Origin of the sequence: Sphingomonas arantia (assembly GCF_042682045.1) — a bacterium.
Classification (GTDB): domain Bacteria; phylum Pseudomonadota; class Alphaproteobacteria; order Sphingomonadales; family Sphingomonadaceae; genus Sphingomonas_R; species Sphingomonas_R arantia.
Genome location: NZ_JBHUGS010000005.1, coordinates 229,052 through 341,826 on the forward strand (window position 1 = coordinate 229,052; position 112,775 = coordinate 341,826).

Sequence of the window (112,775 nt, forward strand, 5' to 3'; positions counted from 1 at the left end):
CGCCGTGTTCGAACGGCGCGAAAAGATGCAGCTGACCTACACCGTCCGCAACACGCACCGCGCGGTCGGCACCCGGTTGTCGGCGGAGATCACCGCGAAATACGGCATGTCCGCGCTCGCCGACGGCCACGTCACGATCCGCCTGCGCGGTTCGGCGGGCCAGTCGCTCGGCGCGTTCCTGTGCAAGGGGATCAAGCTCGAGGTTTTCGGCGACGCCAACGACTATGTCGGCAAGGGTCTGTCCGGCGGCATCATCTCGGTCCGCCCGATGGTCTCCTCCCCGCTCGACACGCGCAGCAACACGATCCTCGGCAACACCGTCCTGTACGGCGCGACCAGCGGCAAGCTGTTCGCCGCGGGCCAGGCGGGCGAGCGGTTCGCGGTGCGCAACTCGGGCGCAAACGTCGTGGTCGAAGGCTGCGGCGCCAATGGCTGCGAGTATATGACCGGCGGCACCGCGGTGATCTTGGGCGACACGGGCGCCAACTTCGGCGCGGGCATGACCGGCGGCATGGCCTTCATCCTCGACGAGGACGGCCACTTCCCCGCCCGCGCCAACCCCGAAAGCATCGTCTGGCAACGCCTGGCGTCGGCGCATTGGGAGGCCCGCCTGAAGGCCATGGTCGCCGAACACGCCGTCGCCACCGACAGCCGCTGGGCCAACACCATCCTCGACGACTGGGACCGCTACGCCGGCAGCTTCTGGCAGGTCTGCCCCAAGGAAATGCTGACGCGGCTCGACCACCCGCTGGACGACACGCCAGAAGTGCAGGCGGCCGAGTAACCAAAAGCCCTCTCCCCAACGGGGAGAGGGTTGGGAGAGGGGGAGTGGCAGCGGCTAACTCCCGCGCAATCCGAACCTCACGTTTCGCGAACCGCCAACTCACCCCCGCGGCCTAGAACACCCCAGGCCACACCCCCCACCCCGACCCTCCCCCCGAAGGGTGGAGGGAGCAGAACAACCAAAAGCCCTCCCCCCACCGGGGGGAGGGTTGGGTGGGGGGCGTGGCCTGACGAAACATCACCCCACACGCGTCCAACAGATTCGCGACCACGCAAAACACAAAAAAGAACCGACTAGCGCCCCCCGCCCCCCGCGCTATGAACGCCAGACCATGTGGCAACTCCATCAATTCCCGCTCTGCCCTTTCTCGCGCAAGGTCCGGCTCCTCCTCGGCGAGAAGGGGGTCGGCTACGAACTCATCCGCGAATCACCCTGGGCGCGGCGCGACGAGTTCCTCGATATGAACCCCGCCGGCCAGACGCCGGTCATGACCGACGCGATCGTCGGCCTGACGCTGATCGATTCGACCGCGATCTGCGAATATCTCGAAGAGACGATCGACAAGGCGCCGATGCTCAACGGCCCGGCCGCCAACCGCGCGGAGATCCGCCGGCTCGTCGCCTGGTTCGACGAGAAGGTCTACAACGAGGTCGTCGCCCCGCTGATGCATGAACGCATGCTCAAGCGCATCGTCCACCGCGCCGCGCCCGACGCCAAGGTGCTGCGCGAAGCGATGAAGGTCGCCAACAGCCATCTCGACTATGTCGACTGGCTGCTCGACCATCGCCGCTGGATCGGCGGCCCCGTCCTGAGCTTGGCGGACCTCGCCGCCGCCGCGCACCTGTCGGTCGCCGACTATCTCGGCGGCATCGACTGGCGCGGCCACGACCGCACCAAGGAATGGTACGCCGCCCTCAAAAGCCGCCCCAGCTTCCGCCCGCTACTCAGCGAACGCATGGAAATCGTCACTCCCCCGCCGCACTACGACAAGGTGGATTTCTAGGACGCTTCAGTAAAGCCCCCTCCCCTTCAGGGGAGGGGGTTGGGGGGTGGGGGCAACAGCTTCACACCGGCAACGTCGCAGGCGTGACGATGTCATCCGTACCCTTCCCCTAAAGGAGAGGGGCTTCAAGCAACGCTCAGCTTCGCCACCCCATGCTCCACAGTCGCCACCGCCCGCGTGCTCACCTGACCACCCGGCCGCGAAACCTGATCCACCACCCGGAACCGCGACTCCCACCGATCCGGCGTCACGGAACACAGCAGATACCCGCGCTGGTCGTTCGTGAACTTCAGCTGCGGGTTGTGCGCCCGCATCTGCGGATCGGTGCGGCGCTTGTCCTGCCCGTCGCCACCCGACGTGATCGAGGTCGACACGAACTCGACGGCCACGGCCTCGCCCTTCGCGGTCGCCAGTTCGCCCGCATAATTCTGATGCTCGTCACCGGTCAGCACGACGACATTGCCCAGCCCACGGCAGCGTTCGAGCATGCGTTCGCGCGGGGTCAGATACCCGGCCCAGCTGTCCATGTTGCGGGTCGGCTGCGGCTCGTCGCCCGTCCGCCGGTCGAGCCGCATCATCATCACCTGCTGCGCCAGCGTGTTCCACCGCGCACGCTTCTCGCGCAACGCCGCGTCCAACCACTTCTCCTGCACCGTGCCCAGCACCTGCGCCTTCGGATCGGACGTGCCGGCGCAGTCCGCCTCGAACCCGTCGCCGCATGGCTGGTCGGTCCGGAACTGGCGCGTATCGAGGAAATGCGCGTCGAGCAGTTTGCCGTATCGCGCGCGGCGGTACATCGAAATGCCCGCCCCCGTCGGCATCATGCTCGCCCGCACCGGGCTATGTTCGTACCATGCCTGGAACGCGGCCGCGCGCCGCAACAGGAAGACGCCCGACGGGGTGTCGTTCTCGTCGATGCTGCCGACCCAGTTGTTCTCGACCTCATGGTCGTCGAACGTCGTCCACCATGGCGCCGCCGCATGCGCCGCCTGCAGGTCCGGGTCCTGCTTGTACTGCGCATAACGCCGGCGATAATCGTCGATGCTGTAGATCTCGTCGCCGATATGCGACCGCACGAACGTCCGCGGCAGCCCGTCATACCCGATCGGCATCGGCGACGACCGCCGCTCGTAGATGTAATCGCCGTAATGGAAGACGAAATCGACGTCTTCCTGGCTCAGGTGACGGTAGGCGGTGAACAGCCCGTCCTCATAATGCTGGCACCCGGCCACGCCGAACGTCAGCTTGGCGATGTCCGCACCGGCCAGCGGCGTTGTCTTGGCCCGCCCCGCACTGCTCCGTTCGCGCCCCACGTTGAACCGGTACCAGTAAGGCCGGTCGGGCAGCAGCCCCGCCACCTCGACATGCACCGAATGGGCTAGCTCCGGCCGCGCGAGCGCCTTGCCCTTCTGCACGATCGTCTTGAACGCGGCGTCGCTCGCCACCACCCAGTCGACCTCGATCGGCGCCATCGGCACGCCGCCGCCGTCGACCAGTGGATCGGGCGCCAGCCGCGTCCAGATCACGAACCCGTCCGGCGCCGGATCGCCCGACGCCACGCCCAGCCGGAACGGATATTGCGTAAACAGCATCTGCGAACGCAGGATGGCCGGCGCGGCAAGACCGGTGGCAGCGATCCCGCCGATCAAAGTGCGGCGGGTGATTTCGAGAGTCATACTCAGCCTTCTTCCCCCTCCCTTTTAAGGGAGGGGCCGGGGGTGGGTGCTACGCCGTCACGTCGGCCGCGCGCGAAGGAGTAGCCACACCCAACCCCTCCCTAGGATGGACAGCAGACTAAACCCGCACCGCCGTCAGCAGATAGTTCATCCGCACGTCGTCGCTCAGGGTAAACCCCTTGGTCGCGGACAATGACAGACCCGTGACATCGGTCACCCGCATCCCCGCCGCCGCCAGCATCGCGGTCAGCTCGTCCGGCGTCAGGAACCGGTCCCAGTCATGCGTCCCCTTCGGGATCAGCCGGCCGATATCCTCGCCCACCGTGATCAGCGCCAGCTTCGACAGCGCGGTCCGGTTCGGCGTCGACATCACCAGCGCACCACCCTCCGCCAGCGCCGCCGCCAGCCCGCGCACGAACGCCGGCTGGTCGGTCACATGCTCGATCACTTCCATCGAACACACCAGGTCGAACCGCTCGTCCGCGGCCATCCCCTCGATCCCGCCGGCGCGGTAATCGATCGCCAGCCCTTGGCGTCCGGCATGCACCCGCGCCGCCGCGATCGTCTCGGTCGCGCTGTCGATCCCCGTCGCCTCCGCCCCCATCCGCGCCAGCGGTTCGGTCAGCAGCCCCGCGCCGCAGCCCACGTCCAGCGCCCGCCGGCCCGACAGCGGGCGCAACGCGGTCGGGTCGGTGCCCCAATGCCGGTCGATCGCCGCGCGGACATAGCCCAGCCGCACGGGGTTCAGCCGGTGCAGCATCTTCGACGATCCGTTCGGATCCCACCATTCCGCCGCCATCGCGCCGAAATGGGCGGCCCCCTTCGGATCGATCGTTGCGGGCAGCGTCGTGGTTGCGTTCATATCTTGCGTTCCCTATCAGGTCCCGGCCCCGCGTTCCTGGCGGGTTTAGCGAAGGATTTGCGCCGCAGCCATGGCACGTATCGTGATGAAGTTCGGCGGAACGTCGATGGCCGGGATCGAACGCATCCGCAACGTGGCCCGCCGCATCAAGCATGAGGTCGACGCCGGCCACCAGGTCGCCGTCGTGGTCTCCGCCATGTCCGGCGAAACCGACCGGCTCGTCAATTTCTGTCGGGAGGCCTCGCCGCTCTACGACCCGCGCGAATATGACGTCGTGGTCGCGTCCGGTGAACAGGTGACGTCCGGCCTGCTCGCCATCGCGCTCCAGGCGATCGGCGTCCCCGCCCGCTCCTGGCTCGGCTGGCAACTGCCGATCCACACGTCGGACGCGCATGCCTCCGCCCGGATCGGCGAGATCGAGACCGCCTGGCTCAAGGACGGCGAGGTGGCGGTGATCCCCGGTTTCCAGGGCCTGACCGAAGACAACCGCATCTCCACGCTCGGCCGCGGCGGGTCCGACACCTCGGCCGTCGCGGTCGCCGCGGCGATCAAGGCCGACCGCTGCGACATCTACACCGACGTCGACGGCGTCTACACCACCGACCCGCGCATCGTGCCGCGCGCGCGCAAGCTGAAGAAGGTGACGTACGAGGAGATGCTCGAACTCGCCTCGGTCGGCGCGAAGGTCCTGCAGACCCGCTCGGTCGGCCTGGCGATGAAGGAAGGGGTCCGCGTCCAGGTCCTGTCCTCCTTCGACGAACCCGGCCCCAACGAAACCCCCGGCACGATGATCGTCGGGGAACAGGAGATTGACGACGTGGAACGCCAGCACATCACCGGCATCGCGCACGACAAGAACGAGGCGAAGGTGACGCTGATCGCCGTCCCCGATCGCCCCGGCGCAGTCGCGACGATCTTCTCGCCGCTGGCCGACGCCAGCATCAACGTCGACATGATCGTCCAGAACGTCGCGCACGACACTGGCTCGACCGACGTCACCTTCACCGTGCCGATGGCCGAACTGACCCGCGCGATCGACGTGCTGGAACGGCAGCGTGAAACGATCGGCTTCACCAAGCTGGTCCACGACACCGCCGTCACCAAGATCTCGGTCGTCGGCGTCGGCATGCGCAGCCACGCCGGCGTCGCCGCGATGATGTTCAAATCGCTCGCCGACCGCGGCATCAACATCCTTGCGATCACCACGTCGGAGATCAAGGTCAGCGTCCTGATCCACGAGGACTACACCGAACTCGCCGTCCGCGTCCTCCACACCGCCTACGGCCTCGACGCCGAAGACGCGGCATAACGCCCCTTCCCCAGAGGGCGCTTGCCCTTCTTCCCCCCCTCCCTTTCAAGGGAGGGGTAGGGGGTGGGTCGGCGAGCGCAGACTCGCCGTCCGACGTGGGTTTCAGACGCTCCCGTCTACCCGGAAGCCTTGAAAGCCCAAGGGAAGAAGCCCAGAACCACCGCATGACATCATCCCACACCCGCCTCGACGCCCTCATGCACCGCGGCACCGATTTCCTCGGCACCCGCTACGCCATCATGGCCGGCGCCATGTCGTGGGTCAGCGAACGCAACCTTGTCTCCGCCATCTCGAACGCCGGCGGGTTCGGCGTCATCGCATGCGGCGCGATGACCCCCGAACTGCTCGACACTGAAATCGCCGCGACCAAGGCGATGACGAACAAGCCGTTCGGCGTGAACCTCATCACCATGCACCCGGCGCTGAACGACCTGATCGAGGTCTGCGCGCGGCACAAGGTCGGCCACGTCGTGCTCGCGGGCGGGCTGCCGCCCGCGGGCGCGATCGACCGGATCAAGGGCTCCGGCGCGAAACTCGTCTGCTTCGCCCCCGCGCTCTCGCTCGCGAAGAAGCTCGTCCGGTCCGGCATCGACGCACTGGTGATCGAGGGGAACGAGGCCGGCGGCCACATCGGCCCGGTCTCCACCAGCATCCTGGCGCAGGAGATCCTGCCCGACATCGCGCCGCTGATCCCGGTGTTCGTCGCCGGCGGCATCGGCCGGGGTGAGGCGATCGCCGGCTATCTCGAAATGGGCGCCGCCGGGGTCCAGCTCGGCACGCGCTTCGTCTGCGCCACCGAATCGGTCGCCCATCCGAACTTCAAGAAGGCGTTCATCCGCGCCTCCGCCCGCGACGCGGTCGCCAGCGTCCAGCTCGACGCCCGCCTCCCCGTCATCCCGGTCCGCGCCCTGCGCAACGCCTCGACCGAACTCTTCACCGCCAAACAGCGCGAAGTCGCCAGCCACCTGGACGAAAAGCGCCTGGAGATGCTCGAGGCCCAGCTCCAGATCGAACACTACTGGGCCGGTGCGCTCCGCCGCGCAGTCGTCGACGGCGACGTCGAAAACGGCTCCGTCATGGCCGGCCAGTCCGTCGGCATGGTCAAGAAAGAAGAACCCGCCGCCGACATCCTCGGCACGCTGGTCGCCGAAGCCGCCACCGCCCTAGAAAAACGCGCCGCCTAACCACCGCGCGGCACTAGCGCAGGTCGAAACACAATCGCCCCCTCTCCCCTCCGGGGAGAGGGTTGGGGAGAGGGGCCGCGGCCTGATACCGCCGAAGTCTCAAAAACTATAGAATTAGCACCCCTAACCGGCTCGCTACCCGCAAGCGATAGGGTCGCAGTAGCTCACCCCCCCAACTTCCCCCTCAGCGCCGCCAACCCGGCAAAAGCCCCCGGCTCCGCCTCGACCTCATCCTCCGCCTTCACCCCCGCCGCACGCAGCACCGCCTCCGCATCCACACTCCGCGGAAACGGATCGAGCGCCAGCGCGAAAGTCTCGGCCACCGCCTCGCCCAAATCGACCGCCGCCCCGTCATAAGCGACCACATCCAGGTCGCCCGCATCCAGCTCCATCTCGTCCCCCTCGACCGACAGCGCGGGGACGAAGGTCAGCGCGAACGCCTGGTCGATCGTCGCCGGGATCGGCACCGCGGTCGCGACGCAAGCCTGCACCGCCACGCCGGTCAGCCGCCCCGTCACCGTCACGTCGGTGCCCTTGCGACGGCAATCCACCGTCGCCGCCAGCCGTTCGATCCCGATCAGGTCGAACCGCCTGGCCAGCGCCGCACATTCCGCCTCCGTCGCGGTGACGGTCACGATCTTCCCCGTCTCGCCGATCGAATCGATCCGCACGGGCCGCGAGAATTCCGGTGCGCTCATGCGATATGTCCTTCCAGCAATGCGGGCACCGGCTGCACCGCCATCCCCGCCTCGACCCGCCGCAGGCCCGCCGCGACAAAGGCCACCGCGTCGGCGCCGGGATCCTCGCCACGGTACAGATTGCGCCGCAATGCATCCTCGAACGCGCCTTCGCCGTCCGTCGCCAGCGCCTCGCGATACGCGGTCAGCCGCCCACCCAGCGCCGACACCATCTTGCCGATATGCTTGCCGACCACGACGTCGCCGACGCCTGCTTCGCGCAGCTGCCCGTCCATGTCGTCGACGAACGCCTCGGTCAGCCGGGTCGCCGCCGCGTTGCCCGCCGCTCCGTCACGCTCCAGCCGGATCAGCGCGATCGCCGTCACCGCCGCGACCATGTCGAACCGCCCGTCCATCGTGTCCGGCACGCCCCCCTCGCGGTACCAGGCCGGGCGGCGCGCGGCGGCCACGATCGCGGCATACAGCGCGTCGGCATCCGCGCCGAAACGGTTGGACTTGAAAAGACTCGTCAGGAAGGACACTGTCGGCACCTTGTGGAACAGGGATCGGTCGCTTGCGGCCGGGGGCTCCCGGACATATTGAGGCACCGCGCGCAGGATGCAATCGCAACCGGCGTTTGCGGCGCATACGCTTGACCCCCCGGAGTATCGACTATGACGGCATCCACCTCCCGGTTCGGTCCGCGGTATAGCGGGTTCGCCGCCGTGGCACTGGCGGCGCTGGTGCTGACCACCGGCTGCGCGCGCATCCGCGACCACAAGGGCTATGTCCCCGACAACGCGCTGATCGCCACGGTCCAGCCCGGCGTCGACAACCGCATGTCGGTCGAACGCACGCTCGGCCGGCCCAGCTTCGTGGGGCAGTTCGATCCGAACGTCTGGTACTATCTGTCGCGCAACGTCAGCCAGCTCGCCTTCAGCAAGCCCAAGCCGACCGACCAGATGCTCCTGACCGTCCGGTTCGACGCGGCCGGCAACGTCGTCTCGGCGCGCCGCTCAGGCATGGAACAGATCGCCTCGATCTCGCCCAGCAGCGACAAGACCCCGACGCTCGGCCGCCACACCAGTTTCTTCAGCGAACTGTTCGGCAACATCGGCAGCGTCGGCGGCGCGACCGGCCAGGCCGGCACCACCGCCGACAACCCGACCGGCAACTGATCCAACCGCTCCCCCTCCCTTTCAAGGGAGGGGGCCGGGGGGTGGGTGCGTCGTGTGATGGTTACACGCTACGCCGTGCCTGTGTACCCGGGCGTCCCACCCCCAACCCCTCCCGTGAAGGAAGGGGATACGAAGCGCCCAACATAAGCCTTTCGTTCATCCAACGACACAAAACGAAGCTGCCCCCTCGTCACTATTCTGATAGCACACAGCAATGACGCCCACCGCCGCCACCTCCGCCGCCCGTGAGATCCTGACGCGGCTGCATGATGTGATGGCGGCGCGCACCAATGCGCAGGCGAAACTCAACCGGGTCGTCAACATCATCGGCGAGGCGCTGACGAGCGAGGTCTGCTCGATCTATCTGCTGCGCGACGGCGCGCTCGAACTGTTCGCCACCCGCGGGCTGAACCAGGATGCCGTCCATGTGACGAAGCTGGCGCTCGGCGAAGGGCTCGTCGGCACGATCGCCGACCAGGTCGAAACGCTCAACCTGGACGAGGCAACCAGCCATCCCGACTTCGCCTACAAGCCCGAAACCGGCGAGGAACTCTACCACAGCTTCGCCGGCGTCCCGATCGTACGCCGCGAACGCGCCGTCGGCGTGCTCTGCGTCCAGCATGAGGCGTCGCGGCGCTACGACGACGTCGAGATCGAGGCTCTCCAGACCGTCGCCATGGTGCTCGCCGAACTCATCGCCGGCGCGGGCCTGATCGACGAACATGCCGCCGCCGGCCGCGGCGCACGCGAGGTCGGGCCCGTCCGCCTCACCGGGTTGAAGCTCGTGTCCGGCATGGGCCGCGGCCACGCCGTCTTCCACCAGCCGCGCGTCGTGATCGAACACAGCATCGCGGAGGATACCGAGGCCGAGCGCCACCGCGTCTATTCCGCGTTCCGCCAGATGCGCGAACAGATCGACCGCATGATGAGCCAGGCCGAATTCGGCGTGGCGGGCGAGCATCAGGACGTCCTCGATACCTACCGGATGTTCGCCTATGACGAGGGCTGGAGCCGCCGGATCAACGAGGCGATCGACAGCGGTCTGACCGCGGAGGCCGCGATCGAGCGCGTCCAGCAACGCACCCGCACGCGGATGCGGTCGATCAGCGATCCGTTGCTGGCGGACCGGATGCACGATCTGGAGGATCTCTCCAACCGCCTGCTCCGCATCGTCTCGGGCCAGCTCGGCACCGCGGCACAGGTCGGCCTGCGGCGCGATTCGATCCTGATCGCGCGCAATCTCGGCCCTGCCGAACTGCTCGAATATGATCGCCGTCGGCTGAAGGGCGTCGTGCTGGACGAGGGCTCGCTCACCGCGCACGTCATCATCGTCGCGCGCGCGATGGGCGTCCCCGTGCTCGGCCGCGTCGCCGATATCCGCACGACGATCTCCGAAGGCGACGAATTGCTGCTCGATGCCGAGGAAGACGAGGTCATCGTCCGGCCCACCGCGGCGATGGAGGAAGCGTTCGAGGGCCGGTTGCTCATCACCCAGAAGCGCCGTGCCGAATTCGCCGCGATGCGCGATCTGCCCGCCATCACCACCGACGGCCGCCGCATCGCGCTGATGGTCAATGCCGGCCTCGCCGACGATGTCGCCGCGCTCGACGTCACGGGCGCGGACGGCATCGGCCTGTTCCGCACCGAATTCCAGTTCCTCGTCTCCGCCACCCTCCCGCAACGCGATCGTCAGCAGCGGCTCTACAAGGAGGTCCTCGACCGCGCCGGCGACCGCCCCGTCATCTTCCGCACGGTCGATATCGGCGGCGACAAGGCGCTCCCCTACCTCACCCACGCCTCGGAGAACGAGGAGAACCCCGCCATGGGCTGGCGCGCGATCCGGCTCGCGCTGGAACGCGACGCGCTGATGAAGGTGCAGGCCCGCGCGCTGATCGAGGCCGCCGCCGGCCGCACGCTCAACGTCATGTTCCCGATGATCTCGGAACCGTGGGAGTTCACCGCCGCCCACGCGCTGTTCGAACGGCAGCGCGCCTGGGTGCAGGGCCGCGGCCGCCCGCTCCCCACGCTGATCCGCTACGGCACGATGCTGGAGGTTCCCGCGTTGGCGGAGGTGCTCGACCTGCTTCTGCCGCAGCTCGATTTCCTGTCGGTCGGCACCAACGACCTGACGCAGTTCCTGTTCGCCGCCGACCGCGCCAATCCGAAGCTCGCCGAACGCTACGACTGGCTCAGCCCCGCGATCCTGCGGTTCCTCGCCCGCGTCGCGCGCGAATGCAACGCGGCCTCCGTACCGATCGCGGTCTGCGGCGAAATGGGCGGCCGCACGCTGGAGGCGATGGCGCTGATCGGGCTCGGCATCGAACGGCTGTCGATCACCCCCGCGGCGATCGGACCGGTCAAGGCGATGATCCGCACGCTCGACGCCGCGGCGTTGCGCGCGTGCATGTCGGGGTGGCTGGCGCAACCGCCGCCGGACCTGCGCGCCGCGATCCGTGACTGGGCGCTACGGAACGAAGTTGCCATCGGGTGAATCGAACGATGGCGATTTGACTTAATGCCGCCGCTGCGACGACAAGACGCGGGGGAATTTCAGTACAGAAACGGGCTTTCGGGAGTTGGCATGGAAGAGAGCGTCACCGGCAAGATCGACGCACCATCGGGGCGGATCGGCGAACGACTGGCCGCCGCGCGCGTGGCCAACGGGCTTTCGCTCGACGATATCGCCGCGTCCACCCGCATTCCCCGCCGCCATCTCGAAACGATCGAGGCGGACGGCACGCAAGGCCTGCCCGCGGTTCCCTACACGCTCGGTTTCGTGCGCAGCTATGCGCGCATGGTGTCGATCGATCCCGAAATGGCGGCCGTGGCCTACCGCGTTCACCTGAACGCCGCGCCGTCGACACGTCCGCAGATGCCGGAACCCTATGAACCGGCCGATCCCGCCCGCGTGCCGCCCAAATGGCTCGCGATCATCGCGCTGCTGATCGCCGTCGCGATCGCCGCGGGCTACGGCCTGTGGCGTTCGGGGCAGAGCAGCGACGCCGGCATCGCGGCCACCGCATCCGACGCCCCGCTCGGCACGCCAACCGAAACCGCGGCTGCCCCGGCGCAGACCGCCGCGCCGACCGGCCCGGTCACGCTGACCGCCACCGCCCCCGTCTGGATCAGCGTTTACGAAAAGAGCGGCCCCAAGCTGTTCGAACGCGAAATGGCCGCGGGCGAGACGTTCCAGGTCCCGCCCACCGCCGCCGACCCGCGCCTCCGCACCAGCCGGCCGCAGGCGCTTGCCATCCGCGTCGGCGATACGCAGGTCGCGGCCCTCGGCGAACCCGACCGCCTTCTGGTCGATCAGCCACTGACCGCCACCGCGCTGCTCAGTCGCCCCGCCGGCACGGCCCCCGCCGACCTGGTGCCGCAGACCATCACCCCGCTGGTCCCGCAGTCGGGCAACACGGCTTCCGCGGCCGGCTCTGGCGCTTAACCCTGCCGACAGCTATCACCGGTTAAGCATGCCGACATGACCGGTGCCCCCCTGCTCGGGAGAGCTTTTTCGATGCGTTTCCTGCTGATCCTCTCGCTGCTCGCCGGCGTCGCCACCCCTGCCCTGGCGCAGACGAACGCCCCCGTCACCGCGCGGGTCGATCGGCTAGAAAAGGAAATGCGCGCGGTGCAGCGCAAGGTGTTCCCCGGCGGTGCCGCGGGCCAGTCCGGCTATTTCGAGCCCGAGATCACCGCGCCCACTGCGCCGGTCCAGTCCGGCAACGCGTCTGCGCCGATCGCCGATCTCACCGCCCGGGTCTCCTCGATGGAACAGGAACTGGCGCGCATGACCGGCCAGGTCGAACAAAACGGCTTCCGCCTGAAACAGGTCGAGGACCAGCTTGCCCGGCTCAAGACCGAAACCGGTACGCGGCTCGACACGCTCGAACGCGGCGGCCCGGCGGCGGCCGCGCCGGTTGATACGACGCCCACCCGCCCGCCGTCGCGTCCGGCCGCCGACGACGGGATCGAGGACGACGCCCCCGCCGCTCCCGCCCCGAAACCGAGCGAGGCCCGCCCGGCCGCGGCCACCGGCACCGATGCGGAGGAGAAAGCCTATCTCGCCGGCTACCGCCTGTGGGAACAGAAGGACTTTGCCGGCGCCGAACCGGCACTCAAGGCATTCGTCGCCAAATACCCGCAGTCGCGCCGCGCCAGCTACGCGCAGAACCTGCTCGGCCGCACCTATCTCGACGACGGCAAACCCGCCGCCGCCGCGGTCGCGTTCCACGCCAACTACACCAAGAACCCCCGCGGCGAACGTGCCCCCGACAGCCTCTATTATCTCGGCCAGGCGCTGACCAAGCTCGACAAGCCCAACCTGCCCAAGGCCTGCGAAGCCTATGACGCGCTCACCCGCGAATATGGCGAAACCATCAATCAGGCCCTGAAAGACCGCGTCGCCAAAGCCCGCACCGACGCCAAATGCAAAGCGTCCGCAAGCTAAGCGCAACGCCGTCACACAAACGACCAAACCCCCTCTCCCCTCCGGGGAGAGGGCTGGGGAGAGGGGCGTTTCTAGGTGCGATAGAGGGGAAGGGTCCACGCTCATGCCAAACACCCTCGATCACTTCACCCAAACCCTCAACGCCCTCATCCCCAACGAAACCGCCATGCTCACCATCGCGGTCTCCGGCGGCCCCGACAGCCTGGCCCTCCTCCTCCTCGCCCAAACCGCCCGCCCCGGCCACATCCAGGCCGCCACAGTCGACCACGCCCTCCGCGCTGAGTCAGCCCATGAGGCGGCCGAGGTCGGAAGAATTTGTGCTGCCCAAGAAATCCCGCACGCCACCCTGACAGAAGCCTGGCACCCAGACCCTCACCAAGGCCTCCAGGCCGCCGCCCGCGCGCACCGCTACCGCCTGCTCGACGCCCACTGCCAGGCCAACGCCAGCCCGTACCTCCTCACCGCGCACCACCGCGACGACCAGGCCGAAACGCTCCTCCTCCGCCTCGCCCGCGGCGCCGGCCTCACCGGCCTCACCGGCGTCCGCGCCACCCGCCCGCTCCTCCCCGGCTCCCCCGTCACGCTGGTCCGCCCGCTCCTCGACACGCCCAAGTCCGACCTCATCGCCATTGTCGCCGCGGCCGGACTTGACCCCGTCGCAGACCCTTCCAACCACGACCTCCGCCACGACCGCACCCGCGCCCGCGCGCTCCTGGCGGCGACGCCATGGCTAAACCCCGCACGCCTCGCCGCGACCGCTGCCCACCTGACCGCAGCCGAAACCGCGCTCGCCTGGGCCGCCGACCGCGAGGCCGCCACCCGCATCCGCCTCCTCGCGCCCAACGAACGACTGCTCGACCCCACCGACCTGCCGCACGAACTCCGCCGCCGACTCGTCCTGCGCTGTCTCGAACCCGGCCCCCCGCCCCGCGGCGACGCGCTCGACCGCCTGATCGCCAGCCTCGACGCCGGCGAAACCGCCATGCTCGGCACCACAATCGCGCACGCGACGCCCGACGGTTGGACATTTCGCCCTGCCCCCCCCAGACGGCCGGTCCGCAACCCGCTTTGATCGATGCTGTTCCATTGCCATTAACGTGCATGTGCCTATCTTGATCGGACAGGATCGGAGTGGGCATGAACGACGACAAGGAACCGCGGCCACAGGGAAATCCCTGGGTGAAGAGCATCGGCATCTGGGCTGGCATCTTGCTGGCCCTGGTGTTGTTCGTATCGGTGTTCGACGGCGTGTCGCGCGGTCCGGCGGGCGAGAACATCGCCTACTCGGAATTCCTCGGCCGCGTCGACGAGGGTACCGTTCGTTCGGTCGAGATCGCCGGTGAGCAGATCACCGGCCAGACGACCAACGGTACCGCGTTCCGCACCTACGCCCCGACCGACCCCACTCTGGTCCAGCGCCTCCAGAACAAGAACGTCATCTTCCGCGCTAAGCCGGAGGAACAGGCCAGCATCTGGATGCTCCTGATTTATCAGTCGCTTCCCTTCCTCCTCATCCTCGGCATCGCCTTCTTCGTGATGCGCCAGATGCAGAAGAACGCCGGCTCCGGCGCGATGGGCTTCGGCAAGTCGAAGGCCAAGCTGCTCTCCGAAAAGCAGGGCAAGGTCACGTTCAGCGACGTCGCCGGCATCGACGAGGCACGCGAAGAACTGGAGGAGATCGTCGATTTCCTCAAAGACCCCACCAAGTTCGCCCGCCTCGGCGGTAAGATTCCGAAGGGCGCGCTGCTCGTCGGCTCGCCCGGTACCGGCAAGACGCTGCTCGCCCGCGCCATCGCGGGTGAGGCCGGCGTGCCGTTCTTCACCATCTCCGGTTCGGACTTCGTTGAGATGTTCGTCGGCGTCGGCGCCAGCCGCGTCCGCGACATGTTCGAACAGGCCAAGAAGAACGCCCCCTGCATCGTCTTCATCGACGAAATCGACGCCGTCGGTCGTCATCGCGGCGCCGGTCTCGGCAACGGCAATGACGAGCGCGAGCAGACGCTCAACCAGCTGCTCGTCGAAATGGACGGGTTCGAGGCCAACGAGGGCATCATCATCATCGCGGCGACCAATCGCCCCGACGTGCTTGATCCCGCGTTGCTGCGTCCCGGCCGCTTCGATCGCCAGGTCGTCGTGCCGCGCCCGGACATCGAAGGTCGCGAGAAGATCCTTGCCGTCCACATGAAGAAGGTTCCGCTCGCCCCCGACGTCGATCCGCGCACTATCGCGCGCGGCACGCCCGGCTTCTCGGGTGCCGATCTCGCGAACCTGGTGAACGAGGCGGCGCTATTCGCGGCGCGCATCGGCAAGCGCCTTGTCGCGATGAGCGAGTTCGAAGCGGCCAAGGACAAGGTCATGATGGGCGCGGAACGCCGCTCCATGGTCATGACCGAGGACGAGAAGCGCATGACCGCCTATCACGAGGCCGGCCACGCCGTCGTCGCGCTGCATGAGGTCGCGTCCGATCCAATCCACAAGGCGACGATCATACCGCGCGGCCGCGCACTCGGCATGGTCATGCGCCTGCCAGAACGCGACAGCTACAGCTATCACCGCGACAAGATGTACGCGAACCTGTCCGTCGCAATGGGCGGTCGTGTCGCGGAGGAAGTGATCTTCGGTTACAACAAGGTGTCGTCCGGCGCGTCGTCCGACATCGAATATGCCTCGGGTCTGGCCCGCGACATGGTCACGCGCTGGGGTATGTCCGACAAGCTCGGCCCGCTCCAGTACGCCGAACCGCAGGGCGAGACGTTCCTCGGCTACTCGTCCAGTCAGCCGATCCGCATGTCGAACGAGACCGCCAAGCTGATCGATACCGAGATCCGTGCGATCGTCGAAGGCGCTTACGAGCGCGCCAAGCAGTTGCTGTCCGACCATGTCGATCAACTGCACGGTCTGGCCAATGCGCTGCTCGAATATGAGACGCTCAGCGGCGACGAGATCAAGCGCGTCCTGGCCGGCGAAACGATCGAGCGCGACGACCCTGCCAAGCGCCGCTCGCTCCCGATCGGCATGGGCGGCTCGTCCATCCCGAAGAGCAAGCGCCCCGGCGGCTTCGGCGGCGCGGCACCGCAGGGGGCTTGAGCCCCCCGCGTTTCGTTGCCAAGGAGTTCGGTGACGTCCATCGCCGAAACGTCCAGAGATCGGAGCACTATGTCTGAACCCGCCGCACTTTCCCGCGAAGATCAGTATGCCCAGCGCGTCGCGCTGTTTTACAGGGAGACGGTACGGCCGCAGATGGACGGCACGGTCGGGGATGTCAGGCCGGAGTGGGCGATCGACGCCGAAACCGGCAAATATCTCTATGATCTGACCCGCGAGCTGAAACCGCGCGTCTCGATCGAGGTTGGCTTGTGCCAAGCTGCCTCGGCAATGCACTTCCTGTCGGCGATCGCGGCGAACGGTTCGGGGTTCCACATGGCCATCGACCCGTTCCAGGATCAGTTCTTCCAGGATCAGGGCCTGACGACGATCAACCGGCTCGGCCTGGCCCCCTGGTTCACGCTGCTTCGAAGCCGCAGCGCGACTGCCCTCTCGATGCTGCACTCCGCCGGAATGACCGCGGACCTGATGTTCATCGACGGCGATCACCGGTTCGACGCGGTCTTCACCGACTATTACTTCGCCGACAAGCTCTTGCGCGTCGGCGGCTACCTGATCTTCGACGAGGGCGGCTACGAATGCCCGACCGAGCGGATCGTTGCGTTCGTGACCACCAACATGCCGAACTACGAACGACTGGCGTCGCCGACCAGGTTGTACGTCTTCCGCAAGACTGGCCCCGACGAACGCGAGTTCGGGGACTCGTTCAACTTCTGAACGTCGGAGGCGGAATGCGACTGCAGACCGCCCCTCGTACCTCGAAGTTTGCGCAGCAGACCTGACCGAACCGGACGACAAAAACCGAACTGCGGCCGGGATAACGACGAAGCCCACCCGGCCGGGACGGTCCGTGGCATCCCGGTCTTGACGGGTCTGCCGTCCCCGATCCCGCACGGTCCGTCGACACGGGTTCGCATGAGCCCGCTCCCCTGCTAGCGCACCGCGATGGATACCGCCGAAGCCACCGCCCTGATCGCCGACATGGGCGGGCGCGCCCGCACCGCCGCCCGCATTATGGCCGCCGCACCTACCGCGCAGAAGGCGGCAGCCCTCCGCGGTGCCGCCGATCAGCTCCGCGACCGCGCCGTTGCGATCCTTGCCGCCAACGCCACCGACATGGCCCGCGCCACCGCCGCCGACCTGTCGCCCGCTTTGCTCGACCGCCTCCGCCTCGACGACGCCCGGCTCGACGCCATCGCCGACGCGCTCCATGCCGTCGCGCTGCTGCCCGATCCGGTCGGCCAGGTCATCGACACGCGCATCCCCGACAACGGGATCGTCCTGTCGCGCGTCCGCGTGCCGCTCGGCGTCATCGGCATCGTCTATGAAAGCCGTCCCAACGTCACGATCGATGCCGGCGCGCTCTGCATCATGTCCGGCAACGCCGTCATCCTGCGCGGTGGGTCGGAGGCGACCGCCAGCAATGCCGCACTCCAGGGCGCGCTCACCGCGGGGCTGCTCGGCGCGGACCTCCCTGCCGACGCGGTCCAGCTCGTCGCCACGCCTGATCGCGCCGCGGTCGGCGCATTGCTTGCCGCAGCCGGGCTGATCGACGTCCTCATCCCGCGCGGCGGCAAGGCGCTCGTCGCCCGCGTCCAGGCCGACGCCCGCGTCCCCGTGCTCGCGCATCTCGATGGCAACAACCACATCTACGTCCACGCCGCCGCGGATCCAGCAATGGCGCGGGCGATCGTCGTCAACGCGAAGCTCCGCCGCACCGGCGTCTGCGGTGCGATGGAAACGCTGCTGATCGACGCCGCCTACCCCGAACCCGCCGCGCTGGTGACAGCCCTACTCGACGCTGGCTGCACCCTCCGCGGCGACGACCGCGCGCAAGCCCTCGACCCACGCATCGCCCCGGCAACGGCGGACGACTGGACCACCGAATATCTCGACGCGATCGCCGCCGTCGCGATCGTTGACGGCCCCGACGCCGCGATCGCCCATATCGCCGCGCACGGCTCGGGCCACACCGACGCGATCGTCACCGCCGACGAAGCGGTCGCGGAACGCTTCCTTGCCACGGTCGACTCCGCGATCGTCCTGCACAACGCCTCCACCCAGTTCGCCGACGGCGGCCAATTCGGGCTGGGCGCCGAAATCGGCATCGCCACCGGCCGCCTCCACGCCCGCGGCCCCGTCGCGCTGGAAGGCCTCACCACCTACAAATGGGTGGGCCACGGCACCGGCCAGGTCCGCGCTTGAAGCAGGGCCAGTCGGGGTATATCGTTCGCATATGGGCGAGATGAGGCAGATCGGCATCGAGGTAGACGAGGCGACGCTTGCCGAGATCGATCGGTACGCCACCGCGCACGATATGGATCGCGGCACGGTTCTTCGTCTCGCGGTGTCCGACCTGATCGCGGAATATGCCGCGATCGACCGCTACGTACAGGTCGGCCTCGACTCGCTGGAAAACGAACCCACGCTCAGCCAAGCAGAAGTCCGCGACCGGCTTGCGGATCGTCGTCGTCATCGTATCGCCGCTGAATGAGGGAAGTCCGCTGGTCGCAGCAGGCCCTGCGCGACCTCGACAAAGTCGCTGACCACTACAACGACATCGCCCCCGACTATGCGGACCGGGTCCAGGACGCGTTGTTGCTCGCTGCCGATTTCCTGCTGGACTCGCCCGGGGCAGGCTCGCCCTTCGGATCGCGCGGTGCCCGGAAATGGACGCCGGCGGGCGTACCGTATGTCCTCGTCTATCGATCGACCCGGAACGGCGTTGGTATCGTGCGCGTCCATCACGCACGCAAAGACTGGCGACCTCGTTGAAACGCATCGGTCTCCTCGGCGGATCGTTCAACCCGGCGCATGGCGGGCACCGCGCGATCAGCCTGTTCGCGATGGCGGCGCTCGGGCTCGACGAGGTCTGGTGGCTCGTCTCCCCCGGCAACCCGCTAAAGCCCGCCACCGGCATGGCGCCGCTCGTCGCCCGTGTGCAGTCCGCTCGCGCCCAGGCCCGCCGCGCCCCCATCCGCCCGACCGCGATCGAACAGGATCTCGGCACGCGCTACACCGTCGACACCGTCCGCGCGCTCGTCGGGCGTTACCCGAAACACCGCTTCGTCTGGCTGATGGGCGCGGACAATCTGGCGCAGTTCGAACGCTGGCGCGACTGGCGTGGCATCGCCCGCACCCTGCCCATTGCCGTGATCGCGCGTCCGGGGTATGACGCGGGCGCCCTAGCCGGTCCGGCGATGGGTTGGCTGCGGCGTTTCGTCCGACGCGCACGCCATGCGGATCGTTGGACGGAATGGAGTTTCCCGGCGCTCGTGCTGCTGCGCTTTCGCCCAGATCCCCGTTCCGCAACCGCCGTCCGCACGGCCGCACCGCTTTGGCATGATGTCCATGCCGGACGCCAGGTTCGCGATGCCGTGACGCATCGCATGATCGTGTCCCGTCACCACGTCTAGGAGGTTTCTTGCCTGCATCCCCCGCCCCGAAGAGTGTCCCGCCCGTCCGTACGCCGGACGAGTCGATCGACGCGCTTCACCGGATCATCCTTGCCTCGCTGGAGGATGACCAGGCAATCGAGACCGTCTCGATCCCCCTCAGCGGCAAGTCGACGATCGCCGACTATATGGTCGTGACGTCGGGCCGCTCGACGCGTCAGGTCGCGTCGATGGCCGCCAAGCTGGCCGAGCGCGTCAAGGCCGAAACCGGCCGCCCGGCGCGGATCGAGGGCCTGCCGACCGCCGACTGGGTGCTGCTCGATGCGGGCGACATCATCGTCCACCTGTTCCGGCCGGAGGTGCGCTCCTTCTACAATCTCGAACGGATGTGGGCGTTCGGCGATGCGCCGGCCGTCGCGGGTCCCGTCCACGAACCGTTCGAGGACTGACGCCTGCTCCTCCACATTGTCGCGCGCGGCCGGATCGGTCGCGGGCCGGAGGCCGATCTGGTCGATCGCTATCTCGGCCGCATCGCGGGGCCCACGCGCGTCACCGAACTGCCCGACACCGGCGGCCGCATGCCGCCCCGCGCGCCCGCGACCAAGCTGGTGATGCTGGATGAGAAGGGCGACCAGACCGGCTCGCTCGCCTTCGCCAACCTGCTCGGCCGCTGGCGCGACGACGGCACGCGCGAATGCCGCTTCCTGATCGGCGCGGCGGACGGTTTCGACGATGCGCAGCGTGCCGAGGCAGACCTGCTCATCGCGTTCGGCCGCGCCACCTGGCCCCATTTGCTCGCCCGCGCGATGCTGGCGGAACAGCTGTTCCGCGCCATGTCGATCCTCGCCAACCACCCCTACCACCGCGAAGGCTGATGCCCGCCGCCCGAACCACCGACCGTTCCCCGGCGCAGGCCGGGGCGTAGGTGACCCGCCACCCCAAGGGCCCCGCCCTCCTCCTCATCACCGCGCTCCTGGCCGCAACCCCCCTCCTCGCCCAGACCGTGGCTGAGGAACGCAAAGCCCTCGCCCAGGCCCGTGCCGACGCCCGCGCCGCCACCGCCCGCGCCCAGCGTTACGAAAGGGAGGCGACCCAGGCCGAAGGAGCCGCCGCCCGCACCCGTCGCGCCGCCGCCGCCATCGCCGCACGCATCCAGGCGGCGGAGGCCGACATCGCCGCCGCCCGCGCCCGGATCCAGCTCGTCGACACGCTCCGCGCCCGTCAGCGCACAAGACTGGCGACGGTCCAGGCCCCGATTGTCCGGATGGCCGCCGCGCTCCAGACGCTCGCCCGCCGCCCCGCCGCCCTCGCCCTCGTCCAGCCCGGTTCGATCGACGATGTCGTCCACGTCCGCGCGCTGCTCGCCGCCGGCGTCCCCGCGATCCGCGCCCGCGCCGCCCTCGTCCGCACCGAACTCGCCCGCACCGAACAGCTTCGCATCCAGGGCAACCGCGCCGCCGCGGCGCTGGTCGCTGGTCGCGACCGCCTCGCCCGCGAACGCATCGCGCTCGCCCGGGTGGAGGCCGGCCACCTCGCCCGCTCCGCCAGCCTGGTCGACACCGCCATGGCCGAACAGGACCGCGCGCTGGCACTGGGCGAGGAAGCGCGCGACATCATGACGCTGATGGAGGAGATCGACGTCCGCGCCGCCCGCCGCGACCGGCTTGCCGCCCTCCCCGGCCCGATCCCACGCCCGCTTGTCCCCGGCCTCGTCGCCGTGCCGGTGCCCGAACCCCTGGCGGCCGACCGACCGCCGCCCTACCGGCTGCCCGTCGTCGGGCGCGTGCTCACCGGCTTGGGCGAGGTCTCCGACGCCGGCATCCGCGCGCGCGGCGTCACGCTGTCCCCCGCCGCGAGGGCGCAGGTCGTCTCGCCCGGGGCAGGCCGGATCGCCTATGCCGGCGGGTTCCGCGGCTATGGCCGGATCGTCATAGTCGATCATGGCGGCGGCTGGACGACGCTGCTCACCGGCCTCGGCCGCACCGCGGTCATCGCCGGCCAGACGGTCGACGCCGGCAGTCCGCTCGGCACCGCGGCCACGACCCGCCCGTCGATCACCGTCGAACTGCGCCACGACGGCCGCCCGGTCGACATCGCCCCGCTGCTGACCGGCTGAGCGGGACCATTCGCCCCACCCCGTCAACCCATGGTTCAGCTACGAACGGCGACTATCTCTGTTAACGGCAACCATGTATCCTGCCCGGCAACGTCCGTTCGAAAGCTCCGTCACTCCATGACCAAGGCCCTGCTGCGTCCTCTTCTCCTCGTCGGTGCCGTGGCATTGGTGCCCGCGGTCACCGCCGGCATGGCCGCGACCGATGTCCAGACCTACCGCGAACTCGATCAGTTCATGAACGTGTTCGAACGGGTCCGCGCCGAATATGTCGACAAGGTCGATGACAAGACGCTGATCAAGGGCGCGATCGACGGCATGCTCGCCAGCCTCGATCCGCACAGCTCCTATCTCGACGCGCGCGATTTCCAGAACATGAAGACGCAGACCGACGGCGAATATGGCGGCCTTGGCCTCACCGTCGGGATGGAGGACGGCGCCGTGAAGGTGCAGTCCCCGACCGAGGATTCACCCGCCTTCCGCGCCGGGATCAAGTCCGGCGACTATATCACGCACCTCGACGGCAACCTGATCTACGGCGGCACGCTCGACGAATCGGTCGACAAGATGCGTGGCGCCCCCGGCAGCAAGGTCCGCCTCACCATCGTCCGCCCCGGCCGCGACAAGCCGTTCGACGTCACGCTGGTGCGCGAGATCGTAACCGTGAAGCCCGTGAAGTGGGAAGTCCGCAACCGCGTCGGCATCATCAACATCAATGCGTTCAGCCGGCTGACCGGCGACGCGGTGCGTTCGGCGCTTGTGTCGATCGACAAGTCCGTCGGCGGCCGTCCGCTCGGCTATGTCATCGATCTGCGCTCCAACCCCGGCGGCCTGCTCGACCAGTCGATCGAGGTCGCCGACGCCTTCCTCGAACGCGGCGAGATCGTGTCGCAGCGCGGCCGTGAGAAGGCGGACATCGAACGCTATTACGCCAAGCCCGGCGACCTGTCGCACGGCCTGCCGATCGTTGTGCTGGTCGACAGCGGCTCCGCATCCGCGGCCGAGATCGTCGCCGGCGCGCTGCAGGATCAGCACCGCGCCCTCGTCATGGGCGAACGCAGCTTCGGCAAGGGGTCGGTCCAGACACTGCTTCCGCTGTCGGAGGACACCGCGCTGCGCCTCACCACCGCGCGCTACTTCACCCCGTCCGGCCGCTCGGTGCAGGAGGGCGGGATCGAACCCGACCTCCTCGTGCCGCAGATCAGCGACGCCGATTTCAAGGAACGCCCGCGCCTGCGCGAGGCCGATCTGCGCCGCCATCTGATCAACGAGGTCAAGGTCGACGACAAGATCCTGGAAGACGACGGCAAGACCGATCCGCGCTTCGCCCAGACCGCGGACCAGTTGAAGAAAGCCGGCATCACCGACTTCCAGCTCGACTACGCCATCCGCACCGTCTCCCGCCTCGCCACGCCCGCCGCGACGGCGGCGCTGGCCGCCCGTCCGACGAGGACCGCAGCGAAGTGACGCAGGGGCGCTCCTCTGGGCGAACACCGGATCGCTCCCCGGCGAAGGCCGGGGCCTTGACGCCACCGCTTCACCTAGGCCCCGGCCTCCGCCGGGGAACGCGACGCCCGTCCCACAAAACTCCGTATCCCGGCGGATGCCGGGATCCAGCTAAGTCGCACACGACAACGCCCGAACTTCACACGCAACGCATCACGCCCATCTGGATCCCCGCATCCGCGGGGATACGTGGTGCAAGCGCATGACCCCCACCCGCCCCCTAAGCCAAGCCCGCACCCTGGCCCTCCTCGTCCCAGCCATCGCCCTCACCGGCGCGCTCGGCTCGCAGTACATCGGCCACCTCTACCCCTGCGAAATGTGCCACTGGCAACGCTGGCCGCACTACGCCGCACTCGCCCTCGCGTTGACAGCCTTCGCGACCCGAGACAGCAAAGCCACCCGCCCGCTCGTCCTCCTCGCCGCGCTCGCGATCTTCATCTCCGGCGCGATCGGCGTCTTCCATGCCGGCGTCGAATATCGCTGGTGGGAAGGCTTCACGACCTGCACCGGCCTGCCCAACGGTGCGGCCGGCGGCGACATCATGGCGCAGATCCTCGCCGCGCCGATCGTGCGCTGCGATCAGGCCCAGTGGACGCTCGGCGGTATTTCGCTCGCCGGGTTCAACGCACTCCTTTCCATTCCCGCCGCCATCGCCATCTGGGTGTTATGCCTGAAGCAACGCTGATCCCCGCCGCCCCGCCCGCCACCGCGACGCCGCTTCCCGCGGCGCCCAAACGGCCGCCCGCCGCGCATGATTCGATGGTCCGCGTCGATCAGGCCGGCGAATATGGCGCCACGCGCATCTATGCCGGCCAGCTTGCCGTCATGGGCGATCGCGGCCGCGCCTCGCGCCTGATCGCCCGCATGGCCGCGCAGGAGGAACGCCACCGCGCGATCTTCGACCGGATGATCGTCGATCGCGGCGTCCGGCCCACCTTGCTCCACCCGATCTGGAACGTCGCCGGGTTCGCGCTCGGTGCCGCGACCGCGCTTATCGGTCCAAAGGCCGCCATGGCCTGCACCGCCGCGGTCGAAACCGAAATCGACATCCATTACGAGGACCAGCGCCAGGCGATCGGCGACACCGACCCCGAACTCGGCGCCATCGTCGCGGAGTTCCAGGCCGAGGAAGTCGAGCACCGCGAAATCGCGCTGGCGGAGGGGGCGGAGGACGCATTCGGCTACCCCGTCATGTCGGCGCTCATCCGCTTCGGCTGCCGCGTTGCGATCGCCACGTCGAAGCGGATCTGACCGGACGCATCCCCCCGTGCGCCCGTGCGTTCGGACCAAGATAGAACAGAGGTACACGACATGCGCGCATCCTTCCTCCTCGCCGCCGGGCTGCTCTCGGGCCTCGCCGGCATCGCCGCCCCCGCGGCGGCGCAGACGCGCGGCACCGTCATCACCATCTTCGGCAACGACAAATGCCCGGTCAGCAACGGCGAACAGACCAACATCTGCGTCCGCGCACCCGAGTCCGAGCGGTTCCGTATCCCCGAGACGCTGCGATCGAGCAACGACGCCGCCCCGACCGCGCAGAAGCGCGTCGACGCCGCCCGCGCGGTCGACAACAGCACGATCGGCACCTGCTCCGCATCCGGCCCCGGCGGCATGATCGGCTGCCAGCGCGAGGAATTCGCCAAGGCACGCGCCGAGCGCAAGGCCGCCAAAGCCGCCGTTCCCGTCATCGAATGACGCCTAGTCGCTTCTCATTCGCAATAGCGATTGACTCGATTGCGAGTCAGTCGCATTAGCTTCCCCGGGAGCCGGAACCAACCGGCTGGGGAGAAGCAACTTTGTCCGACGTCGCCACCACCGCCGCGCCTATCCGCCCGGCCATGTTCCTCGCGCTTGGCTGCGTCGGCTTCATCGCCTCCGCCCCCGCCTGGGCCGCCGATACGGACGGCGCGAAGGACGACGGTGCGTCTGACATCCTGGTGAACGGCGTCCGTGAAAAGCCCAAGCTCATCTCCCCCAAGGCGGTCGCCGACCTGATCGACACGCCGCGCTCGATCGTCGTGATCGACAAGGAAACGATCCGCGAAACCGGCTCCGCCTCGCTGGTCGAGGCACTCCGCACCGTCCCCGGCATCACCTTCGGCGCGGCGGAGGGCGGCAACCCGATCGGCGATCGCCCCTTCATCCGCGGGTTCGACAGCCAGGGCTCGACCTATCTCGACGGCGTCCGCGATATCGGCGCGCAGAACCGCGAGGTGTTCGCGGTCGAACAGATCCAGGTTGTGCGCGGGTCGGACAGCACGCTCGGCGGCCGCGGTTCCGCCGGCGGCTCGCTCAACATCGTGTCCAAACTGCCCGAAGCGCGCACCTTCGCCACCGCGGACCTGAGCTTCGGCACCGCCGACTACAAGCGCACCGTCGCCGACCTCAACTACCAGTTGTCCGACACCGTCGCGGTCCGGCTGAACGGCCTCTGGCACGATCAGGACGTCGCCGGCCGCGACGCGATCTACAGCAAGCGCTGGGGGGTCGCGCCGTCGATCACCATCGGCCTCGGCACGCCGACCCGACTGACCGCCAGCTACTACCATCTCGAAAGCGACGAGCTGCCCGACAGCGGCATCCCGTTCCTTTACACGATCGGCAACACGCCCAAACTCGGCACCCATTATTCCGAGCCCGCGGTTGGCGCGATCACCACCATCGCCGGCACCACCGGTACGGTCGACCGCGACACCTATTACGGGCTGAAAGACCGCGATTTCCGCGACGCCACCACCGACCAGGCCACGCTCCGCGTCGAACATGATTTCGGTGGCATCACGCTGCGCAACTCGTCGCGGTTCAGCCACAGCGCGCAAAGCTACATCTTCACCATGCCCGACGACAGCCAGGGCAATGTCTACGGCACCAACGCCGCCAGCCCCGCCACCGCGGGCGGCCAGGTCTGGCGCCGCGCCAACACGCGCTTCGGCTCGACCGACTCGATCATCAACCAGACCGACCTGTACGGCACGCTCTCTACCGGCACGATCAAGCACAGCTTCGCGGTCGGCACCGAGGTGTCGTGGGAAAAGGCCGTCCGCGGCGCCTACATCCTGTCCGACGGCCGCAACGGCAGCCCGCGGTGCAGCGCGCTCGGCGTCGCACGCTACACCTGCACCAGCGCCTTCACGCCCAACCCGAACGACCCGTTCGTCAACTACAGCACCGACACCGCCGTCGGCGTGCCGACCGCGATCACCAAGGGCCTGCCGATTACCCGGACGCAGAACGACGCCCGCACCATCGCGGCCTACGGCTTCGACTCGATCACGCTCACCGACGCGCTGATCCTAAACCTCGGGCTGCGCTACGACGACTTCCACATCGAATCGCAACCCGGCCTCGGCGCCACGTCGACCGGCCCGCGCTACCGCCTGACCCGCGACGACGAACTGCTCAACGGCCAGGTCGGCCTCGTCTTCAAACCGACCGCGCACAGCAGCCTCTACGCCTCGTTCGCCACCGCCGCGACGCCGCCGAACAGCCTGCTTGGCGAGGGCGCCGAACAGAACGGCATCGCCGCCGCCGCGGGCACCGCGGCGGACCAGATCGCCGCCGCCACGCTCCTGCTCGACGCGCTGAAGGTCGAAAAGACCAAGTCCTACGAGGTCGGCGCAAAGGTCGATCTGTTCGGCGACCGGCTCTCGCTCACCGCCGCCGCGTTCCGCACCGAGACCAAGAACGCCCGCGCCACCAGCGACGCCGGCACCGTCACCTTCATCGGCGAACGGCGGATCGAGGGCGTCGAACTGGGCGCGAACGGCACGATCCTGCCCGGCTGGACGGTCACCGGCGGCTACACTTATCTCGATGCGCAGATCGTCGACGGCGGCTTCTCCACGCTCACCGCCGCCGCGGTCGGGGCACAGGCCGCCAAGACCGTCAGCGTCGTGTCGGTCAACACCGGCCGCCGCTTCCCGCAGACCGCCAAGCACAGCGCCACGCTCTGGACCAACTGGCAGGCGACCCCCGCGTTCAGCATCGGCGGCGGCGGCTTCTACACCAGCCGCGTGATCGGCGGCTATTCCGACAACCGCAGCGCGGTCCAGGACGCGGCCGGCGTCGTCACCGTGATCCCCGCGACCAAGACGCTGATCCGCTCGGTCCCCGGCTACTGGCGGTTCGACGCGCGCGCTGCCTACCGGTTCAGCAACGCGATCGAACTGGCGGTCAACGTCCAGAACCTAACCGACAAAACCTATTTCAACCAGGTCTATACCGCCCACTATGCCGGCATCGCCCCCGGCCGCTCCGCCTTCGCCACGCTCAGCCTGAAATACTGAGCGCCGCCCGATGACCGCCGCCGCCCTCGACACGCTCTCCCCCGCGGACCTTACCGCCGCACTCGCCGGCCCGGACCGCGTCGCACTCGTCCGCCGCGCCGCGCTGGCCGGCGTGGCGGAGGCGCAGATGGTGCTCGGCCAGATGCTGCTCGACGGCCGCGATCTGCCATCGGACCCGGCCGCCGCGTTCGGTTGGTTCACCGTCGCCGCCCGCGCGGATCATCTGCCCGCGATCAACATGGTCGGGCGCTGCTACGATCTCGGCTGGGGCGTCGCGGTGGACAAGCCGCTTGCCGCGCGCTGGTACCGCACCGCCGCGCAACGCGGGCTCGACTGGGGCATGTACAATTACGGCACGCTACTGGCACTCGGCGACGGCGTACCACAGGACCGCGCCGCCGCGCTCGCCTGGTTCGGCCGCGCCGCCGACATGGGCAATGCCAAGGCCGCGAACTTCGTCGGCAGCTTCCACGAGGACGGCTGGGTCGTCCCCGTCGACCTCACCGAGGCCGCGCGCTGCTACGCAGTCGCCGCGGCCGGCGGCGATTTCCGCGGCCAGTTCAACCACGCCCGCATGCTGATCGACGCCGGCGACCTCGCGACCGCCCGAACGTGGCTCGAACGCAGCGCCGCCGGCGGCAACCCCCGCTTCCGCGCACAGGCCGCCGCCTGGCTCCGCGCCCACCCGCTGCCCGCCTGCGCCGCGCTCGCGCCGCTGTTCGATCCGGCCGCATGATGCACGCCATCCCCGATATCCTGTCGCCGACGGCAGTCGCCGACCTCCGCGCCCGCCTGCTTGCCGCCGACTGGATCGACGGCAACGCCACCTCCGGCGCACAGTCCGCGCTTGCGAAACGCAACCGCCAGCTGCCCGAGGACTCGCCCGTCGCGGCCGAACTCGGCAGCCAGGTCCTCGACGCGCTCGGCCGATCGCCCTTGTTCGTCGCGGCCGCCCTCCCGCTCAAGGTCTACCCGCCGCTTTTCAACGCCTACAGCGGCGGTGAGGCGTTCGGCACGCATGTCGACGCCGCAATCCGCATCCGCCGCGGCAGCGATTTCCGCATCCGCTCCGATCTGTCCGCCACGCTCTTCCTGTCCGACCCCGACGACTATGACGGCGGCGAACTGGTGATTGAAGGCGGCCTCGCGCCCCAGCGTATCAAACTGCCCGCCGGCCACATGCTGCTCTATCCGGCCAACACGCTCCACCGCGTGGAACCGGTCACGCGCGGCACGCGGCTCGCCGCCTTCTTCTGGATCCAGTCGATGGTCCGCGACACGCCCGCCCGCACCATGTTGTTCGATCTCGACCGGAGCATCCAGGCGCTCGGCACCGCGCTCGATCCCGGCCACGCCGAACTCGTCCGGCTGACCGGCCTCTACCACAATCTCCTGCGCCGCTGGGCAGACGCCTGATGCCTTGACGGCTCGACTAACCCGTTCCGACAAGCCAAGAACGGCGCCATGCCCGCGCTCCGCATCCTGATCGTCGATGATGAAACGCTCGCCCTTGACCGGCTCGAAACGATGCTGTCGCGGATCGACGACGTCGTGGTCGTCGCCCGCGCGACGGACGGAATCGACGCGGTCGACCGCATCGCGGCACTCCGCCCCGACCTCGTCCTGCTCGACATCCAGATGCCCGGCCTCGACGGGCTCGGCGTCGCCGCGGCGCTCGGCGACGGCCCGCGCCCCGACCTCGTCTTCGTCACCGCGCACGATCATCACGCCCCCGCCGCGTTCGACGTCGACGCGGTCGACTATCTCCTCAAACCGGTCGATCCGGACCGCCTCGCCCGCGCCATCGCCCGCGTCCGCCAGCGCCGCAGCGGCCGCCCCCCGGTCACGCCCCCCATCGCCCCGGATGCACCAGTCGGCACCATGCAGGATCTCTGGGTCCCCGACCGCACCGGCCTGCGCCGCGTGCCGATCGCCGACATCGGCTGGATCGAGGCGGCGCGCGACTATGTCCTGCTCCACGCCGCGGACCGCAGCCACATGCTGCGCATCACCATGACCGATCTCGAACGCCGCCTCGCGGGCTCCGCGCTCGTCCGCGTCCACCGCTCCGCCTTCGTCCGCCCCGACCGCGTCGCCCGCATCGGCCGCTCCGGCCGCACCGCCGTCCTCATCCTCACCGACGGCACCCAGGTCCAGGTCGGCCCCAGCTACCTCGACAAACTGGACGCTATCCTCGCCGGCTGAAGCACTCCCCGGCGGGGGGCTTAGGCCAGAAACAACCAAGAACCGAGGAATAACCAAACCCCCTCTCCCCTCCGGGGAGAGGGCCGGGGAGAGGGGCAGTGGCTTGGGCTAACCAAACCCCACCCGCGAACCACCCAGAAAATCCCCCCACCCCAACCCTCCCCCCGATGGGTGGAGGGAGCACATCCCACAAAGCTTCTCCCCCGCCCCCCTTTCCTCTATCATGCCCCAATGGCATCCCTCCGTCCCGGCGCCCGGCCCTTCTTCGATGACAAGAACCGCGCGTTCTGGATCCTGCAGTCTGCCGGCTGGACCGGCTATTTCCTGCTCCGCTCGCTCAATGGCATCGCCAACGCGATGGGCTTGCTGTTCATCGTGCCCACGGCACTCGCCACCGCGTCTGGTTTCTCGCTCACGCTGCTGATGGCCGCGATCTTCCGCCGCCTCATCACGATGAAACCGATCATCACCTGGGGCGTCTCGATCCCGATCCTGCTGATCGCGTCGGCGGTGTTCTCGACAATCGAGGTGTGGGCGCACGCCACATTTTACCGCCCCGGCGTGATGCCCTCGGGGCTGGAATTCTTCGGCGCGATCATTCTCGATTTCTCGCTGCTCGTCGCCTGGTCCGCGCTCTATTACGGCATCAATTTCTACCTGCTGCTCGAACAGCAGCTCGATCGCGCGGCCAAGCTCGAAAGCCAGGCCGCCACCTCGCAACTCGCGATGCTGCGCTACCAGCTCAACCCGCATTTCCTGTTCAACACATTGAATTCCATCTCGACTCTTGTCCTGCTGAAACAGACCGATCGCGCCAACGCGATGCTGTCGCGGCTCTCCTCCTTCATGCGCTACACGCTGGTCAACGACCCCGCGGGCGAGGTCACCGTGGCGCAGGAGATCGAGACGCTGAAACTCTATCTCGAGATCGAGAAGATGCGGTTCGAGGACCGGCTGCGCACCAGCTTCCGCGTCGATCCGCCCGCCGACCGCGCCTACCTCCCCTCGCTGCTGCTCCAGCCGCTCGTCGAGAATGCGATCAAGTACGCGGTGACGCCGAAGGAGGACGGTGCGGACATCTCGGTCGAAGCGCGGCTCGCCAACGGCCGGGTCCAGATCCGGGTGTCCGATACCGGGCCGGGGTTGAACGAGGGCGTTCCGCGGACCACCTCATCCACTGGCGTCGGCCTGGCGAACATACGCGACCGGCTGGCGCAAGCCTATGGCGCGGACCAGCGCTTCGATATTCAAACGAATCCGGAAGGAGGGTTCGCCGTCTTGATCGAAATCCCCTTCCGGCCTGAGTTATCCAAGGAACACGCATGACGATCCGCACCATCCTCGTCGACGACGAATCGCTGGCGATCCAGGGCCTGCAACTGCGGCTCGAACCGCATGAGGACGTCGAAATCATCGAAACGTGCAGCAACGGTCGCGAAGCGATCCGCGCCATCAAGACGCACAAGCCCGACCTCGTCTTCCTCGACATCCAGATGCCCGGCTTCGACGGCTTCTCCGTCATCCAGGGCCTGATGGAAGTCGAACCGCCGCTCTTCGTCTTCGTCACGGCCTACATGGACCACGCCCTCCGCGCGTTCGAGGCGGACGCCGTCGACTATCTCATGAAACCGGTCGAAACGGACCGCCTCGCCGACACGCTCGACCGCGTCCGCCAGCGCCTCGCCGCCCGCCGCGGGCAGGAGGAAGCTGGCCGCCTGAAGGAAGTGCTTGCCGAAGTCGCACCCGACACGATGGACGCCATCACCGACGGCAATAGCAGCGAAGCCCCCGCCGCCAACCGCTTCGAAAAGCTCATCAACATCAAGGACCGCGGCCAGATCTTCCGCGTCGATGTCGACACGATCGAGCGGATCGACGCCGCCGGCGACTATATGTGCATCTACACCGGCGACAACACGCTGATCCTGCGCGAAACGATGAAGGACCTCGAAAAGCGCCTCGACCCGCGCCGCTTCCAGCGCGTCCACCGCTCCACCATCGTCAACCTGGACCTGGTGAAGGAGGTCAAACCCCACACCAACGGCGAATGCTTCCTCGTATTGGGGTCCGGCGCCCAGGTGAAGGTCAGCCGCAGCTACCGCGACGTGGTCGCCCGCTTCGTCCACTAAAAGAACCACTGTTCCCCCGCGGACGCGGGGGTCCAGCTAAGCCCCAGAAGCTGCATCCAAACACGAAGCTGGATCCCCGCATCCGCGGGGATACTCAAACTTGGTTGCTCCCCGGCGAAGGCCGGGGCCTAGGTAAAACACTTGCACCAAGGCCCCGGCCTTCGCCGGGGCACAACCTACGCGGTGACGAGGCTCACTTCCCCACCAAGAACCGCATAGCCACCCCATTCATACAGTAGCGCAACCCGGTCGGCTTCGGCCCATCGTCGAACACATGCCCCTGATGCCCGCCACACCGCGCGCAATGCACCTCGGTCCGGCTCATCCCCAGCGTCCGGTCGGTCGTCGTCCCCACCGCACCCTTCAGCGGTGCCCAGAAACTCGGCCACCCCGTCCCGCTGTCGAACTTCGTCGTCGATGAAAACAGCGGCAACGCACACCCCGCACACACGAACGTCCCGCGCCGATGCTCATTGTTCAGCGGACTGCTGAACGGCACCTCCGTCCCCTCCTGCCGCAACACGCGGTAGGCCGCGGGGCTCAGCTTCGCCCGCCACTGCGCATCGCTCAGCTTGAACGGGAAATTGCCCTTCGGCGCGGCGGATCCGAACCCGCTCCACCCGAACAGCCCGATCGCGCCGCCGACGCCCAGCGCCGCCACACCCAGAAACCCACGCCGCGTCCCGTCCATGCCGAACATCCTACATACTGCAAGGACTGTACGTAGGGTTCAAACCGCCGGTTTCATCCCCCGCCGCCGGAACCGGCCGAGCCAGCCACCGCCACCCGACTTCAGCACGCTCCGCCGGAACAGCCCCGCCGCGATCCGCACGATCACCGCAACCCAGATGAGCTGCCAAACGATCGCCAGCAGATGCGGCCACAACGCCGGCCCCTGCGCCGCGCGCGCCAGCATCGCGAACGGGCTGCTCCACGGGAACAGCGCCGCCGCGATCCCCATCGCCGACTGCGGCGCGCCCAGCGAGGACGACGCGAACGCCAGCACGCCCATCTGCCCCATCGTCACGGGCAACGACATCATCTGCACCTCGCGCGGCGAGGCCGCCTGCCCGCCGATCCCGATGAACAGCGCCCCCAGCAACAGGAACAACGTCGTGAAATACGCCAGCCCCAGCACCAGGAACAAAGGCCACCCCACCGCCGGCGCGGGCACCGCCGGCAACTGCCCGGCCGCCAGCGCCAGCCCGGTCAGCACCGCCCCGCCCCACACCGCGATCCCCGTGAACGACATCGCCAGCATCGCGAACAGCTTACCCAGAAAGATCGCATCGACCGGCACCGCGGCGGCCAGCACCTCGATCACCTTGCTCGATTTCTCCTCGATCATGTTGGACAGCAGCATGCCAGCCAGGATCATCGTCAGGAACATCAGCAGGAACTGCCCGGCGCGCGCGATCAGCGTCCGCCCGGACCGGTCCGTCCCCGCCGCGCGGTCCACCGGACGCTCGACCACGTCGACCACCGGCGGCACCTGCCCGTCCAGCGCCCGCATCTGCCGCGCGCTGTCCAGCACCAGCCCGATATCGCCACCGACCGACCCGATCCCGCCACGGCTGCCGGTCAGCGTCGGCCGGTCCAGCCCGCCGGTCAGCACCGCGACCACGCCCCGCCCGCCGCCATCGGCGAGCAGGCGCTTCACCTGCACCGACTCCGTCCCATCCGGCATCACCATCCGCAACCGCGGCAGCGCGTTCGGCCCCAGCCGCGCGGACAGCCGCGCACCGGCATGACCGATCGCCGCCGCCGTCTCCGGCGCCGCGATCACCGCGACGGTCGGGTGCAGCGTCTCGCGGTCCTGGCTCGCCCCCATCGCGCCGAACCCGACGCCCGCGATCACCGGCAGCAGCGGGAACAGCAGGAACAGGACGAACGTCTTCGAAAACACCGTCGCGGCATAATCGCGCCGCGCGATGACCAGCGCGGCCCGGATGATCTCCCTCATGCCACCGGCTCCTTCTGCGCATCCAGTTCGGCCGCGACCGCCGCCCCCGCGATCGCCACGAACGCATCGTGCAACCCCGGCCGCTCGATCGACAGCGTCTCGATCCCCGCCCCGCCGTCGATCAACGCCTTCAGCAACGGCTCGACACCGCTCTCCGGCAAGGCGAAGCTCCACTCGTTCCCCTCGGCCACCGCGTCCGCCGGCAACGCCGCGCGCCACGCCCCGTCCGCCGCGCGCGTCCGCACCCGCACCTGCGGCCGCAACCGTCCGCGCGCCTCGTCCACGCTCCCGTCGAACCGCACGCGCCCGCCCGCGATGATCGCGATCCGCTCGCACAGCCGCTCCGCATGCGCGATGACATGCGTCGAAAACAGCACCGTCACCCCCTCGCGCGCCTGCCCGCGGATAAGCCCTTCCAGCCGCCCCTGGTTCAGCGCGTCCAACCCCGAAAACGGCTCGTCCAGTACGATCAGCCGCGGCCGATGCACGATCGTGCCGAGCAGTTGCACCGTCTGCGCCATGCCCTTCGACAACGTTCGGATCGGTTTCAACCGGCTCTCGCCCAGCCCCGCCTCCTCCAGCAACGCATCCGCCCGCACGCGCCCTTCGCGCAGCGGCAATCCGCGCAGCGCTCCCATGAACGCCACCGCCTCGCGCGCCGTCATCGCCGGATACAGCCCGCGCTCCTCCGGCAGATACCCGACATGATGCGCCGCGCGGATCGGCCGCGCCTCGCCCAGCAGCGTCCGGTGCCCCGCGTCCGGATCGATGATCCCCAGCAGCATCCGCAACGTCGTCGTCTTGCCCGCCCCGTTCGGCCCCAGCACGCCGAAGATCGCCCCCTCCGGCACACGCAGCGAAATCCCGTCCACCGCCCGCTTGCCGTCGAAAGTCTTGACCAGCCCCTCGGCCACGATCGCATCCATACCGCCCCCCTGACCCGTTTCGCATGGGTTACGCTGCGCCAATTACTTTCTCTAGCCCCTCTCCTTCAGGAGTTCCGAGCGCCGTCAGGTCGGGATTGCCCCCGGCAATCCCTGAAACATGCCGGGGGCATGTTTCACCTGACGGAGATCGGAACTGGGTTGGGGTGGGGGCAACACCACCCCGGCATCCAACGTCGCAGCCTTGACGATCTCAGCCCCACCCCAACCCCTCCCCTGAAGGAGAGGGGCTTTACGTCGTCCTTCACCAAGGCCACATCCTCCCCGTGCAAGCCACCCTCGAAACCCGCCTGAAACAGGAAGCGCTGGCGCTCGGCTTCGTCACCTGCGGCATCGCCCGCGCCGACGCAGCACCGCAGACCGCCGCCCGCCTCGCGGCCTGGCTGGCGGACGGCGCGCACGGCGACATGCTCTGGATGGCCGACCGCGCCGAACAGCGCGGCAGCCCCGCCGCCCTCTGGCCGCAGGTCCGCAGCGTCGTGATGCTCGGCATGAGCTACGCGCCCCCCGGCGACCCGCTCGCCCTCGAACATGAACCGCACATCGGCCGGATCAGCGCCTATGCCCGCGGCCAGGACTATCACGACATCGTCAAGAAGGCGCTCAAGGCCCTCGCCCGCTGGCTCGTCGCGGCTGGCGGCGGCGACCTGAAGGTCTTCGTCGATACCGCCCCCGTCATGGAAAAACCGATGGCGGAGGCCGCCGGTCTCGGTTGGCAGGGCAAACATACCAACGTCGTCAGCCGCTCGGACGGCAGCTGGCTGCTGCTCGGCGCGATCATGACCACGCTCGATCTCGCGCCCGATCCGCCCGCGATCGATCGCTGCGGCCGCTGCGACGCTTGCCAGCGCGCCTGCCCGACCGACGCCTTCCCCGCCCCCTACCGGCTCGACGCGCGGCGCTGCATCTCCTATCTTACGATCGAGCACAAGGGCCCGATCCCGCACGAGTTTCGCGCCGCGATCGGCAACCGGCTCTACGGCTGCGACGACTGCCTCGCCGTCTGCCCCTGGAACAAGTTCGCCGCATCCGCCGCCGCCAACCGCGCCTTCCACACCCGCGCCGAACTCGCCGCCCCCGCGATCGCCGACATCCTCCAGCTCGACGACGCCGCCTTCCGCGAAGTCTTCTCCGGCTCCCCCATCAAACGCATCGGCCGCAACCGCATGATCCGCAACGCCCTTATCGTGGCGGGCAACGGCGACGGGAGAGCGTTGCGTGAAGTGCTGGCGCTACTCGACGACCCGGACGAAGTGGTCCGCGGTGCTGCCGTGTGGGCGCTTGGCAGGCTGGACGCAGGACGCTTCGCCGCAGAGCGGGCCGTTCGCACAGCAACCGAACCCGACGAAACAGTCCGCTCGGAATGGGGATCAACCTACCAAAACCCGCTTCTCCCGAGCGCAGTCGAGGGACCCCTTCGAGCGTAGCCGAGAAGCGCAAAGTCGAAGACCTCGGCTTCGCTCGGTCGGCCCCTCGACTACGCTCGGGATGGACGGGGTAGGGAGGGAGCCCACTCCCCAAACCCGTTTGGTTCGAGCCTGTCGAGAACTCCGCGCAACGTTCTCGACGAGCTCGAACCGAACGCGCTGGGTTAAGCAGACACCCTCACCCCCGCGCGATCAAAGCATCCAAAATCTCGGTCAAACTCTCCAACGTCGCCACCGTCAGCGCCCGCGTCGCCTCCGTCGCGGGCAGCAGATCCGGCACCATCACCGTCGCCATCCCCGCCGCCGCCGCAGCGCGGATCCCGTTGGGCGAATCCTCCACCGCCAGGCAATGCTCAGGCCGCACGCCCAGCCGCTCCGCCGCCAACAGATAGGGGTCCGGCGCCGGCTTCGGGTTCAGCACATCGCTGCGCGTCACCACCACGTCGAAATGGTGGATCAGCCCCGCCCGCGTGAGCGCCGCCTCCGCATCCGGGCTCGCCGTCGACGTCGCGATCGCGCACGGCACGCCCCGCTCACGCAGGTGATCGAGCAACGCCACCACCCCGGGCCGAAGCGGCACCCCGTCGCGCGACGCCACCAGGAACCGCGCATCCGCATCCGCATAGAAATCGTCGAGCGGAAACGCCTCGCCCATATGCTCGGCCAGCACCACGCGGTTCACGTCGCGGTGTACCCCCACCAGCCGCGTGAACAGCGCCTCGTCGATCTCGGTCCCCAGCACCCGCGCCGCATCCGCCATCGCGACGTGATGCATCCGCTCGGTATCGAGCAGCGTCCCGTCCATGTCGAAGATCACCGCGTCGAGCGGTTCGGGGAGGAACGAGAGCTTCATGCCACCACCACTTTCGCCGTCGCCTCGCACAGCCAGCGTTGCAGGTCGCCGCGCGAAAACGGCTTAGTGATCACCGTCACGTCCGCCGCATCTGCGCCCACCTCGGCAAATCCCGTCACCAGCAGCACCGCAATGTCCGGCCACGACGCGCGCACCTTCCGCGCCAGTTCCATCCCCGACATCCCCGGCATCGCATAATCCGTCACCAGCGCATCGAACCGCGCGTCCTCCGCCAGCACCGCCAGCGCCCGCGCACCGCTCTCGACCGACACCACCGCGTGGCCCAGATCCGCCAGATACGCCGCGACCACCGACCGCACCTCGGCATCGTCCTCCGACAACAGCACGCGCAACCGCTCGCCCTCAGCGTCGCCGACGTCCGGCGCGGCGGCATGCGAACCATCCGCCCCCGCACGCGGCAGCCACAGGGTTACGGTCGTCCCCTGGCCCAGCACGCGGTCGATCGCGCTCGTGCCCCCGGCCGCCTCCGCCATCGCATGCACCATCGGCAGGCCTAGCCCGGTGCCCTCGCCCGGCGCCTTCGTCGTGAAGAACGGCTCGTACACCCGCCGCCGCACCGCTTCGGACATGCCGACGCCCTGGTCCGTCACCGCGATCCGCACATAATCGCCCGGCACCAGCCCGTCCGGCATCTGCCCCGCGCCCGCATTGGCGGCGGTCAGCACCACCTCGCCACCGTCCGGCATCGCGTCGCGCGCGTTAATGCACAGGTTGACCAGCGCCAGCTCGAACTGCCCGCGGTCCGCATGGATCGGCCACAGATCGTCCGCTATCGCGTACCGCACCGCCACCCGCCCGGCCATCGACCGCACGACCAGATCCTCAATCGCGCGCAACGCATCGCCCGGCGCGAACGTCTCCGCGGCCAGATCGCGCTGCCGGCTGAAACTCAGCAACCGCTGGGTCAGCGCGGTGCCGCGCCGCGCCGCCTCCGTGGCATTGTGCAGGAACCGCGCGAGCCGTTCCGGGTCCGCCGCCCCGCCCACCCCGGCGCGCGTCGCCAGCTCCAGATTGCCCAGCACCGCGGCGAGCAGGTTGTTGAAATCATGCGCGATCCCGCCGGCCAGCGTCCCCAGCGCGCGTAGTTTCTCCGACTGGTGCAGCGCCTGCTCGGTCCGCTTGCGTTCGGTCTCATCGCTCTCGATCCGCAACAGGTGCGCGCCCGATCCGTCCGCCGTGAACGGAATGCGCCGCGTCCGCACCCAGCGTTCCGCCCCGTCGCGACCGACCCGCGGCATTTCGCTCTCGTGATACTCGCCCTGCGCCAGCAGCGCGCCATCCTCTGCCTCGACCGGGCTTTCGAACGGCCGCCCGTTCGACCGAACGATCCGCCCGGTCGCATCGACGACCGAAATCGCCGCCGTGCTCCGTTCCGACAGCCCGGCGAACACTGCCTGCTCGAACGACAATGCGGTCCGCAGCCGGAACCGGTCCGCCGCCGCGCCGACCATCGCGCGCAACGCGTCCGGCTCCCACGGCTTGTGGACATAGCCGCCGATCGCCCCATCATTCACCGCGGAAATCACCGCCGACAGGTCGGCATAGCCGGTCAGCAGCATCGTCTCCGCCCGGCAACCCGCGCGCGCCTGCGCCAGGAACTGGTTCCCCGGCATCTCCGGCATCCGCTGGTCCGACAGGATCACCGCGAAGTCATGCCCGTCCGCGATCAGCGCCAACCCGGCCTTGCCCGACGACGCCGTGAAGACGCGATACTCGTCCTCGAACAGGTCCTCCAGCGCGACCAGGATCTCCGCCTCGTCGTCGACGATCAGCAGCAGCGGGCGCGTGTCCGCCGCTACGGCATCATCGGGTCCGTCCGCGATCGTCATGGTGTCGGTTGCGTCATCGGTCATGGCGCGGCCACCGGTATCGCAAGCGTAAAGCACGCGCCACCCTCCGGTCCGTCATCGACCAAGATCGTCCCGCCATGCGCCTTCACGATCCCATAGGCGATCGCCAAACCCAACCCGGTCCCGGCCCCGACATCCTTGGTCGTATAAAATGGTTCGAACAGCCGCGCCCGCAATGCCACCGGCACGCCCGGCCCGTTGTCGGCGATCGTGATGCGATATTCACCCGCCACTTCGGCCGTCCCGATCGTGATCCGCCCGCCCTCCGCCGGTGCCGCGTCCGCTGCATTGGCGACGATGTTCATCACCACCTGATTCACCAGCGCGGGGGTACAGACCAATGTCGCCGGCGCGGCATAATCGCGCATCACCGTCACCCCGTCGCCCAGCTTCGGCCCGAGCAAGGTCAGCACCGCCTCGATCGCCTCCGGGATGTCGGTCTGCACCGGCCCGCCATCGTCCAGCCGCGAAAAGCGCCGCAGCTTCACGACCAGGTCCTGGATCCGCGTCAGACCCGTCCGCATCGATCCCAGCCGGTCCGCTGCCTTCGCCAGTTTCGCCGCATCGCCCCCGCCCGCCGCATCGCGCACCAGCCGCTCGACAGTCGACTGATGCGCCAGGATGAACGCCAGCGGATTGTTGATCTCATGCGCGATGCCGGCGACCAGCTCGCCCAGCGACGCCATCTTGGCGGATTGCACCAGCTGCGCCTGCGTCTCGCGCAGCCGGGCGTTGGCATCTTCCAGCCCGCGGTTCGCGACCGCCAGCGCATCGGCCGACTCTGCCTCCGCCCGCGCGCGTTCCAGCGTGCGCTCCTGCTCCAGCGCGCTGGCCGCCGCGCGCATCTCCTCGTCACGTGCCAGCTTCCGCCGCAACGTTGCGCGGATCCGCACCAGCACCATGTCGCGGTCCTGCGTGCGCGGCACCACGTCGTCCGCCCCGGCATTCAGCGCGGCGAGCACGGCCGGCCCGTCCTGCACGCCGCCCAGCCCGACGATCTCGTACGCATCGCCCGTCCGCCGCCGCCGCGCGTTCAGCCGCCCGCACAGCTCGGTCGCGTCGTAGCGCAGACTCTCCAGCCCGATCAGCACACAATCCGCCGGCTCGCTCGCCAGCAACGCGATCACATCCGCCCCGTCGTCCGCCTCCACCACCTTGTGCCCATCGGCGGTCAGCACGGTGCGCAGCAGCAGCCGGTACGTCGCACTGTCGTCGATCAGGATCAGCCGCGCCTGGCGGAACCCGCTGTCGACCGGCGCCGCCGTCCCGGTCGCGCGCCGCTGCCGCACCAGCGCGCGCATCCGCGACACCAGCAGCGCCGTTTCGCTCGATTTCGGCAGATACGCATTGGCCCCGCTGTCCAGCCCCTGCCGCTCGACGTCATGCGCCGCAGCGCCGGTCAGCATCAGAACGGGCAACGTTCGGGTCCGCGTTGCATGCCGCATCCGCCGCACCAGCTCGTCGCCGTTCATGCCGGGCAGGTTGTAGTCGACCACCACCAGATCAGGCAGGTCGCCGTTCAGCCGCTCCAGCGCCTCCTCCGCGGTCCGCGTCCGCTCGACCGCAAACCCCTCGCCCTCCAGCAGCAGCCGGAACTGCAGCGCCTGCGTCTCCGAATCCTCAACCAGCAACAGCCGCGGCGTCTCGCCGTCCGTCATGCCGCCAACCCCGCGATCGTCCGTTCCAGATGCGCCCCGATCCGGTCGATCGGCAGCGCGAGCGCCCCCATCCGCACCGCCGCCGCCGGCATCCCGTACACCACCGCGCTGCTCTCATGCTCCGCGATCGCCGCACCCCCCGCCGCGATCAGCGCGCGCACGCCATCTGCCCCGTCCTCGCCCATGCCCGTCAACACCACCGCGATCGCCGCCCCGGACAAAGCCTCCGCCGCGGACTCGAACAAGGCGGTCGCCGCCGGCCGCTGCCCGCCGACCGGCGCATCGCTCCCGATCCGCATCCGCCCGTCGCGCCCGATCCGCAAGTGGCGTCCGCCCGGCGCGACATGGATCGTCCCCGCCATCGGCACGCCCCCATCCTCGGCAATCACCACGCGCTGCGGCACCACGCTCCGCAGCCACGTCGCATAGCCCTCCATGAACGCCTCCCCCATATGCTGCACCAGCAGTGTGGGCAGCATCAGGTCGGCCGGCAACCCGCCGAAAAGTCGCGCCACCGCCTGCGGCCCGCCCGTCGATGCCGCACACAGCAACATCCGCGGGCTCACCGGCACGCCCGCCCCCGGCGGTTCCATCTCGCGCAGCCGGATCCGCCGCCGCACCACCGCGACATCGCTCATGATCGCCAACTGCGTGCAGATCTCGCGCGCCACCGCATCGAACGCGCGGTTCCCGAACCCGACCGGCTTTTCCACGACGGACAGTGCGCCCGCCCGCAACGCATCCATCGAACTCGCCAGCGACGCGCCGTCGATGCTCGCCGAGATCACCACGATCGGCGTCGGCCGGTCCGCCATGATCCGCCGCGTCGCCTCCAGCCCGTCCATCCCCGGCAACTCGATATCCATCGATATCACGTCCGGCTGCACGCGCGGCAGCGCCACGATCGCCTCCTCCGCACTCGCCACCGCCGCGACGACCGTCAGCCGCGGATCATGCGAGATAATATGCACCAGCAGCGTCCGGACCGCCGTCGAATCCTCGACGATCATCACGCGCTTCGGGGCCACCGCCGCCATCGCAGTCAGATCAGCTGGCCGATGATCGACAGCAGCTTGCCCTGTTCGAAATCCTGCTTCGTGACATAGGCGTTCGCGCCCAGGTCGAGGCCGCGTTCGATATCGTCGGGGCTGTTGCGCGATGTCATCATCACCACCGGAATGCCGCGCAGGGCCGGATCGTTCCGCACCGCGGTCAGAAGCCCGAACCCGTCCATCCGCGGCATCTCAACATCGGCCACCACCAGGTCGATCTCGCCCGCTTCGGCCCGCAACCGTTCCAGTCCGGCCAGCCCGTCCACCGCCAGCCGCACGGCATAGCCCGCTGCCTCTAATATTCCGCGCTCCAGCGTCCGGGTCGTGATCGAATCGTCGACCACCAGCACGGTCAGCCGCCGTGCCGCCGCCGGCTGCTCGGCCACCACCGCCACCCCGCGCGCACTGCCCAGCGCCCGCGCCGCGATCACGTCGGCCCCCAGCACCAGCGCGACCGCCCCGTCGTCCAGCAACACCGTCCCCGCCACCCATGGCAGATCCACCGCGATCGCCCCCGGATCACCCACCACAAGCGACCGCACCGCGACCAGCGCATCGACCGTCAACGCGATTCCACTCCGCAGCCACAACACCGACAACGCGCCTTGGCCGGCAGGACTGCCGACCCCCAGCACCGCGGAGAGGGCAACCAGCGGCACCGCCACCCCGTCGATCACCGCAACCTGCCCGTCCTCGCCGCGCGTCACCGCACCGGGGTCCAGCGCCATCACCCGCCGCACCGCCGCCACCGGCACCGCGTAAGTGGCGCCCGCACACTCCACCAACAGCATCGTCTGACGCGACATCGACAGCGGCACCGCCAGCATCACCACCGTCCCGCCGCCATCCGCCGGCGCGATCGTCACGCTGCCCTGCAAGCGCCGCGCGGCATCCGCCACCACCGACAGGCCCACACCACGCCCCGATACCTCGTCCACTGCCGTCGCGGTCGAGAACCCCTGCTCGAACACCATCGCGCGCAGCACCGGCAGCGGCGGCGTTGTGCTTCCCGCCGCGATCAGCCCCGCCGCCCGCGCCCGCCGCTCGATCGCTGCGTCGTCCAGCCCCGCCCCGTCGTCCGTGACGGACAGGATCAACTGCCCCCGCGCCGCCTGCACGGTCGCGGTCACAGAGCCCTGTTCCGTCTTCCCCGCCGCCCGCCGACGTTCGGCGGTCTCGATCCCATGCCCGACCGCATTGCGCAGCATATGCAGCATGGGATCGCGCAGCATCTGCAGCACGCGGCGGTCGGCGGCCGTCTCGCTCCCCTCGATATGCAGCGACGCACTCTTGCCCTGGCTCTGCGCCACCTCGCGCAGCATCCGGTCATATCCGTCGAACAGCATCTGCGCCGGCACCATCAGGACGCGCTCGGCACTCTCTTCCAGCGCCGCCACCGCGCGGTCCATCGCCCAGTCCGCCCGCCCCTGCGCCCGCCGCATCTTGCCCGCTGCCGCCAGCGTCCGGGTCACCTGCCGCGCCGCACCATCCGCATCGCCGCGCAGCAGCATCGCCGCCACCGCCTCCAGGTCCGCCGCGATCCCGACCAGCCCATCGGCCACCGCCGCGCGCCCCTGCACCTCTGCCGAAACGCCGTGCAACGACCGGGTCAGCGCCTCCACCGCGCGCGCCGACACGCGCAGCATATCGTCGCCTGTACTCTCCCGCATTACCGGCTCCGGCACAGCCGTATCGCCAGGATCACCACCCGACACCGCCGCCCCGGCCGCATCCTCGATCGCATCAATCTGCACCCGCAACTGCGGCACCGTCTCGGCATCCAGTGCCCGATCGCCCCGAGCGATCGCCTCCAGCAACGTCTCCAGCGCATGCGCCAGCCGCTCGGTCTCGGGCTGCTCCACCGCGCGAGCGGCCCCCTTCAGGCTATGCGCCCGGCGGAAGAACTCGCGCAGGTCGACCGGCTGCCCCGCCTCCTGCGCCGCTAGCGCCGCCCGCATGCCCGCCAGATGTTCCGACAGTTCGTCCGCAAACGCCGCCTGCAACAGGGCCTGGATATCCTCCACCGGCAATTACAGCCGATAGCGTTCGGTCAGCCCCACCAGCGTGCGCGACAGCATCGTCAGGTCGCCCGCCGCCTGGTCCAGCTGGCGCGTGCTCGATGCGGTCTGCTGGCTCGCCTGGCGGATGTTCTGGAGCGCGATCGTCACCTGCTCCATGCCGATCTGCTGCTGGTTGGTGCTCGCCACGATTTGCTGGAACGTCTGCACGCTGTCTTGGATACGCGCGCCCAGCTCCTCGATCGCCGCCTGCCCCGCGTCGGTCCGCGCCTTGCCCGATGCCGCGCGCTTCACCGCCTCCTCGGTCAGCATCACCGATGCGTTGATGCCGCGCTGGATCTCGCCCAGGATGCTCCGCACGTTGCGCGTCGCGTCCTTCGCCTGATCGGCCAGCGTCTTCATCTCGGACGCCACGACGGCGAAGCTCCGCCCGGCCTCGCCCGCCGCCGCCGCCTCGATCGACGCGTTCAGCGCCAGCAGGTGCGACCGCTCCGACACGTCGTTCACCGTCGCGATGATGTCGCCGATCGCCGCGGTTTTCTCCGACAGCAGCACGATGTTGCTCGCCACCGCCTCGGCCTGCTCGCGGATCTCGTCCATCGCGCGCACCGTGTCCTCGACCGCCGCGGTCCCCGTATCGCTCGTCTGCACGGTCGCCTGCGCCACCGCGATCACCTCCTGCGCACGCCGGCTGATCTGCGTGCCAGAATGGACGATCTCGTCCACCGTCGCCGCCGTCTCCTGCACCGCGGCCAGCTGTTCCTCCACCGACGCCGCCTGCTGCTGCGTCGATGCGCGGATCTCGGTCGCCGCCGCGTTCAGGTTCTCGGTCGCCTCGCGGCTCTGCCGGGCGATCGCCTGCAACCCCGTCACCATGGTGTTCAGCGTCGCACCCAGCCGGCCGAATTCGTGCGGCCCGGTCGCCGCGGTCTGCCCGGACAGGTCGCCCTCGCCCACCCGCGCGACGAAGCCCATGAATTCGTCCAGCGGCTGGACGATCGACCGGCGGATCCCCCACGCGATCACGACGCTCGCCAGGATCGCGACCATCAACCCGGCCAGGATCGACAGCCGGCTCCGCTCATAGGTGTCGCGCGCCACGCCGCGCCCCACCACGATCGTATCGGCCAGCACGCCGCGCATCGCACTCAGCGATCGGATCATCGCGGTCTGTTCGCGTGCGATCGTCGGTTGCAATGCCACCACCGCCGCCCGGTCGCCGCGCCGCACCGCCGCCAGCTGCGCCGTGCTGGCATCGCGCACCGCCGCGAACCGCACCTCCACCTCGTCGGACAACCGCACCATCTGCGCCCACTGCGCCTGGCGCGACACGTTGGCCGCGCTCTGCTGATACGTCCCTACCAGTTGACGCAGGCGGTTGATCGCCGCCTGCATCGCCACGGTCTGCGCCGCGAAACCGCCGTCGCCATCCGCCGCGGCCGTTCCCATCGCGAAGCGCAGCACCGCCTGCCCGCGCAGTTCGGATGTCGCCGCCTCCGCCGCGCTGACCGAATCGAGCTGCGTCAGCGCCGCCAGGTCGCGCTCGACGATCCGGTCGACGGTCGATCGCACCTCCGCCACCTGTCCCAGCGCATACAGGCCGAGCACGACGAGCAACGTCGTGATCGCGGCAAAGCCGAAGATGATCCGGTTGGAAACGGACAAATGCGTCATCCTTCTTGCGGCGGCGGGACGGCCGGCACCGCGCCGCCCCGCCCGGTCAGGTGCCCGATCAGGCGGGCCATGTCGACGATCGTGATCGGCGGCACATCGGGCAGCACGATCAGCTGCGCGATCCCGTCGCGCCGCCCGGCCTCCGCCACGGCGGCACCGGGAACCTGGATTACGTCCTGCACCGTATCCACCCGGATCGCGACATAAGGCCGGTCCTGCCGCACCAGCAGCACCGCGCCGGCCCCGCCCCCCGCCGGCTCCAGCCCCAGCGCCGCCGCGGGATCGAACAGCGTATGGATCACGCCGCGCCGCGCGAACACGCCGATCACCGCCGCCGGCGCACCCGGCAACGCGGTCACGCTCACCCCGGCCAGCACGTGCCGCACCACCGCCAGCGGTGTCGCGAACCGCGTGCCGCGCGTCTCCCAGCACAGCATGGCCACGGTCTCGACCGCCGCGACATCCTGCGCCGCCAGCCGCACCCGCCGCCGCTCCAGCTCGAGCGCGATCGCCGCATCCGACAACGCCGCCGCCGTCACCCTGACATCACCGCTCACGCCGCCACCTGCAACGCATGGCGCACCGCGGCGATCAGGTCCGCCGCGGTCATGCCGTCACCCTCGCGCAGCACCGCATCGTCACCGACCAGCGCCGCCGCGTTCGCCGCATTGGCCAGCGACCGCCGCCCCTCCGCCACGCGCCCCTCACCCATCAACTGCCGCCCGAGCAGGTAATGCGCCATCGCGAAGTCGCCATCCAGATACAACGCCCGGCGATACCCGCGCTCCGCCACCGACGCCTGCCCCAGCGCCGCCGCCGCCAGCGCCCCCAGATAATGCGCCACCGGATCGCGCGGTATCGCCGCCACCGCCGCCTCGGCCTGTGCCAGCGCGGCCGCCGCATCGTCCGTCGACAGGTACCGCCGCACCGCATCCAGCCGGTCGTCTCCAACGACTACCGCCGGCGCGATGAACTGCGCCACCTTGGGCAGCACCTTGGCTACCACCCGCTTCACCGGCTGCACGACGCGTTGCACCACCGGCACCGGCTGCACCGGGACGGCAACCACCGGCACCACCTCCGCCACGCTGCCCAGCCGCCGATACGCCAGCACTCCGCCGGCATCGACCGGCGTCGCGACCGCGTTCAGCGCCGGATTGGGCTCGGCATGCCCCAACATCAGATACCCGTCCGGCCGGGTCCGCAGCGCCAGCGCCCCGACCATCGCGGCCACCACATCCTGCCGGAAATAGATCAGCACGTTGCGGCACAGGATCAGGTCGAACGTGTCCCGCTCCGCCGTCGGCCCGTCCTCCAGCAACGTCATCATGTTGTGCCGCGCGAACCGCACCATCGCGCGATATTCTGGCTTCAGCCGGAACCGCGTCCCCTCACCCACGAACAGCGCGCTGCGCTCGCCCGCCGCCATCGTCCGCAACGCCCAGTCACCGAACAGCCCCGCTCGCGCCACGTCCAGCGCGTCCCCGTCGATATCGGTCCCCAATATCTCGATCTGCCAGTCCGCCAACCGCGGCCCCAGCAGCCGGTGCAACAGAATCGCGATCGAATATGGCTCCGCCCCGGTCGAACAGCCGACCGACCAGATCCGCAACCGCCGGTCGCCCCCGCGCCGCGCGATCAGCGCCGGCAGGACCGTCTGACGCATCGCCTCGAACTGCTCGCTGAACCGGAAGAAGAACGTCTCGTTGATCGTGACCGCGCTTTCGATCCGCGCCCACTCGTCCGCCGCCGCATCGTCCAGCCGCCGAGCATAGTCCCCAACCGTCGCGATCCCCAGCACCGCCATCCGGTCCGCCACCCGCTCCCACAGCTGGTCGTCCTTATCGGCATAATAATGATGCCCGGTCCGCGCGATCACGCGCGTCTTCAACGTCGCGAACGCCGCCGCGTCGCCCGGTGTAAGCGCCTTCATGCCCACTCCCGCGCCCGCCGCGCCGCATCCGCGGTCAACGCATCGATCCGCGCTGCCGCCCCGTCCGCCAGCAGCCGCGGCACAGACAGGACATGCGCTTGGCCCTCGCCCGCATCGACCATCCCGGTCACGCACCCGCGATACGACGCATCGTCCGCCACCGGCCGCACCACCGCATCGCGCACGATCTCCGCCGCCCGGTCCACCAGCAGGCACGGCGCACCCGCCCCCCGCACACGCACCAGATGCGCATACAGGTCGACCGCCGCGCCCTCCGCGGCGTCCCCATCGAACAGCAAGGCGGGCGACAACACCGCCACCGTCTCGCCGCGCACCATCACGAACCCAACCAGCGGCCGCGGAATCGTCGGCGGCCGCCACAACGGCACGATCGGCAGGATCTCCGCCACGTCCGACAGCGCCAGCGCGAACCGCACCGGCCCCACCTCGCAGATCAGCATCGATGGTCCCGCCCCGTCCATGCCTCCCGGCTATCGAAGCGGCCCCGACCCGTCAAACGGATGTCTCACGTCCAGTACAGGATCCGCGCCTGTGGCAGGACGCGCGCGATCGTCGTCTCGAAAAACCCGCGCAGCGCCCGCATCGTGCCGGCGTCGTACACGAACTTCACCGACCCGAATTTCGTCCGCTTCTCCGCCCGCCCGTCAGGCCCCATGTCGAGCGCCGACCCCGGATACCACGTCTCCAGCACCGCCTTCGATCCCGGCGTATAACGATGCGTGATCAGCTCGATCGTCAGGTCCGGGTCCGGCAACCCGGCCAGCGCATCGGCGACGTCTTCGATCAGTTGACCATAAGCCCGCTCCCACCCGTCCGCCGCAATGATCGGCGCGATCGTCAGCCCGATCTTGTATCCCGCCTCCGCCATGCGGCGCAGCGCCACCAACCGCGCCGCGACCGCACTCGTGCCCCCCTCGAACCGCGCATAGCCCGCCGGATTGACCGACGCCCGCATCCGCGTCCGCCCGCGATGCTCCAGGTCCAGCAACGGCCCGACCGCATCGTACTTCGTCGTGAAGCGCAGCTGCGCATCCGCCTCCCAAGCCCCGAACGCGGAGATCAGAGCGGACAGCGACCCCGTCGCCGGCTCGATCCCCAGCGGATCGGTGTAGCATGACGCCTCGAACGTCGTCCCCTCGTCCATCCGCCGCACGGACCGCGACGTCACCTGCCCGCGCCCCAGATACTCCGGCAGCCCGCCCATGATTTCGTCCAAATTGGCATAGGCCCGCACGATCGGCGGCCCCTTCAGCGACCCGGCCAGATAACAATATCCGCAATGCGCCGGGCACCCCTCGGCCAAATCGACGCGCCAGTCCGCACTCGGCGCGATCGGCTGCAGTTTGCGCTTCGACGGCGGCGCCACGACCACCGCCAGCGTCGCCTTCGCCTCGGCATAGGCGCGCCGCGCATCGTCGGGCAGGTCCAGCGCCAGCCGATCGCCCGGCAACTCGACCACCACCGACCCCAGCGCCAGCGCCCGCGCCGCGATCGCCCGGCCATGTGCAAACTCGCGCGCACTCCGCGTGATCAGCACCCGCTTCGGCCGCCAGACCTTCCCCGCCGGCTCCGCGTCCCCAACTGTCTCGATCCGCGTCGCCATCCCCCCTGAACGCTCGCCGCCCGCAACGGTGCCGCGCCATCTCCGCCCGCGGGATGGCAATCGCGCGCCCATCCCGCTACCCGTGCCAAAACCGCCGCAACACCCGGACCCAGCTGACCATGCCCGAACCGCTCAAGCTCTTCTTCGACGGCGGCTGCCGCCCCAATCCCGGCCGCATGTCCGTCGCCGTGTTCGCGCGCGGCATCCCCTATGTCGATCTCGACAAGGGCACCGGCGACAACAGCGACGCCGAATGGCTCGCCCTCATCCACGCGATGGAGGTCGCCCGCACGCTCGGCGCGACCGACCTCGTCCTGCTCGGCGATTCGATGCTGGTGGTGACGCAGGCGACCGGCAAGGCCAAGTGCCGCAGCCCCGAACTGCGCGCCCACCTCGCCCGCTTCGAGGAACTCAAGACCCACTTCACCCGCCTTCGCATCCGCCACACCGGCCGCACCAGCAACCTCGCCGGCATTGCCCTCGAACGCGCGCTCGATGCGGAGGCCGCGCTCGCCCACCGGGCGGAGATCACCGGATGATCCGCCGCACGCTCCTCACCGGCGCAGTCGCCGCACTCCTCACCGCGACGCTCGCCCCCGCCAAGGCACCCCCCGGGCCGGCCAAGGTGCGCGTGCGGATCGACACCACCGTCGGCTCGATGATCGTCGCGCTCGATCGCGCCCACGCCCCGATCACGACCGAGAATTTCCTGAAGTACGTCGACGAGAAACGCTTCATCGGCACCGCCTTCTACCGCGCCAGCCGCGCCGGCAAGGATCGCGGCCTGATCCAGGGCGGCACGCGCAACGCCGCCAACCGAACCTTGCCGCCGATCGCCCACGAACCGACCAGCCGCACCGGCCTGCGCCACGTCACCGGCACCATCTCGATGTCGCGCGAGAAACCCGGCAGCGCGACCGGCGACTTCTTCATCACCGTCGGCACGATGCCCGGCTACGACGCCAAGGGCAAAAACCTCGGCTTCGCCGCCTTCGGCCAGGTCGTCGCCGGCATGACCACCGTCCGCCGCATCCTGAACGCCCCCACCACCAAGTTCAGCGGCTACGAAGGCATGCGCAACCAGATGATCACCGCCCCGATCATTATTACGGGCACCACGCGAGTGAAGTGACACTTAAACCCGCCATGGTTTACCAGGACACGTAACCGTCGCGCGTCGATCAACTAATTTCGCTCCGGATCGTCCACGAGTTCAAACTCGCTCTTCGTCTCCACGTCCGCCCGCGTGGTGCGACTTGGAGGTTGCCCAGGGCGGCGGCCCGAACCGGAGTGGGTCGACATCCGCACCCGGCGATCCTTCCGTGACCGCACGATACACCGCCAGTCCCACCGGGCTGAATGCGATCGCGTTGATCGCGATCTGCGTCGACACCAAACTTCCCAGTCCCCAGAACCACGCCGGATGGATGCGGCCACGCGCGCGGACATCGTGGATCATGCCCGCCAACGGAAACAACAGGATGACCGCGAAAACCGCTTCGCCTGCGAAAGGCATAAGCAAGGGGCTGGGGATGATGCGACCGATCGCCGGCCCGAGCAGGATCGCCATGCCGCAAAACATCAGACGCCGGTGCCAGAGCGTCCGCCGCCGCAGCACGATCGCAGCCGTGGCCAACCCGGCAAAGACATAGAGCGACAAGGGATTCATCACGACAAAGTAAGCGGGTTGAAAGAAGAACGGCACCCGCACCGTCCGTGCCGCCTCGATCGTCACAAACGTCCCCATCACGAGCATTGCCGGGATCCAGACGATCGCGATCCATCCAAGTCGGCGATGCAAACCAATCCATTCCGGACCGGCGAGGAAATTCTGCGCCGCGTAGATCACCGTCCAGCCGAAAAAGACGAGAGCGTGGACGTGGAGAAATATCGGAACGGCAAACGTCGACCGACCCATCGCTAATTGAAGCGAAAACCCGCTAAATACCAACAACGTCATAACGATAGCGGATCGAATGAAGAATCGATGTTCGCGATCGATGCTTGCTATTCGTGGTGATGCGACGGTTGCCATCGGCTTGCCCCCCAACGTACCGATGAGGGGCATAGCACGAATTACGGGGCGCTTGAACTCGTTCGGTACACCAGCCTGTTGTGCATCGCTAAAATGCTCGGACTGTTGGCGAAAATCTTCGGCTCAACCCTCACCGACGTCGTCTAGCGGTAATCGGCACCAAGTCATCCAGCTTACTTCAAAACCCGTCCGGCATCTCCACCGGACCCACCACATCGCGATACCGCGCAATCGCATAACGATCGGTCATCCCCGCGATAAAGTCCGCCACGTGCCGCCCCCGGCCCGGTTCGTCCGCGGGCAACCGCTCGCGCCAGCCGTCGGGCAGCAGCGCGGGGTCGGCCCGGTACACCGCGGCCAGCCCGGCCACCACCGCGCGCGCCTGTTCCGCCACCGCCAGCTGGTGCGGATGATGGTACAGCTCAGCATACATGTAGCGCTTGAACGCGCGCTCCTCGGCCGCCATCGCGTCGGAGAAGCCGATCAGCGCGCGCCCCGCCTGCCGCACCGCGTCGGCATCGCGCGGGTCCGCCTCCGCGATCCGCGCGCGGCTCGTCGCGATCAGGTCGTTCACCATCCGCCCGATCTGTTCCCGCACCAGCTCCGCGATGCGGCGCTCCGGCGGCAGATCCGCCAGCCGCTCGCAGACCGCCGCCCAGCCCGGCCTCACCAGCGGTTGCGCCACCAGTGCGTCCAGATCGATCAGCCCGGCGCGCAACCCGTCGTCGATGTCGTGATTGTCGTACGCGATGTCGTCCGCGATCGCCGCCACCTGCGCCTCCAGGCTCGGCCAGCTTTCCAGCTCCAGCGGCATCTCCGCATCCGCCGCCGCCAGCGCCCAGTTCGGGTGCCGCACCGGGCCGTTATGCTTGGCCAGCCCCTCCAGCGTCTCCCAGCTCAGGTTCAAGCCCGCCCAGCGCGGATAGGGGCTCTCGATCGCGGTCAGGATGCGCAGCGTGTGGGCGTTGTGCTCGAACCCGCCGACGTCCATCGTCGCGGCCTTCAACGCATCCTCGCCGGCATGGCCGAACGGCGGATGGCCGATATCGTGCGCCAGGCACAGCGCCTCCGTCAGGTCCTCGTTCAGCCCCAGCACGCGCGCGATCGTCCGGCCGATCTGCGCCACCTCCAGGCTATGCGTCAGTCGGACGCGGAAATGGTCGCCGTCGGGCGCCACGAACACCTGCGTCTTGTGGCGCAACCGCCGGAACGCGATCGAATGGACGATGCGGTCGCGATCACGCTGGAACGGGTCGCGCTCGCCCCGCGTCCCGCGCTCCTGTTCAACATGGGCACGCCCGCGGCTGGCGTGCGGATCGGCGGCGTAACGGGCTGTCATGCCGCGGCTTTGCCGTGTCCCCCCGCCCCCGTCGACCCCTAAACCCGCCGGCTCAAAGGTTTGACGACATTCCCCAAACCGCCCATCGCCAGCGAAGTCGAGGGCAGCCAAGACGTCGACGCCCCCCCCCACCGCGACGCTCGGGGAACAACGCCCCGTGAGCCCGCGGTCTAGCGCACGGGCAGCTTCTCCACCGCCTGCCCCGCCGGACTGGTGTAGGTGAACGCGTTGATCCCGGCACCGCTCGCCTTGTTCACGAACGCCTGCGCCTCGCTGTTCGACCCGAACGGACCGACCAGCAGGCGATTGGTCGCGCGCAGCGGCGCCGTCCACGCACTCCGCCCGCTCAGCAGCGCGCCATGCTTGGCCTTCAGGGTCCCGTACAGGCTTGGCAACGTCCCCTTGTTCGCCCCACCCGCGACCTGCACCCAGTAACGCTCGGACGCGCCCTTCGCGGATTTCGCCGCCCCCTTCGCGCTATCGCCCTTGTCCGCCGCGGCCAGCTTCGCCTTCTGCGCCTTCGTCAGGCTCGCAACCGTCACGGCGCCCTTCGTCCGGATGCCCAGCGTGGTCTTCTCCGCCGCGGTCAGCACCGGCGCATCGTCATCGCCCTTGTCCGCCGCCGTCAGCTTGGCCTTCTGCGCCTTCGTCAGGCTCGCAACCGTCACCGCACCCTTCGTGCGGATGCCGAGCGTTGCCTTCTGCGCCGCCGTCAGCACCGCCGCGTCGCTGTCCGACGTGTCCGCGGCGGCCAGCTTCGCCTTCTGCGCCTTGGTCAGACTGGCGACCGTCACCACGCTCTTCGACCGAAGACCAAGCGTCGCCTTCTCCGCAGCCGTCAGCACCGGGGCGTCGTCAGGCTTGTCCGCCGCCGCCAACTTCGCCTTTTGCGCGCGGGTCAGGCTCGCGACTGTAACATCGCCCTTCGTCCGGATCCCCAGCGTCGTCTTCTCGGCCGCCGTCAGCACCGGCGCATCCGACTCCGCGCTATCCGCCGCCGCCAGCTTGGCCTTCTGCGCCCGCGTCAGGCTCGAAACCTTCACTGCCGCCTTCGTCCGGATGCCCAGCGTCGTCTTCTCAGTGGCGGTCAACACGGGCGCTTCGGCCTCGGCCTTCTCCGCCGCGGCCAGCTTCGCCTTCTGAACCCGCGTTAGGCTGGCGACCGTGACGGCCCCCTTCGTCCTGATTCCCAGCGTCGCCTTCTCCGCCGCCGTCAGCACGGGCCCCGTCACCCGCGCCGGCACGACCGGATCAGCCACGACCGGCCGCGTGACCGGAACCGCCGGCGTCGGTGCAACCCGCGCCGGCGCAGCTGCAGGAGGCGCCACGACCGCCTGACCAGTCGCGGCGGGCGCCGCCCGCGTCGCCCCCGGGCCAGCCGTTACCATCGGCACGACATCCGGCGAAGCCCCAGCCTGCGCCGAAACCGACGTAGCCGGCCCCGCCGCCTGCGACGGCACCGCAGCCACCATCGCAGTCTGGACCACGCCCGCATCACGCACCGGCCCCACCAAAGTCGCCGTCGCCGTCGCCGACGCGCGGTTCAAGGCCGCCGCACTGGTCGGAGCCTCCGATGTCGCGGCACCACTATTTGCGCTAACTGCGGGGGTGGGAGCCGCTGCCGTCCCCATAACCGGCGCGGTCGCAACCGTCGCAGCTGCTGCGCTCGGCCCTGCCGCGACCCTCACGGCAGGCTTCGTCGAAGCGGCGCCGCCCGCCGCCGCGAGACTTCCCCCGCCCGCCCCCGCCTGCGATGCAGCTTGCCCACTGCTCGGCACGGCGGCCGTCGATGCAACCGGTGCCCCCGACGCCATCGCGACCGTCTCACCTGAGGGACGTTCAACGCCAGCACCCGAAACCACTGCACCAGCCGTCACCGGCGTCGCGCGCTGCGCGCTGACGGTCGATGCGGACCCAGGCGTGGCAACGCTCGAAGCGCCAGTTCGGGGCATAACGCTCCCCGCAACGCCGCCGGAAGCCGCCGCAGCTTCGCCGTTCTGCGCGACCGCGGCCGTTGTAGCCGAACCAACCGCCCCCGGCGCCGCCACCGCGCTTGGCTGTATCCGCGCTCCGACGTTGCCGGCAGCCGCAGTCCCGGCCGTCAGGTTTTGCGAAGCAGTCGGCGTCGAGGTCGCCACCCGCACCGCACCGGCCGTCGCCGACGCAACCTGCCCCGAACCCGCAACGGGCGCGGCGCCCATCGACGCGGCGGATGCACGGTTCAACGCCGCGCTGCTCGTCGACCCGCCGCGCACCGCACCCGGCGTCACCGAACCAGAAGCCGGCCGCGCCACCGCAGCGCCCTGACCGAACGCCTGCCCGGTCGGGGTCAGCGCCTGTCCGACCGCCCGCGCCGCCGGTGTCGCATCCGCCATCTGCGTGCCCGCCGGCCGCCGCACCGCCGGGAAGCGCCCGAAATGCACCGCCGCCGCTTTCTCGCTCGCATCCAGCGCGCCCAGCCGTTGCAGGTACGGCGTCATCGCTGCCGCCTGCGTCGGGATCATCAGCTGGTTCGCGCGCTTCACCGCCCCCGCCGGATCGCCCGTCATCGCCAGCACGAACGTCGCCGCGCGCCACGCCGCCTTGTCCTGCTTGCGCAGCAACGGGTCGAGGATCTTCATCGCCCCTGCCCGATCGCCACCGATCGCGGTCGACAGCGCCAGCCGCCGCGTGATCTCGTCATCCTTGCGCAACGCCAGCGCCGCGCGATAATCCGCCTGTGCCAACCGGTTCTGCCCGCGCAGATCATAGGCCAGCCCGCGATCGCCGCCGATCTCGCCCACCGGCACACCCGCCGCGATCGCCTGATCGAACAGCCGCAGCGCCTGGCGCGGCTGCTCCTGCTGCACCGCGGACGCCGCCAGCCCGGCCTTCACCCTCCCGTTGGTCGGCGACACGCCCTCCGCCCGCCCAAAGAATCCGATCGCCGCATTGGCATCGCCCATCGCCAGCGCCGCCTTCCCCGCACCCAGCAACGCCTCCAGGTTGCGCGGATCGACCGACAGCATGCGCAGATACTTGTTGAGCAACGTCGATGGATCGTTCGGATCACGCTCCAGCGTCAGCGTCCCCGGCGGAAAGCTCGGCTCACCCTGCGCCAACACCGCCACCGGGGTCGTCGCCAGCAACAGTGCCAGTGACAAGGCGAACCGCCGCGCGGCCATCGTCGATCGTGAAGTCATGCCACCCGAATGCCGCAAATCCCCTGAACGCGACAGTAATAGCGCACCCCCGCGCGACCAGCCGTTCCCACCCATCGACGAACCTGCGGTCCGGGCCGGGGCCCGTTCAGACGAGCAGCGCAAGCCGAATCCTGGGACAAACGCATCCGCACCCCGAAGACGCCGCGGTGCTTGCTCCAAGGTGCCAAACCCACCCGTCCATCCCGAGCGAAGTCGAGGGACCCTTCGAGCGAAGCCGAGAAGCCAACAACACCCCAAGCATGATGCGCCCAGGCTTGCCACCCCACCCCGTTTGGTTCGAGCCTGTCGAGAACTCAGCGCAGGGTTCTCGACAGGCTCGAACCAAACGGGGTGGTACGCTGGTCAGTCAAATGTGATCGCGCAGTCGTTCACACTCTCCATAAATCGAGACGGGGCTCAGCCCGAACGGGGCGGGGTGCAAACCGTTCAGAGCAATTCCGAACAAGCGACCTCAAAGACTTTTCCGGCAAACCAACCGGCCCAGCCATCCACCCAACCAACCACCGGCCCCAAACACACAAAGGGCGCGCGGTCCAAAGACCGCACGCCCCTCGCGTCACACCAAACCCGAGCTCAGCCTACTGATTATTCTGCCGGTTCAGAAACCGCGGAATATCGAGCGGGTCACGGCCACGCGCCGGATCCGGCTCTTCCTCGCCTGGAGCCTTCGCGGCACCGCGTGCGATGTTGGACATCCGTTCGAACAGCGTCCCGCCATCACGCCCCGCCCGCGGCGCGGGGGTGGCAGGCGCCGCCTGACCGGCTTCGTTCAACCAGCGCCGGCTGGCGGCGATATCGGCATCGGTCGGCTCCGACGACTGCGGCGGCAACGGATTGCCCGCGACCGGCGGCGTCAGGATCGTCTCGCTACCCAGCAGCAGCTCTTCCTCGCTCCGCCCGCTCTGATCGGCGGTGTCACCCGCCGGAGCAGGGGCATCCACCGGCGCGCTCGCAACCGGCGCAGCCTCAACAGGCGTCGTCGCCGCAGCCGGTGCCGGAGTTGCGGTCACCGAAGCCGGGGCCTGCCCCTCGCCACGGGCCGGCGCACCGCGCGCGGTGTTGAACGAGAAGGACTTGGCCGGTTCCGCCATCGTCGCGGGCTCCGCCTCGATGCCCGTCGCAACCACCGAAACGCGGATCTTGCCTTCCAGATCGTTGTTGAACGCCGACCCCCAGATGATGTTCGCGTCCGGATCGACTAGCTCGCGGATATGGTTCGCGGCCTCGTCGACCTCCATCAGGCGCATGTCCTCGCCGCCGGTGATCGACACGATGACGCCCTTGGCGCCCTTCATGCTCACCCCGTCGAGCAACGGGTTGGCAATCGCCTTCTCCGCCGCTTCGATCGCGCGGTTGTCGCCGCTTGCCTCGCCCGTACCCATCATCGCCTTGCCCATTTCGGACATGACAGAGCGGACGTCGGCGAAATCGAGGTTGATCAGACCCGGCATCACCATCAGGTCGGTGATCCCGCGGACGCCCTGCTGCAGGACCTCGTCCGCCATCTGGAACGCTTCCTTGAACGTCGTGTTCGGGTTGGCGATCAGGAACAGATTCTGGTTTGGAATGACGATCAGCGTATCGACATGCTTCTGCAGCTCCTCGATGCCCGCATCCGCCGCCTTCATCCGGCGATTGCCTTCGAAGCTGAACGGCTTGGTCACGACACCGACGGTCAGGATGCCACGGTCACGCGCCGCCTTGGCGATCACCGGCGCCGCACCCGTGCCCGTGCCGCCGCCCATGCCGGCCGCGATGAAGCACATATGCGCACCCTCGAGGCTCTTCTCGAGCTGCTCGATCGTCTCCTCCGCGGCTGCGCGCCCGATCTCGGGCCGCGATCCGGCGCCCAGGCCCTGCGTGATCTTCAAGCCCAGCTGGATGCGGCGTTCCGCGGTCGAATGGTTCAGCGCCTGCGCGTCGGTGTTGGCGACGATGAAGTCCACGCCCTGCACGTCCGAACGGATCATGTTGGCAATCGCGTTGCCGCCGGCCCCGCCCACGCCGATCACGCTGATCCGCGGCTTCAGTTCGTCGACCTCGGGCCGCATGAATTCGATCGTCATCCGCTTCGACTCCTTTGCCCGCGCCCGCTGCGGGTACCTGACCTGTCACCAGCCCTAACCGATTTCCGGGCCGGCACGCAAAATTAACGAGAGCTTTTTCAGTAGCCCGAGCGGAATGCCGCGATGAGCCGCTGGACCATGTTGTTCGTCGCCGTCCGGTGAACCATCTGGTGCGCGCCGGTCACCTGCCGCAGGTCCATCGGGTCGGACGCCGCGAACTGGATCAGCCCCGCCAGCGTGGCGAACGCCGGTCCCGAATGCGCATCCGGCAACCCCGCCAGCCCGCGCGGCCGCCCCACCCGCACCGATCGACCAAGCACACCCTGTGCATAATCTGCGATCCCTTTCAGCTCGGCACCGCCACCGGTCAGCACCACCTGCCGTCCAACCGGCCCGTGGAAACCCAGTTCCTTCAACGCGCCTGCAATCGCACCCATCCAATGCTCCATCCGCTGGCGAATGACGGTGATCAGCTGCGCCCGCGTGATGCGCTGCACTTCGCCGGCGCCCTCCTCCTCGGACATTGGCGCCACGTCGATCATCTCGTGATTGTCGCGCGGGCTGGTGGTGGCCGACCCGTGGAAGCACTTCATCCGCTCCGCCTGCGTCCGGCGCGTGCCGAATGCGCTGGCGATATCGTCGGTGATGTCCGCCGCCCCGATCGGTATCGACGACAGACCGACGAGCAGCCCGCCGGCGAACAGCGACACGTTGGTCACCCCCGCCCCCATCTCGACCAGCGCCACGCCCAGCTCGCGCTCCTCCTCCGACAGGCACGCCATGCCCGTGGCGATCGGCGCCGCCACGATCGACTTCACCGCCAGATGCGCAGACCGCACGCACAGGTCCAGGTTCCGCACCGGCGACGGCTCGGCCGCCACCACATGGATGTCGACGCCCAGCCGGTCGGCGTGCAGCCCCAGCGGCGTCTTCACCCCCTGCAACCCGTCGAGCGTATAGAGCGTCGGCTGTGCATGCAGCACCATCCGCCCGTCCGGGTCGATCGATCCGCGTCCGGCCGCCAGCAGGTCGTCGATGTCGCTCTGCTCGATCCGCTGCCCGCCCAGGTCCACCTCGACCGACGCGATATCACTCACCAGCCCGCCGGCGGAGAAACTCACCCACACCGTGTCGATATTGGTCCCGGCGATCCGCTCCGCCTGCTCCACCGCCTCGCGGATCGCCGCCTCGGTACGCTCCGCATCGGCGATGTAGCCACGCCGCACGCCGCGGCTTTCGCGCTGCCCGGTGCCCAGCACCTGCACCTCGCCATCCTCGCGCACCTGCGCGATCAGCGCGCACACTTTCGACGACCCGATATCGAGCGCCGTGATCAACTGGTCCCCGCGAAGCTGTGCCATCGACTATCCCCGCCCGACGTTCGAACGCACACCATGCGCCTGATTTGCGACTCGGCGCAACTGGCCGTTTTCGGTGCGTTCGGCCGGTCCGCCCGCGCCGTCCGGAACGTGGGTCAAATGCTCTTGTCCACCAGCGCGGTCTCGGTCACCTTGTGGCCGGGCTCGCGGCTGACCCGCACGACGAACTTGTCCGGCATCCGCATGTCGAACCGCACGAACCCCTGGCCCAGCAGGCGCGCGCGCCCGTCCATCGCGGTGAACTTCCGCAGCGCCGCCATCGCTGCCTCCTGCCCCTCCGGCAACGCCAGCGTCTCGCCCGACTGGAACCGCAGGTCCCAGCGCCGGTCGCCGATCCAGCTCGCCCCGGCTAGCATCGGTTTCAGCGCCGGCGCGGTCTCCATCAGCACGTTCAGGCTCGCCGCCTGGCGGTTCGCGCCCGGCCCGATCACGATCGGCAGGTTCTCCGGCATCGCCGCCAGGTCCACCGGCGCGATCACCACGCCCGTCCGGTCGATCAGCGCAAGCTTCTGCTTGTGCTGCCAGATCGCCGCCGCACGCCGTTCGACGATGTCGATCACCAGCGTATCGGGCAACCGGCGCGACACGCGCGCATCCGCGATCCACCCGAACCGCATCAGCCGCGCACGGATCGCCTCCAGGTCGACCAGCGGCATCGCGCGCGACGTCTGGTCCACCGCCACGTCGTACACCGCCGCGCGGTCCGCCTGGTCGATCCCGACGATCTCGATATTGCGCACGCGGAACCCGGCCGCCCCGATCCCTTCGCCGATCTCCGTCCCGATCGTCTGCGGCAACCGCATCGCCAGCACGCCGGCCACGACACCGACCGCCAGCGCGCCGCCCGCCACCCAGTTGCCGATCCGGCGCAGCATCCCCGCCGGCAGCGGGATCGTCGCGAACGCCTGCGCGATCGTCGACGGGCGCTTCGCCGCGGGTCGCCGGCCGGTCGACCGCGTCACCGTCGGCCGTTTGCGCTGCGCGGACGTGCCGCGGCGGATTTTGGCGGGTCCGGTCATGTCGGCAGGTCCTCCGCAAACGCCTCGTCCACGATCCGCTGGACCAGCTGGGCATAGCTCAGCCCGACATGGCGGCCCTGTTCCGGCACCAGGCTCAGCTTGGTCATGCCCGGCTGGGTGTTGACCTCCAGCAGGTACAACCCGGCCTCGCCCTGCTCGTCGTCCCACCGGAAATCGGACCGCGACGTGCCGCGGCAACCCAGCACATGATGCGCCTTCAACGCCATCGCCATCGCGCTCTCCGCGATCTCTGCCGGGATCTGCGCGGGGCAGATATGGACGGTCAGCCCGTCGGTATATTTCGCGTCGTAATCGTAAAATTCCGACGTCGGCACAAGCTCGGTCACCGCCAGCGCGCGATCACCCAGCACCGCCACGGTCAGCTCGCGCCCGCGAATGAACGGCTCGGCCAGCAGCATCGGAAACTCCTGCCACGGCCCCGCCACGTCGCGCCCGATCGGCGACCCGTAATTCCCATGCGCGGTCACGATCGCGACGCCGACCGACGAACCCTCGTTCACGGGCTTCAGCACATAAGGCCGTGGCATCGGATCGGCGGCATACAGGCTCTCCGACCCCACCATCATGCCGCCCGGCATGCGGATCCCGTGCGGCACGAGCGCATTCTTGGTCAGCTGCTTGTCGATCGCGATGACGGAAGCGGCGAGCCCGCTATGCGTATAACGCAGCCCCATCAGGTGGAGCAGCCCCTGCACCGTCCCGTCCTCGCCCGGCACGCCGTGCAGCGCATTGAACACCACATCCGGCGCCGCTGCCGCCAGATCCGCCGCCAACGCGGTCCGCCGCTCCTTCGTCATATCGACCCGCGTCACCCGATGCCCAAGCGACTCCAGCGCCTCGGCCACCCCGCTCCCCGACGACAGCGAAACCTCGCGCTCCGACGACCACCCGCCCATCAACACGGCAACATGCAACGGACGAGCCGGACGGCTGGCAACTTCGATCACGACAAACCCCCAACAGTATCAAGACGGCGAGACTTCTTAGCCCTCTCCCCAACGGGGAGAGGGTTGGGAGAGGGGGAGCGGCCAGAAGCAACCAAGGTCACAACGAACCCTCGCGACCATCCACAACACTCGACGAGCCAGAGGCCAGGGCAACCCCAACCCGCTGTATCTCCCACTCCAGCGTCACCCCAGAATGCGCCAGCACCCGAGCGCGAACCTCCTCACCCAGCGCCTCGATCTCCGCCGAAGACGCCCCACCAAGGTTCAGCAAAAAATTACAATGCTTCTCCGAAACCTGCGCATCCCCGCGCCGCAAGCCACGGCACCCCGCCGCATCGACTAAAGCCCATGCCTTGTGACCATCCGGGTTCTTGAACGTCGACCCGCCCGTCCGCGACCGCAGCGGCTGCGACGCCTCGCGCTCCGCCGCGATCCGGTCCATCTCCGCCCCGATCATCGCCGGATCGCCCGGCCTGCCGGCGAACACCGCCTCCACCACGATCGCCCCGACCGGCAACTCCGAATGGCGATAGCGATAGTCCAGCCGCGCCGCGTCCCAGGTCTCCACCCGCCCATCGCGCAACACGACCGTCACCGACACCAGGATATCGCTCGCATCGCGCCCATAAGCGCCCGCATTCATCCGCACCGCCCCACCGACCGTGCCGGGTATCCCGCGCAAGAACTCCAGCCCCGCCACGCCGGCATCGCGCGCCGCGCTCGCAACGGTGATCCCCATCGCCGCCCCGCCCGCGCGCACCCGGCCGTCCTCGACCGACACCTTCGCGAAACTCTTCGGCAACCGCACCACCACGCCCGCCACGCCGCCGTCGCGCACGATCAGGTTCGATCCCACCCCGATCGGCATCACCGGCACCGCTGGATCGAGCGCCTTCAGATACTCGGCCAGATCATCGACATCCGCCGGCCGTACCAGCAGCTCGGCCGGCCCCCCGGTCCGAAACCAGATGAAGTCCGCGAGCGACGCACCGGCCTCCGCCCGTCCACGCAACCCGCCCTGGACCGCAAGCTCCGCCGAGCCCGTCACGTCTTCGGCGTCCACGCTTCGATCCACGCCGTCCAGGCCTTCGCACCGGCCATCCCGGCCTCATGCGCCTTCGCCTGGAACGCCACCATGTCCTCACCCGCCGCCAGCGCCCGTGCGACCACGTCCAGGTTGCGGCGCTGGAAACTCAGCACCTCCTGCTGGAACGCGACGAACGCCATGAACGGGTCCTGGCTCATGCCGGGACGCGCTGCGCCACGATGCCGTCCGCCAGCCCCGCCGCCCATTTCGTGATGTCGCCCGCACCCAGGCACACGACCATGTCGCCCGCCTGCACCGTCTCGGCCAGCACGCGCGCCAGCGTGTCCGCATCCTCGACCACCTGCGCCGACCGATGCCCGCGCAGCTTCAGCCCCGCGACCAGCGCACCGCTGTCGACACCCTCGACCGGCGCCTCGCCCGCGGCATAGACCGGCGTCGCATAGACGATGTCCGCGTCGTTGAACGCCGACTGGAAATCCTCCATCAGATTGCCCAACCGCGAATAACGATGTGGCTGCACCACCGCGATCACGCGCCCCTCGACACCCTCGCGCGCCGCGGCCAGCACGGCGCGGATCTCGACCGGGTGATGCCCGTAATCGTCGATGATCGTGACGCTGCCACCCTCGACCGGCACTTCGCCGACCTTGGTGAAACGCCGCTTCACCCCACCGAACTTGGAGAAGCCCGTCTGGATCACATCGTCCGGCACGCCCAGTTCCAGCGCGACACCCACCGCCGCCAGCGCGTTCTGCACATTGTGCCGCCCCGGCATCGGCAGCTCAATCCCCTCGATCGATCGGCTCGAACCGTCGCGATGCCGCACGATCACCTCGAACCGGTTGCCGCCCGGGATCGGCGTCACGTTCACGCCGCGCACGTCGGACTGCGCAGAGAACCCGTAGGTCACCACCCGCCGGTCACGGATCCGCGGCAGGATCGCCTGCACCTCCGGATGATCGAGGCACATCAGCGCCGCGCCGTAAAACGGCACATTCTCGACGAAATCGACGAACGCGCGCTTCACCGCATCGAAATCGCCATAATGGTCGAGATGCTCGGGATCGATGTTGGTCACCACCGCGATCGTCCCGTCCAGCCGCAGGAAGCTGCCGTCGCTTTCGTCGGCCTCCACCACCATCCAGTCGCTCGCCCCCAGCCGGGCGTTCGATCCGTAGCTGTTGATGATCCCGCCATTGATCACGGTCGGATCGACCCCGCCCGCATCGAGCAACGCCGCCACCATCGACGTCGTCGTCGTCTTGCCGTGCGTGCCCGCCACCGCGACCGTCGACTTCAGCCGCATCAGCTCCGCCAGCATCTCCGCACGGCGAACAACCGGCACGCGCGTCTCGTACGCCAGCTCGACCTCCGGATTGCCGCGCTTGATCGCGGTCGACGTCACCACCACCGCGGCATCGCCCAGATTTTCCGCGCGGTGCCCGATATGCACCACGATCCCGCGGTCACGCAGCCCCTGGATGACATAGCCCTCGGCCACGTCGGACCCCTGCACCTTGTACCCGAGATTGTGCATCACCTCGGCAATGCCGGACATGCCGATGCCGCCGATCCCGATGAAATGGATCGTCCCGATGTCGGTGGCGACACCCTTCATACGTCTGCTCCGCTGGTCTGCGTCATATCCGTCGTCTCGTCCTTGTCCGTCCGTACCGTCCCGCCGGCCAGCTGCTCGACCAGATCCGCTAGGTCGCGCACCGCGTCCGGCCGGCCGCACCCGCGCGCGCGCCGCGCCGCATTCTCCAGCGCACCGGGTTCCAGCGCCAGCTTCTGCATCTGCTTGGCCAGCTCCACCGGCGTGAACCGCGCCTGCGCGATCGACCGCGCCGCGCCCGCCGCCACCATCTCGCGCACGTTCACGCTCTGATGATCGTCGGTTGCCCCCGGCAACGGCACCAGGATCGCCGGCCGCCCCGCCTCGGTCAGCTCCGCGATCGTCGATGCCCCCGCCCGCGCGATCACCAGATGCGACCAGGCCAGCCGCTCCGGCAGGTCGGGCAAATAGGTCGCCAGGTCCGCCGGAATGCCCAGCTCGGCATATTTCGCACGCACCGCGTCGATATCCTCCGGCCGGCACTGCTGCGTCACCTGCAACCGCCGCCGCAACGCCACGGGCAACATCCCCAGCCCGTCGGGCACGACCTCGCTCAGCACGCTCGCGCCCTGGCTGCCGCCAGTCACCAGCACGCGGAACACGCCATCCGCATCCAGCACCGGGAACGGCTCGTCACGCAACGCCGCGACCTCCGCCCGCACCGGATTGCCGACCAACGTCACCTTGTCGGCATAGCGCGCCGGCAAGCGTTGCACATCGGGATAGCTCGTCGCGATCGCCGCGACCTTGCGCGCCAGCAGGCGGTTCACCCGCCCCAGCACCGCATTCTGCTCATGCACCGCCGCCGGTATGCCCGCCTTGAACGCCGCCAGCACCGCGGGCAGCGCGGGATATCCGCCGAACCCGATCACCGCGTCCGGCCGCGCCTTGCCATAGATCGTCCGCGCCATCGCTCGCCCGGCGCGGATGTTGCGCCACGCCTTCAACCAGCCGATCGGCCCGCCGCTCAACCGGCCGGCGGGCAGCAGATGCGTCTCGACACCCTGGAACAGCCCCGGGATCCGTGCGCCACGCGCATCGGTGATCAGCGCCACGCCATGTCCGCGCGCCATCAGTTCGGCCGCCAGCGCATGCGCCGGGACCATGTGGCCGCCGGTCCCGCCGGCCGCCAGCACGAAATGCCGTCTCGCGGTCATGCTGTTTCGCCCGTCATCGCCCGCCGCTCCATTTCACCACATAGGGGGAGCGGTGCAGATACGGGTTCCGCCGGGTGAACGCCAGCAGCAGCCCGAACCCCATCGACAACGCCAGCATCGACGACCCGCCATAACTGATGAACGGCAGCGTCATGCCTTTGGACGGGACGATCTGCACGTTGACCGCCATGTTGATCAACGCCTGCATCCCGAACTGCACCGCCAGCCCGGCCGACGCGAGCAGCAGGAACTCGTCCTCCTCGTCCAGCAGCTTGATGAACACCCGCACCACGATGGTCAGATACACCATAGCGATCGCCAGGCACGCGATCAGCCCGAACTCCTCGCCGATGACGGAGAAGATATAGTCGGTATGCGGCTCGGGCAGCCGGAACTTCATCGTGCCCCCGCCCGGCCCTGTGCCGATCAGCCCGCCGTTCACCAGCGTGTTGTGCGCGCTCACCGTCTGGTAATTGTCGCCGTTGCCCGTGATGAACTTGTTGATGCGGTCATGCGCCACCGAATAGAAAAGGTATGCGGACACGACCCCCGCCAACCCCAGCGCGCCGAGCGCATAGAGATAGCGCATCGCGATCCCGCTCAGCATCAGCAGCGCGACCCAGATCGACAGGAAGATCACCGTCTGCCCGAAATCGGGCTGCTTCATCAGCAGCAGCGCGATCCCGCCGGTCAGCACCGCCGACAGCGGCACGACCGGCAACGTCCGGTCCTTCGCCTTCAAAGACAGCAGCCAGGCCAGCGCGACGACGTACAGGGGTTTCAGGAACTCGGACGGCTGGAGCTGCATGAACCCCACGCCGATCCAGCGCACGGCACCATTCACCTCCACCCCGGCGACCGGGACAAGCGCGAGCAGCAGCAGGAAGAATGCCGCCCCGCCGATCGACAGCCGCCGCGCGACATCCTTGGGCAACATCGACACCACCAGCATCACCGGCAGGCCCACCGCCAGCCAGACCAGCTGCCGGTACAGATAATAGAGCGGCGGAAACGTCGTCGTCCCGCCCGAATAACGCACCGCCGCCGCGGGCGAAGCCGCCGCCACCGCGACGATCCCGACGCCCACAAGCACCGCGACCAGCATCAGCAGAACGCGGTCGATCTCCCAGAACCAGGTGCCCAGCGGGCTGCGATCGCCGCGCCCGAACCGCTGCACCTTGGTGATGCGTTTACGCTTCTGCGCCTCTGCCGCAAACACGTTCATGACTGCATGGCCCCCACCAGATCGCGGAACGCGTCGCCCCGTGCCTCGTAATCGCGATACTGGTCGAACGACGCGCACGCCGGCGACAGCAACACGACCTCGCCCGCCCGCGCCGCCTCGCGCGCCGCACCCAGCGCCCGCTCCAGCGTGCCGACGTTGACGACCGGAATACCGCGCTCGGTCAGCAACCCCGCATACAGCGCCGCACTGTCGCCGATCGTGTACGCCGCCACGACATGCCCCAGCTCGTCCGCCACCGCATCCAGATCGCGCGTCTTGGCCATCCCGCCGAGGATCCAATGCACCTTCGAATACGCCGCCAACGCCGGCGCGGTCGACGTCGGATTGGTCGCCTTGCTGTCGTTCACATACAGCACGCCGTCCACGGTCGCGATCCGCTCCATCCGATGCGGCAACCCGGGATAGCTCTCGAGCCCCCGGGCAATCGCATCCTCGTCAACGCCCAACGCCCGCACAACGGCAACCGCCACCGCAACATTCTGCGCATTATGGGGCCCCTGCAAAGCCGGCCAAGCCGACTGATCACCGACATCCGACGACCGCACTTCGACCAGTTCCGCCGCGTCGGCAGAAGCCAACCCGGCCGTCACAGCCCGCGTCTCGTCATCCTCAACGGCAATCACCGCGACCCCGCCCGTCTGCATCGCGAACAACCGCGCCTTCGACGCCGCATAGGCCGCAAACCCGTCATACCGGTCGAGATGATCCGGCGTGATATTCAACAACACCGCCACGTCGCAATCCAGCGTCCGCGTCAGGTCAATCTGATAACTCGACAGCTCCAGCACATAGACGCCCCCTGACGGCAGCGCGTCACGCCCCATGATCGGCAGCCCGATATTCCCCCCCATCAAGGCCGGCACACCCGCCGTCTCCAGAAGGTGAAACACCAAAGCCGTCGTCGTCGACTTCCCGTTCGTGCCCGTAATCCCCACCACCCGATGCGCCGGCAGGCTTGCGCGCGCCTGCGAAAACAACTCGATATCGCCGATCACCGGCACACCCGCCGCCGCCGCCCGCCCCGCAATCGGATGCCGGTTCAGCGGCACCCCCGGCGAAACGACAACCGCATCGAACCCCTCAAGCGCGATCTCCAACGGATCCCCAAGCGAAACCGCCTGACTCCCTCCCCCCACCGGGGGGAGGGTCGGGGTGGGGGGCGTAGGCTGGACAGACCCAACCCCACCAGACGCAACCAGCCCCCCTCTCCCCTCCGGGGAGAGGGCGGGGGAGAGGGGCTTAGACTGGACGGAACCATCACCCCCAATTAACCTCAAAACCTCGGCCCGCCGCTCCGCATCGCTATCCCAGGCCACAACCTCGGCCCCACTCGCCACCAGCGCAGCCACAGTCGCCATCCCCGATCGCGCCAGCCCCAGCACCGCATAGCGCTTGCCCGCAAAGGCCTCCGAAACGATCACCGCAGCTTCAACGTCGCAAGACCGGCCAGTGCCAGCACGAACGAGATGATCCAGAACCGGATCACCACCGTCGGCTCGCTCCAGCCCAGCTGTTCGAAATGATGGTGGATCGGCGCCATCCGGAACACCCGCCGCCCCGTCCGCTTGTAGAAGAAGACCTGTACCACCACCGACACGGCCTCCAGCACGAACAGCCCGCCGACGATCGCCAGCACGATCTCGTGATGCGTCGACACCGCGATCGCGCCCAGTGCGCCGCCGAGTGCCAGGCTCCCCGTATCGCCCATGAACACCGCGGCCGGCGGCGCATTGAACCACAGGAACGCCAGCCCCCCGCCGATAATCCCCGCGCACAGGATCGTCAGGTCCCCCGCCCCCAGCACATGCGGAATGCCGAGATACCCCGCGAACACCGCGTTCCCCACGACATAGCTGATCGCGAAGAACGCGAGCGAGGCGATCACCACCGGCATCGTCGCCAGCCCGTCCAGCCCATCGGTCAGGTTCACCGCATTGCCGAACGCCACCATCACGAACGCCGCGAACGGGATGTAGAACCACCCCAGATCCAGCACCGGTCCGTTGTAGAACGGCACGTACAGCAGCGTCCCGTTGCCGTCGTTGATGATCCAGGAGGCCACGCCGGCGATCAGGAATTCGAAGAACAGCCGCGTCTTGCCCGATATCCCGGCATGGCTGCGCTTCCGCACCTTGTCGAAATCGTCGAGGAACCCGATCGTCCCGAATCCGATCGTCACCATCAGGCATGCCCAGACATAGCGGTTGGACAGGTCCATCCATAGCAGCATCGTGATCGTGACCGCGGTCAGGATCATCAGCCCGCCCATCGTCGGCGTGCCGACCTTGGCCAGGTGCGTCTGCGGCCCGTCCGCGCGGATCGGCTGGCCCTTGCCCTGCCGCACGCGCAGCCAGCCGATGAACCGCGGCCCGATCAGCAACCCGATGAACAGCGCGGTCGCCAGCGCCCCGCCGGACCGCACCGTGGTATAGCGGATAAGGTTCAGGACCCCGGGAAACCCGAGATGCTCGGCGATCAAATACAGCATTATAGATTCCCGCTCGCGACGGCATCGACGATGCGCCCGAGCCCGATGGCGTTGGATCCCTTGACGAGCACCGCGTCGCCGGCCCGCAGCCGGTCGCGCAGCACGTCACGTGCCGCCGCGGCGTCGGCCACATGCGCGAAATCGATCCGGCCCTCAAGCATGCGGGCCAGCGCCGTCATCTCGTCTCCGACCAACAGCGCGAATTTCACGTCCGCCGCAACCAGCGGTCCGGCGAGCGCCGCATGATAATCGTCCGATCCCGCGCCCAGCTCACGCATCGCGCCCAGGACCACGATCCGCCGCGCCGCCGCTTCCTGCCCCAGCAGCGCGATCGTCGCCGCCATCGACGCGGGGTTGGCATTGTAACTCTCGTCGATCAGCAGCACGTCGCCGCCGCCGAACGCCGCTTGCGTCCTCGCGCCGCGGCCCTTCAACCCGTCCAGCTCCGCCAGCGCCAGCCCGGCCGCGTTCAGGTCGCCGCCGACTGCGTCCACCGCGGCGATCACCGCCAGCGCGTTCGACACCCAGTGCGCGCCGGGCGGCGCCAGCGTGAACGTCAGCTCGGCTGCCGGCATCGTGACGCTCACCAGCGTCCCCCTCGCCCCCGCCATCGCATCGCGCGCCCGCACGTCAGCACCCGCGCCAGACCCGAACGTCACGGTCCGCGCCGCATATCGCTCCGACGCGGCATACAGCCGGTCGCGGTGCGGGCTGTCGTGCGGCACGATGCCCACCCCGCCCGGCTCCAGCCCGCGGAACACCTCGCCCTTCGCATCGGCGATCGCCGCCTCATCCGGGAAGAACTCCGCATGGGCGGGCGCGATCGTCGTCACCAGCGCGACATGCGGCCGCACCATCCGGGTCAGCACGTCCAGTTCGCCCGGCGCCGACATCCCCATCTCGAACACGCCGTACAACGCGTCCGCCGGCATCCGCGCCAGGCTCAGCGGCACGCCTGTATGATTGTTGTAGGACTTCACCGACCGGTGCACCCGCCCCGGTGCGGCGCGTTCCAGCGCCGCCGCCAGCGCCTCCTTCGTCCCCGTCTTGCCCGCCGACCCGGTCACCCCGATGATCCGCGCCGAAGTCCGCGCCCGCGCCGCCACGCCCAGCGCATTCAGCGCCGCAGTCGTATTGGCCACCAACACATGCGGCCCCTCGACCGCCTCCGAAACAACAGCCCCCGCCGCCCCCTGCGCAAAGGCCTGGGCGACAAACCGATGCCCATCCGCCTGCTCGCCCTTCAGCGCGAGAAACAGATCGCCCGGCCCCACCTCACGCGAGTCAAACGCCACACCCAAAACCACAAAAGCCCCGGACGCAACGCCACCCGTCGCCCTGGCAATCTCATCGGAGGTCCAAAGACTCGTCACGACCAAAGCCCCCTCCCCTTGAAGGGAGGGGGTTGGGGGTGGGGGCAACAGCTCCCCAAATCGAGCATATCAGGCGTCCGAAAACTCACGCCGCCCCCTCCCGAGCAACCTGCACATCATCGAACGGCAGCACCCGCACCGTATCGCCCGCGCCGACGATCTGCCCCTGCTCGTGCCCCTTGCCAGCCAGCAACACGACGTCATCCGCCCCCGCCGCCGCGATCGCCGCAAAGATCGCATCCCGCCGATCGCCGACCTCGATCGCGCCCGGCGCACCCGCTATGATCGCCGCCCGGATCGCCGCCGGGTCCTCCGACCGCGGATTGTCGTCGGTCACGATCACATAATCGCCACCCGCCACCGCGACGCGCCCCATCTCCGGCCGCTTGCCGGTATCGCGGTCGCCGCCCGCCCCGAACAGCACAATCAGACGGCCCTTCGTATGCGGGCGCAATGCCGCGATCGCCGCCTCCAGCCCGTCCGGAGTATGCGCATAATCGACATAGACCGGCGCTCCCGTCCGCGAAATCACCGCACGTTCCAGCCGCCCGCGTACCGGCGCCAGCCGCGCCAAGCCGGCCAGCACCGACCGCAGCTCCGATCCCGTCGCCAGCGCGAGCCCGGCCGCGGTCAGCGCGTTCGCCGCCTGGTACGCGCCGATCAGCGGCAGTTTGACGACATGCGTCGCCCCCTCCGCCGCGATCGTCAGCGTTTGCCCGAGCGCCGTCGGCACCCGCTCCACCAGCTTCAGCGTCTCACCATGCGCGCCCACCGTCACCACGCGCAGCCCGCGTTCGCGCGCAATCTCCGCCACCCGCGCCGACGCCGCATCGTCCGCCCACACCACCGCTGCGCCGTCCGCCGCCACCACTTCGGTGAACAGCCGCAGCTTGGCCTCGAGATAGGCCTCCATCGTCCCGTGATAGTCGAGGTGATCGCGCGTTAGGTTGGTGAACGCCGCCGCCCGCACCGGCAGCCCCTCGATCCGGTATTGCGAGAGCCCGTGGCTCGATGCTTCGAACGCCGCGTGGCTCACGCCCTCGCGCGCCAGACCCGCCATGTTCGACAGGAACGTCACGATGTCCGGCGTCGTCAGCCCGGTCGTCACGCGCTCGTCGCCGGTCGTCACGCCCAGCGTCCCGATCGACGCGGCGTGCCGCCCCTCCATGTTCCACAACTGGCGCAGCAGTTCGACGGTCGACGTCTTGCCGTTCGTCCCCGTCACCGCCACCGTAACGTCGGGAAACGGCGCGAAGAACCGCGCCGCGATCCGCGCGAACGCCCGCCGCGGCTCACCGTCCGCGATATGCACCGCGCCGGTCACGCTCGCCTCGGGCCGCGTCACCACCGCAATGGCGCCGGCCGCGATCGCCGCGTCGATATAGGCCTCGCCATCGAACCGCGCGCCGCGGAACGCACCGAACACGGTCCCCGGCGCCACCTTGCGGTGGTCGATCGCGAACCCCGTCACCACGACGTCGGCGGCGTCTCCCGCGCCTTCGATCAGATCATTCAACCGCATTCGGATTGGCACCCTTCGGTTCCCACAGCAACGGCAGCAGTTCGCTCTCGTCCACCTCGGCGCGGTCGTCCGGACGGATGCCCAGCATCGGGCCGATCCGCTGGACGACGCGGCTGATCACAGGCCCCACGGTCCACGCCGCGGTAGTGAAACCGAACGTATCGGCGGTGCCCTTCGGACTGTCCAGCATCGCGATCACGACGTAGCGCGGGCGGTCCATTGGGAACACTGCGGCAAACGTCGACACGTTGGTGTTGCGATCATAGCCGCCGACCTTCGGCTTCTCGGCCGTGCCCGTCTTGCCGCCGATCCGCAGACCAGGCGCGTCGGCCTTCCGCCCGGTCCCCTTCATCACCACCAGTCGCATCAGCTGCCGGATCCGGTCGCTCGTCGCCGGGCTGATCACCCGCCGGCCGGCCGGCACCGCCGAGCCTTCGCGCTTCAGCAGCGTCGCCGGCCGCCACACGCCGCCATTGACGATCGCGGCATAGGCGGATGCCAGGTGCAGCGGCGTCACCGCGATGCCGTGGCCGTACGCCACCGTCATCGTCGTGGTCCGTGCCCAGTATTTCGGCCACAGCGGCTTGGCGCGCCCGCCGACCTCGATATCGGCCGGATCGCCGAACCCAATCTTGCGGAAGAACGCCTGCGTCCGCGCGGGCCCCAGCTCGTCCGCGATCCGCGCCGTCGCGATGTTGGACGAATGGACCAGCAGCTCCGGCACGTTCAGCCAGCGGTTCTGCGGGTGATCGTCGCGGATATAGAACCCGCCGACCGCCAGCGCATGCGTCGCGTCGTACCGCTTGGACATCGACGTCACCACGCCGCTCTCGATCGCGTTCGCCATCGTCAGCATCTTGAACGTCGAACCCAGCTCGTACACGTTCGACACCGACTTGTTCAGCAGCAGCTCGTACGGCACGTTGCCCGTGCGGTTCGGGTTGAAGCTCGGCAGCGACGACATCGCCACGATCTCGCCCGTGTTGACGTCGAGCACCAGCCCGGTCGCGCCGATCGCGCTGTGCTTGGCCATGGCCGCGCCCAGCTCGGTCTCCATCGCCGCCTGCACCCGGCTGTCGATCGACAGCGCGACGGGCCGCCCGCGCAACGCCGGATCGCTCAACCGCGCATCCAGCACCTTTTCCATGCCCGACGCGGCATTGCCGTTCTGGTCGATCCAGCCGAGCACATGCGCGGCCAGCGACGCCTGCGGATACAGCCGCTCGGGCTCGCGCCGGAACTCGATCGCCGGCTCGCCCAGCGCGTTCACCGCCTTGACCAACTCAGGCACCGCACGGCGCGACAAATAGGCGAACTTCTTCGGCGACGTCAGGATCGCGAGATACTGTGCCTCGCTCTTCTGCGGCATCAATTCGGCCAGCCGGTACGCCAGCAGCGCCGGATCGCCGATCACCTTGTTCGGATGCACCGCGATCGACCAGGCGTCGATCGTCGTCGCCAGCGGCATGCCGTTCCGGTCAACGATATCGCCGCGGTCGGGCACCAATCCGCGCGGCGCCTTCAGCGCCTGCGGGCCATCGCTCGCCACGGCCAGCCACAGCAGCCGCGCGCCCACGATGCCGGTGACGAAGATGAACAGCAGCATCATCACCATCAGGCGGAAATGCGCCGTGGCGGTCGTCTGCTGCCGCTGGCCGGCGACGCGGACCCGATCCGTCCTGGCCGCCAGCGCGGTCATCGGGCGCGTTTCGCGGACGCTTCGTTCTTCGCCAGCGCGGCGAGATCATCGGCGAAGTCGGAACTGTTCAGCGCCACCTTCTGCGGCATCGCCGTCATCCCGCCCTTCGGCCGAACATAATTGGCGTGGCGCAGCGTCGGCACGCCCTCGGCCGCCTGCGGCTCGTTCCGCTGCGGCGTCGCGGCCGGGTACGAAACCTGCCGCGCCACAGACTCCGGAATGCCCAGATCCGGGGCGATTGCCGGCGCCGAAGGATGGTTGAAACTGGCCAGCTGAACCTCGCCGTCGATATACTGGCCGGACCGCGGCGCGGACAGCGCCAGCACGTCGGTGTTCCACCGTTCAAGCTGGCTCAACCGCCCGCGCGTCTCGATCTCGGTGCCCAGCCGGCGAATCTCGCGCTGCGACAGCAGGATGCGGTGCTCCACCTTCTCCAGCGCCTGACGCTCGCCCGCCACGCGCTGCGTGACGAGGTAGCAACCGAGCGCCGCCGTCGCGACCGCAGCCACCCAGCCCACCGACCGGAATCGCAAGACGTTCATGCGGAGATACCTTCGACTGGGGACCAGGGCGGCGATGCGGTGCGCTGTGCCACGCGCAACGTGGCGGAGCGCGATCGCGGATTGCGCGCGACCTCGGCCTCGTCGGCGCGCACCGGTTTGGCGACGCGTTCGAAACTCGGCGGCGTCGCGGCGGCGGCCTGCGGCATGTGGCGCGATCCGGCCGGCGTCGCCCCGCTCCGCTCGATCAGGAACCGTTTCACGATCCGGTCCTCGGTCGAATGGAACGACACCACCGCCAGCCGCCCGCCGGGCTTCAGCGCGCGCTCCGCCGCGACCAGCCCGTCGCGCAACTCATCGAGTTCGCGGTTCAGGTGGATCCGGATCGCCTGGAACGCCCGCGTCGCGGGGTCCTTCTTCTCGTGCGGCCGATGCCCCAGCGCGCGCCGCACGACGGTCGCCAACTCGGCCGTCGTGGTCAGCGGCCGCGCCGCCACGATCGCGCGTGCCACGCGCCGCGACTTGGGCTCGTCGCCATAATGATACAGTACGTCGGCGATCTCCGCCTCGTCGCTGTCGTTCAGGAATTCCGCGGCGGTCTGGCCCTCCTGGCTCATCCGCATGTCGAGCGGCCCGTCCGACTGGAACGAGAAGCCGCGCTCCGCCCGGTCGATCTGCATCGACGACACGCCGATATCGAACGTCACGCCGTCGACGCCGTCCACGTCGCGCGCCGCCAGCGCCGCGGTCATCGCGCCGAACCGGTCATGCACCAGCACCAGCCGCCCGTCGGCCTCTGCCACCAGCGCCGCGCCTTCCGATATGGCATCCGGATCGCGATCGAACGCGATCACCGACGCGCCGACGTCCAGCAGCGCACGGGTGTAGCCGCCCGCGCCGAACGTGCCGTCGACATGCCGCTCGCCCGCCACCGGACTCAGCCCCGCGATCACCGCGTCGAGCAGCACCGGCACGTGCGGCGCGATCACGACGTCGCTCATTTCCCGGTCCGTTCGGCAATCAGCGAATCGAGCATCCGGATCAGCCGCGGCTTGTCGGCGCGCGCCGTCCGGAACGTGTCCGGGTTCCAGATCTGGAACGTCTCGCCACCGCCAACGAACAGCGCGGTGTCGGTGATGCCCGCCGCACGCCGCATCGGCGCGGACAGCACCATGCGGCCGGCGCCGTCATAGGCGATCTGGGTCTTGGATCCGAACGCTTCGGCCATTTCGTCGTCCATGGCCTCCATCACGTCCACGTCCCCCATCGCCGCGACCTTGCGGCGGATATTCTCGTGCAGTTGTCGTGAGTAGGTCGGGTCGAATCCCTCCAGGCAGGGCAGCTTGGCGTGTTCGCCCAGCAGGATCAGCCGGTCGTCGGAACTGGCATCGCTCGAATCGCGCCGCACGCGGCGATCGATCACGCCGCGAAAGCTGGATGGCAGAGACACCCGCCCCTTCGCGTCGACCGCGTTCAGTATCCCGCCGTGGAAGAAATCGATGATTTCCACGCACTGACCCCGTTGGAAGCCACTCCGCGCCGCCGATCCCGAACGGATCGATTGGGCTCCGGTCACGTGAAGGCTTCCGTCCCTCACACCCACAGGGCGTATCAGGGGCATCCATGGGTTTCAATACCACTTCATGGTTTTGGGGTGTTGATGAATACCCCACAAACCCTGTGCACAACGCACAGCAAGCCACGCTATTCCGCCACGGTTCTATCTATGTTCCGGTATAAAGCCTGTGGATAACTTCAGGCACAACTATTTTGGCGAAATCTAACATATGGTTTTTCATGGTTCCGGTTGGCGCGTTGGCGCTACCGTATGGCTTCTGCCGCTACGGCCCCGCGCCATCGAACCGGTCGTGCCGGTGGTATGATTCTCCCGTGCCCGGCGATCAGCGCCGCGACGAACGCGGCATTGTCCGATCGCCGCCATGCCGGCCGCCATCCGCCCGCGCCATCGGTCCACAGCGTTGGGTCGAGCATGTCCGCGTCCGCCACCAGCACCGCCCGCCCGCGCCCCAGCCGACAGTCCGCAACCAGCCCCCCCGCCGAGATCCGGCAAGGCCCCGCCCCGGCTGCAACGAACCGCCCCGCCCCGTCCAGCACCAGCCGCCACCGCCGGCCGTCCCGAACGACGTCGCGCACGACGATCCCACGATCACCCGGCGTCAGCCGCAGCCCCCAGTGCAGCAGCAACGGCCCCAGCGTCCCGGTCCGCGGCGGTGCGGCCGGATCGCCAAGGGCATAGCGGCTCGGCCAGCGCAAATCGGGGTCAGTCAGGATCACCGCCCGCGCCCCGGCCCGGATCCGCGCATCGATCGCCACCAGACCTGCAGGCCCCGGCGACCGCGGCTGCACCAGCAGCAGGTCGTCGCCCGTCAACCGCGCCGCATCGTCGACCGCGATCAACCGGAACGCCCCGCCCAGCATCCGCCATGCCTCGCCCGGCCCGGACGACAGGTCGACACCCCCCTCCCCCCAACGCAGTGGCACCCCGGCCAACACGGCAACCCGCCGCCCCGTCCGCGTCTCGCCATCGCCCGCTGCGAACTGGGCATACCATCCGCCGGCCCCCGGGATCGCCAGCAGGACAACCAACCCGACCGCCGCCACCGACCGGCCCCGGATCGCCATGCCGGCACGCGCGACCAGATCGACCACCGCCGCAACAACCGCGGAGACAACCGCCGCGCGCAGGATCGCAGCACCGCCCCCGCCCAGCAAAACCGATTGCCCGAGCGCAGATCCCGCCAGCATCGCCGCATAACCTGCCGAGCGTGCCCATCGCGGAGACCGCGCGAGCACGACAGCGAGCACCGCCAGCAGCGCCGGCCCCCAGGTCAGCAGAATTCCGATCTCGACCCGGTCCGCCCGGTCCATCGCACGCAGACCGAGGAGACTGTCGACCGATGCCGCCGCAAGCCCGGCGACGATCGCGGATCGAACGCGAATCAGGGTACCGTTCGGCTCGCCGGCGGGCTCAGCACGGGCGCCGGCGGGCCCGGAATGATGACCGGCCGCATCTCGGGCGCAGCGATGTTGTTGACCTCGGTCGCCCCGCCCGGCGCGACGCCCAACTCGGCCAGCGGCTCCTTCGGGTTCGCCTCGGCATCGGCCGCCGCGGCGGCGACATTTCCGGCTTCGACGCCCGGCGCTCCCGGTCGCGTCACTTCATCCCCGCCGCTCGCCATCCCGAAAAACGCCGCAGCCAGCAATACCAGCAGGAAGACCACTGCCAGCCCCATCAATCCGATGCGTACCCTCTGCATCCGATCGTGCTCTCCACTTTGCCCGCAAAATGGGCGTCCGAAGTCCTCGATTTAGGGCACGGCCGCGTCATTGTCTAACCCACGAAGCCAGCCGGCCCGATCAAGCGCGGTCCGCCAGATAGTCCGGCACCGGCAGCCCCTTCGCCGCAAGCCAGACCGGATTGTACGTCGTGCTGAGGTACCGCATTCCCGAATCGCACAAAATGGTAACGATCCGGTGCCCCGGCCCCATCATCCGCGCCAGCCGCACTGCGCCGGCCACGTTGATCCCCGACGACAGCCCTATGCACAGGCCCTCACGCAGCAGGCCGAACACCTGCTCCAGCCCCTCCGTATCCGAAACGCGGAACTGCGTATCGATCGGCGCCCCGTCCAGGTTGGCGGTGATCCGGCTCTGCCCGATTCCCTCCGCGACCGAACTGCCCTCCGCACGCAGTTCCCCGCACGCATAATATTCGTACAGCGATGCGCCATAAGGGTCGGTCAACGCGATCGTCACGTTCTGCGACCGCTCCTTCAGACCCAGCCCGACGCCCGCAAGCGTCCCACCGGTCCCCACCGCGCAGGTGAAGCCATCGACCCGCCCCTCGGTCTGGTCCCAGATCTCGGCGGCCGTCCCGCGGATATGCGCCATGCGGTTGGCGAGGTTGTCGAACTGGTTCGCCCACAACGCGTTCGGCGTCTCCTCCGCGATCCGCCGGCTGGTGTGCACATAATGCGCCGGGTTCGAATAAGCGGTCGGCGGCACCAGCACGAGTTCGGCACCCAGCGCGCGCAACGTGTCCATCTTCTCGCGGCTCTGCGTCTCGGTCATCACGATGATCGTACGATACCCCTTGGCCTGCGCCACCAGGGCCAGGCCGATCCCGGTATTGCCGGCGGTCCCCTCCACGATCGTCCCGCCTGGCTGCAACGCACCGGAGGCCTCCGCATCCTCCACGATCGCACGGGCGGCACGGTCCTTCACCGACCCGCCGGGGCTCATGAATTCGCACTTGCCCAGGATCTCGCACCCCGTCGCGTCGCTCGGTCCGTTCAACCGGACGAGCGGGGTGTTGCCGATGAGCGAAAGTGTGTCGGGTCTGATAGCCATGGACGGCAGATAGGCCCTGCCCCGCGCCCGGCCAAGCCACCATGGCTTCCCCGCGCGATAGCCTCGCTCCGTGCTGCACCTGCGTCCGTTTCAGACCCAGATCGGGGCGGACGCGGCGTTTGTCGAGACGAAGACGCCTTGACGGGTCCTACCGCAACCGCGAAGACCATCGTCATGGCACGCATCATCCCCCTCGCCGCCGTTCTGGCATCCGCCCTCCTCGTCGGTTGCAATTCGCAGCCGGAGACCGTCTCGTCGGGCCCGACCGATCCGGACGCGGTCGCCGTCGCGAACGCGCCGAAGGTCTCGCTTCCGCCGTCGGTGAAGTCGAGCAAGGTCTATCGCTGCGCCGACAGCAGCCTGCTCTACGTCGACTTCTTCTCCGACGATCTCGGCGCGAACATCCGCACCGAAAGCGCCGGCACGAACACCAAGCTGACCGCACCGGCGGCCGGCGAACCGTTCGCAGGCGGCGGCTACACCGTGGCCGGCAATGGCGACACGGTGAAGATCACCACGCCGAAGAAGCCCGCGCAGACCTGCAACGCCTGATCGCGTCCGCCCCCTTCCTACGCGAAGGGGGCGTTATCGCCTGCGGTGCTAACTCCGCGGCTGACATTCCCTCCCGCCTCCGCTATCGGCGCGGCATGACCCAGACCAGCTCCGCCATCACCGACGCGACCGTGGCCGAACATGGCTTCTCGCCAGAAGAATATGAGCGCGTCCTGCACGCGCTCGGTCGCGAACCGAACCTGACCGAACTCGGCATCTTCTCGGTCATGTGGTCGGAGCATTGCAGCTACAAATCGAGCCGCCTCCACCTCCGCAAGCTGCCGACCACCGGTCCGCAGGTCATCTGTGGCCCCGGCGAAAATGCCGGCGTGGTCGATATCGGCGATGGCCAGGCCGCCATCTTCAAGATGGAAAGCCACAACCACCCGAGCTACATCGAACCCTATCAGGGTGCGGCGACCGGTGTCGGCGGCATCCTGCGCGACGTGTTCACCATGGGCGCGCGTCCGATCGCGAACCTCAACGCGTTGCGCTTCGGCCGTCCCGATCATCCGAAGATGCGCCACCTGATCGCCGGCGTCGTTGCGGGCATCGGCGGCTACGGCAACTGCGTTGGCGTGCCGACCGTGGGCGGCGAGGTGAACTTCCACCGCGCCTATGACGGCAACATCCTGGTCAACGCGATGACCGTCGGCGTCGCCGAAACCGCAAAGATCTTCTACTCCGCCGCCTCCGGGCTCGGCAATTCAATCGTCTATGTCGGGTCGAAGACCGGTCGCGACGGCATCCACGGCGCAACCATGGCCTCGGCCGACTTCTCTGAGGATTCGGAGGAGAAGCGCCCCACCGTCCAGGTCGGCGACCCCTTCACCGAGAAACTGCTGATCGAGGCCTGCCTCGAACTCATGGAGTCCGACGCGATCGTCGCGATCCAGGACATGGGTGCCGCCGGCCTCACCTCCTCCTCGGTCGAAATGGCGTCGAAGGGCGGCGTCGGGATCGAACTCGACATGAACGCCGTCCCCTGCCGCGAAACCGGCATGACGCCCTACGAGATGATGCTGTCCGAATCGCAGGAACGCATGCTCATGGTGCTGAAGCCGGGCCGCGAGGCCGAGGCCGAAGCGATCTTCACCAAGTGGGAACTCGATTTCGCCGTCATCGGCCGCGTCACCGACACCGGCCGCATGGTCCTGACCCACAACGGCGACACCGTCTGCGACATCCCGCTCGGCCCGCTCGCCGACGAAGCCCCGCTTTACGATCGCCCGCACGTCCCCACCCCCGCCCGCGCACCGCTGACCGACATGCCGGAGACGAGCGACCTTGCGGCCGACCTGCTCCGCATCATGGGATCGCCTGACATCGCCAGCCGCCGCTGGATCTGGGAACAATATGACCACATGGTCGGTGCCGACACCGTCCAGCGCCCCGGTGGCGACGCCGCCGTCGTCCGCGTCCACGGCACGCAGAAGGGGTTGGCGATCAGCACCGACTGCACGCCGCGTTACTGCTTCGCCGATCCGGTCGAGGGCGGGAAGCAGGCGATCGCCGAATGCTGGCGCAACCTGACCGCGGTCGGCGCGCTCCCGCTCGCCACCACCGACTGCATGAACTTCGGCAACCCGCAGCGGCCCGAGATCATGGGCCAGTTCGTCGGCTGTATCGAAGGGATGGCCGCCGCCTGCACCGCACTCGACTTCCCGATCGTGTCCGGCAACGTCTCGCTCTACAACGAAACCAAGCTCGACGACGGCAGCGGCTCGGCCATCTTGCCGACCCCCGCGATCGGCGGCATCGGCCTGCTCGCCGACTGGACCAAGTCCGCGACAATCGCGCTCAAGACCGCCGGCGACGAAATCTGGTCGATCGGTGAAGGCCCGGGGCACCTCGGCCAGTCGATCTGGCTGCGCGAAATCCATGGTCGCGAGGACGGCCCCCCACCGCCGGTCGATCTCACTGCCGAACGTGCGCATGGCGACGCGGTCCGCTGGCTGATCCTCGACGGTATCGCGACCGCGGTCCACGATCTGTCGGACGGCGGCCTGCTGGTCGCGCTGACCGAAATGGCGCTCGCCGGCCGCACCGGTGCAACGCTCGACGCCGCCCTCACCCCGGCCGCGGCCTTCGGCGAGGATCAGGCCCGCTACCTCGTCACGGTCGCCCCCGGCACGATGCCCAACCTCTCGGTCCCGGCCGCGCGCATCGGCACCGTCGGCGGCGACACGATCGCGCTGCCCGACGCCGCCGTCCCGCTCACCGCGCTCCGCCAAGCACATGAAGGGTTCTTCCCGCACCTGATGGGCGCGACCGTCCTCGCCTGATCCGGTGACGGCCGCGCAGTCCTTGCGGCCCGACGCCGAACGAATCGTCACGCTCGATGTCCTGCGCGGGCTGGCCGTCATGGGCATCCTGCTCATGAACATCGGCGGGTTCGCGCTACCCGAGGGGGCCTATTTCAACCCCGACGCGGTCGCGGTGCATGGCCCGGCCGACCGCCCGATCTGGCTGGCTCAGTTCGTGCTGATCGACGGCAAACTGCGCAACATCTTCTCGCTCCTGTTCGGCGCCGGCATCCTGCTGGTCATCGACCGCGCCATCGCCGCCGGCCGGGACGAGGGCGTCGTCCACATCCGCCGCATGGCCGTCCTCGCGCTATTCGGGCTCGCCCACGCCTACCTGCTGTGGTGGGGCGACATCCTGTTCCAATATGCCGTACTCGGCACGCTGGCCGTGTTCGTCGCGGACCGGCGCCCGGCCGCCTTGGTCCGCCTCGCGCTGCTCTGCCTGCTGCTCCACGCCATCCTGTCGGCCACATCGCTGTTCGGCCTTGCCTCACTCCGCGCCAACCCCGCCGACTGGTCGACCATCGCGCCACAGATCGGCGCGGTCGACCGCCCGGCCATCGCCGCCGAAATCCATCGCATGCACGGCAACTACCCCGCGCTGCTTCGCCACCGCATCACCGTCGATCTCGGACTACCGTTCGCGATGCTGATCGGCAACGGGCTCGAAACGCTCGGCATGATGCTGCTCGGCATGGCCGGCCTGCGCTCCGGCTTCCTGACCGGCGCCTGGTCGCGACTGCGATACCGCCAAATCGCGCTCGTCGGCTACGCCATCGCGCTCCCCGCGATGCTGCTGCTGGCCGGCTGGGCCATCCGGTCCGGCTTCGATCCGGTCGTGAACCTGGGCGTCACGACGGTCTGGTCGCTCCCGTTCCGGCCGCTGCTCGCCTTGGCGCATGTCGCGCTCGCGATGCTGATCGTCGGTGACGGGGCCGTGCGGACCCGGATCGCCGCGGTCGGCCGTGGCGCCTTCACCAACTATCTCGGCACCAGCCTGCTGATGACGACGCTCTTCTACGGCTACGGTTTTGGACTGTTTGGCCGGCTGGACCGGCTGCAACTGCTCGCCGTGGTTGTCGCCACCTGGGCGATCATGCTCCTCTGGTCGAAACCCTGGCTCGATCGCCATCGACACGGGCCACTCGAATGGGCGTGGCGTACGCTCGCCGGCACGTACCGCCAGCCGCGATCAGACTGACGCGCCCGGCACTCCCCGCCCGAACACCACTTTCCGTCCGAACCCCTGCGGCCGGCGCATCACGACCGAACTCGTCGCTTGGTTCAACAACGCCATGGTCGAAATGAACATCGGGCGCAGGCGCACGACCTCGCCCAGCAAGTCGTCGCACCCCTCGCGCCGCTCAAGACAGTCCCGTGCGGTTTCTTCCACATGTTCCGCCAGCGTCGCGAGCCCGCTTGCGCCGAGCTGGGCCGCATCGGCCTTCAGCGTGTGCGCCGGCATTACAAGCGACGCGACGGACCTTTGCCGCATCGCATCCTCGATCGCGGCGACCGATCGCGCGCCGTCTTCGCGGAAATAGCCAAGGATCCGGGCAAAGTCCGCGCCAAGTTCCACCTGCGCGCGGTGATAGGCGGTCCAATCCACGAGTGCGCCGTCTAGTTGTGACACGGCTTGCCCCCTGCTCGCGATCCGACCCGGATACTCAATACCTACTCAAGAATAGGTAAACAAATGGTTGATGGAGGCTCAGGTCCGAATGTCTATTCGGTCCAATTCCTGGCTCATCGTCCAACCATTCGCGGCGGCCAGCGCAGCGATCTCGCTCCCGGCATTCGGATCATCCGCCATCACGACATAATACGTCCCATCCGCCCCCGCGCGAACGGCCCGCGCCAGCCGCAGCGCCGGCCATGGGCACCGCATCCCGCGCGTATCGATCAGCACCGCGCCCGCGTCGTTCACCGGTCGAACGGGTTCCGCGGTGCGCGCACGGTCAGCCGGATCGGCACCGCCCCGAAGCCAAGGTCCTTGCGGATCCCGTTCATCAGGTACCGCTTGTAGCTTTCGGGTAGCTGATCGACGCGCGTCCCGAACAGGATGAACCCCGGCGGCCGCGTCTTGGCCTGCGTCAGATAGCGCAGCTTGATGCGTCGTCCCCCCGGCGCCGGCGGCGGATTGATCTCGACCGCCTTCTCGAACCAGCGGTTGAGCACGCCCGTCGACACACGCTTCGACCACGCCTCGCGCACATCGAACGCCGCCTGGATCAGCTGGTCCATGCCACGCCCGGTCTCTGCCGAAATCGTCAGCAACGGGACGCCGCGGACCTGCGCCAGCCCCTCCTCCAGCGCGAACCGCACCCCCTGGAACAAGCTCGGCGGGTTCTCCGCCACATCCCACTTGTTCAGCGCGATGATCAGCGCTCGCCCCTCCTGCAACACCTGGTCGGCAATGCGCAGGTCCTGCGCCTCCAGCCCCAGCGTCGCATCGAGCAGCAGCACGACGACCTCCGCGAAGTCGACAGCATGCATCGCGTCGGCGGCAGACAGCTTCTCAAGCTTGTCCTGCACCTTCGCCTTCTTGCGTAACCCCGCCGTGTCGATCAGCCGCACCGGACGCACCTGCCCGTCGGGCGCGGTCCATTCCCAGTCGATCGCGATCGAGTCCCGTGTGATGCCGGCCTCCGGTCCGGTGATCATCCGCTCCTCGCCCAGGATGCGATTCACAAGCGTCGACTTGCCCGCATTGGGCCGCCCGACGATCGCCAGCTTCAGCGGACCGCTCTCCTCATCCTCTTCGGGCTCGTCGACGACATCGTCGAACCCGTCGAACTCGATATGCGGCCGCAACGCTTCGAACAGATCGACCAGACCGTCGCCATGTTCGGCCGAAAACGGCATCGGCGTGTCGAACCCCAGCGAATAGGCTTCCAGCACGCCGCTCTCCGCGGCCTTGCCCTCCGCCTTGTTGGCCATCAGGATCACCGGAGTATCCTCGGACCGCAGCCAGCGCGCGATCTCCTCGTCCTGCGGCACGATGCCGGCGCGCGCATCGATCAGGAACAGCGCGACGTCCGCCTCGCGCACCGCATTCTGCGTCTGCATCCGCATCCGGCCAGGCAGCGTGTCGGGGTCCTCGTCCTCGACGCCCGCGGTATCGATGATCTTGAATTCCATACCCAGCAGCACGGCGGTGCCTTCGCGCCGGTCGCGCGTCACGCCGGGCCGGTCATCCACCAACGCCACGCGCTTGCCGACCAGGCGATTGAAAAGCGTGGATTTGCCGACGTTCGGTCGGCCGACGATCGCGACGATGGGAAGTTTAGCCATCGCCGCGATGTAGCGGAATCTGCGCGCAGGTCACGGCAAAGTTGCGCAACCCGTTTGGCGGCCTACCGCCAGGCGCTCAGCTTCCCGTCATTGTCGAGCAGGAACAGCGTGTTCCCGGCCACCACCGGCGGCAGGTAGAACGCCTTGCCCGCCTCGATCGGCGCCGAGATCTTGCCGTCGGCCGGCGTCACCGACGCCATCTCGCCCTGCGTATTGACCACCAGCAAACGGTCGCCAGCCAGAACCGGTCCGGTCCAGCCGATCAGGCCCTTCTTCTTCTCTTCGTTCCGCCAGCGCGGCAGTTGGCTGATCCAGCGGATCCGCCCGGTTGCACGCTGGATACAGAGCATCCGCGCATCGTCGGTGACGACAAAGATCCAGTCGCCCACGACCGACGGGGTCGCGATACCCGCGACGTTCAACTCCCACAGGCGCTGGCCGGTGGTCAGCTCCAGGGCGACCATGCGTCCACCCTCGCCGACCGCATAGACGCGTCCGCCGTCGATCACCGGATCGGCATCGATATCGCTGAGAGTCGACACGGCGGTCGAAATGCTCGTCCGCGAAAGAGCATCCTGCCACACCGCGCGCCCGTTCTCGTAACGGTAAGCGGTCAACTCGCCGGAGGAGAAGCCCGCCACGACGGTTCCCTGCGCCGCCGCCGGAGCCGCCACGCCAAACACGCCGGCCGCTTCCAGCGTCCCGGATTCGTTCCAGATCGTGTCGCCCGTCGTCTGGTTCAGCGCGAACAGCTGGTTGTCCGGGCTCACGACGTAGACGTTGCCGTTCGACACGGTCGGCGCACCGCGCAACGGGCCGCCCGGCCGCTTCTTCCACACGACCTTGCCGGTCGCCGCTTCCAGCGACACCACATCGCCGACGCCGTTGGTGGCATAGAGCCGGTCGCCATCCACACTGACGCCACCGCCGAACAGCGAACGCTCGTTGCCGGCCGGATCGGTCAGGCGCGATGACCAGACGACGCCGCCCGTCGCGGCATCGATCGCGCGCACGACCGCTTCCGTATCCATCACATAGACGCGGTTGCCGGCCACCACCGGCGCCGCGGCCAGCCGGACCTGTTTGCTGCTGCCGGCGATCGAGACGGTCCAGGCGCGGGCAAGCGTCGGCTTCAGCGCGACATTACCCATCGATTTCTGGGCATTACCGCCCGACTGCGTCCAGCTGTCGTTCGCTTCGGCCGGCGGCACGGCAACCGGCACCGCGGCGATCGACGGGTCCAGCTCCGCGCCGTTTTCCGACGTCAGCACCGCGATCCGGTCACCTAGCAACGTCGTCTTCGGCTTGCCGCCCTTGAACACGCCGCAACCGGCCAGCGCCGTCGCGATCAGCAGCATCGCTGCGAACCTGCCCGTCTTCATTGCATGCTTTCCTCAGTCGACTGCGGCACGTCGAACCCGAGCGCACCCGCCACCCGCACCGCGCGTCCGCGCAGGCTGGCCGGCATCGTTTCGTCCCGCGCGATCGCGGCAAAGATCCGTCCCGCATCCTGCGCCTTGTTGGTGCGCAAATACGCAATCGCCACCATCTCGCCCGCGCTGCCGAACCACGGATTGCCCGCGATCGCCAGCGGCTTCAGCCGCGTGATCACCGTCGCCGGGGGCAGCTTGTCATATTCGATCGCCGTCTGGCGGACGAGCGCCGCATCGCGCAGCGGCTGCGGCACCGACGTGTCGGCCGCGACCTTCGCGAAACCTGCCAGCGCGGCTGCCTGATCGTTGCGAACGAGCGCTGCCGACGCGTCGGTCAACAGGGCCGCACCGCGATACCCGTCGTTGCTCGTCGCGGCGAGCCCTTCCAGCCGCGCCTTCACGCCGGCTTCCTTGCCCTCGCCCAGATCGGTCAGCGCCTGCGTCAGCACTTCACTATGCGCCTCGGCCGCCTGCGTCTGGCGATGCTGCCAGTAGATATACCCGCCGATCGCGGCGAGCAGCAGCACGACGGCGAGCAGGATCCACTTGCCGTTCCGCGAAACGAACGTCTCCACGCGGTCGCGACGCAGATCCTCGTCGACCTCGCGGAAAAACGTCTCTTCATTCTGTGGTGCGAGCGCCAATCGGGATCTCCGGACAAAGAACAGGCGGTAGCCTTAGCGACGCAACCGCCTGAACGGAAGCTGAGTCATAGTTTCGGCTGGTACGTCTCGCCCGCCGTCGGAAACGCCCGTGCCCGCACGTCGGCGGCATAGCGCGCGGCGGCATCGGTCACCCCTTCCGCCATCGTGCCATAAGCCTTCACGAACTTCGGCGTGCGGTCGAACAGGCCCAGCATGTCCTCGCCCACCAGCACCTGACCGTCGCATTGCGCCGACGCGCCAATGCCGATCGTCGGGCAGGACACCGCCTCGGTGATCGCGACCGCGATCGGCTCCAGCACGCCTTCGATCACGACCGCGAACGCGCCCGCGTCCGCCACAGCCTGCGCATCGCCGACGATCTTGGCCGCCTCCGCCTCGCTCCGCCCGCGTGCGCCATAGCCGCCCAGCGCATTCACCGCCTGCGGGGTCAGCCCGACATGCGCCATCACCGGGATGCCGCGCGCGGACAGGAACGCGATCGTCTCGGCCATCGCGACGCCGCCTTCCAGCTTCACCGCCGACGCGCCGGTCTCCTTCAGGATGCGCGCAGCACTGTCGAACGCCACTTCCTTCGACGCCTCGTAACTGCCGAACGGCATGTCGATCACGACCAGCGCATGCGCCGCCCCGCGCACCACCGCCGCCCCGTGCGCACACATCATCTCCAGCGTGACGGGTACCGTGGACGGCAACCCGTAGATGACCTGCGCCAGGCTATCGCCGACCAGCAGCATGTCGCAATGCGGGTCGAGCAGCGCGGCAACCCGCGCGGTGTAGGCAGTCAGCATCACCAGCGGCGTGCCCCCCTTGGCGGCGCGGATCGCAGGAACGGTGATGCGGCGGAGCGGCGTGGCGGAGGCCCCCGCCTCAGGCTGGAAAGTCGACATGCGCCCGCCTACCAACGCCGGCCCCTCGGCGCAAATCGTGTGCCCTGACCTCTAGAGACGCACCGCGTTGATTCCGCTCTTTGCCAGCTGCGCCTGGACGCTGTCCGGGCCGACCAGATGACCGACCCCAACCGCGACGAAGATCGTGCCCTTCCCCGCCAGCATTGTCTTGATGCGGCCGGCCCAGTCGATATTCCGCGCGACAAGCAGCTTGTCGTACAGCAAAGGCGACTCCTGCTTCATGTCGGTCGTCACGATCCGCGCCAGCGTCGGCACGTCGCCATTCTCCCACGCGGTCGCCATCGTCGTCAGTTCTGCCGGGCCCTTTTCGGCTTCCTGCATCGCGCTATCCAGAAACGCGAGCTGCTCGGCCTCGCTGAAGTCGGCGAGGAAGCGGATCTGCTGCTCGGGCGTCTCGAACCCGTGGATCTGGTCCTTCTCCGCGACCGCGACGATGCGCAGCGTCCGGTCCGCGCCTGCAACCGGGTCGAGCCCCGCCTTCACGAACGGCAACGTGCCGAGTGTCACCGCCGCTAGCCAGGGCCGCATCGGCTCCAGCTGCGCCATCGGCATACCGTATGGCTTCAGCACCGCGGCCAGCCGCACGCGCTGCGCCTCGGTCAGCTTCTGCGAAAGCGGCTTGGTCTGGTCGAGTCCGTATTTCTTCAGGATCACGGCCATCGTCGCCTGCGACGTCGCCAGATCGTCGCTAATCTCCAGCCACAATTGGCGCGACGCCTTCATCGCCGCATCGATCTTCTTGGTCTTCCACCCGGTATCACGCCGCACGGCGTGCGCCGTCCCGAACAGGTAGATCGTCGAGTCGGCATCACGCACCGCCCACATCGCCGGCTCCGCCGCCGCCGGTGCCGCGACCGTGCAGGCCATCGCCAGCGCAACGCCGGCCGCTGCTATTCCGCGTCGGGTCATTCCCATTCGATCGTCCCCGGCGGCTTGGATGTATAGTCGTACGTCACACGGTTGATGCCCTGCACCTCGTTCACGATCCGCGTCGCCACGCGCGACAGGAACGCAGCATCGAACGGATAAACATCCGCCGTCATGCCGTCGGTCGACGTCACCGCCCGCAACGCGCAAACATAGTCGTAGGTCCGGCTGTCGCCCATCACACCCACGGTCCGCACGGGCAGCAGCACCGCGAACGCCTGCCAGATCGCATCGTACAGCCCGGCCGCGCGGATCTCGGCCAGATACACCGCATCCGCCTTGCGCAGGATGTCGCAGCGCGCCTTGGTCACCTCGCCCGGAATGCGGATCGCCAGGCCCGGCCCCGGAAACGGATGCCGCCCGACGAACAGTTCCGGCAACCCCAGCTCGCGGCCCAGCGCACGCACCTCGTCCTTGAACAGCTCACGCAGCGGCTCGACCAGCGCCATGTCCATCCGCTCGGGCAGGCCGCCGACATTGTGATGGCTCTTGATCGTCACCGACGGCCCGCCGGTGAAGCTCACACTCTCGATCACGTCGGGGTACAGCGTCCCCTGCGCCAGGAACTTGGCCCCGCCGATCTTCTTGGCCTGATCCTCGAACACGTCGATGAACGTCTTGCCGATGAACTTCCGCTTCGCTTCCGGATCGGTCAGCCCCGCCAGCCCGTTCAGGAACAGCGTCTCGACATTCACATGGACCAGCGGGATGCCGTAATGTTCGCGGAACAGCCCGACCACCTGGTCCGCCTCGCCCAACCGCAGGAGCCCGTGATCGACGAACACGCACGTCAGCTGGTCGCCGATCGCCTCGTGGATCAGCACCGCCGCCACCGCCGAATCGACTCCGCCGGACAATCCGCAAATCACCCGCCCGTCGCCGACCTGCGCGCGGATCTCGGCGATCTTGGCCTGCCGGAACTCAGCCATCGTCCAGTCGCCGGCAAGTCCGCAGACATGCCGCGCGAAGTTCGCGATCAGCTTGGCCCCGTCGGGCGTGTGGACCACCTCCGGGTGGAACTGCACGCCGTAGAACCGTCGATCCTCGTCCGCGGTCACCGCGAACGGTGCGCCTTCGGATGCGGCGACCGGGTGGAAGCCGGGCGGCAGCGCGTCGACGCGGTCGCCATGGCTCATCCACACCTGATGGCGTTCGCCTTCCGCCCACATCCCGTCGAACAGCGCGGACCGCTTCGTCACCTCGATGAACGCGCGGCCGAACTCACCGCTTTCATGCGGCGTCACCGATCCTCCGAGCTGCTGGCACATCAGCTGCTGGCCGTAACAGATCCCCAGGATCGGCAACCCCGCCTCGAAAAACTCCTGCGGCACGCGTGGGCTATCGAGCCGTGCCACCGAGTCCGGGCCGCCCGACAGGATGATCCCGCGCGGCTGCAACCGCTCGAAGGCTTCGGCGGCACGGTTGAACGGCGCAACCTCGGAATAAGCGCCTGCCTCCCGCACGCGGCGCGCGATCAGCTGTGTCACCTGGCTGCCGAAATCGACGATCAGGATGCAATCGGTGGGGTGTGCGGTCGGGGGGGTGGGGGTGCCGTCTGTCATGGCGCTACGCGATACGATCCACCCCCCGCCCTGTCCAGCGACGCTTCGTGCCATCCGCCCGTTAGGGTCGCATGATCACTGTCCCCCGGCGATCGCCCCCTCGGCGGCTGTGGTCAGGCCCGTCCACTTGCCGGCGAACGCCCAGAGGTCGGTATATTCCTCGATGATCTTGTCGGTCGGCTTGCCCGATCCGTGCCCGGCGCGCGTTTCGATCCGGATCAGGTGCGGCTTGTCGCCCACCTTCGCCGCCTGCAACGCCGCGGTGTATTTGAAGCTATGACCCGGTACCACGCGGTCGTCCGTATCGGCCGTCGTCACCAGCACCGCGGGGTAAGGCTTGCCGTCCGCGATGTTGTGATAGGGCGAATAGGCGCGCAGCACGCGGAAATCGGCCTCCTTCGACGGATAGCCATAATCGTCGGTCCAGTAGCGCCCGGCGGTGAACCGGTCGAACCGCAACATGTCCATCACCCCGACCGCGGGCAGCGCCGCCGCGAACAGGTCCGGCCGCTGGTTGACGACCGCGCCGACCAGCAGGCCGCCGTTGGAGCCGCCACGGATCGCCAGCTTGTCCTTCGTCGTGATCCCCTGCGCGATCAGATATTCGCCCGCCGCGATGAAGTCGTCGAACACATTCTGCTTGTTCTGCAGGCGCCCGGCATCGTGCCAGGCATTGCCATATTCCCCGCCGCCACGCAGCGACGCCTGCGCATACACCCCGCCCATGTCCATCCACGCCAGGTTCGCGGGGGAGAAGGACGGCGTCATCGAAATGTTGAACCCGCCGTAAGCGTACAACATCGTCGGCGCGCCCTTGTCGAGGTTCAGCCCCTTCTTGTGCACGACGAACAGCGGGATCTTCGTACCGTCCTTCGACGGGTAGAAACGCTGTTCCACGACATAGTTCGCCGGGTCGAACGCTACCTTCGGCATCGCCCACGGCGTCGCCTTGCCGCTCGCGACATCGTAGCGGTAGATCGCGCTTGGCGTGTTGAAGCTGGTGAACGCGAAGAACGTCTCGCTGTCGTCCTGCTTGCCCCCGAACCCGCCGACGCTGCCGATCCCCGGCAACGCCACCGTCCGCACCGGTTTGCCGTCGAGGTCGCTGACCCGCACCTCGCTCTTGGCGTCGACCAGATACTCCGCGACCAGCTTGCCGCCGACGATCCCCGCGCCCTGCAGCGTGGCCTTGTCCTCGGCGATTACCGGCGTCACGACCGGCGCGGCGCCGCCCACGGCGACCTTCACGACGCGCAGCCGCGGTGCGTCCAGATCGGTCACGAACCAGAAATCGCTGCCCTGGTTGCCGGCGACCATCCAGTTGTTCTTGAGACCCGTGAACAACGGCTGCGGCGTGGCGCCGGGCTTCGTCAGGTCGAGCAGCGCGATATCGTTGCGCGGGTCGGTCCCCTCGGACGTGTAGATCACCAGCCAGCGACCGTCGTCGGTCACGCTGCCATAATGGCCCCACTTCGGATGCGCCGGCGTCTCGTAGACCAGTCGGTCCGCGGACTGCGGCGTGCCGAGCCGGTGGAAGTAGAGCTTGCTGTTCAGGTTGACCGCCTGGAACGTATCGCCCGCCGCCGGTTCGGGGAAGCGCGAATAATAGAAGCCCGAGCCGTCCTTCGCCCAGCTGCCATTGCTGGTCTTCACGAACTTGATCTCGTCGGTCATCACCTTGCCGGTGTCGACGTCGAGTACCTTCAGCGTCCGCCAGTCGGTGCCGCCGTCCTGGATCGAATAGACGATCCGCTTGCCATCTTCCGACGGGTTCCAGTCCGACAGCGCGGTCGCGCCGTCCTTGGCCCATAGGTTCGGATCGATCAGCAGCCGGGGCGTGCCGTCCAGCGCGTCGCGGACGTACAGCACGGCCTGGTTCTGCAACCCGGTGTTGCGCGTGTAGAAATAGCGTCCGCCCGACTTCCGCGGCACGCCGAACCGCTCGTAGTTCCACAGCGCCTTCAGCCGCTGGGCGATCGCGTCGCGACCCGGCAGCGTCTTGAGATAGGCGTCCGTCACCGCGTTCTCGGCCGTCACCCATTCGCGGACCTTCGGGTCCTGCCGCACGTCGTTTTCGAGCCAGCGATATGGGTCCTTCACAGCCTCGCCGAACTGCACGTCGGCGACGGTGCCGCGTTCGGTCTTGGGATAGGTCAGGGCCTGGGCGGAAAGCGGCATGGCGGACACCGAAAGCAGGAGAGCAAGGACAGGACGCAACATGGGGGACGCACTCCGCACAAACGAGAAGGGCCGGAGACTATCGTCCCCGGCCCCTGCCGCAAGTCCAAAGCCGTGCGTTAATCAGGCTTCGTCGTCATACTCGTCCTGCACCTGGACTGGACCGGAGTCCTGGCCCTTGGCGGACATGTCGCGGTCGACGAACTCGATGATCGCCATCGATGCCGCATCCGAGGCGCGAATACCGGCCTTGATCACGCGGGTGTAACCACCGGCGCGCGTGGCGTAGCGATCGGCGATCACGTCGAACAGCTTCACCAGCTGCGTGTCGTCGAGCATGCGGGCATGCGCCAAACGACGGTTGGCCAGGCCACCCTTCTTCGCCAGCGTCACCAGCTTTTCGACATAGGGCCGCAGTTCCTTCGCCTTGGCGAGGGTCGTCGTGATCTGCTCATGCTTGATGAGCGCCGCCGACATGTTGCGGAACATGGCCGTACGATGGCTGCCCGTCCGCTGAAGTTTCCGTCCGCCTACACGATGGCGCATAATCCATACTCCGTTCGTTCAGGGGCCGTGTCAGGTACCCCGGACCAGGCGGTGAAGGGCACCGCCAAACCCATTCCCCCGACACGATCGCGCCGGGTCAAATCCTTCGAAGTTGTCAAAGTTGCGGTGTAAAACACATCCGCAACTTCGACCGACCTCAAAACTCCTGTTCGAGCTTCTTGGCCATTTCCTCGATATTCTCGGGCGGCCAGCCCGGGATTTCCATCCCCAGCCGCAGCCCCATCGACGCCAGCACTTCCTTGATCTCGTTCAGCGACTTGCGACCGAAATTCGGGGTGCGGAGCATCTCGGCTTCGGTCTTGCCGACCAGATCGCCGATATAGATGATGTTGTCGTTCTTGAGGCAGTTCGCCGAACGCACCGACAGTTCCAGTTCGTCCACCTTCTTGAGAAGGTAGCGGTTGAGCTGGTTGCTGTCGCCTTCCGGATCGACGCCACCCGAGGACGGCGGCACGGCGATCCCGATCGGGGCCGAGGTCGACACCATCGAGTCGTCGAAGTGGACGAACAGCTGCAACTGGTCCTGCAGGATGCGCGCGGCATAGGCCACGGCGTCCTCGGGCGTCACGGTGCCGTCGGTTTCGATGTTCAGCGTGAGCTTGTCATAGTCCAGCTCCTGCCCGACGCGGGTGTTCTCGACCTTGTACGCCACCTGGCGGACGGGCGAGTACAGCGCATCGACCGGGATCAGACCGATCGGCGCATCGGCCGGACGGTTGTTCGCGGACGGGACATAGCCCTTCCCGACATCGGCGGTCAGTTCCATGTTCAGAACGGCGCCCTCGTCGAGATGGCACAGCACGAGCTTGGGGTTCATGACCTCGATGTCGCCCGACGTGGCGATGTCGCCCGCGGTGACCTCGGCCGGTCCGGTGACCGACAGCTGAAGGCGCTTCGGCCCTTCGCCCTGCATGCGCAGCGCGATCTGCTTGACGTTCAGGACGATGTCGGTGACATCTTCCCGGACGCCGGCCAGCGACGAGAATTCGTGCAGCACGTTCTCGATCTTGATCGAGGTGACGGCCGCCCCCTGAAGCGACGACAGCAGCACGCGGCGCAGCGCGTTGCCCAGCGTCAGGCCGAAGCCGCGCTCGAGCGGTTCGGCAACAAAAGTCGCCTTCCGCTTCCCGTCGCCGCCGGCCTTCTTCTCGAGGCCATGCGGCTTCTTCATTTCCTGCCAGTTCTTGGCGTTGACAGCCATGAGTGTCCCTCGACGTTGGGCAACGAGGCGCGTCCGCCCCGGCCAGGAAGTTCGCGGACGGAGCCGAACGGCCCCGCCCCGGTAATCAGACGCGGCGGCGCTTGGACGGGCGCACGCCGTTGTGCGGGATCGGCGTCACGTCGCGGATGGACGTGATGTGGAAACCGACCGCCTGCAGTGCACGCAACGCCGACTCGCGACCGGAACCGGGGCCCTTGACCTCGACCTCGATCGTGCGGACGCCGTGCTCGGACGCCTTCTTGCCGGCGTCTTCCGCGGCGACCTGCGCTGCGTACGGCGTCGACTTGCGGCTGCCCTTGAACCCCATCATGCCGGCCGAGGACCAGGCAATGGTATTGCCTTGCGCATCGGTGATCGTGATCATGGTGTTGTTGAAGCTGGCGTTGACGTGGGCGACGCCCGACGTGATGTTCTTACGCTCGCGCCGCTTGATGCGCTGTGGTTCGCGTGCCATTTTTCGATGGTCCTACTATATTCTGTTGCTGCTTCCGCCACCGCGCCTTCGCGCATCGACGGAGAAGTAAAGGGTCGCTGGCTTGCCAGCGCCTCTCCTTACTTCTTCTTGCCGGCGATCGGCTTGGCCTTGCCCTTGCGGGTGCGCGCATTGGTATGCGTGCGCTGGCCGCGGACCGGCAGGCCCTTGCGATGACGCAGGCCGCGGTAGCAGGCCAGATCCATCAGGCGCTTGATGTTCATCGCCACCGTGCGGCGAAGATCACCCTCGACCGTGTGGCCGGCGTCGATCGCTTCGCGGATCTGCAGAACTTCCTGGTCGGTTAGGTCCTGCACGCGACGGGTCCGGTCGATGCCGAGCTGCTCGGTGAGCTGCAGCGCCTTGGTGCGGCCGATGCCGTGAATATAGGTCAGCGCGATTTCGACGCGCTTGTTGCTCGGGATGTTTACACCCGCGATACGTGCCATGTGATACTTTCTCCTGCTCCACGGGCGGCTGGCTGACCGACCCATCTCGACGCGTGGGCCCGCGAAACGAATCATTCGCTACGGACCACCCGAAAACCGGAAAACCGACGCGCGCATAGGAACGCCGCCGGGTCTGCCTCTCGGGATGCGCGGGGGTTAGGGCTTCCCCCCTCCGCTGTCAAGCCAACCCAAAGGAAGGGCGACCCGTCGCGTCACGACCGGTCGCCCTGAAACCCATCGGCCCGTAATGCGTGCGGTCAGGCGACCACGCGCACCGGCACCGACTTCGCCGCCAGCGTGTGCGACTCGACGTCGTGATGCTTCAGCGGGATCAGCGGATTGCACTCGGGATAATAGGCCCCGATGCAGCCGACCGGCACTTCGTACGGCACGATCCGCAGGCCGAGCACCGACCGGTCGTGACCGTCGTCGTAGATCGTCTCCAGCCCGACGATCTGGTCCGCCGCCAGCCCGAGCCGTTCGATATCCTCCGGGTTCATCAGCACCACCTGACGCGAACCGGAGATGCCGCGGAACCGGTCGTCGTAGCCGTAGATTGTCGTGTTGAACTGATCGTTCGAGCGCAGCGTCATGAGCCGCAGCGTCTCGGGCGTATCGGCAAACCCGGTCGAGTCGAGCCCGGTCGGCAACTGGATCTGCGCCTTGCCGCTCTCGGTCAGCCACGTGCGCGAGCGCACCGCGTTGCCCTTGTCCAGCCCGCCGGGGACATGCATCCGCTTCTCGTAATCGCGGAACTTCTCCGGGAACGTCGCTTCGATCGCTGTGCGGATCAGGCGGTAGTCGCCGACCCAGGCATCCCAGTCCAGCTTCGGATTGGGATCGAGGATTTCCTTCGCCAGCCGGCCGACGATCGCCGGCTCCGACATCAGGTCGCCGTCCGGCGCTTTGCGCGTGCCGATCGAGGCGTGGATGCAGCTCGTGCTGTCCTCGATCGACACGGTCTGCGGCCCGGTCGCCTGGTCGTCGCGCTCGGTGCGGCCGATGCACGGCAGGACATAGGCGACCCTGCCGGGCAGCAGATGGCTACGGTTGAGCTTCGTCGCGACGTGGACGGTCAGCGACAGCGACTGCCAGACGGCCTCCATCCGGTACGTGTCCGGAATGGCGCGGACGAAGTTGCCGCCGAGCTGGATGAACGCATCCACCTCTCCCGCCAGGATCCCTTCGCATGCCGTGGTGGTGTCGAGGCCCTCCTCGCGCGGCGGTTCGAAGCCATATTGCGCGGCCAGGATATCGAGCGGCGCATGCTCCGGCTTGTGGCCGATGCCGACGGTCCGCTGGCCCTGCACATTGCTGTGCCCGCGGACCGGACAGATGCCCGCCCCCGGCTTTCCGAAGTTCCCGCGCAGCAGAAGCAGGTTGACGAGCATGTCGACATTCTCGGTCCCGCGGACATGCTGGGTCAGGCCCATGCCATAGACCGCCATGACGGCCTTGGCCTCCGCATATACGCGCGCGGCCGCGATGATATCGACGCGCGGCAGGCCGGACGCCGCCTCGATCGCCTCCCAGCTCGTGCCGCGCGCGCGTTCGGCTAGTGCGTCGTAGCCGGTCGTGTGTTCGGCCAGGAAATCATGGTCGAGGAAAATGCTGCCCCCGGCCTTGCCGCCCGCGGCGTCGTCCGCCTCGATCAGCCATTTGCACATGCCCATCAGAACCGCGATGTCGCCGCCGGTCTTCACCTGATGATATTGCGTGCTGATCGGCGTCGACGTGCCGAGCGCCATGTCGAGCGGGTTCTGCGGATCGGCGAACCGTTCCAGCCCGCGCTCCTTCAGCGGATTGAACGTCACGACCTTGCAGCCGCGCTTCACCGCGGTGCGGAGCGGATGGAGCATGCGCGGCGAGTTCGACCCGACATTCTGACCGAAGAACAGGATCGCATCGGCATGCTCGAAATCGTCGAGCCGCGTCGTGCCGACCGCCTCGCCGATCGTCTTCTTCAGCGCGACGCCGGTCGTCTCGTGACACATGTTGGAGCTGTCAGGCAGGTTGTTGCAGCCGTACATCCGCGCCATCAGCTGATACATATAGCTCGTTTCGAGCGAGGCACGGCCGGACGAGTAGAACACCGCACGCTTCGGATCGCGCACGCGGATCTTGCGCAGTTCCGCGCCGATCTCCGCGAAGGCCGCGTCCCACGTCGTGGTGCGATAGGTATCGCTCGCCGGGTCGTAACGGACCGGATGGGTGAGCCGGCCATGCTGTTCCAGCTCGTAATCGGACAGATCGCGCAGCGCAGTCACGGGATGCGTCTCGAGCCATTCGGGCGAGGTGCGGTATCCGGTCGCCTCCCACGCGGTCGCCTTGGCGCCGTTCTCGCAGAATTCGACGGGGTGGGGATGCGCGGGTTTCGACCAGGCGCAGCTGACGCACTGGAACCCGTCGGTCTTGTTCTGGCGACGCAGCAGGTTCGCCATGTCGAGCGGGTCGAGCTTTTCCTTGGGCAGGATCGCCGCCATTCCCTTCATCGATCCCCAGCCGCCGGCGGGCCCTTCATAGTCAGTGATCTGGGCCTGCGCGGGGCCGTGGTCGTCGCTCTTGTGCTTGGTCATCTGGAACACCCGTTCTGATCGTCACCCTACCAACGCGGTGACGACCGGAACCGGTCCGCTCCGGCGAAGGTTTCTTGAGCTAACCTATGACATCACCGGAGTTGCCCGATGCCGAAATCCCCGATCGCCTTCGACTACACGCTCGAAACGGTGGCGCCGGACGAGGCGGAAACGCACGCCGAGCTGTCGCGCACGCTGATGGGCATCCAGCACACCGTCAACGACGATCACGGCCACGCCTATCGCAGCGTCCATGCCAAGAGCCATGCGCTTCTGGAGGCGACGTTCGAGGTGGTCGAGGGTCTGCCGAGCGAACTGGCGCAGGGGCTGTTCGGCACCGCCAAGAGTTACCCCGCGATCGTGCGGATCTCGACCAATGCGGGCGATCCGCTGCCCGACACGATCTCGCTGCCGCGCGGCATGGCGGTGAAGGTGATTGGCGTCGAGGGTGCGCGGTTGCCCGGGTCGGAGCACGACCAGGTCCAGGATTTCGTGATGGCCAACGGCAAGGCGTTCGCGGCGAAGGACGCCAAGGCGTTCATGAAGAACCTGAAGCTGCTCGCCGGCACGACCGACAAGGCGGAATGGAGCAAGAAGGCGATCTCCGCGGTGTTCCGCACGGCGGAGCGCGCGCTTGAGGCGGTGGGCGCGGAGAGCACGTTCCTCAAGACTATGGGCGGCTATCCGAACTCGCACCCGCTCGGCGAGAGCTATTTCAGCCAGGTGCCGATCCGGTTCGGCGAGTATGTCGGCAAGATCGGCGTGTTCCCTGCGTCGCAGAGCTTCACCGTGCTCGAAGGCAAGGAGATCGCGATCGACGGCCGCGCCGATGCGATCCGCGAGGAAATGAACCGCGTACTCGGCGTCGACGGCGGCGTTTGGGAGATGAAGGTCCAGCTGATGCGCGACGTCGAGGCGAACCCGATCGAAGACGCCTCGGTCGCCTGGCCGGAGGAGGATAATCCGTACCTCACCGTCGCGCGTATCCGGATCGCACCGCAGACCGCCTGGAGCGAAACCCGCGCGACGGTCGGCGACGACACGCTGGCGTTCGCGCCGTGGCAGGGGCTCGCTGCGCATCAGCCGCTCGGTGGGATCATGCGGGCGCGCAAGCTGCCCTACAAGAACTCCGCCGCGCTGCGTGGGCAGTTGAACGGGTGCCCGATGCACCAGCCGCGCGAGGCGGTGAAGCTGCCGGCCTGAACCTCGAACAGCGGGCTCGTCGGCCAGACGGTCGCCGAGCCCGGCCCCTTCAACGGCAATGTGGGCAGCGGGGTCCCGGATCAAGTCCGGGACGATGTGTTCGTAAAGCGGAGCCAGCTCCTGTCAGCGGTCGAGGATTGCCTCGATCGCCTGCGCCACGTCACCGATGTCGGCCATGCCGTCCACGCGCTGCACCAGCCCGCGGCTCTCGTAATAAGGCAGGATCGGCGCGGTCTTGGCGCGATACTCGGCCATCCGGGTCCGCACGGTCTCGGCATTGTCATCCGGCCGGCGCTTGAACGTCGTCGAGCCGCACACGTCGCAGACGCCCGCGACCTTCGGCTGCTGAAACGTGTCGTGGTAACCCGCGCCGCAGTTCGCGCAGGTAAAGCGCCCCTCGACGCGCGCAACGAGCGCCTCCTCGTCGACGACCAGTTCGATCACATGATCGAGCGTCCGGCCGCGCTCCGCGAGCAGCGTATCGAGCGATTCCGCCTGCGCCTGCGTCCGGGGATAGCCGTCGAAAATCACGCCGCGCGCGGTGTCCGGCTGGTCCAGCCGTTCACCCAGTACCTGGCTCATCAAGTCGTCGGGAAACAGCTTGCCCGCCTTCATGACGCCGTCGGCCAGCTTCCCGATCTCGCTGCCGGATGCGACCGCGGCGCGCAGCATGTCGCCGGTAGAAACCTGCACCATGCCGCGATCACGCTCCAGTCGGCTGGCCTGCGTGCCCTTGCCCGCCCCCGGCGGCCCAAGCAGAATGATGTTCATGTGGCCGCGGCCCCCCTCGCTTCGATCCATGGTGGTCGGCTTTAGCGCCGCACGCCACCCTTCAGCTTCGCCTTCTTGATCAGGTCACCATATTGGTGCGCGAGCAAGTGGCTCTGGATCTGCGTCACCGTGTCGATCGTGACGTTGACCACGATCAGCAGGCTCGTCCCGCCCAGGTAGAACGGAATGCCCGCCCGAGCGACGATATATTCGGGCACCAGACAGATGAACGTCAGGTACGCCGCGCCGAGCACGGTGATGCGCGTCAGCACATAGTCCAGATAGTCCGCGGTCGACTTGCCCGGACGGATGCCGGGGACGAACCCGCCATAGCGCTTGAGGTTGTCGGCGGTCTCTTCCGGATTGAACACGACGGCGGTGTAGAAGAAGCAAAAGAAGATGATTCCGGCCGCATAGAGCGACATGTAAAGCGGCGTGCCGTGCGCGAGATACTGGTTCAGCCCGATCAGGAAATCGCCCCACGCGCTGTCGCCCTCGACGCGCTTGCCGGCAAACTGCGAGATCGTCAGCGGCATCAGCAGCAGCGACGACGCGAAGATCGGCGGGATGACGTTGGCGGTGTTGATCTTCAGCGGCAGATGGCTGCGATCCGCCTGCATCATGCCGCGCGCGGTCTGGCGCTTGGGATACTGGATCAGCACGCGGCGCTGCGCCCGCTCCATGAAGCAGATGAACAGGATCAGGCCGATAACCAGCGCCAGCACGCCGATGATCAGGATCGGGGACAGCGAACCGGTCCGGCCGCCTTCGAGCACGTTGACGATCGTCTTGGGGATCGCCGCGACGATGCCGGCCATGATGATCAGCGAAACGCCGTTGCCGATCCCGCGGCTGGTGATCTGCTCACCCAGCCACATCAGGAACATCGTGCCGCCGATCAGCGACAGCACGGTGGTGAAGCGGAACAGGTACGGATCGACCACGACCGCGGCGATGCCCTGCGTGCTGCCCCAACTCTCCAGCCCGACGGCGATGAAATAGGCCTGGACCGCGGTCAGCCCGACCGTGCCGTAGCGCGTATACTGGTTGAGCTTCTTGCGCCCGCTCTCGCCTTCCTTCTTGATCGCGGCCAGCTGCGGCGACAGCGAGGTCGCGAGCTGCACCACGATCGAGGCGGTGATGTAGGGCATGACGCCGAGCGCGATGAGGCTCATCCGCTCCAGGCTGCCGCCCGAAAATGTGTTGAAGAAGTCCAGCACGCCGCCGCGGGTCTGCGAAAACAGCACCTCCAGCGCGCGCGGGTCGATGCCCGGCAGCGGCACGTGGCTGAGCAGCCGGAACACGATGAGCGCGCCCAGCGTGAACCAGAGGCGCTTCTTGAGGTCGGTCGCCTTGGAGAATTGCGACAGGCTGACGTTCGCTGCCAGCTGTTCCGCTGCGGATGCCATAGGGTATCAGATCCCGGTAAAAAATGGCGGCGGGAGACCCGCTCACCGCCGCCACATATAGTCGTACCGACCGGTTTGTCTAAGCCGAAGGGGACGGGCCGAGATCCGGCCTGCTCCATCCCCTGCCCGTTCGGTTCTGACCGGTCGAAAAACGACCCGGCCTTCGCCCGCCCCGCCGGGTCCGAACGCGCCATTTCAGTGCATTCGAACCGCGGGACAGAACGGAATCAGCCCTTAGCGGCTGCCTTCTTCTCGGCCTTGTCAGCGGCGCGGACGGTCTGGACCGTGCGATGCTTGGCCTTGGCCTTCTCGGCTGCCGGCTGGACGTAGATCACCTCGACGCTGCCGCCGGCGGCTTCGATGGCTTCCTTGGCGCCCTTGGACACGCCGGCCACGCGGAAGCTGAGCTTCGACGAGAACTCGCCCTTGCCGAGCAGGCGCACGCCGTCCTTGCCGCCGCGCGCGATGCCGGCTGCCTGCAGTGCTGCGTGATCGATCACGCCGTCAGATGCCAGCGTGCCAGCCTCGACCAGCTTCTGGATCGTGCCCAGGTTGGCCTCGGCATAGTCCTTGGCGAAGATGTTGTTGAAGCCACGCTTCGGGATCCGCATGTGCAGCGCCATCTGGCCGCCTTCGAAGCCCTTGATCGAGACGCCCGAACGGCTCTTCTGGCCCTTCTGACCGCGGCCGGCCGTCTTACCCAGGCCCGAACCGATACCACGGCCGACCCGGACGCGGCTCTTGCGCGCGCCGTCATTGTCACGGATTTCATTGAGTTTCATGGGGTAGCACTCGCTTTCGCTATATTCGCGCGGGATGGGAAGCGGTGGCGCATAGCGACACCGGACCCGTTTGTCACCCCCATGCAACGTTGCAGCAGTTTAGCCGCACGCCGCTCAGGCCGGTTGCTCGACCTCCGCGTCGGCCTTCCCTGCCCGCTCCGGCACAATCCGGTCGAGCAGTCGCGCGGCGGCCCCGACGAACGGCAGCACGGCGAGCGCCCCCACGACGTTGAAAAGGACATGCGCGTTCGCGATCTGCTGCCCCGTGTCGGATGCCGTCACCGATCCGAACCATGCCAGGCCATCGATCAGCATCACGCCGACCGCCACGGACAGGATGTTGAACAACAGGTGGAAGATCCCCGCCTTCACCGCCGACCGCGACCGGCCGACCGTGGCGAGCAGCGTATCGGCACAGGTCCCGATCTCGGCCCCCAGCATGATCGCCAGCCCGGCCGGTAGCGTGATCAGCCCGCCACCCGTCAGCGTGATGACGATTCCCATCATCGCCGAAGAGGACTGGATCGCGATCGTGGCGAACGCGCCCGCCAGGACACCGAGCCACGGGTTCTCGAGCTGCTTGAGTGCGTCGAGGATCGCCTGGCTCTCGCGCAGTGGCTCGGCCGCGGTGCCGATGATGTTCAGTCCGAACAGGACGAGGCCAAGCCCGAGCGGAATACGACTGTAGCGCGTCGCGGTGTCCGACTTGCCGATCATCTTCCACAGCAGCGCCGCCGCGATCAGCACCGGCGCGAACTTGTCGACGTCCCAGGCGAACAACTGGCTCGAAAAGGTCGTGCCGGTATTGCTGCCCAGGATCACCGGCAACGCAGACCCGAATGGGATCAGCCCGGCGTCGACGATCGTGATGACCAGGATGATGACCACCGACGACGAGTCGAGCGCCACGGTTGCGACCGTACCGACGCCCAGAGCCGAAAAGCGGTTCGACACCGATCGTTCGAGCAGCGACTGGAACCGCCCGCCGCTCGCCTCCTTCAGCGCCGTCGCGAGGATGTCGACGCCGTACAGGAACAGTGCGAGACCACCAAGACAGCCCATGGCGAAAGTCAGCCAGTCGATCCCGGCGCGACCGCCCGCCATAGGTGCAGCGATCCCGGAGGTTGCGCAGAGGACCGCAACCGCGGTTGCGATTGGCACGGTCGAGGCCGCCCGCCACGTCAGAGTTCCGCTGCGGCCCATGCCTTCACAGTGGCCCTGCCGCATGACGGAACGAAGACTCAGGCGGCCGATGCCCGAACCCGCTCGGCCCAAAAGAGGAAGGCCGCCCCACCCTTTCGGATGGAGCGGCCTTTCGGTCCTCGCAAGAGATCGAAGGGTTCAGCCCTCGACCTTCACCATGTGCGCGACCTTGCGGATCATGCCGCGGATCGAAGGTGTGTCCTCCAACTCGCTGGTCTTGTGCATCTTGTTCAGGCCGAGCCCGACCAGCGTGGCACGCTGGCTGGGTTCGCGGCGGATGGGGGATCCGGTCTGGGTGACCTTGATGGTTGCCATGTCGCTTACTCCGCGATCGCAGCCGCGTCGGCTTCGGCAACCTCGGCGGAAGCACCGCCACGACCCAGCAGGTCGGCGATCTTCTTGCCGCGGCGTTGAGCCACCGACTTCGGACTGGTCTGTTCCGTCAACGCTTCGAACGTTGCGCGGATCATGTTGTAGGGATTGCTCGTGCCGGTCGACTTGGTCACCACGTCGGCGACGCCCAGGCTTTCGAAGATGGCGCGCATCGGGCCACCCGCGATGATGCCGGTGCCCGGAGGTGCCGAGCGAAGGTACACGAGGCCCGCACCGAAATGACCGCGGCCATCATGGTGAAGCGTGCGACCTTCGCGCAGCGGAACGCGGACCATTGCCTTCTTGGCAGCGGCGGTCGCCTTCGTGATCGCTTCCGGCACTTCGCGTGCCTTGCCGTGACCGAAGCCAACCCGACCCTTGCCGTCGCCGACCACGACCAGCGCAGCGAAGCCGAAGCGCTTACCGCCCTTGACCGTCTTCGACACGCGGTTGATGTGGACGAGCTTCTCGATCAGCTCCTCGCCGCCATCGTCGCTCCCGCCACGCTGGCCGTCGCGACGACCGCGATTGTTGCCGTCACGGCCGCCACGCTGGCCACCGGGACCGCTGCGATTGCCACCGGGGCCACCACGGCCGGCACCACCACCGGGACCGCCGCGACCGCCGCCGGGACCGCCACGACCGGGGCCGCCCGGACCACGATTGTCGCCGCGGGGCTGCTCGGTCGGTGCCGGCGTGCCCTCGGGGGCCGCCTGGTTCTGGATTTCGTCAGCCATTTAGAACTCCAATCCGCCTTCGCGGGCCGCATCGGCGAGCGCCTTGACGCGCCCGTGGAACAGGAAGCCACCGCGATCGAACACGACGCGGGTCACGCCCGCCGCCGAAGCCCGCTCGGCTACGCGCTTGCCGACGTTCGCGGCTGCTTCCGCAGTCGCGCCGGTCGTGCCGCGCACGTCCTTGTCCAGCGAGGAGGCGGACGCCACGGTCCGGCCCTGCGCATCGTCGATCACCTGAGCGTAGATGTGACGCCCCGAACGGTGGATCGAGAGACGGGGACGGGCCCCGCCCTTGGCACGCAGTGCCGTGCGAACGCGCTGGCGCCGCTTTGCAAAGAGAGACAGCTTGGCCATTACTTCTTCTTCCCTTCCTTGCGGAAGATGAACTCGCCGGCATACTTGATGCCCTTGCCCTTGTAGGGCTCGGGCTTGCGCCAGCGGCGGATCTCGGCCGCGACCTGTCCGACCTTCTGCTTGTCGTTACCGGTGATGTTGATCGTCGTCTGGTCCGGCGTCGCGATCGTGATCCCCTCGGGAATCTCGTAGTTCACGTCGTGGCTGTAGCCGAGCTGCAGCTTCAGGGTTTTGCCCTGAAGATTGGCACGGTAGCCGACGCCCGTGATCAGCAGCTTCTTGGTGAAGCCGTCGGTCACGCCGGTGACGAGGTTCTGGACCATCGTGCGCTGCATGCCCCAGAAGGACCGCGCCCGCTTCGTCTCGTTCGCCGGCATGACCTGCACGCCGCCGTCCTCGACCGAATAGGTCACTTCATCCTGCAACGGCATGGTGAGCGTGCCCTTGGGACCCTTCACCGAAAGCAGCTTGCCCTCAATCTTAGCTTCGACGCCCGCAGGCATCGGAACCGGCTTTTTACCGATGCGGCTCATCAGAAGACCTCCGCGAGGACTTCGCCGCCGACATTCTGGTCGCGCGCTTCCGCGTCGGACAGAACACCCTTTGGCGTCGAAACGATGGTGATGCCCAGGCCGTTGCGGATCCGGGGAAGCTCCTGGCTCCCCGAATAGACGCGGCGGCCGGGCTTGGAGACGCGGGCGACATGCTGGATCGCCGGCTGGCCCTCGAAATACTTCAGCTCGATACGCAGGCCGTCATGGCCGGCGACCGGTTCGCTGGAATAGCCGCGGATATAGCCTTCGCGCTGAAGGACATCGAGCACACGGGCACGCAGCTTGGATGCGGGGGAAACCACGCTATCCTTGCGCGCGCGCTGGCCGTTGCGGATGCGGGTGAGCAGGTCGCCCACGGGATCGGTCAAAGACATAGGGGGTCCTTACCAGCTCGACTTCGTAACACCCGGAATCATGCCCTTGTTGGCAAGATCACGCAGGGTGATGCGAGAGAGACGGAACTTGCGATAATAGGCACGCGGGCGGCCGGTCATCTCGCAGCGATTGCGCACCCGGGTGGGGTTCGCATTGCGCGGGATTTCGGCCATCCGCAGCCGTGCGATGAGCCGCTCGGACTCATCATTGCCTTCGTCGTTTGCGATCGCCTTCAGTGCGGCATACTTGCCGGCATACTGCTTCACGAGCTTCTTGCGACGCTCGTTCTTGTTGATCGAACTCAGTTTCGCCATGACTTAAGTTCTCTTTCCTACGGTCGGCACGCTCTTAAGCGGCCTTCTTCTCTTCAACCGGCGCGACCGGCTGCGGGAACGGGAAACCGAACAGACGGAGCAACTCGCGCGCCTCGTCATCGGTGTTGGCGGTGGTCGCGATGATCACGTCCATGCCGCGGACCTGGTCGACCTCGTCGTAGCTGATCTCCGGGAAGATAAGCTGTTCCTTCAGGCCGGTGGCATAGTTGCCACGACCGTCGAACGACTTGTCGGACAGGCCACGGAAATCGCGGACGCGCGGGAGCGCGATCGTGACAAACCGGTCGAGGAACTCGTACATCCGCTCGCGGCGCAGGGTGACCTTGCAACCGATCGGCATGTGCTCGCGCAGCTTGAACTGGGCGATCGACTTCTTGGCTTTGGTGACGACGGCCTTCTGGCCGGCAATCTTGGTCATTTCGACCGCGGCCTTCTCGACCTTCTTCTTGTCCTGCGTGGCTTCGCCGACGCCCATGTTGAGCACGATCTTGCTCAACCGGGGAACCTGCATCGCGTTGGTGTAACCGAACTTTTCGGTCATCGCCTTGACGATGCGGGCTTCGTAGTCCGCCTTGAGGCGCGGCGTATAACGCTCGCTATTGGCTTCAGCCACCGATCTTCTCCCCGGACTTCACGGCCACGCGGACCTTCTTGCCGTCGTGCATCTCGAACCGGACGCGCGTGGGCTTGCCCGTCTTGGGATCCTCCAGCGCAACCTTCGACACGTGCAGCGGCGCTTCGAACCGATCGAGACCGCCCTCGGGCTGCCCCTGCGTCGGCTTGCGATGACGCGTGGCGATGTTGACGCCGGCGACGATCACCTTCGAATCCTTGGGCATCGCCTTGGTGATCTCACCATGCTTGCCCTTGTCCTTGCCGGACAGGATGACGACCTTGTCGCCCTTCTTGACCTTCATTCCGCTCATCACAGCACCTCGGGGGCGAGCGAGATGATCTTCATGTGGTTCTTCGCACGCAACTCGCGGACCACCGGGCCGAAGATACGGGTGCCGATCGGCTCCTCGTTCTTGTTGACCAGGACCGCGGCGTTGCCGTCGAAGCGGATCGTGGAACCGTCGGGACGATGAATGTCCTTTGCGGTCCGCACGATCACCGCACGGTGAACGTCGCCCTTCTTAACCTTGCCGCGGGGTGCGGCTTCCTTGATCGATACGACGATGATGTCGCCGACCGTCGCGAAACGACGCTTCGAGCCACCCAGCACCTTGATGCACTGGACGCGCTTGGCACCGCTGTTATCCGCAACGTCGAGATTGGACTGCATCTGGATCATGTGTCAGTCCTCCTTCAGGCGGCTGCGACGGGCGTGGCATGGACATCGACACGGTCGAGCACCTTCCACGTCTTCAGTTTGGAAATCGGTGCGCACTCTTCGATCCGAACCGTCTCGCCTTCGCGGAACGTGTTCGTCTCGTCATGCGCATGATACTTCTTCGAACGACGCATGATCTTGCCGTACACAGGGTGCTTCACCTTGCGTTCGACCGAGACCACGATCGTCTTGTCGGTCTTATCGGAGACCACCGTTCCGGTCAGCACGCGCTTCGGCATGGCTGGCGCTCCTTACTTGGCAGCCGAGCGGTTACGCTCGGTCTGGAGGGTCTTGATCTGCGCGATCGTCCGGCGGACCACACGAACCCGGCTGGGCTTTTCCAGCTGGTTGGTGGCAGCCTGGAAGCGCAGGTTGAACTGTTCCCGCTTCAGCTCGGTGAGCTGCGTCGACAGCTGGTCGTCCGTAGCGGACTTCATGTCTTCAATCTTCGCCATGTCACTCGGCCTCGTGGACGGACTCGCCCAGACGGGCAACGACCTTGGTCTTGATGGGCAGCTTCTCCATCGCACGCTCGAAAGCGACGCGGGCGATCGGACCGGGGACACCGTCAAGCTCGAACAGGATGCGACCCGGCTTCACGCGGGCGGCCCAGAATTCAGGCGAACCCTTGCCCGAGCCCATGCGGACTTCGGCAGGCTTCGACGAGACCGGCACGTCCGGGAAGATGCGGATCCACAAACGCCCCTGGCGCTTGATGTGGCGCGTGATCGCGCGGCGGGCTGCCTCGATCTGGCGTGCGGTGATCCGGTCGGGCTCCATGGCCTTGAGGCCGAAGGCACCGAAGTTGAGCGACGTTCCACCCTTGGCGTCGCCATGGATCCGGCCCTTGAAGGCCTTGCGGAATTTCGTGCGCTTTGGTTGCAGCATGTCTTGTACCTTCTGACACCGTAACGACGGTCGATCAGGCCAACTGGATGAGGGGAGGCGCGGCCCTACGCGATTATCGCGCGGGGCGCCACCCCCTCATGTTCAGCGTGCCGGACGAACCCCCGAGGTCTGTGCTTCCATCATGAGGCGGTCCTGCGCGAGCGGATCATGACCAAGGATCTCACCCTTGAAGATCCAGACCTTCACACCGCACACGCCATAGGCGGTGTGGGCTTCGGCCTCGGCATAATCGACGTTCGCGCGCAGCGTGTGCAACGGCACCCGGCCCTCGCGGTACCATTCGGTCCGCGCGATTTCCGCGCCGCCCAGACGGCCAGCGCAGGTGATCCGGATCCCCTCGGCGCCGAGACGCAGCGCGGACTGGACCGCACGCTTCATGGCACGACGGAACGCAATGCGGCGCTCGAGCTGATCGGCGACGCCCTGCGCCACGAGCTTCGAGTCGATCTCGGGCTTGCGGATCTCGACGATGTTCAGCGACACGTCGCTGGTGGTCATCTTGCCGAGCGTCCGGCGCAGCTTTTCGATGTCCGCACCCTTCTTGCCGATGATCACCCCGGGGCGCGCCGCATAGATGGAGATGCGCGCGAGCTTGGCGGGACGCTCGATCACGACCTTGGAAATCGCGGCCTGCGGCAGCGAGGTCATGATGTGCTTGCGGATCTTCAGATCCTCGAGCAGCAGACGACCATAGTCGGCGCCTTCGGCGTACCAGCGGCTGTCCCAGGTACGGTTGATCTGCAACCGCATCCCGATCGGGTTGGATTTCTGACCCATTATTCGGCCTCCTGCTCGCGCACGACGATCCGGACGCGCGAGAACGGCTTGATGATCTGGGTCGAACGACCGCGGGCGCGCGTGGCGAACCGCTTCATGACCAGGCCCTTGCCGACCGATGCTTCCTTCACGACGAGGGCGTCCACGTCGAGATTGTGATTGTTTTCCGCGTTGGCGATCGCGGACGCGAGGCACTTGCGCACATCGACGGCCATCGCCTTGGTGGAGAACTGGAGGATGTTGAGCGCGTCGCTGGCCTTGCGGTTGCGGATGAGTGCCGCCACGAGGTTAAGCTTCTGCGGCGAACCGCGAACGGAGGTGGCGACCGCAAGGGCCTCCTTTTCGCCGACGCGGCGCGGGCTAACGGACTTCGACATCAGCGCTTGCCCTTCTTGTCCGCGGCATGACCGGGGAAGTAGCGCGTGGGCGCAAACTCACCGAGCTTCATGCCGACCATGTCCTCGTTCACCGAAACCGGCACGAACTTGCGGCCGTTGTAGACGCTGAAAGTCAGCCCCACGAACTGCGGCAGGATCGTCGAACGACGCGACCACGTCTTGATGGCACCACGGGTGCCGCCGTCTGACGCCGCCTCGGCCTTCCGCAGAAGGTGGAGATCGACGAACGGACCTTTCCATACGGAGCGGGCCATGATTACCTCTTCTTCTTCGCGTGACGCGAACGGATGATCATCTTGTCCGTGGACTTGTTCGACCGGGTGCGTGCACCCTTGGTCGGCTTGCCCCACGGGGTGACCGGGTGACGACCGCCCGATGTCCGGCCTTCACCACCGCCATGCGGATGGTCGACCGGGTTCTTGGCGACGCCGCGGGTCAGCGGACGCTTGCCCAGCCAGCGGTTGCGGCCGGCCTTTGCAAGGTTGGTGTTGCCGTTGTCCGGGTTGGACACGGCACCGACAGTGGCCATGCAGTCGGACCGGATATAGCGCTGCTCGCCCGAGTTGAGGCGAACCATCACCATGCCCTTGTCGCGACCGACAACCTGCACATAGGTGCCGGCGGCGCGAGCGATCTGGCCACCCTTGCCCGGCTTCATCTCCACATTGTGGACGATGGTGCCGACCGGAGCCTGGCCGATTTCCATGGCGTTGCCCGGCTTCACGTCGGTACGCTTGGCGGCGACGATGACGTCACCCGGTGCCAGGCGCTGCGGCGCGATCACATAGGACTGTTCGCCGTCCTCGTAGTTGACGAGGGCGATGAACGCCGAGCGGTTCGGATCATATTCCAGGCGCTCGACGGTCGCGGGCTGGTCCCACTTCCGACGCTTGAAATCGATATGGCGATAGGACTGCTTGTGACCGCCCGCGATGCCGCGTGCCGTCGCATGGCCCTGATTGTTACGCCCACCGGACTTGCTCTTGCCTTCGGTCAGCGCCTTGACGGGCTTCCCCTTCCAGAGCGACGACTTGTCGACGAGGATCAGGCCGCGGCGGGCCGGGCTCGTCGGGTTATAATGCTTGAGTGCCATATCGCCCTCAGATCCCGGTGGTGACGTCGATGGTCTGGCCGGCGGCCAGCGTCACGATCGCCTTCTTCATGTCGGAACGGGTATAGTCCTTACCCTTCCACTTCTTGGTCTTGCCCTTGACCAGCATCGTGTTGACGCCCGTCACGGTGACCGAGAACAGTGCTTCGACGGCAGCCTTGATTTCAGGCTTCGTCGCACTGGTCGCGACCTTGAACACGACCGCGTTATGCTCGGAGAGCAGGGTCGTCTTCTCGGTGATGTGCGGCGCGAGGACGACGTCGTAGTGACGATCCTCGACCGACTTGGCGGCTTGCTTAGCCATTGAACCGCGCCTCCAGCTTTTCGACGGCCGCGCGGGTCAGGACCAGCGTGTCGTGCTTCAGAATGTCGTAAACATTGGCGCCCATGGCGGGCATCACGTTGATCGACCGCAGGTTGCCGCTCGCCATTGCGAAGCTCTGCTCCACCATGTCGCCGTCGATCACGAGCGTGGTCCGGCCGAAACCGAGTTCCGACAGCGATGCCGCCAGCGTCTTGGTCTTGGCGTTCTCCAGGGACAGCGTGTCCATGACGATCAGCTTGCCGTCCTTCGCCTTCGACGAAAGCGCCATGCGCAGGCCGAGCGAACGAACCTTCTTGTTCAGCGACGGATTGAAGTCGCGGACCCGCGGGCCGTGCGCCTTACCACCACCGATGAAGATCGGAGCGCGACGATCGCCGTGACGAGCTGTACCGCCGCCCTTCTGGCGACCGAACTTCTTGCCGGTGCGGGCAACGTCGGAACGCTCGCGCGCGCCACGTGCCGTGCCCCGGCGCTTTTCCAGCTGCCACGTCACGACGCGGTGCAGGATGTCGGCGCGCGGATCGAGCCCGAAGACGTCGTCGGCGAGATCGATGTCCCCGCCGGCTTCGCCGAGCGATGAGATCTGAACCTTCATGATCAGCCCTCCTGGCCATCAGTGGTGGTCGCAGGTGCTTCGGCCGGAGCCTCGGTCTGCTGAATGTTCGTGGTCGAGGCCTTGGCCTTCACCGAACCCGGCGTGGGCGAGTCGGCATGCGCCGAAACCTTGACCGCGTCCTTGACCAGCAGCCAGCCGCCCTTCGAGCCGGGCACGGAGCCCTTCACGAAGATCAGGCCACGCTCGACGTCCGTCTGGACGATCTCGAGGTTCTGCTGGGTCCGGCGCTTGTCACCCATGTGACCGGCCATCTTCTTGTTCTTGAAGACCTTACCCGGATCCTGGCGCTGACCGGTCGAACCGAGCGAACGGTGGGAGACGGACACACCGTGGGTTGCGCGCAGACCACCGAAGTTCCAGCGCTTCATGCCGCCGGCAAAGCCCTTGCCCTGCGTACGGCCGGCGATGTCGACCAGCTGGCCAACGGCGAAATGGTCGGCGGAGATTTCCGCGCCCACTTCGAGGAGGCTGTCCGCGTCGACGCGGAATTCGGCGACATACGCCTTGGGCTCGACTTCAGCCTTGCCGTAATGGCCACGCTGCGGCTTTGCCACATTCTTCGCCTTCGCGGTGCCCGCGCCCATCTGGACTGCGGTGTAGCCGTCGCGGTCGGCTTCGCGGTGCGAGATGACCTGCGCGCCTTCCAGGCTCAGCACGGTCACGGGCACATGCCGGCCGTCGTCCTGGAACAGGCGGGTCATGCCCATCTTCTTCGCGATCACGCCACTGCGCATGATCTTGTCCTTCCCTTCAGAGGCTCCCGACTGCGCGGGAGCGTGATTACGAAAAAAGCCCCGCGCTGCTGCACGGAGCCCACCCTGGTCGTACCGATTATGCCCCCGTCCGGGCTGCTGTCCTGATCCGCCGGCAAACCGGTATCACAGAAGACGGGGACTCGGTCACCGGCAAGCCGGTCGGTATCCCTGCTCTTCCACCACGATCGACGAATCGATCATGAAAAAGCGACAGCGGGGTGAATCACCCCGCTGCGATGCGCATGCCTTAGGCGAGTTTGATCTCGACATCAACACCTGCGGCAAGATCGAGCTTCATCAGTGCGTCGACCGTCTGCGGGGTCGGCTGCACGATGTCGAGGAGACGCTTGTAGGTCCGGACCTCGAACTGCTCGCGCGACTTCTTGTCGACGTGCGGGCCACGGTTGACCGTGAACTTGTCGATGTGCGTCGGAAGCGGGATCGGACCCCGGATGAGTGCGCCGGTGCGACGGGCGGTGTCGGCGATTTCGCCGGTCGCCTGATCGAGCACGCGGTGATCGAACGCCTTGAGGCGAATGCGGATATTGGTGTCCATGTCCCTACCGATGCGAAAGAGCCTGCCCACGTGCCACGTTCCTGCCGGAACGGACGGGGCTTCCATTAAACGCGAACCGGCCGACTCCCCTATGCGGGGGAGCCGGCCGGCTCGTTGAGGCAGTCTATATTACTTCGTGATCGAAGCGACAACCCCTGCACCGACGGTGCGGCCACCTTCACGGATCGAGAAGCGCAGGCCCTCTTCCATGGCGATCGGTGCGATCAGCTTGACGCTGAGCTGCACGTTGTCGCCCGGCATCACCATCTCGGTGCCCTCGGGGAGCACGACTTCACCGGTGACGTCCGTGGTGCGGAAGTAGAACTGCGGGCGGTAGTTGGCGAAGAACGGCGTGTGACGGCCACCCTCTTCCTTCGACAGCACGTAGACTTCCGAGGTGAACTCGGTGTGCGGCTTGATCGAGCCGGGCTTGCAGAGCACCTGGCCGCGCTCGACCTCTTCACGACCAACGCCACGAACCAGCGCGCCGATGTTGTCGCCGGCCTGACCGGAGTCGAGCAGCTTGCGGAACATCTCAACGCCCGTGACCGTGGTCTTGCGGGTGTCCTTGATGCCGACGATCTCGACTTCCTCGCCGACCTTGACGATGCCGGTCTCGACGCGGCCGGTGACGACCGTACCGCGACCCGAGATCGAGAAAACGTCCTCGATCGGCATCAGGAACGGACGGTCCAGCGGACGCTCCGGCTGCGGGATGAACGTGTCGACGGCTTCCATCAGCTTGAGGACGGCCGAGCGGCCGATCTCTTCGTTGGTGCCGTTGAGCGCGCAGACGGCCGAACCCGGGATGACGGGGATGTTGTCGCCGTCGAAGTCGTAGGACGACAGCAGCTCGCGGATTTCCAGCTCGACGAGCTCGAGGAT

Annotated in this window: 114 protein-coding genes (2 of these 114 running past the window's edge); 35 read left to right on the plus strand and 79 right to left on the minus strand. The window is 67.9% G+C overall.

What is annotated here, in order from left to right; all coding sequences use genetic code 11:
• Together gltB and ACFSGX_RS16150 are read left to right on the plus strand one after the other, a co-directional pair.
• Positions 1-784, plus strand: partial view of a glutamate synthase large subunit gene (gene gltB, locus ACFSGX_RS16145; protein WP_380931344.1) — the final stretch only. 3,743 nt of this gene lie to the left of the window's left edge; the window shows 784 of its 4,527 coding nt (coding positions 3,744-4,527); the start codon falls outside the window, past its left edge; the stop codon is at positions 782-784.
• A 331-nt stretch (positions 785-1,115) separates the two neighbouring features.
• On the plus strand, positions 1,116-1,787 hold the full coding sequence (locus ACFSGX_RS16150; RefSeq protein WP_380931345.1) for a glutathione S-transferase family protein: 672 nt from the start codon (positions 1,116-1,118) through the stop codon (positions 1,785-1,787).
• A 125-nt stretch (positions 1,788-1,912) separates the two neighbouring features.
• On the opposite strand, the gene ACFSGX_RS16155 is transcribed toward ACFSGX_RS16150, so the two are convergent.
• Both ACFSGX_RS16155 and ubiG read right to left on the minus strand, forming a co-directional pair.
• Positions 1,913-3,463, minus strand: a complete 1,551-nt coding sequence (locus ACFSGX_RS16155; RefSeq protein ID WP_380931346.1) for an alkaline phosphatase D family protein — start codon at positions 3,461-3,463, stop codon at positions 1,913-1,915.
• 118 nt (positions 3,464-3,581) lie between these two features.
• Positions 3,582-4,325, minus strand: coding sequence for a bifunctional 2-polyprenyl-6-hydroxyphenol methylase/3-demethylubiquinol 3-O-methyltransferase UbiG (ubiG, locus tag ACFSGX_RS16160; protein ID WP_380931347.1), 744 nt, complete (start codon positions 4,323-4,325; stop codon positions 3,582-3,584).
• Positions 4,326-4,395: 70 nt separating this feature from the next.
• Between ubiG and ACFSGX_RS16165 the strand changes: the two genes are divergently transcribed.
• Together ACFSGX_RS16165 and ACFSGX_RS16170 are read left to right on the plus strand one after the other, a co-directional pair.
• Complete coding sequence (locus tag ACFSGX_RS16165) at positions 4,396-5,634, plus strand: aspartate kinase (protein ID WP_380931348.1); 1,239 nt, start codon at positions 4,396-4,398, stop codon at positions 5,632-5,634.
• A 164-nt stretch (positions 5,635-5,798) separates the two neighbouring features.
• Entirely contained in the window at positions 5,799-6,818 is a 1,020-nt protein-coding gene (locus ACFSGX_RS16170; RefSeq protein WP_380931349.1) for an NAD(P)H-dependent flavin oxidoreductase, read from the plus strand.
• 164 nt (positions 6,819-6,982) lie between these two features.
• Here ACFSGX_RS16170 and ACFSGX_RS16175 read toward each other — a convergent pair whose 3' ends face one another.
• Positions 6,983-7,516: a YceD family protein gene (locus tag ACFSGX_RS16175; protein ID WP_380931350.1), complete on the minus strand. Its 534-nt coding sequence runs from the start codon at positions 7,514-7,516 to the stop codon at positions 6,983-6,985.
• Positions 7,513-8,037, minus strand: coding sequence for a ubiquinol-cytochrome C chaperone family protein (locus tag ACFSGX_RS16180; RefSeq protein WP_380931351.1), 525 nt, complete (start codon positions 8,035-8,037; stop codon positions 7,513-7,515). The genes ACFSGX_RS16175 and ACFSGX_RS16180 overlap by 4 nt, the downstream gene beginning before the upstream one ends.
• 132 nt (positions 8,038-8,169) lie before the next feature.
• Here ACFSGX_RS16180 and ACFSGX_RS16185 point away from each other — a divergent pair, with 132 nt between their 5' ends.
• The 24 genes from ACFSGX_RS16185 to ACFSGX_RS16300 all read left to right on the plus strand — a co-directional run bounded on the left by ACFSGX_RS16185 (position 8,170) and on the right by ACFSGX_RS16300 (position 31,859).
• Entirely contained in the window at positions 8,170-8,673 is a 504-nt protein-coding gene (locus ACFSGX_RS16185) for an outer membrane protein assembly factor BamE (RefSeq protein ID WP_380931352.1), read from the plus strand.
• A 214-nt stretch (positions 8,674-8,887) separates the two neighbouring features.
• Positions 8,888-11,164, plus strand: a complete 2,277-nt coding sequence (gene ptsP / locus ACFSGX_RS16190) for a phosphoenolpyruvate--protein phosphotransferase (protein WP_380931353.1) — start codon at positions 8,888-8,890, stop codon at positions 11,162-11,164.
• 90 nt (positions 11,165-11,254) lie between these two features.
• Positions 11,255-12,115 carry a helix-turn-helix domain-containing protein gene (locus ACFSGX_RS16195; RefSeq protein WP_380931354.1) on the plus strand — a complete coding sequence of 287 codons (861 nt, stop codon included), beginning with the start codon at positions 11,255-11,257 and terminating at the stop codon, positions 12,113-12,115.
• Positions 12,116-12,151: 36 nt separating this feature from the next.
• Positions 12,152-13,120 carry a tetratricopeptide repeat protein gene (locus ACFSGX_RS16200; RefSeq protein ID WP_380931355.1) on the plus strand — a complete coding sequence of 323 codons (969 nt, stop codon included), beginning with the start codon at positions 12,152-12,154 and terminating at the stop codon, positions 13,118-13,120.
• Between the two features lie 103 nt (positions 13,121-13,223).
• On the plus strand, positions 13,224-14,192 hold the full coding sequence (tilS, locus tag ACFSGX_RS16205) for a tRNA lysidine(34) synthetase TilS (protein WP_380931356.1): 969 nt from the start codon (positions 13,224-13,226) through the stop codon (positions 14,190-14,192).
• Between the two features lie 65 nt (positions 14,193-14,257).
• On the plus strand, positions 14,258-16,207 hold the full coding sequence (gene ftsH / locus ACFSGX_RS16210; RefSeq protein ID WP_380931357.1) for an ATP-dependent zinc metalloprotease FtsH: 1,950 nt from the start codon (positions 14,258-14,260) through the stop codon (positions 16,205-16,207).
• Positions 16,208-16,237: 30 nt separating this feature from the next.
• Entirely contained in the window at positions 16,238-16,942 is a 705-nt protein-coding gene (locus ACFSGX_RS16215) for a class I SAM-dependent methyltransferase (protein WP_380931358.1), read from the plus strand.
• 228 nt (positions 16,943-17,170) lie between these two features.
• Positions 17,171-18,430 carry a glutamate-5-semialdehyde dehydrogenase gene (locus ACFSGX_RS16220; RefSeq protein ID WP_380931359.1) on the plus strand — a complete coding sequence of 420 codons (1,260 nt, stop codon included), beginning with the start codon at positions 17,171-17,173 and terminating at the stop codon, positions 18,428-18,430.
• Positions 18,431-18,470: 40 nt separating this feature from the next.
• A complete protein-coding gene (locus tag ACFSGX_RS16225) occupies positions 18,471-18,719 on the plus strand; it encodes a hypothetical protein (RefSeq protein ID WP_380931360.1) in 249 nt (82 codons plus the stop codon).
• Positions 18,716-19,000: a type II toxin-antitoxin system RelE/ParE family toxin gene (locus ACFSGX_RS16230; protein ID WP_380931361.1), complete on the plus strand. Its 285-nt coding sequence runs from the start codon at positions 18,716-18,718 to the stop codon at positions 18,998-19,000. Before ACFSGX_RS16225 ends, ACFSGX_RS16230 begins: the two co-directional genes overlap by 4 nt.
• A complete protein-coding gene (locus ACFSGX_RS16235) occupies positions 18,997-19,641 on the plus strand; it encodes a nicotinate-nucleotide adenylyltransferase (protein WP_380931362.1) in 645 nt (214 codons plus the stop codon). The genes ACFSGX_RS16230 and ACFSGX_RS16235 overlap by 4 nt, the downstream gene beginning before the upstream one ends.
• Positions 19,642-19,649: 8 nt before the next feature.
• Positions 19,650-20,069, plus strand: a complete 420-nt coding sequence (gene rsfS, locus ACFSGX_RS16240) for a ribosome silencing factor (protein ID WP_380931363.1) — start codon at positions 19,650-19,652, stop codon at positions 20,067-20,069.
• A 3-nt stretch (positions 20,070-20,072) separates the two neighbouring features.
• Positions 20,073-20,495 carry a 23S rRNA (pseudouridine(1915)-N(3))-methyltransferase RlmH gene (locus ACFSGX_RS16245; protein WP_380931626.1) on the plus strand — a complete coding sequence of 141 codons (423 nt, stop codon included), beginning with the start codon at positions 20,073-20,075 and terminating at the stop codon, positions 20,493-20,495.
• A 50-nt stretch (positions 20,496-20,545) separates the two neighbouring features.
• On the plus strand, positions 20,546-21,736 hold the full coding sequence (locus tag ACFSGX_RS16250) for a murein hydrolase activator EnvC family protein (RefSeq protein WP_380931364.1): 1,191 nt from the start codon (positions 20,546-20,548) through the stop codon (positions 21,734-21,736).
• 117 nt (positions 21,737-21,853) lie between these two features.
• A complete protein-coding gene (locus ACFSGX_RS16255) occupies positions 21,854-23,200 on the plus strand; it encodes a S41 family peptidase (protein ID WP_380931365.1) in 1,347 nt (448 codons plus the stop codon).
• Between the two features lie 241 nt (positions 23,201-23,441).
• On the plus strand, positions 23,442-23,924 hold the full coding sequence (locus tag ACFSGX_RS16260; RefSeq protein WP_380931366.1) for a disulfide bond formation protein B: 483 nt from the start codon (positions 23,442-23,444) through the stop codon (positions 23,922-23,924).
• A gap of 74 nt (positions 23,925-23,998) precedes the next feature.
• A complete protein-coding gene (locus ACFSGX_RS16265; RefSeq protein ID WP_229673959.1) occupies positions 23,999-24,490 on the plus strand; it encodes a demethoxyubiquinone hydroxylase family protein in 492 nt (163 codons plus the stop codon).
• Positions 24,491-24,550: 60 nt separating this feature from the next.
• Positions 24,551-24,934: a hypothetical protein gene (locus ACFSGX_RS16270; RefSeq protein WP_380931367.1), complete on the plus strand. Its 384-nt coding sequence runs from the start codon at positions 24,551-24,553 to the stop codon at positions 24,932-24,934.
• Between the two features lie 101 nt (positions 24,935-25,035).
• A complete protein-coding gene (locus ACFSGX_RS16275) occupies positions 25,036-27,525 on the plus strand; it encodes a TonB-dependent receptor (RefSeq protein ID WP_417774586.1) in 2,490 nt (829 codons plus the stop codon).
• A 10-nt stretch (positions 27,526-27,535) separates the two neighbouring features.
• On the plus strand, positions 27,536-28,261 hold the full coding sequence (locus tag ACFSGX_RS16280; RefSeq protein WP_380931368.1) for a tetratricopeptide repeat protein: 726 nt from the start codon (positions 27,536-27,538) through the stop codon (positions 28,259-28,261).
• Entirely contained in the window at positions 28,258-28,941 is a 684-nt protein-coding gene (locus tag ACFSGX_RS16285) for a Fe2+-dependent dioxygenase (protein WP_380931369.1), read from the plus strand. The genes ACFSGX_RS16280 and ACFSGX_RS16285 overlap by 4 nt, the downstream gene beginning before the upstream one ends.
• Positions 28,942-28,989: 48 nt before the next feature.
• Positions 28,990-29,730, plus strand: coding sequence for a LytR/AlgR family response regulator transcription factor (locus ACFSGX_RS16290; RefSeq protein WP_380931370.1), 741 nt, complete (start codon positions 28,990-28,992; stop codon positions 29,728-29,730).
• A 231-nt stretch (positions 29,731-29,961) separates the two neighbouring features.
• The gene (locus ACFSGX_RS16295) at positions 29,962-31,056 is read left to right on the plus strand and encodes a sensor histidine kinase (protein WP_380931371.1); all 1,095 of its coding nucleotides are present in this window, start codon (positions 29,962-29,964) and stop codon (positions 31,054-31,056) included.
• Complete coding sequence (locus ACFSGX_RS16300; protein WP_380931372.1) at positions 31,053-31,859, plus strand: LytR/AlgR family response regulator transcription factor; 807 nt, start codon at positions 31,053-31,055, stop codon at positions 31,857-31,859. Before ACFSGX_RS16295 ends, ACFSGX_RS16300 begins: the two co-directional genes overlap by 4 nt.
• 193 nt (positions 31,860-32,052) lie before the next feature.
• Here ACFSGX_RS16300 and msrB read toward each other — a convergent pair whose 3' ends face one another.
• From msrB to ACFSGX_RS16315, 3 genes are read right to left on the minus strand one after another with little or no spacing between them, the layout of a single operon-like run.
• Entirely contained in the window at positions 32,053-32,550 is a 498-nt protein-coding gene (gene msrB / locus ACFSGX_RS16305) for a peptide-methionine (R)-S-oxide reductase MsrB (protein WP_380931373.1), read from the minus strand.
• Between the two features lie 39 nt (positions 32,551-32,589).
• Entirely contained in the window at positions 32,590-33,822 is a 1,233-nt protein-coding gene (locus ACFSGX_RS16310) for an ABC transporter permease (protein ID WP_380931374.1), read from the minus strand.
• On the minus strand, positions 33,819-34,748 hold the full coding sequence (locus tag ACFSGX_RS16315; protein WP_380931375.1) for an ABC transporter ATP-binding protein: 930 nt from the start codon (positions 34,746-34,748) through the stop codon (positions 33,819-33,821). Before ACFSGX_RS16315 ends, ACFSGX_RS16310 begins: the two co-directional genes overlap by 4 nt.
• A 284-nt stretch (positions 34,749-35,032) precedes the next feature.
• On the opposite strand from ACFSGX_RS16315, the gene queG reads away from it, so the two are divergent.
• Positions 35,033-36,193: a tRNA epoxyqueuosine(34) reductase QueG gene (gene queG / locus ACFSGX_RS16320; RefSeq protein ID WP_380931376.1), complete on the plus strand. Its 1,161-nt coding sequence runs from the start codon at positions 35,033-35,035 to the stop codon at positions 36,191-36,193.
• 178 nt (positions 36,194-36,371) lie between these two features.
• Here the strand turns inward: queG and ACFSGX_RS16325 are convergent, their stop codons facing one another.
• The 10 genes from ACFSGX_RS16325 to ACFSGX_RS16370 are packed head-to-tail and all read right to left on the minus strand — an operon-like array spanning position 36,372 to position 48,876.
• Positions 36,372-37,046 carry an HAD family hydrolase gene (locus ACFSGX_RS16325; RefSeq protein WP_380931377.1) on the minus strand — a complete coding sequence of 225 codons (675 nt, stop codon included), beginning with the start codon at positions 37,044-37,046 and terminating at the stop codon, positions 36,372-36,374.
• A complete protein-coding gene (locus tag ACFSGX_RS16330; protein ID WP_380931378.1) occupies positions 37,043-38,920 on the minus strand; it encodes a response regulator in 1,878 nt (625 codons plus the stop codon). The genes ACFSGX_RS16325 and ACFSGX_RS16330 overlap by 4 nt, the downstream gene beginning before the upstream one ends.
• A complete protein-coding gene (locus ACFSGX_RS16335) occupies positions 38,917-40,575 on the minus strand; it encodes a response regulator (RefSeq protein ID WP_380931379.1) in 1,659 nt (552 codons plus the stop codon). The genes ACFSGX_RS16330 and ACFSGX_RS16335 overlap by 4 nt, the downstream gene beginning before the upstream one ends.
• Positions 40,572-41,612 carry a chemotaxis protein CheB gene (locus ACFSGX_RS16340; RefSeq protein WP_380931380.1) on the minus strand — a complete coding sequence of 347 codons (1,041 nt, stop codon included), beginning with the start codon at positions 41,610-41,612 and terminating at the stop codon, positions 40,572-40,574. The genes ACFSGX_RS16335 and ACFSGX_RS16340 overlap by 4 nt, the downstream gene beginning before the upstream one ends.
• Before the next feature lie 5 nt (positions 41,613-41,617).
• Complete coding sequence (locus ACFSGX_RS16345; protein ID WP_380931628.1) at positions 41,618-43,651, minus strand: hybrid sensor histidine kinase/response regulator; 2,034 nt, start codon at positions 43,649-43,651, stop codon at positions 41,618-41,620.
• A gap of 6 nt (positions 43,652-43,657) precedes the next feature.
• Positions 43,658-45,310 (minus strand): methyl-accepting chemotaxis protein, encoded by a 1,653-nt coding sequence (locus ACFSGX_RS16350; RefSeq protein WP_380931381.1) that lies wholly within the window; start codon positions 45,308-45,310, stop codon positions 43,658-43,660.
• 5 nt (positions 45,311-45,315) lie between these two features.
• Positions 45,316-45,876, minus strand: a complete 561-nt coding sequence (locus tag ACFSGX_RS16355) for a chemotaxis protein CheW (RefSeq protein WP_380931382.1) — start codon at positions 45,874-45,876, stop codon at positions 45,316-45,318.
• Complete coding sequence (locus tag ACFSGX_RS16360) at positions 45,873-47,252, minus strand: CheR family methyltransferase (protein ID WP_380931383.1); 1,380 nt, start codon at positions 47,250-47,252, stop codon at positions 45,873-45,875. The genes ACFSGX_RS16355 and ACFSGX_RS16360 overlap by 4 nt, the downstream gene beginning before the upstream one ends.
• On the minus strand, positions 47,249-47,734 hold the full coding sequence (locus ACFSGX_RS16365; RefSeq protein WP_380931384.1) for a chemotaxis protein CheW: 486 nt from the start codon (positions 47,732-47,734) through the stop codon (positions 47,249-47,251). The genes ACFSGX_RS16360 and ACFSGX_RS16365 overlap by 4 nt, the downstream gene beginning before the upstream one ends.
• A 44-nt stretch (positions 47,735-47,778) precedes the next feature.
• Entirely contained in the window at positions 47,779-48,876 is a 1,098-nt protein-coding gene (locus ACFSGX_RS16370) for an SPL family radical SAM protein (protein ID WP_380931385.1), read from the minus strand.
• Between the two features lie 119 nt (positions 48,877-48,995).
• On the opposite strand from ACFSGX_RS16370, the gene ACFSGX_RS16375 reads away from it, so the two are divergent.
• Both ACFSGX_RS16375 and ACFSGX_RS16380 read left to right on the plus strand, forming a co-directional pair.
• Positions 48,996-49,415 (plus strand): reverse transcriptase-like protein, encoded by a 420-nt coding sequence (locus ACFSGX_RS16375; protein WP_380931386.1) that lies wholly within the window; start codon positions 48,996-48,998, stop codon positions 49,413-49,415.
• Positions 49,412-50,008 carry a peptidylprolyl isomerase gene (locus ACFSGX_RS16380; protein ID WP_380931387.1) on the plus strand — a complete coding sequence of 199 codons (597 nt, stop codon included), beginning with the start codon at positions 49,412-49,414 and terminating at the stop codon, positions 50,006-50,008. Before ACFSGX_RS16375 ends, ACFSGX_RS16380 begins: the two co-directional genes overlap by 4 nt.
• Positions 50,009-50,089: 81 nt before the next feature.
• Here ACFSGX_RS16380 and ACFSGX_RS16385 read toward each other — a convergent pair whose 3' ends face one another.
• The 23 genes from ACFSGX_RS16385 to ACFSGX_RS16495 form a co-directional block, all read right to left on the minus strand.
• The gene (locus ACFSGX_RS16385) at positions 50,090-50,911 is read right to left on the minus strand and encodes a hypothetical protein (RefSeq protein ID WP_380931388.1); all 822 of its coding nucleotides are present in this window, start codon (positions 50,909-50,911) and stop codon (positions 50,090-50,092) included.
• A 178-nt stretch (positions 50,912-51,089) separates the two neighbouring features.
• Positions 51,090-52,250 (minus strand): deoxyguanosinetriphosphate triphosphohydrolase, encoded by a 1,161-nt coding sequence (locus tag ACFSGX_RS16390; RefSeq protein WP_380931389.1) that lies wholly within the window; start codon positions 52,248-52,250, stop codon positions 51,090-51,092.
• Between the two features lie 170 nt (positions 52,251-52,420).
• Complete coding sequence (locus ACFSGX_RS16395) at positions 52,421-55,432, minus strand: SPOR domain-containing protein (RefSeq protein WP_380931390.1); 3,012 nt, start codon at positions 55,430-55,432, stop codon at positions 52,421-52,423.
• Positions 55,433-56,031: 599 nt separating this feature from the next.
• Positions 56,032-57,519, minus strand: a complete 1,488-nt coding sequence (gene ftsZ / locus ACFSGX_RS16400) for a cell division protein FtsZ (protein WP_380931391.1) — start codon at positions 57,517-57,519, stop codon at positions 56,032-56,034.
• Between the two features lie 98 nt (positions 57,520-57,617).
• Positions 57,618-58,880: a cell division protein FtsA gene (ftsA, locus tag ACFSGX_RS16405; RefSeq protein WP_380931392.1), complete on the minus strand. Its 1,263-nt coding sequence runs from the start codon at positions 58,878-58,880 to the stop codon at positions 57,618-57,620.
• A 113-nt stretch (positions 58,881-58,993) separates the two neighbouring features.
• A complete protein-coding gene (locus ACFSGX_RS16410; RefSeq protein WP_380931393.1) occupies positions 58,994-59,917 on the minus strand; it encodes a cell division protein FtsQ/DivIB in 924 nt (307 codons plus the stop codon).
• Positions 59,914-60,885, minus strand: coding sequence for a D-alanine--D-alanine ligase (locus ACFSGX_RS16415; protein ID WP_380931394.1), 972 nt, complete (start codon positions 60,883-60,885; stop codon positions 59,914-59,916). Before ACFSGX_RS16415 ends, ACFSGX_RS16410 begins: the two co-directional genes overlap by 4 nt.
• A gap of 97 nt (positions 60,886-60,982) precedes the next feature.
• Positions 60,983-61,948 carry a UDP-N-acetylmuramate dehydrogenase gene (gene murB / locus ACFSGX_RS16420; RefSeq protein WP_380931395.1) on the minus strand — a complete coding sequence of 322 codons (966 nt, stop codon included), beginning with the start codon at positions 61,946-61,948 and terminating at the stop codon, positions 60,983-60,985.
• The gene (locus tag ACFSGX_RS16425; protein ID WP_083672154.1) at positions 61,930-62,130 is read right to left on the minus strand and encodes a hypothetical protein; all 201 of its coding nucleotides are present in this window, start codon (positions 62,128-62,130) and stop codon (positions 61,930-61,932) included. Before ACFSGX_RS16425 ends, murB begins: the two co-directional genes overlap by 19 nt.
• Positions 62,127-63,551, minus strand: a complete 1,425-nt coding sequence (gene murC / locus ACFSGX_RS16430) for a UDP-N-acetylmuramate--L-alanine ligase (protein WP_380931396.1) — start codon at positions 63,549-63,551, stop codon at positions 62,127-62,129. The genes ACFSGX_RS16425 and murC overlap by 4 nt, the downstream gene beginning before the upstream one ends.
• The gene (gene murG / locus ACFSGX_RS16435) at positions 63,548-64,705 is read right to left on the minus strand and encodes an undecaprenyldiphospho-muramoylpentapeptide beta-N-acetylglucosaminyltransferase (protein WP_380931397.1); all 1,158 of its coding nucleotides are present in this window, start codon (positions 64,703-64,705) and stop codon (positions 63,548-63,550) included. Before murG ends, murC begins: the two co-directional genes overlap by 4 nt.
• Positions 64,706-64,718: 13 nt before the next feature.
• Positions 64,719-65,930, minus strand: a complete 1,212-nt coding sequence (locus tag ACFSGX_RS16440) for a peptidoglycan glycosyltransferase FtsW (RefSeq protein ID WP_380931398.1) — start codon at positions 65,928-65,930, stop codon at positions 64,719-64,721.
• On the minus strand, positions 65,927-67,372 hold the full coding sequence (gene murD, locus ACFSGX_RS16445; protein ID WP_380931399.1) for a UDP-N-acetylmuramoyl-L-alanine--D-glutamate ligase: 1,446 nt from the start codon (positions 67,370-67,372) through the stop codon (positions 65,927-65,929). The genes ACFSGX_RS16440 and murD overlap by 4 nt, the downstream gene beginning before the upstream one ends.
• Positions 67,369-68,439, minus strand: a complete 1,071-nt coding sequence (mraY, locus tag ACFSGX_RS16450; RefSeq protein WP_380931400.1) for a phospho-N-acetylmuramoyl-pentapeptide-transferase — start codon at positions 68,437-68,439, stop codon at positions 67,369-67,371. Before mraY ends, murD begins: the two co-directional genes overlap by 4 nt.
• Positions 68,439-69,812: a UDP-N-acetylmuramoyl-tripeptide--D-alanyl-D-alanine ligase gene (locus tag ACFSGX_RS16455; protein ID WP_380931401.1), complete on the minus strand. Its 1,374-nt coding sequence runs from the start codon at positions 69,810-69,812 to the stop codon at positions 68,439-68,441. Before ACFSGX_RS16455 ends, mraY begins: the two co-directional genes overlap by 1 nt.
• Before the next feature lie 85 nt (positions 69,813-69,897).
• Complete coding sequence (locus ACFSGX_RS16460) at positions 69,898-71,334, minus strand: UDP-N-acetylmuramoyl-L-alanyl-D-glutamate--2,6-diaminopimelate ligase (RefSeq protein WP_380931402.1); 1,437 nt, start codon at positions 71,332-71,334, stop codon at positions 69,898-69,900.
• Positions 71,321-73,033 (minus strand): peptidoglycan D,D-transpeptidase FtsI family protein, encoded by a 1,713-nt coding sequence (locus tag ACFSGX_RS16465; RefSeq protein ID WP_380931403.1) that lies wholly within the window; start codon positions 73,031-73,033, stop codon positions 71,321-71,323. Before ACFSGX_RS16465 ends, ACFSGX_RS16460 begins: the two co-directional genes overlap by 14 nt.
• Positions 73,030-73,575 carry a hypothetical protein gene (locus tag ACFSGX_RS16470; RefSeq protein WP_380931404.1) on the minus strand — a complete coding sequence of 182 codons (546 nt, stop codon included), beginning with the start codon at positions 73,573-73,575 and terminating at the stop codon, positions 73,030-73,032. The genes ACFSGX_RS16465 and ACFSGX_RS16470 overlap by 4 nt, the downstream gene beginning before the upstream one ends.
• Positions 73,572-74,534, minus strand: coding sequence for a 16S rRNA (cytosine(1402)-N(4))-methyltransferase RsmH (gene rsmH / locus ACFSGX_RS16475; protein WP_380931405.1), 963 nt, complete (start codon positions 74,532-74,534; stop codon positions 73,572-73,574). Before rsmH ends, ACFSGX_RS16470 begins: the two co-directional genes overlap by 4 nt.
• Positions 74,531-75,043 (minus strand): division/cell wall cluster transcriptional repressor MraZ, encoded by a 513-nt coding sequence (locus ACFSGX_RS16480; protein ID WP_157175953.1) that lies wholly within the window; start codon positions 75,041-75,043, stop codon positions 74,531-74,533. Before ACFSGX_RS16480 ends, rsmH begins: the two co-directional genes overlap by 4 nt.
• A 311-nt stretch (positions 75,044-75,354) precedes the next feature.
• Entirely contained in the window at positions 75,355-76,422 is a 1,068-nt protein-coding gene (locus ACFSGX_RS16485) for a motility-associated ABC transporter substrate-binding family protein (protein ID WP_380931406.1), read from the minus strand.
• A gap of 71 nt (positions 76,423-76,493) precedes the next feature.
• Complete coding sequence (locus ACFSGX_RS16490) at positions 76,494-76,811, minus strand: hypothetical protein (RefSeq protein ID WP_380931407.1); 318 nt, start codon at positions 76,809-76,811, stop codon at positions 76,494-76,496.
• Positions 76,812-76,911: 100 nt separating this feature from the next.
• On the minus strand, positions 76,912-77,904 hold the full coding sequence (locus ACFSGX_RS16495; RefSeq protein WP_380931408.1) for a cysteine synthase A: 993 nt from the start codon (positions 77,902-77,904) through the stop codon (positions 76,912-76,914).
• A 174-nt stretch (positions 77,905-78,078) separates the two neighbouring features.
• Here ACFSGX_RS16495 and ACFSGX_RS16500 point away from each other — a divergent pair, with 174 nt between their 5' ends.
• From ACFSGX_RS16500 to ACFSGX_RS16510, 3 genes are all read left to right on the plus strand, one after another.
• Positions 78,079-78,456 carry a hypothetical protein gene (locus tag ACFSGX_RS16500; protein ID WP_380931409.1) on the plus strand — a complete coding sequence of 126 codons (378 nt, stop codon included), beginning with the start codon at positions 78,079-78,081 and terminating at the stop codon, positions 78,454-78,456.
• 95 nt (positions 78,457-78,551) lie between these two features.
• A complete protein-coding gene (purL, locus tag ACFSGX_RS16505; protein WP_380931410.1) occupies positions 78,552-80,741 on the plus strand; it encodes a phosphoribosylformylglycinamidine synthase subunit PurL in 2,190 nt (729 codons plus the stop codon).
• 22 nt (positions 80,742-80,763) lie between these two features.
• Positions 80,764-81,963 carry a DUF418 domain-containing protein gene (locus ACFSGX_RS16510; RefSeq protein ID WP_380931411.1) on the plus strand — a complete coding sequence of 400 codons (1,200 nt, stop codon included), beginning with the start codon at positions 80,764-80,766 and terminating at the stop codon, positions 81,961-81,963.
• On the opposite strand, the gene ACFSGX_RS16515 is transcribed toward ACFSGX_RS16510, so the two are convergent.
• From ACFSGX_RS16515 to ACFSGX_RS16580, 14 genes are all read right to left on the minus strand, one after another.
• Entirely contained in the window at positions 81,955-82,395 is a 441-nt protein-coding gene (locus ACFSGX_RS16515; RefSeq protein ID WP_380931412.1) for an Hpt domain-containing protein, read from the minus strand. The genes ACFSGX_RS16510 and ACFSGX_RS16515 overlap by 9 nt on opposite strands.
• A 78-nt stretch (positions 82,396-82,473) precedes the next feature.
• The gene (locus ACFSGX_RS16520) at positions 82,474-82,689 is read right to left on the minus strand and encodes a sulfurtransferase TusA family protein (RefSeq protein ID WP_380931413.1); all 216 of its coding nucleotides are present in this window, start codon (positions 82,687-82,689) and stop codon (positions 82,474-82,476) included.
• The gene (gene der, locus ACFSGX_RS16525; protein ID WP_380931414.1) at positions 82,686-84,056 is read right to left on the minus strand and encodes a ribosome biogenesis GTPase Der; all 1,371 of its coding nucleotides are present in this window, start codon (positions 84,054-84,056) and stop codon (positions 82,686-82,688) included. The genes ACFSGX_RS16520 and der overlap by 4 nt, the downstream gene beginning before the upstream one ends.
• A 62-nt stretch (positions 84,057-84,118) precedes the next feature.
• Positions 84,119-85,438: a PQQ-binding-like beta-propeller repeat protein gene (locus ACFSGX_RS16530; protein ID WP_380931415.1), complete on the minus strand. Its 1,320-nt coding sequence runs from the start codon at positions 85,436-85,438 to the stop codon at positions 84,119-84,121.
• Entirely contained in the window at positions 85,435-86,133 is a 699-nt protein-coding gene (locus ACFSGX_RS16535) for a tetratricopeptide repeat protein (protein ID WP_380931416.1), read from the minus strand. The genes ACFSGX_RS16530 and ACFSGX_RS16535 overlap by 4 nt, the downstream gene beginning before the upstream one ends.
• Before the next feature lie 65 nt (positions 86,134-86,198).
• Entirely contained in the window at positions 86,199-87,041 is an 843-nt protein-coding gene (panB, locus tag ACFSGX_RS16540) for a 3-methyl-2-oxobutanoate hydroxymethyltransferase (protein WP_380931417.1), read from the minus strand.
• Positions 87,042-87,092: 51 nt separating this feature from the next.
• Positions 87,093-87,971 (minus strand): TraB/GumN family protein, encoded by an 879-nt coding sequence (locus tag ACFSGX_RS16545; protein WP_380931418.1) that lies wholly within the window; start codon positions 87,969-87,971, stop codon positions 87,093-87,095.
• Complete coding sequence (guaA, locus tag ACFSGX_RS16550) at positions 87,968-89,551, minus strand: glutamine-hydrolyzing GMP synthase (protein ID WP_380931419.1); 1,584 nt, start codon at positions 89,549-89,551, stop codon at positions 87,968-87,970. Before guaA ends, ACFSGX_RS16545 begins: the two co-directional genes overlap by 4 nt.
• Positions 89,552-89,626: 75 nt before the next feature.
• On the minus strand, positions 89,627-91,729 hold the full coding sequence (locus ACFSGX_RS16555; protein WP_380931420.1) for a prolyl oligopeptidase family serine peptidase: 2,103 nt from the start codon (positions 91,727-91,729) through the stop codon (positions 89,627-89,629).
• Positions 91,730-91,852: 123 nt separating this feature from the next.
• Positions 91,853-92,275 carry a 50S ribosomal protein L17 gene (gene rplQ, locus ACFSGX_RS16560; RefSeq protein WP_380931421.1) on the minus strand — a complete coding sequence of 141 codons (423 nt, stop codon included), beginning with the start codon at positions 92,273-92,275 and terminating at the stop codon, positions 91,853-91,855.
• Positions 92,276-92,432: 157 nt separating this feature from the next.
• Positions 92,433-93,497: a DNA-directed RNA polymerase subunit alpha gene (locus tag ACFSGX_RS16565; protein WP_380931422.1), complete on the minus strand. Its 1,065-nt coding sequence runs from the start codon at positions 93,495-93,497 to the stop codon at positions 92,433-92,435.
• Between the two features lie 85 nt (positions 93,498-93,582).
• Positions 93,583-93,972, minus strand: a complete 390-nt coding sequence (gene rpsK / locus ACFSGX_RS16570) for a 30S ribosomal protein S11 (RefSeq protein ID WP_076072635.1) — start codon at positions 93,970-93,972, stop codon at positions 93,583-93,585.
• 98 nt (positions 93,973-94,070) lie between these two features.
• Positions 94,071-94,439 carry a 30S ribosomal protein S13 gene (rpsM, locus tag ACFSGX_RS16575; protein WP_157175969.1) on the minus strand — a complete coding sequence of 123 codons (369 nt, stop codon included), beginning with the start codon at positions 94,437-94,439 and terminating at the stop codon, positions 94,071-94,073.
• A gap of 257 nt (positions 94,440-94,696) precedes the next feature.
• On the minus strand, positions 94,697-97,015 hold the full coding sequence (locus tag ACFSGX_RS16580; protein ID WP_380931423.1) for an FdhF/YdeP family oxidoreductase: 2,319 nt from the start codon (positions 97,013-97,015) through the stop codon (positions 94,697-94,699).
• Positions 97,016-97,123: 108 nt separating this feature from the next.
• Here ACFSGX_RS16580 and ACFSGX_RS16585 point away from each other — a divergent pair, with 108 nt between their 5' ends.
• On the plus strand, positions 97,124-98,218 hold the full coding sequence (locus ACFSGX_RS16585) for a catalase family protein (RefSeq protein ID WP_380931424.1): 1,095 nt from the start codon (positions 97,124-97,126) through the stop codon (positions 98,216-98,218).
• Positions 98,219-98,341: 123 nt separating this feature from the next.
• Here ACFSGX_RS16585 and ACFSGX_RS16590 read toward each other — a convergent pair whose 3' ends face one another.
• The 25 genes from ACFSGX_RS16590 to tuf form a co-directional block, all read right to left on the minus strand.
• A complete protein-coding gene (locus tag ACFSGX_RS16590; RefSeq protein WP_380931425.1) occupies positions 98,342-98,989 on the minus strand; it encodes an adenylate kinase in 648 nt (215 codons plus the stop codon).
• Between the two features lie 41 nt (positions 98,990-99,030).
• On the minus strand, positions 99,031-100,398 hold the full coding sequence (gene secY, locus ACFSGX_RS16595; protein WP_380931426.1) for a preprotein translocase subunit SecY: 1,368 nt from the start codon (positions 100,396-100,398) through the stop codon (positions 99,031-99,033).
• A 227-nt stretch (positions 100,399-100,625) separates the two neighbouring features.
• Positions 100,626-101,180: a 50S ribosomal protein L15 gene (gene rplO, locus ACFSGX_RS16600; protein WP_380931427.1), complete on the minus strand. Its 555-nt coding sequence runs from the start codon at positions 101,178-101,180 to the stop codon at positions 100,626-100,628.
• Between the two features lie 114 nt (positions 101,181-101,294).
• Positions 101,295-102,284 (minus strand): Na/Pi cotransporter family protein, encoded by a 990-nt coding sequence (locus ACFSGX_RS16605; protein WP_380931428.1) that lies wholly within the window; start codon positions 102,282-102,284, stop codon positions 101,295-101,297.
• Positions 102,285-102,521: 237 nt separating this feature from the next.
• Positions 102,522-102,698 (minus strand): 50S ribosomal protein L30, encoded by a 177-nt coding sequence (rpmD, locus tag ACFSGX_RS16610; RefSeq protein ID WP_380931429.1) that lies wholly within the window; start codon positions 102,696-102,698, stop codon positions 102,522-102,524.
• 5 nt (positions 102,699-102,703) lie between these two features.
• A complete protein-coding gene (gene rpsE / locus ACFSGX_RS16615) occupies positions 102,704-103,492 on the minus strand; it encodes a 30S ribosomal protein S5 (RefSeq protein WP_380931430.1) in 789 nt (262 codons plus the stop codon).
• On the minus strand, positions 103,493-103,846 hold the full coding sequence (gene rplR / locus ACFSGX_RS16620) for a 50S ribosomal protein L18 (RefSeq protein WP_157175978.1): 354 nt from the start codon (positions 103,844-103,846) through the stop codon (positions 103,493-103,495). It abuts the gene before it with no gap.
• The gene (gene rplF / locus ACFSGX_RS16625; protein ID WP_380931431.1) at positions 103,846-104,379 is read right to left on the minus strand and encodes a 50S ribosomal protein L6; all 534 of its coding nucleotides are present in this window, start codon (positions 104,377-104,379) and stop codon (positions 103,846-103,848) included. The genes rplR and rplF overlap by 1 nt, the downstream gene beginning before the upstream one ends.
• A complete protein-coding gene (rpsH, locus tag ACFSGX_RS16630; protein WP_076072649.1) occupies positions 104,379-104,774 on the minus strand; it encodes a 30S ribosomal protein S8 in 396 nt (131 codons plus the stop codon). The genes rplF and rpsH overlap by 1 nt, the downstream gene beginning before the upstream one ends.
• Positions 104,775-104,783: 9 nt before the next feature.
• On the minus strand, positions 104,784-105,089 hold the full coding sequence (rpsN, locus tag ACFSGX_RS16635; RefSeq protein ID WP_076072650.1) for a 30S ribosomal protein S14: 306 nt from the start codon (positions 105,087-105,089) through the stop codon (positions 104,784-104,786).
• 34 nt (positions 105,090-105,123) lie between these two features.
• On the minus strand, positions 105,124-105,723 hold the full coding sequence (gene rplE / locus ACFSGX_RS16640) for a 50S ribosomal protein L5 (RefSeq protein WP_380931432.1): 600 nt from the start codon (positions 105,721-105,723) through the stop codon (positions 105,124-105,126).
• Complete coding sequence (gene rplX / locus ACFSGX_RS16645) at positions 105,716-106,036, minus strand: 50S ribosomal protein L24 (protein WP_076072652.1); 321 nt, start codon at positions 106,034-106,036, stop codon at positions 105,716-105,718. The genes rplE and rplX overlap by 8 nt, the downstream gene beginning before the upstream one ends.
• Positions 106,036-106,404, minus strand: a complete 369-nt coding sequence (gene rplN / locus ACFSGX_RS16650) for a 50S ribosomal protein L14 (protein ID WP_076072653.1) — start codon at positions 106,402-106,404, stop codon at positions 106,036-106,038. Before rplN ends, rplX begins: the two co-directional genes overlap by 1 nt.
• A 14-nt stretch (positions 106,405-106,418) precedes the next feature.
• Positions 106,419-106,682 carry a 30S ribosomal protein S17 gene (gene rpsQ / locus ACFSGX_RS16655; protein ID WP_157175980.1) on the minus strand — a complete coding sequence of 88 codons (264 nt, stop codon included), beginning with the start codon at positions 106,680-106,682 and terminating at the stop codon, positions 106,419-106,421.
• 12 nt (positions 106,683-106,694) lie between these two features.
• Positions 106,695-106,898 (minus strand): 50S ribosomal protein L29, encoded by a 204-nt coding sequence (gene rpmC / locus ACFSGX_RS16660; RefSeq protein ID WP_157175981.1) that lies wholly within the window; start codon positions 106,896-106,898, stop codon positions 106,695-106,697.
• 1 nt (position 106,899) lies between these two features.
• Positions 106,900-107,331 (minus strand): 50S ribosomal protein L16, encoded by a 432-nt coding sequence (gene rplP, locus ACFSGX_RS16665; protein WP_076072657.1) that lies wholly within the window; start codon positions 107,329-107,331, stop codon positions 106,900-106,902.
• Between the two features lie 102 nt (positions 107,332-107,433).
• Positions 107,434-108,129, minus strand: coding sequence for a 30S ribosomal protein S3 (rpsC, locus tag ACFSGX_RS16670; RefSeq protein ID WP_076072659.1), 696 nt, complete (start codon positions 108,127-108,129; stop codon positions 107,434-107,436).
• A complete protein-coding gene (gene rplV, locus ACFSGX_RS16675) occupies positions 108,129-108,506 on the minus strand; it encodes a 50S ribosomal protein L22 (protein ID WP_076072661.1) in 378 nt (125 codons plus the stop codon). Before rplV ends, rpsC begins: the two co-directional genes overlap by 1 nt.
• The gene (rpsS, locus tag ACFSGX_RS16680) at positions 108,506-108,781 is read right to left on the minus strand and encodes a 30S ribosomal protein S19 (protein WP_076072662.1); all 276 of its coding nucleotides are present in this window, start codon (positions 108,779-108,781) and stop codon (positions 108,506-108,508) included. The genes rplV and rpsS overlap by 1 nt, the downstream gene beginning before the upstream one ends.
• Before the next feature lie 2 nt (positions 108,782-108,783).
• Entirely contained in the window at positions 108,784-109,620 is an 837-nt protein-coding gene (gene rplB / locus ACFSGX_RS16685; RefSeq protein WP_076072664.1) for a 50S ribosomal protein L2, read from the minus strand.
• A 7-nt stretch (positions 109,621-109,627) separates the two neighbouring features.
• Positions 109,628-109,942, minus strand: coding sequence for a 50S ribosomal protein L23 (locus ACFSGX_RS16690; protein ID WP_157175982.1), 315 nt, complete (start codon positions 109,940-109,942; stop codon positions 109,628-109,630).
• Entirely contained in the window at positions 109,935-110,558 is a 624-nt protein-coding gene (rplD, locus tag ACFSGX_RS16695; RefSeq protein ID WP_380931433.1) for a 50S ribosomal protein L4, read from the minus strand. The genes ACFSGX_RS16690 and rplD overlap by 8 nt, the downstream gene beginning before the upstream one ends.
• Before the next feature lie 2 nt (positions 110,559-110,560).
• A complete protein-coding gene (gene rplC / locus ACFSGX_RS16700) occupies positions 110,561-111,313 on the minus strand; it encodes a 50S ribosomal protein L3 (protein ID WP_380931434.1) in 753 nt (250 codons plus the stop codon).
• A 268-nt stretch (positions 111,314-111,581) separates the two neighbouring features.
• Positions 111,582-111,890 (minus strand): 30S ribosomal protein S10, encoded by a 309-nt coding sequence (rpsJ, locus tag ACFSGX_RS16705; protein WP_076072670.1) that lies wholly within the window; start codon positions 111,888-111,890, stop codon positions 111,582-111,584.
• 129 nt (positions 111,891-112,019) lie between these two features.
• A protein-coding gene (tuf, locus tag ACFSGX_RS16710; RefSeq protein WP_076072672.1) for an elongation factor Tu crosses the window boundary here: on the minus strand, positions 112,020-112,775 show its 3' portion. Its footprint extends 435 nt past the window's final position; the window shows 756 of its 1,191 coding nt (coding positions 436-1,191); its start codon lies beyond the right edge, outside the window; its stop codon occupies positions 112,020-112,022.

Excerpts from the sequence above, each read along its gene's own strand:
- ACFSGX_RS16150 (WP_380931345.1), top strand. The coding sequence starts at position 1,116 with ATGTGGCAACTCCATCAATTCCCGCTCTGCCCTTTCTCGCGCAAGGTC.
- ACFSGX_RS16155 (WP_380931346.1), bottom strand. The coding sequence starts at position 3,463 with ATGACTCTCGAAATCACCCGCCGCACTTTGATCGGCGGGATCGCTGCC.
- ubiG (WP_380931347.1), bottom strand. The coding sequence starts at position 4,325 with ATGAACGCAACCACGACGCTGCCCGCAACGATCGATCCGAAGGGGGCC.
- ACFSGX_RS16165 (WP_380931348.1), top strand. The coding sequence starts at position 4,396 with ATGGCACGTATCGTGATGAAGTTCGGCGGAACGTCGATGGCCGGGATC.
- ACFSGX_RS16170 (WP_380931349.1), top strand. The coding sequence starts at position 5,799 with ATGACATCATCCCACACCCGCCTCGACGCCCTCATGCACCGCGGCACC.
- ACFSGX_RS16175 (WP_380931350.1), bottom strand. The coding sequence starts at position 7,516 with ATGAGCGCACCGGAATTCTCGCGGCCCGTGCGGATCGATTCGATCGGC.
- ACFSGX_RS16185 (WP_380931352.1), top strand. The coding sequence starts at position 8,170 with ATGACGGCATCCACCTCCCGGTTCGGTCCGCGGTATAGCGGGTTCGCC.
- ptsP (WP_380931353.1), top strand. The coding sequence starts at position 8,888 with ATGACGCCCACCGCCGCCACCTCCGCCGCCCGTGAGATCCTGACGCGG.
- ACFSGX_RS16195 (WP_380931354.1), top strand. The coding sequence starts at position 11,255 with ATGGAAGAGAGCGTCACCGGCAAGATCGACGCACCATCGGGGCGGATC.
- ACFSGX_RS16200 (WP_380931355.1), top strand. The coding sequence starts at position 12,152 with ATGACCGGTGCCCCCCTGCTCGGGAGAGCTTTTTCGATGCGTTTCCTG.
- tilS (WP_380931356.1), top strand. The coding sequence starts at position 13,224 with ATGCCAAACACCCTCGATCACTTCACCCAAACCCTCAACGCCCTCATC.
- ftsH (WP_380931357.1), top strand. The coding sequence starts at position 14,258 with ATGAACGACGACAAGGAACCGCGGCCACAGGGAAATCCCTGGGTGAAG.
- ACFSGX_RS16220 (WP_380931359.1), top strand. The coding sequence starts at position 17,171 with ATGGATACCGCCGAAGCCACCGCCCTGATCGCCGACATGGGCGGGCGC.
- ACFSGX_RS16225 (WP_380931360.1), top strand. The coding sequence starts at position 18,471 with ATGAGGCAGATCGGCATCGAGGTAGACGAGGCGACGCTTGCCGAGATC.
- ACFSGX_RS16230 (WP_380931361.1), top strand. The coding sequence starts at position 18,716 with ATGAGGGAAGTCCGCTGGTCGCAGCAGGCCCTGCGCGACCTCGACAAA.
- ACFSGX_RS16255 (WP_380931365.1), top strand. The coding sequence starts at position 21,854 with ATGACCAAGGCCCTGCTGCGTCCTCTTCTCCTCGTCGGTGCCGTGGCA.
- ACFSGX_RS16260 (WP_380931366.1), top strand. The coding sequence starts at position 23,442 with ATGACCCCCACCCGCCCCCTAAGCCAAGCCCGCACCCTGGCCCTCCTC.
- ACFSGX_RS16265 (WP_229673959.1), top strand. The coding sequence starts at position 23,999 with ATGGTCCGCGTCGATCAGGCCGGCGAATATGGCGCCACGCGCATCTAT.
- ACFSGX_RS16270 (WP_380931367.1), top strand. The coding sequence starts at position 24,551 with ATGCGCGCATCCTTCCTCCTCGCCGCCGGGCTGCTCTCGGGCCTCGCC.
- ACFSGX_RS16280 (WP_380931368.1), top strand. The coding sequence starts at position 27,536 with ATGACCGCCGCCGCCCTCGACACGCTCTCCCCCGCGGACCTTACCGCC.
- ACFSGX_RS16285 (WP_380931369.1), top strand. The coding sequence starts at position 28,258 with ATGATGCACGCCATCCCCGATATCCTGTCGCCGACGGCAGTCGCCGAC.
- ACFSGX_RS16290 (WP_380931370.1), top strand. The coding sequence starts at position 28,990 with ATGCCCGCGCTCCGCATCCTGATCGTCGATGATGAAACGCTCGCCCTT.
- ACFSGX_RS16295 (WP_380931371.1), top strand. The coding sequence starts at position 29,962 with ATGGCATCCCTCCGTCCCGGCGCCCGGCCCTTCTTCGATGACAAGAAC.
- ACFSGX_RS16300 (WP_380931372.1), top strand. The coding sequence starts at position 31,053 with ATGACGATCCGCACCATCCTCGTCGACGACGAATCGCTGGCGATCCAG.
- msrB (WP_380931373.1), bottom strand. The coding sequence starts at position 32,550 with ATGGACGGGACGCGGCGTGGGTTTCTGGGTGTGGCGGCGCTGGGCGTC.
- ACFSGX_RS16310 (WP_380931374.1), bottom strand. The coding sequence starts at position 33,822 with ATGAGGGAGATCATCCGGGCCGCGCTGGTCATCGCGCGGCGCGATTAT.
- ACFSGX_RS16315 (WP_380931375.1), bottom strand. The coding sequence starts at position 34,748 with ATGGATGCGATCGTGGCCGAGGGGCTGGTCAAGACTTTCGACGGCAAG.
- ACFSGX_RS16325 (WP_380931377.1), bottom strand. The coding sequence starts at position 37,046 with ATGAAGCTCTCGTTCCTCCCCGAACCGCTCGACGCGGTGATCTTCGAC.
- ACFSGX_RS16330 (WP_380931378.1), bottom strand. The coding sequence starts at position 38,920 with ATGACCGATGACGCAACCGACACCATGACGATCGCGGACGGACCCGAT.
- ACFSGX_RS16335 (WP_380931379.1), bottom strand. The coding sequence starts at position 40,575 with ATGACGGACGGCGAGACGCCGCGGCTGTTGCTGGTTGAGGATTCGGAG.
- ACFSGX_RS16340 (WP_380931380.1), bottom strand. The coding sequence starts at position 41,612 with ATGGCGGCGGTGGCCCCGAAGCGCGTGATGATCGTCGAGGATTCGACG.
- ACFSGX_RS16360 (WP_380931383.1), bottom strand. The coding sequence starts at position 47,252 with ATGAAGGCGCTTACACCGGGCGACGCGGCGGCGTTCGCGACGTTGAAG.
- ACFSGX_RS16365 (WP_380931384.1), bottom strand. The coding sequence starts at position 47,734 with ATGGACGGGGCGGGACCATCGATGCTGATCTGCGAGGTGGGGCCGGTG.
- ACFSGX_RS16370 (WP_380931385.1), bottom strand. The coding sequence starts at position 48,876 with ATGGCGACGCGGATCGAGACAGTTGGGGACGCGGAGCCGGCGGGGAAG.
- ACFSGX_RS16375 (WP_380931386.1), top strand. The coding sequence starts at position 48,996 with ATGCCCGAACCGCTCAAGCTCTTCTTCGACGGCGGCTGCCGCCCCAAT.
- ACFSGX_RS16380 (WP_380931387.1), top strand. The coding sequence starts at position 49,412 with ATGATCCGCCGCACGCTCCTCACCGGCGCAGTCGCCGCACTCCTCACC.
- ACFSGX_RS16385 (WP_380931388.1), bottom strand. The coding sequence starts at position 50,911 with ATGGCAACCGTCGCATCACCACGAATAGCAAGCATCGATCGCGAACAT.
- ACFSGX_RS16390 (WP_380931389.1), bottom strand. The coding sequence starts at position 52,250 with ATGACAGCCCGTTACGCCGCCGATCCGCACGCCAGCCGCGGGCGTGCC.
- ACFSGX_RS16395 (WP_380931390.1), bottom strand. The coding sequence starts at position 55,432 with ATGACTTCACGATCGACGATGGCCGCGCGGCGGTTCGCCTTGTCACTG.
- ftsZ (WP_380931391.1), bottom strand. The coding sequence starts at position 57,519 with ATGACGATCGAATTCATGCGGCCCGAGGTCGACGAACTGAAGCCGCGG.
- ftsA (WP_380931392.1), bottom strand. The coding sequence starts at position 58,880 with ATGGCACAGCTTCGCGGGGACCAGTTGATCACGGCGCTCGATATCGGG.
- ACFSGX_RS16410 (WP_380931393.1), bottom strand. The coding sequence starts at position 59,917 with ATGACCGGACCCGCCAAAATCCGCCGCGGCACGTCCGCGCAGCGCAAA.
- ACFSGX_RS16425 (WP_083672154.1), bottom strand. The coding sequence starts at position 62,130 with ATGAGCCAGGACCCGTTCATGGCGTTCGTCGCGTTCCAGCAGGAGGTG.
- murC (WP_380931396.1), bottom strand. The coding sequence starts at position 63,551 with ATGAAGGGTGTCGCCACCGACATCGGGACGATCCATTTCATCGGGATC.
- murG (WP_380931397.1), bottom strand. The coding sequence starts at position 64,705 with ATGACCGCGAGACGGCATTTCGTGCTGGCGGCCGGCGGGACCGGCGGC.
- ACFSGX_RS16440 (WP_380931398.1), bottom strand. The coding sequence starts at position 65,930 with ATGAACGTGTTTGCGGCAGAGGCGCAGAAGCGTAAACGCATCACCAAG.
- mraY (WP_380931400.1), bottom strand. The coding sequence starts at position 68,439 with ATGCTGTATTTGATCGCCGAGCATCTCGGGTTTCCCGGGGTCCTGAAC.
- ACFSGX_RS16460 (WP_380931402.1), bottom strand. The coding sequence starts at position 71,334 with ATGCGGTTGAATGATCTGATCGAAGGCGCGGGAGACGCCGCCGACGTC.
- ACFSGX_RS16465 (WP_380931403.1), bottom strand. The coding sequence starts at position 73,033 with ATGACCGCGCTGGCGGCCAGGACGGATCGGGTCCGCGTCGCCGGCCAG.
- ACFSGX_RS16470 (WP_380931404.1), bottom strand. The coding sequence starts at position 73,575 with ATGAACGTCTTGCGATTCCGGTCGGTGGGCTGGGTGGCTGCGGTCGCG.
- rsmH (WP_380931405.1), bottom strand. The coding sequence starts at position 74,534 with ATGAGCGACGTCGTGATCGCGCCGCACGTGCCGGTGCTGCTCGACGCG.
- ACFSGX_RS16485 (WP_380931406.1), bottom strand. The coding sequence starts at position 76,422 with ATGGACCGGGCGGACCGGGTCGAGATCGGAATTCTGCTGACCTGGGGG.
- ACFSGX_RS16490 (WP_380931407.1), bottom strand. The coding sequence starts at position 76,811 with ATGCAGAGGGTACGCATCGGATTGATGGGGCTGGCAGTGGTCTTCCTG.
- ACFSGX_RS16495 (WP_380931408.1), bottom strand. The coding sequence starts at position 77,904 with ATGGCTATCAGACCCGACACACTTTCGCTCATCGGCAACACCCCGCTC.
- ACFSGX_RS16500 (WP_380931409.1), top strand. The coding sequence starts at position 78,079 with ATGGCACGCATCATCCCCCTCGCCGCCGTTCTGGCATCCGCCCTCCTC.
- purL (WP_380931410.1), top strand. The coding sequence starts at position 78,552 with ATGACCCAGACCAGCTCCGCCATCACCGACGCGACCGTGGCCGAACAT.
- der (WP_380931414.1), bottom strand. The coding sequence starts at position 84,056 with ATGGCTAAACTTCCCATCGTCGCGATCGTCGGCCGACCGAACGTCGGC.
- ACFSGX_RS16530 (WP_380931415.1), bottom strand. The coding sequence starts at position 85,438 with ATGAAGACGGGCAGGTTCGCAGCGATGCTGCTGATCGCGACGGCGCTG.
- panB (WP_380931417.1), bottom strand. The coding sequence starts at position 87,041 with ATGTCGACTTTCCAGCCTGAGGCGGGGGCCTCCGCCACGCCGCTCCGC.
- ACFSGX_RS16545 (WP_380931418.1), bottom strand. The coding sequence starts at position 87,971 with ATGACCCGACGCGGAATAGCAGCGGCCGGCGTTGCGCTGGCGATGGCC.
- guaA (WP_380931419.1), bottom strand. The coding sequence starts at position 89,551 with ATGACAGACGGCACCCCCACCCCCCCGACCGCACACCCCACCGATTGC.
- ACFSGX_RS16555 (WP_380931420.1), bottom strand. The coding sequence starts at position 91,729 with ATGCCGCTTTCCGCCCAGGCCCTGACCTATCCCAAGACCGAACGCGGC.
- rplQ (WP_380931421.1), bottom strand. The coding sequence starts at position 92,275 with ATGCGCCATCGTGTAGGCGGACGGAAACTTCAGCGGACGGGCAGCCAT.
- ACFSGX_RS16565 (WP_380931422.1), bottom strand. The coding sequence starts at position 93,497 with ATGGCTGTCAACGCCAAGAACTGGCAGGAAATGAAGAAGCCGCATGGC.
- rpsK (WP_076072635.1), bottom strand. The coding sequence starts at position 93,972 with ATGGCACGCGAACCACAGCGCATCAAGCGGCGCGAGCGTAAGAACATC.
- rpsM (WP_157175969.1), bottom strand. The coding sequence starts at position 94,439 with ATGGCACGTATCGCGGGTGTAAACATCCCGAGCAACAAGCGCGTCGAA.
- ACFSGX_RS16580 (WP_380931423.1), bottom strand. The coding sequence starts at position 97,015 with ATGACCAAGCACAAGAGCGACGACCACGGCCCCGCGCAGGCCCAGATC.
- ACFSGX_RS16585 (WP_380931424.1), top strand. The coding sequence starts at position 97,124 with ATGCCGAAATCCCCGATCGCCTTCGACTACACGCTCGAAACGGTGGCG.
- ACFSGX_RS16590 (WP_380931425.1), bottom strand. The coding sequence starts at position 98,989 with ATGAACATCATTCTGCTTGGGCCGCCGGGGGCGGGCAAGGGCACGCAG.
- secY (WP_380931426.1), bottom strand. The coding sequence starts at position 100,398 with ATGGCATCCGCAGCGGAACAGCTGGCAGCGAACGTCAGCCTGTCGCAA.
- rplO (WP_380931427.1), bottom strand. The coding sequence starts at position 101,180 with ATGAAACTCAATGAAATCCGTGACAATGACGGCGCGCGCAAGAGCCGC.
- ACFSGX_RS16605 (WP_380931428.1), bottom strand. The coding sequence starts at position 102,284 with ATGGCGGGCGGTCGCGCCGGGATCGACTGGCTGACTTTCGCCATGGGC.
- rpmD (WP_380931429.1), bottom strand. The coding sequence starts at position 102,698 with ATGGCAACCATCAAGGTCACCCAGACCGGATCCCCCATCCGCCGCGAA.
- rpsE (WP_380931430.1), bottom strand. The coding sequence starts at position 103,492 with ATGGCTGACGAAATCCAGAACCAGGCGGCCCCCGAGGGCACGCCGGCA.
- rplR (WP_157175978.1), bottom strand. The coding sequence starts at position 103,846 with ATGGCCAAGCTGTCTCTCTTTGCAAAGCGGCGCCAGCGCGTTCGCACG.
- rplF (WP_380931431.1), bottom strand. The coding sequence starts at position 104,379 with ATGAGCCGCATCGGTAAAAAGCCGGTTCCGATGCCTGCGGGCGTCGAA.
- rpsH (WP_076072649.1), bottom strand. The coding sequence starts at position 104,774 with ATGTCTTTGACCGATCCCGTGGGCGACCTGCTCACCCGCATCCGCAAC.
- rpsN (WP_076072650.1), bottom strand. The coding sequence starts at position 105,089 with ATGGCGAAACTGAGTTCGATCAACAAGAACGAGCGTCGCAAGAAGCTC.
- rplX (WP_076072652.1), bottom strand. The coding sequence starts at position 106,036 with ATGAGCGGAATGAAGGTCAAGAAGGGCGACAAGGTCGTCATCCTGTCC.
- rplN (WP_076072653.1), bottom strand. The coding sequence starts at position 106,404 with ATGATCCAGATGCAGTCCAATCTCGACGTTGCGGATAACAGCGGTGCC.
- rpsQ (WP_157175980.1), bottom strand. The coding sequence starts at position 106,682 with ATGCCGAAGCGCGTGCTGACCGGAACGGTGGTCTCCGATAAGACCGAC.
- rpmC (WP_157175981.1), bottom strand. The coding sequence starts at position 106,898 with ATGGCGAAGATTGAAGACATGAAGTCCGCTACGGACGACCAGCTGTCG.
- rplP (WP_076072657.1), bottom strand. The coding sequence starts at position 107,331 with ATGCTGCAACCAAAGCGCACGAAATTCCGCAAGGCCTTCAAGGGCCGG.
- rpsC (WP_076072659.1), bottom strand. The coding sequence starts at position 108,129 with ATGGGTCAGAAATCCAACCCGATCGGGATGCGGTTGCAGATCAACCGT.
- rplV (WP_076072661.1), bottom strand. The coding sequence starts at position 108,506 with ATGTCGAAGTCCGTTAGCCCGCGCCGCGTCGGCGAAAAGGAGGCCCTT.
- rpsS (WP_076072662.1), bottom strand. The coding sequence starts at position 108,781 with ATGGCCCGCTCCGTATGGAAAGGTCCGTTCGTCGATCTCCACCTTCTG.
- rplB (WP_076072664.1), bottom strand. The coding sequence starts at position 109,620 with ATGGCACTCAAGCATTATAACCCGACGAGCCCGGCCCGCCGCGGCCTG.
- ACFSGX_RS16690 (WP_157175982.1), bottom strand. The coding sequence starts at position 109,942 with ATGGCTAAGCAAGCCGCCAAGTCGGTCGAGGATCGTCACTACGACGTC.
- rplD (WP_380931433.1), bottom strand. The coding sequence starts at position 110,558 with ATGAAGGTTCAGATCTCATCGCTCGGCGAAGCCGGCGGGGACATCGAT.
- rplC (WP_380931434.1), bottom strand. The coding sequence starts at position 111,313 with ATGCGCAGTGGCGTGATCGCGAAGAAGATGGGCATGACCCGCCTGTTC.
- rpsJ (WP_076072670.1), bottom strand. The coding sequence starts at position 111,890 with ATGGACACCAATATCCGCATTCGCCTCAAGGCGTTCGATCACCGCGTG.